The sequence below is a fragment of the Streptomyces sp. L2 genome (assembly GCF_004124325.1).
GTDB lineage: Bacteria > Actinomycetota > Actinomycetes > Streptomycetales > Streptomycetaceae > Streptomyces.
Window position 1 is genome coordinate 5,473,840 of sequence record NZ_QBDT01000001.1, and the last position, 115,343, is coordinate 5,589,182.

85 protein-coding genes, 3 tRNA genes and 3 pseudogenes (2 of these 91 only partly in view) are annotated in these 115,343 nt (G+C 71.5%); 47 read left to right on the plus strand and 44 right to left on the minus strand.

What is annotated here, in order from left to right:
* The 5 genes from leuA to DBP14_RS24475 form a co-directional block, all read left to right on the plus strand.
* Positions 1-1,395: the 3' portion of a 2-isopropylmalate synthase gene (gene leuA, locus DBP14_RS24445; protein ID WP_129309264.1), read on the plus strand. The gene continues 327 nt to the left of window position 1, outside the view; the window shows 1,395 of its 1,722 coding nt (coding positions 328-1,722); its start codon lies beyond the left edge, outside the window; it ends in the stop codon at positions 1,393-1,395.
* Positions 1,396-1,580: 185 nt separating this feature from the next.
* Complete coding sequence (locus DBP14_RS24450; RefSeq protein WP_129309265.1) at positions 1,581-2,276, plus strand: TerB family tellurite resistance protein; 696 nt, start codon at positions 1,581-1,583, stop codon at positions 2,274-2,276.
* Between the two features lie 107 nt (positions 2,277-2,383).
* Entirely contained in the window at positions 2,384-2,620 is a 237-nt protein-coding gene (locus DBP14_RS24455; protein ID WP_129309266.1) for a hypothetical protein, read from the plus strand.
* Positions 2,621-3,106: 486 nt separating this feature from the next.
* Positions 3,107-3,856: a DNA repair protein RecO gene (gene recO, locus DBP14_RS24470; RefSeq protein WP_129309267.1), complete on the plus strand. Its 750-nt coding sequence runs from the start codon at positions 3,107-3,109 to the stop codon at positions 3,854-3,856.
* Positions 3,857-3,891: 35 nt separating this feature from the next.
* A complete protein-coding gene (locus DBP14_RS24475) occupies positions 3,892-4,731 on the plus strand; it encodes an isoprenyl transferase (RefSeq protein WP_129309268.1) in 840 nt (279 codons plus the stop codon).
* Positions 4,732-4,837: 106 nt separating this feature from the next.
* Here the strand turns inward: DBP14_RS24475 and DBP14_RS24480 are convergent, their stop codons facing one another.
* The 4 genes from DBP14_RS24480 to DBP14_RS24495 form a co-directional block, all read right to left on the minus strand.
* Positions 4,838-5,248, minus strand: coding sequence for a transcriptional repressor (locus DBP14_RS24480; protein WP_129309269.1), 411 nt, complete (start codon positions 5,246-5,248; stop codon positions 4,838-4,840).
* A 104-nt stretch (positions 5,249-5,352) separates the two neighbouring features.
* Positions 5,353-6,255, minus strand: coding sequence for a metal ABC transporter permease (locus DBP14_RS24485; protein ID WP_129309270.1), 903 nt, complete (start codon positions 6,253-6,255; stop codon positions 5,353-5,355).
* A complete protein-coding gene (locus DBP14_RS24490) occupies positions 6,255-7,034 on the minus strand; it encodes a metal ABC transporter ATP-binding protein (RefSeq protein WP_129309271.1) in 780 nt (259 codons plus the stop codon). The genes DBP14_RS24485 and DBP14_RS24490 overlap by 1 nt, the downstream gene beginning before the upstream one ends.
* A gap of 23 nt (positions 7,035-7,057) precedes the next feature.
* On the minus strand, positions 7,058-8,029 hold the full coding sequence (locus DBP14_RS24495; protein WP_129309272.1) for a metal ABC transporter substrate-binding protein: 972 nt from the start codon (positions 8,027-8,029) through the stop codon (positions 7,058-7,060).
* A 171-nt stretch (positions 8,030-8,200) separates the two neighbouring features.
* Here DBP14_RS24495 and DBP14_RS24500 point away from each other — a divergent pair, with 171 nt between their 5' ends.
* On the plus strand, positions 8,201-9,583 hold the full coding sequence (locus tag DBP14_RS24500; protein ID WP_129309273.1) for a glycine--tRNA ligase: 1,383 nt from the start codon (positions 8,201-8,203) through the stop codon (positions 9,581-9,583).
* 79 nt (positions 9,584-9,662) lie between these two features.
* Here DBP14_RS24500 and DBP14_RS24505 read toward each other — a convergent pair whose 3' ends face one another.
* The gene (locus DBP14_RS24505; RefSeq protein ID WP_129309274.1) at positions 9,663-10,760 is read right to left on the minus strand and encodes a chitinase; all 1,098 of its coding nucleotides are present in this window, start codon (positions 10,758-10,760) and stop codon (positions 9,663-9,665) included.
* A 212-nt stretch (positions 10,761-10,972) separates the two neighbouring features.
* Between DBP14_RS24505 and DBP14_RS24510 the strand changes: the two genes are divergently transcribed.
* The 5 genes from DBP14_RS24510 to DBP14_RS24530 all read left to right on the plus strand — a co-directional run bounded on the left by DBP14_RS24510 (position 10,973) and on the right by DBP14_RS24530 (position 13,722).
* Positions 10,973-11,989: an aldo/keto reductase gene (locus tag DBP14_RS24510; RefSeq protein ID WP_129309275.1), complete on the plus strand. Its 1,017-nt coding sequence runs from the start codon at positions 10,973-10,975 to the stop codon at positions 11,987-11,989.
* Between the two features lie 26 nt (positions 11,990-12,015).
* Positions 12,016-12,603: a TetR family transcriptional regulator gene (locus DBP14_RS24515; RefSeq protein WP_129309276.1), complete on the plus strand. Its 588-nt coding sequence runs from the start codon at positions 12,016-12,018 to the stop codon at positions 12,601-12,603.
* 49 nt (positions 12,604-12,652) lie between these two features.
* Positions 12,653-13,072 (plus strand): contact-dependent growth inhibition system immunity protein, encoded by a 420-nt coding sequence (locus tag DBP14_RS24520; RefSeq protein ID WP_241741023.1) that lies wholly within the window; start codon positions 12,653-12,655, stop codon positions 13,070-13,072.
* Between the two features lie 97 nt (positions 13,073-13,169).
* A complete protein-coding gene (locus tag DBP14_RS24525; RefSeq protein ID WP_206739470.1) occupies positions 13,170-13,385 on the plus strand; it encodes an e9imm peptide in 216 nt (71 codons plus the stop codon).
* 10 nt (positions 13,386-13,395) lie between these two features.
* Entirely contained in the window at positions 13,396-13,722 is a 327-nt protein-coding gene (locus tag DBP14_RS24530) for a hypothetical protein (RefSeq protein ID WP_129309279.1), read from the plus strand.
* A gap of 50 nt (positions 13,723-13,772) precedes the next feature.
* Here the strand turns inward: DBP14_RS24530 and DBP14_RS24535 are convergent, their stop codons facing one another.
* The 3 genes from DBP14_RS24535 to DBP14_RS24545 form a co-directional block, all read right to left on the minus strand.
* Positions 13,773-14,951 carry a serine hydrolase domain-containing protein gene (locus DBP14_RS24535; protein WP_129309280.1) on the minus strand — a complete coding sequence of 393 codons (1,179 nt, stop codon included), beginning with the start codon at positions 14,949-14,951 and terminating at the stop codon, positions 13,773-13,775.
* A gap of 99 nt (positions 14,952-15,050) precedes the next feature.
* Positions 15,051-15,272 carry a hypothetical protein gene (locus tag DBP14_RS24540; protein WP_129309281.1) on the minus strand — a complete coding sequence of 74 codons (222 nt, stop codon included), beginning with the start codon at positions 15,270-15,272 and terminating at the stop codon, positions 15,051-15,053.
* A gap of 98 nt (positions 15,273-15,370) precedes the next feature.
* Complete coding sequence (locus DBP14_RS24545; RefSeq protein WP_129309282.1) at positions 15,371-16,801, minus strand: MFS transporter; 1,431 nt, start codon at positions 16,799-16,801, stop codon at positions 15,371-15,373.
* 101 nt (positions 16,802-16,902) lie between these two features.
* Between DBP14_RS24545 and DBP14_RS24550 the strand changes: the two genes are divergently transcribed.
* Complete coding sequence (locus tag DBP14_RS24550; RefSeq protein WP_241741024.1) at positions 16,903-17,964, plus strand: helix-turn-helix transcriptional regulator; 1,062 nt, start codon at positions 16,903-16,905, stop codon at positions 17,962-17,964.
* Positions 17,965-18,048: 84 nt separating this feature from the next.
* Here DBP14_RS24550 and DBP14_RS24555 read toward each other — a convergent pair whose 3' ends face one another.
* Together DBP14_RS24555 and DBP14_RS24560 are read right to left on the minus strand one after the other, a co-directional pair.
* Positions 18,049-19,500, minus strand: coding sequence for an MFS transporter (locus DBP14_RS24555; protein ID WP_129309283.1), 1,452 nt, complete (start codon positions 19,498-19,500; stop codon positions 18,049-18,051).
* Between the two features lie 123 nt (positions 19,501-19,623).
* Complete coding sequence (locus tag DBP14_RS24560; protein WP_241741025.1) at positions 19,624-21,054, minus strand: MFS transporter; 1,431 nt, start codon at positions 21,052-21,054, stop codon at positions 19,624-19,626.
* A 103-nt stretch (positions 21,055-21,157) separates the two neighbouring features.
* On the opposite strand from DBP14_RS24560, the gene DBP14_RS24565 reads away from it, so the two are divergent.
* Both DBP14_RS24565 and dusB read left to right on the plus strand, forming a co-directional pair.
* Positions 21,158-22,129: a helix-turn-helix transcriptional regulator gene (locus DBP14_RS24565; RefSeq protein WP_129309284.1), complete on the plus strand. Its 972-nt coding sequence runs from the start codon at positions 21,158-21,160 to the stop codon at positions 22,127-22,129.
* A gap of 64 nt (positions 22,130-22,193) precedes the next feature.
* A complete protein-coding gene (dusB, locus tag DBP14_RS24570; RefSeq protein WP_129309285.1) occupies positions 22,194-23,324 on the plus strand; it encodes a tRNA dihydrouridine synthase DusB in 1,131 nt (376 codons plus the stop codon).
* 328 nt (positions 23,325-23,652) lie between these two features.
* Here dusB and DBP14_RS24575 read toward each other — a convergent pair whose 3' ends face one another.
* Positions 23,653-25,644 carry a sulfatase-like hydrolase/transferase gene (locus tag DBP14_RS24575; protein WP_241741026.1) on the minus strand — a complete coding sequence of 664 codons (1,992 nt, stop codon included), beginning with the start codon at positions 25,642-25,644 and terminating at the stop codon, positions 23,653-23,655.
* 780 nt (positions 25,645-26,424) lie between these two features.
* On the opposite strand from DBP14_RS24575, the gene ppdK reads away from it, so the two are divergent.
* The 4 genes from ppdK to DBP14_RS24595 all read left to right on the plus strand — a co-directional run bounded on the left by ppdK (position 26,425) and on the right by DBP14_RS24595 (position 32,449).
* Positions 26,425-29,145, plus strand: coding sequence for a pyruvate, phosphate dikinase (gene ppdK / locus DBP14_RS24580; protein WP_129309286.1), 2,721 nt, complete (start codon positions 26,425-26,427; stop codon positions 29,143-29,145).
* Between the two features lie 289 nt (positions 29,146-29,434).
* The gene (locus DBP14_RS24585) at positions 29,435-30,724 is read left to right on the plus strand and encodes a sugar ABC transporter substrate-binding protein (protein ID WP_206739340.1); all 1,290 of its coding nucleotides are present in this window, start codon (positions 29,435-29,437) and stop codon (positions 30,722-30,724) included.
* Positions 30,721-31,623 carry a sugar ABC transporter permease gene (locus DBP14_RS24590; protein ID WP_129309287.1) on the plus strand — a complete coding sequence of 301 codons (903 nt, stop codon included), beginning with the start codon at positions 30,721-30,723 and terminating at the stop codon, positions 31,621-31,623. Before DBP14_RS24585 ends, DBP14_RS24590 begins: the two co-directional genes overlap by 4 nt.
* A complete protein-coding gene (locus DBP14_RS24595) occupies positions 31,616-32,449 on the plus strand; it encodes a carbohydrate ABC transporter permease (protein WP_129309288.1) in 834 nt (277 codons plus the stop codon). The genes DBP14_RS24590 and DBP14_RS24595 overlap by 8 nt, the downstream gene beginning before the upstream one ends.
* Before the next feature lie 19 nt (positions 32,450-32,468).
* Here DBP14_RS24595 and nirD read toward each other — a convergent pair whose 3' ends face one another.
* The 3 genes from nirD to DBP14_RS24610 are packed head-to-tail and all read right to left on the minus strand — an operon-like array spanning position 32,469 to position 36,716.
* Positions 32,469-32,819, minus strand: coding sequence for a nitrite reductase small subunit NirD (gene nirD / locus DBP14_RS24600; RefSeq protein WP_129309289.1), 351 nt, complete (start codon positions 32,817-32,819; stop codon positions 32,469-32,471).
* Entirely contained in the window at positions 32,816-35,452 is a 2,637-nt protein-coding gene (gene nirB / locus DBP14_RS24605) for a nitrite reductase large subunit NirB (protein WP_129309290.1), read from the minus strand. Before nirB ends, nirD begins: the two co-directional genes overlap by 4 nt.
* 1 nt (position 35,453) lies before the next feature.
* Positions 35,454-36,716: an FAD-dependent oxidoreductase gene (locus tag DBP14_RS24610; protein WP_129309291.1), complete on the minus strand. Its 1,263-nt coding sequence runs from the start codon at positions 36,714-36,716 to the stop codon at positions 35,454-35,456.
* Positions 36,717-36,970: 254 nt separating this feature from the next.
* Here DBP14_RS24610 and DBP14_RS24615 point away from each other — a divergent pair, with 254 nt between their 5' ends.
* From DBP14_RS24615 to DBP14_RS24625, 3 genes are read left to right on the plus strand one after another with little or no spacing between them, the layout of a single operon-like run.
* A complete protein-coding gene (locus tag DBP14_RS24615) occupies positions 36,971-37,495 on the plus strand; it encodes a hypothetical protein (protein WP_129309292.1) in 525 nt (174 codons plus the stop codon).
* Between the two features lie 34 nt (positions 37,496-37,529).
* Entirely contained in the window at positions 37,530-38,810 is a 1,281-nt protein-coding gene (locus DBP14_RS24620; protein ID WP_129309293.1) for a sensor domain-containing protein, read from the plus strand.
* Positions 38,811-38,856: 46 nt separating this feature from the next.
* Positions 38,857-39,510: a response regulator transcription factor gene (locus tag DBP14_RS24625; protein ID WP_129309294.1), complete on the plus strand. Its 654-nt coding sequence runs from the start codon at positions 38,857-38,859 to the stop codon at positions 39,508-39,510.
* Here the strand turns inward: DBP14_RS24625 and DBP14_RS24630 are convergent.
* Together DBP14_RS24630 and DBP14_RS24635 are read right to left on the minus strand one after the other, a co-directional pair.
* Complete coding sequence (locus DBP14_RS24630) at positions 39,507-40,139, minus strand: class F sortase (protein ID WP_129309295.1); 633 nt, start codon at positions 40,137-40,139, stop codon at positions 39,507-39,509. The genes DBP14_RS24625 and DBP14_RS24630 overlap by 4 nt on opposite strands.
* 161 nt (positions 40,140-40,300) lie before the next feature.
* A complete protein-coding gene (locus DBP14_RS24635) occupies positions 40,301-40,834 on the minus strand; it encodes a hypothetical protein (RefSeq protein ID WP_129309296.1) in 534 nt (177 codons plus the stop codon).
* Between the two features lie 591 nt (positions 40,835-41,425).
* On the opposite strand from DBP14_RS24635, the gene DBP14_RS24640 reads away from it, so the two are divergent.
* The 3 genes from DBP14_RS24640 to DBP14_RS24650 all read left to right on the plus strand — a co-directional run bounded on the left by DBP14_RS24640 (position 41,426) and on the right by DBP14_RS24650 (position 51,083).
* Complete coding sequence (locus DBP14_RS24640; RefSeq protein ID WP_129309297.1) at positions 41,426-46,897, plus strand: DUF6531 domain-containing protein; 5,472 nt, start codon at positions 41,426-41,428, stop codon at positions 46,895-46,897.
* Positions 46,898-48,159: 1,262 nt separating this feature from the next.
* Positions 48,160-48,867 carry an ABC transporter ATP-binding protein gene (locus DBP14_RS24645; protein ID WP_129309298.1) on the plus strand — a complete coding sequence of 236 codons (708 nt, stop codon included), beginning with the start codon at positions 48,160-48,162 and terminating at the stop codon, positions 48,865-48,867.
* Between the two features lie 164 nt (positions 48,868-49,031).
* Positions 49,032-51,083, plus strand: a complete 2,052-nt coding sequence (locus tag DBP14_RS24650; RefSeq protein WP_129309299.1) for a hypothetical protein — start codon at positions 49,032-49,034, stop codon at positions 51,081-51,083.
* A gap of 57 nt (positions 51,084-51,140) precedes the next feature.
* Here the strand turns inward: DBP14_RS24650 and DBP14_RS24655 are convergent, their stop codons facing one another.
* Positions 51,141-51,323, minus strand: coding sequence for a DUF397 domain-containing protein (locus tag DBP14_RS24655; RefSeq protein ID WP_129309300.1), 183 nt, complete (start codon positions 51,321-51,323; stop codon positions 51,141-51,143).
* A gap of 3 nt (positions 51,324-51,326) precedes the next feature.
* Entirely contained in the window at positions 51,327-52,214 is an 888-nt protein-coding gene (locus DBP14_RS24660; protein WP_129309301.1) for a helix-turn-helix transcriptional regulator, read from the minus strand.
* 189 nt (positions 52,215-52,403) lie between these two features.
* Here DBP14_RS24660 and DBP14_RS24665 point away from each other — a divergent pair, with 189 nt between their 5' ends.
* Entirely contained in the window at positions 52,404-52,904 is a 501-nt protein-coding gene (locus DBP14_RS24665; RefSeq protein ID WP_129309302.1) for an ATP-binding protein, read from the plus strand.
* On the opposite strand, the gene DBP14_RS24670 is transcribed toward DBP14_RS24665, so the two are convergent.
* From DBP14_RS24670 to DBP14_RS24680, 3 genes are all read right to left on the minus strand, one after another.
* Positions 52,891-54,537 carry a M4 family metallopeptidase gene (locus DBP14_RS24670; RefSeq protein WP_129309303.1) on the minus strand — a complete coding sequence of 549 codons (1,647 nt, stop codon included), beginning with the start codon at positions 54,535-54,537 and terminating at the stop codon, positions 52,891-52,893. The two genes, DBP14_RS24665 and DBP14_RS24670, sit on opposite strands and share 14 nt — an antisense overlap.
* A gap of 178 nt (positions 54,538-54,715) precedes the next feature.
* Entirely contained in the window at positions 54,716-56,866 is a 2,151-nt protein-coding gene (locus DBP14_RS24675) for a molybdopterin oxidoreductase family protein (RefSeq protein ID WP_129309304.1), read from the minus strand.
* Positions 56,867-57,087: 221 nt separating this feature from the next.
* A complete protein-coding gene (locus DBP14_RS24680) occupies positions 57,088-57,765 on the minus strand; it encodes an ElyC/SanA/YdcF family protein (protein ID WP_129309305.1) in 678 nt (225 codons plus the stop codon).
* A gap of 163 nt (positions 57,766-57,928) precedes the next feature.
* Between DBP14_RS24680 and DBP14_RS24685 the strand changes: the two genes are divergently transcribed.
* From DBP14_RS24685 to DBP14_RS24705, 5 genes are all read left to right on the plus strand, one after another.
* Positions 57,929-58,714, plus strand: coding sequence for a sirohydrochlorin chelatase (locus tag DBP14_RS24685; RefSeq protein ID WP_129309306.1), 786 nt, complete (start codon positions 57,929-57,931; stop codon positions 58,712-58,714).
* Between the two features lie 150 nt (positions 58,715-58,864).
* Positions 58,865-60,142, plus strand: a complete 1,278-nt coding sequence (locus tag DBP14_RS24690) for a deoxyguanosinetriphosphate triphosphohydrolase (RefSeq protein WP_129309307.1) — start codon at positions 58,865-58,867, stop codon at positions 60,140-60,142.
* A 104-nt stretch (positions 60,143-60,246) separates the two neighbouring features.
* Positions 60,247-61,512 (plus strand): FAD-dependent oxidoreductase, encoded by a 1,266-nt coding sequence (locus DBP14_RS24695; RefSeq protein WP_129309308.1) that lies wholly within the window; start codon positions 60,247-60,249, stop codon positions 61,510-61,512.
* A gap of 47 nt (positions 61,513-61,559) precedes the next feature.
* On the plus strand, positions 61,560-63,470 hold the full coding sequence (gene dnaG, locus DBP14_RS24700) for a DNA primase (RefSeq protein ID WP_129309309.1): 1,911 nt from the start codon (positions 61,560-61,562) through the stop codon (positions 63,468-63,470).
* A gap of 152 nt (positions 63,471-63,622) precedes the next feature.
* A complete protein-coding gene (locus DBP14_RS24705) occupies positions 63,623-64,861 on the plus strand; it encodes an RNA polymerase sigma factor (RefSeq protein WP_241741027.1) in 1,239 nt (412 codons plus the stop codon).
* 128 nt (positions 64,862-64,989) lie between these two features.
* Here the strand turns inward: DBP14_RS24705 and DBP14_RS24710 are convergent, their stop codons facing one another.
* The 4 genes from DBP14_RS24710 to DBP14_RS24725 form a co-directional block, all read right to left on the minus strand.
* On the minus strand, positions 64,990-66,972 hold the full coding sequence (locus DBP14_RS24710) for an ABC transporter ATP-binding protein (protein WP_129309310.1): 1,983 nt from the start codon (positions 66,970-66,972) through the stop codon (positions 64,990-64,992).
* A complete protein-coding gene (locus tag DBP14_RS24715; RefSeq protein WP_129309311.1) occupies positions 66,972-68,705 on the minus strand; it encodes an ABC transporter ATP-binding protein in 1,734 nt (577 codons plus the stop codon). The genes DBP14_RS24710 and DBP14_RS24715 overlap by 1 nt, the downstream gene beginning before the upstream one ends.
* Positions 68,706-68,940: 235 nt before the next feature.
* Positions 68,941-70,395, minus strand: a complete 1,455-nt coding sequence (locus DBP14_RS24720) for an FGGY family carbohydrate kinase (protein WP_129309312.1) — start codon at positions 70,393-70,395, stop codon at positions 68,941-68,943.
* 183 nt (positions 70,396-70,578) lie between these two features.
* Positions 70,579-70,884, minus strand: a complete 306-nt coding sequence (locus tag DBP14_RS24725; RefSeq protein ID WP_129309313.1) for a YtxH domain-containing protein — start codon at positions 70,882-70,884, stop codon at positions 70,579-70,581.
* Between the two features lie 163 nt (positions 70,885-71,047).
* Between DBP14_RS24725 and DBP14_RS24730 the strand changes: the two genes are divergently transcribed.
* From DBP14_RS24730 to DBP14_RS24740, 3 genes are all read left to right on the plus strand, one after another.
* A tRNA-Asn gene (locus tag DBP14_RS24730) sits at positions 71,048-71,120 on the plus strand.
* Positions 71,121-71,126: 6 nt separating this feature from the next.
* Positions 71,127-71,199: transfer RNA gene (locus DBP14_RS24735), tRNA-Asn, on the plus strand.
* A 176-nt stretch (positions 71,200-71,375) separates the two neighbouring features.
* Positions 71,376-71,449, plus strand: a tRNA-Ile gene (locus DBP14_RS24740).
* Between the two features lie 80 nt (positions 71,450-71,529).
* Here the strand turns inward: DBP14_RS24740 and DBP14_RS24745 are convergent.
* Positions 71,530-73,100 (minus strand): annotated as a pseudogene (locus tag DBP14_RS24745) (PHP domain-containing protein).
* A gap of 135 nt (positions 73,101-73,235) precedes the next feature.
* Between DBP14_RS24745 and DBP14_RS24750 the strand changes: the two are divergent.
* From DBP14_RS24750 to DBP14_RS24765, 4 genes are all read left to right on the plus strand, one after another.
* Positions 73,236-75,236 (plus strand): aconitate hydratase, encoded by a 2,001-nt coding sequence (locus DBP14_RS24750; RefSeq protein WP_129309314.1) that lies wholly within the window; start codon positions 73,236-73,238, stop codon positions 75,234-75,236.
* A gap of 3 nt (positions 75,237-75,239) precedes the next feature.
* Positions 75,240-75,689: a hypothetical protein gene (locus tag DBP14_RS24755; RefSeq protein ID WP_129309315.1), complete on the plus strand. Its 450-nt coding sequence runs from the start codon at positions 75,240-75,242 to the stop codon at positions 75,687-75,689.
* A 75-nt stretch (positions 75,690-75,764) separates the two neighbouring features.
* A complete protein-coding gene (locus tag DBP14_RS24760; RefSeq protein ID WP_129312076.1) occupies positions 75,765-76,913 on the plus strand; it encodes a site-2 protease family protein in 1,149 nt (382 codons plus the stop codon).
* A gap of 10 nt (positions 76,914-76,923) precedes the next feature.
* The gene (locus DBP14_RS24765; protein ID WP_129309316.1) at positions 76,924-78,075 is read left to right on the plus strand and encodes a glutathione-independent formaldehyde dehydrogenase; all 1,152 of its coding nucleotides are present in this window, start codon (positions 76,924-76,926) and stop codon (positions 78,073-78,075) included.
* 75 nt (positions 78,076-78,150) lie between these two features.
* On the opposite strand, the gene DBP14_RS24770 is transcribed toward DBP14_RS24765, so the two are convergent.
* Positions 78,151-78,828 carry a hypothetical protein gene (locus tag DBP14_RS24770; protein WP_129309317.1) on the minus strand — a complete coding sequence of 226 codons (678 nt, stop codon included), beginning with the start codon at positions 78,826-78,828 and terminating at the stop codon, positions 78,151-78,153.
* A gap of 249 nt (positions 78,829-79,077) precedes the next feature.
* Here DBP14_RS24770 and DBP14_RS24775 point away from each other — a divergent pair, with 249 nt between their 5' ends.
* Both DBP14_RS24775 and DBP14_RS24780 read left to right on the plus strand, forming a co-directional pair.
* Entirely contained in the window at positions 79,078-79,665 is a 588-nt protein-coding gene (locus tag DBP14_RS24775; protein WP_129309318.1) for a hypothetical protein, read from the plus strand.
* Between the two features lie 108 nt (positions 79,666-79,773).
* Positions 79,774-82,155, plus strand: a complete 2,382-nt coding sequence (locus DBP14_RS24780) for an FdhF/YdeP family oxidoreductase (RefSeq protein ID WP_241741028.1) — start codon at positions 79,774-79,776, stop codon at positions 82,153-82,155.
* A gap of 8 nt (positions 82,156-82,163) precedes the next feature.
* Here DBP14_RS24780 and DBP14_RS24785 read toward each other — a convergent pair whose 3' ends face one another.
* Complete coding sequence (locus DBP14_RS24785) at positions 82,164-82,934, minus strand: ANTAR domain-containing protein (RefSeq protein ID WP_129309319.1); 771 nt, start codon at positions 82,932-82,934, stop codon at positions 82,164-82,166.
* A gap of 376 nt (positions 82,935-83,310) precedes the next feature.
* Here DBP14_RS24785 and DBP14_RS24790 point away from each other — a divergent pair, with 376 nt between their 5' ends.
* Complete coding sequence (locus DBP14_RS24790; RefSeq protein ID WP_129309320.1) at positions 83,311-83,688, plus strand: STAS domain-containing protein; 378 nt, start codon at positions 83,311-83,313, stop codon at positions 83,686-83,688.
* Positions 83,685-84,659: an anti-sigma factor RsbA family regulatory protein gene (locus DBP14_RS24795; protein WP_129309321.1), complete on the plus strand. Its 975-nt coding sequence runs from the start codon at positions 83,685-83,687 to the stop codon at positions 84,657-84,659. Before DBP14_RS24790 ends, DBP14_RS24795 begins: the two co-directional genes overlap by 4 nt.
* Here DBP14_RS24795 and DBP14_RS24800 read toward each other — a convergent pair.
* The 5 genes from DBP14_RS24800 to DBP14_RS24825 form a co-directional block, all read right to left on the minus strand.
* On the minus strand, positions 84,641-85,720 hold the full coding sequence (locus DBP14_RS24800; protein WP_129309322.1) for a rod shape-determining protein: 1,080 nt from the start codon (positions 85,718-85,720) through the stop codon (positions 84,641-84,643). The genes DBP14_RS24795 and DBP14_RS24800 overlap by 19 nt on opposite strands.
* Before the next feature lie 151 nt (positions 85,721-85,871).
* On the minus strand, positions 85,872-90,665 hold the full coding sequence (locus tag DBP14_RS24805; RefSeq protein WP_129309323.1) for an SAV_2336 N-terminal domain-related protein: 4,794 nt from the start codon (positions 90,663-90,665) through the stop codon (positions 85,872-85,874).
* A complete protein-coding gene (locus DBP14_RS24810) occupies positions 90,655-91,689 on the minus strand; it encodes a MoxR family ATPase (protein ID WP_129309324.1) in 1,035 nt (344 codons plus the stop codon). Before DBP14_RS24810 ends, DBP14_RS24805 begins: the two co-directional genes overlap by 11 nt.
* A gap of 35 nt (positions 91,690-91,724) precedes the next feature.
* On the minus strand, positions 91,725-93,446 hold the full coding sequence (locus tag DBP14_RS24815; RefSeq protein WP_129309325.1) for a trypsin-like peptidase domain-containing protein: 1,722 nt from the start codon (positions 93,444-93,446) through the stop codon (positions 91,725-91,727).
* Complete coding sequence (locus tag DBP14_RS24825) at positions 93,443-93,904, minus strand: CU044_2847 family protein (protein WP_241741029.1); 462 nt, start codon at positions 93,902-93,904, stop codon at positions 93,443-93,445. Before DBP14_RS24825 ends, DBP14_RS24815 begins: the two co-directional genes overlap by 4 nt.
* Positions 93,905-94,154: 250 nt before the next feature.
* On the opposite strand from DBP14_RS24825, the gene DBP14_RS24830 reads away from it, so the two are divergent.
* The gene (locus DBP14_RS24830) at positions 94,155-97,796 is read left to right on the plus strand and encodes a S8 family serine peptidase (RefSeq protein ID WP_129309327.1); all 3,642 of its coding nucleotides are present in this window, start codon (positions 94,155-94,157) and stop codon (positions 97,794-97,796) included.
* A 13-nt stretch (positions 97,797-97,809) separates the two neighbouring features.
* On the opposite strand, the gene DBP14_RS24835 is transcribed toward DBP14_RS24830, so the two are convergent.
* The 4 genes and pseudogenes from DBP14_RS24835 to DBP14_RS36430 form a co-directional block, all read right to left on the minus strand.
* On the minus strand, positions 97,810-99,291 hold the full coding sequence (locus tag DBP14_RS24835) for a carboxyl transferase domain-containing protein (protein WP_129309328.1): 1,482 nt from the start codon (positions 99,289-99,291) through the stop codon (positions 97,810-97,812).
* Positions 99,284-100,753 (minus strand): acyl-CoA synthetase, encoded by a 1,470-nt coding sequence (locus tag DBP14_RS24840; protein WP_129309329.1) that lies wholly within the window; start codon positions 100,751-100,753, stop codon positions 99,284-99,286. The genes DBP14_RS24835 and DBP14_RS24840 overlap by 8 nt, the downstream gene beginning before the upstream one ends.
* A gap of 75 nt (positions 100,754-100,828) precedes the next feature.
* Positions 100,829-101,890, minus strand: a complete 1,062-nt coding sequence (locus tag DBP14_RS24845) for a MerR family transcriptional regulator (RefSeq protein ID WP_129312078.1) — start codon at positions 101,888-101,890, stop codon at positions 100,829-100,831.
* A 56-nt stretch (positions 101,891-101,946) separates the two neighbouring features.
* Positions 101,947-102,306 (minus strand): annotated as a pseudogene (locus DBP14_RS36430) (LysR substrate-binding domain-containing protein); the annotation flags it as partial.
* A gap of 4 nt (positions 102,307-102,310) precedes the next feature.
* Here DBP14_RS36430 and DBP14_RS36435 point away from each other — a divergent pair.
* A pseudogene (locus DBP14_RS36435) lies at positions 102,311-102,742 on the plus strand (SDR family NAD(P)-dependent oxidoreductase); the annotation flags it as partial.
* 40 nt (positions 102,743-102,782) lie between these two features.
* Here the strand turns inward: DBP14_RS36435 and DBP14_RS24855 are convergent.
* Positions 102,783-103,340: a hypothetical protein gene (locus tag DBP14_RS24855; RefSeq protein ID WP_241741030.1), complete on the minus strand. Its 558-nt coding sequence runs from the start codon at positions 103,338-103,340 to the stop codon at positions 102,783-102,785.
* Positions 103,341-103,466: 126 nt separating this feature from the next.
* Here DBP14_RS24855 and DBP14_RS24860 point away from each other — a divergent pair, with 126 nt between their 5' ends.
* A complete protein-coding gene (locus tag DBP14_RS24860; protein WP_129309332.1) occupies positions 103,467-104,243 on the plus strand; it encodes an IclR family transcriptional regulator in 777 nt (258 codons plus the stop codon).
* Positions 104,240-105,094, plus strand: coding sequence for an SMP-30/gluconolactonase/LRE family protein (locus DBP14_RS24865; RefSeq protein ID WP_129309333.1), 855 nt, complete (start codon positions 104,240-104,242; stop codon positions 105,092-105,094). The genes DBP14_RS24860 and DBP14_RS24865 overlap by 4 nt, the downstream gene beginning before the upstream one ends.
* 150 nt (positions 105,095-105,244) lie before the next feature.
* Here the strand turns inward: DBP14_RS24865 and DBP14_RS24870 are convergent, their stop codons facing one another.
* From DBP14_RS24870 to DBP14_RS24885, 4 genes are all read right to left on the minus strand, one after another.
* Positions 105,245-106,675 (minus strand): pyridine nucleotide-disulfide oxidoreductase, encoded by a 1,431-nt coding sequence (locus DBP14_RS24870; protein ID WP_206739341.1) that lies wholly within the window; start codon positions 106,673-106,675, stop codon positions 105,245-105,247.
* On the minus strand, positions 106,668-107,897 hold the full coding sequence (locus tag DBP14_RS24875) for an MAB_1171c family putative transporter (RefSeq protein WP_129309335.1): 1,230 nt from the start codon (positions 107,895-107,897) through the stop codon (positions 106,668-106,670). Before DBP14_RS24875 ends, DBP14_RS24870 begins: the two co-directional genes overlap by 8 nt.
* Entirely contained in the window at positions 107,894-108,571 is a 678-nt protein-coding gene (locus DBP14_RS24880; protein WP_206739342.1) for a toxin-antitoxin system, toxin component family protein, read from the minus strand. Before DBP14_RS24880 ends, DBP14_RS24875 begins: the two co-directional genes overlap by 4 nt.
* 111 nt (positions 108,572-108,682) lie before the next feature.
* Positions 108,683-111,652 carry a beta-galactosidase gene (locus tag DBP14_RS24885; protein WP_129309336.1) on the minus strand — a complete coding sequence of 990 codons (2,970 nt, stop codon included), beginning with the start codon at positions 111,650-111,652 and terminating at the stop codon, positions 108,683-108,685.
* 73 nt (positions 111,653-111,725) lie between these two features.
* Between DBP14_RS24885 and DBP14_RS24890 the strand changes: the two genes are divergently transcribed.
* Positions 111,726-112,184 (plus strand): Rrf2 family transcriptional regulator, encoded by a 459-nt coding sequence (locus DBP14_RS24890; protein ID WP_129309337.1) that lies wholly within the window; start codon positions 111,726-111,728, stop codon positions 112,182-112,184.
* A 203-nt stretch (positions 112,185-112,387) separates the two neighbouring features.
* Positions 112,388-113,038 (plus strand): DUF4360 domain-containing protein, encoded by a 651-nt coding sequence (locus DBP14_RS24895; RefSeq protein WP_129309338.1) that lies wholly within the window; start codon positions 112,388-112,390, stop codon positions 113,036-113,038.
* Between the two features lie 32 nt (positions 113,039-113,070).
* On the opposite strand, the gene DBP14_RS24900 is transcribed toward DBP14_RS24895, so the two are convergent.
* Together DBP14_RS24900 and DBP14_RS24910 are read right to left on the minus strand one after the other, a co-directional pair.
* Positions 113,071-114,756 carry a histidinol-phosphate transaminase gene (locus DBP14_RS24900; RefSeq protein WP_241741031.1) on the minus strand — a complete coding sequence of 562 codons (1,686 nt, stop codon included), beginning with the start codon at positions 114,754-114,756 and terminating at the stop codon, positions 113,071-113,073.
* 176 nt (positions 114,757-114,932) lie between these two features.
* A protein-coding gene (locus DBP14_RS24910; RefSeq protein WP_129309341.1) for an aldose epimerase family protein crosses the window boundary here: on the minus strand, positions 114,933-115,343 show its 3' portion. 750 nt of this gene lie beyond the right edge of the window; 411 of the gene's 1,161 nt are visible here — the last part of the coding sequence; its start codon lies off the right edge, out of view — the gene reads right to left on this strand; the stop codon is at positions 114,933-114,935.

Below are 115,343 nucleotides of genomic sequence, written 5' to 3' on the forward strand. Positions count from 1 at the left end.
ACCCAGGCCCGCGAGGACCTGATCGAGCGGACCGTGGAGTCCCTGAAGGGCGCCCGGCGCGCCACCGTCCACCTGTACAACGCGACCGCGCCCGTCTTCCGCCGGGTCGTGTTCCGCGGCTCCAGGGACGACATCAAGCAGATCGCCGTCGACGGCACCCGCCTGGTCATCGAGTACGCCGAGAAACTGCTGGGCCCCGAGACCGAGTTCGGCTACCAGTACTCCCCGGAGATCTTCACCGACACCGAGCTGGACTTCGCGCTGGAGGTCTGCGAGGCGGTCATGGACGTCTGGCAGCCCGGTCCGGGCCGCGAGATCATCCTCAACCTGCCCGCCACCGTGGAGCGTTCCACCCCGTCCACGCACGCGGACCGCTTCGAGTGGATGGGCCGCAACCTGTCCCGCCGCGAGCACGTCTGCCTGTCCATCCACCCGCACAACGACCGCGGTACGGCCGTGGCGGCGGCCGAGCTGGCCCTGATGGCCGGCGCCGACCGCGTCGAGGGCTGCCTGTTCGGGCAGGGCGAGCGCACCGGCAACGTCGACCTGGTCACCCTGGGCATGAACCTGTTCTCGCAGGGCGTCGACCCGCAGATCGACTTCTCCGACATCGACGAGATCCGTCGTACGTGGGAGTACTGCAACCAGATGGAGGTCCACCCGCGCCACCCGTACGTGGGCGACCTGGTCTACACGTCCTTCTCCGGCTCCCACCAGGACGCCATCAAGAAGGGCTTCGACGCCATGGAGGCCGACGCCAAGGCCAAGGGCGTCACGGTCGACGACATCGAGTGGGCGGTGCCGTACCTGCCCATCGACCCCAAGGACGTCGGCCGCTCCTACGAGGCCGTCATCCGCGTCAACTCGCAGTCCGGCAAGGGCGGTATCTCCTACGTCCTCAAGAACGACCACAAGCTGGAACTGCCGCGCCGGATGCAGATCGAGTTCTCCAAGCTGATCCAGGCCAAGACGGACGCCGAGGGCGGCGAGATCACGCCGAAGGACATCTGGGCGGTCTTCCAGGACGAGTACCTGCCCAACCCGGACAACCCCTGGGGTCGTATCCAGGTCAGGACGGGCCAGTCGACCACCGACACCGACGGCGTGGACACCCTGACCGTCGAGGCCACCGTTGACGGTGAGGACACGGTGCTGACCGGTTCCGGCAACGGTCCGATCTCGGCCTTCTTCGACGCCCTGGAGTCCATCGGCATCGACGTACGCCTGCTGGACTACCAGGAGCACACGATGAGCGAGGGCGCCTCCGCGCAGGCCGCCTCCTACATCGAATGCGCGATCGACGGCAAGGTTCTGTGGGGGATCGGCATCGACGCGAACACGACGCGTGCGTCGCTGAAGGCGGTCGTCTCCGCGGTGAACCGCGCGGCCCGCTGACCCCGCCCGACCGGGCCTTTTCGGTGCCCCGGCCGCCTCGTACGGCGGCCAGGGCACCGTCGCTTTCGGCCACCGCGCCCCCGAGGTCACGGAAAGGTCTCGTACGGGGTACTGACTCAGCCTCCGTGATGTGGCTAACATCACGCCAGCACGGCGATGTTGCCGTGCGGTTATGGAGGTGCGACGTGCTGCCAGTACGGGGACGAGACGACCGTGCCACCAGGGCTGTGCACATCCTGGGCACCCGCACCGCCTGGACGCCCGTCGGCGACGGCGAGTTCTACTGCCCCGGCTGCGGAGGCGACCGCAACTACCAGCGGCTGACCGGCCGTCGCCGCTTCACCCTCCTCGGCGTGCCCCTGCTGCCCCGCGGGGTGACCGGACCCGTCGTGGAGTGCGCGGCCTGCCGCCATCACTTCGGTACCGACGTCCTGGACCACCCCACCACCCGCCGCTTCTCCGTGATGCTCCGCGACGCCGTGCACACCGTCGCCCTCGCCGTGCTCGCGGCGGGCGGCACCGGCTCGCGCACGGCCCTGGAGACGGCCGCGTGCACGGTCCGCGCGGCCGGCTTCGACGACTGCACCGAGGAGCAGCTGGCCGCGCTCGTCGACGCCGTCGCCGCCGACACCGGCCGGGTCCTCGGTGAGCCGTGCGGCGCGAGCCTGGTGATAGAGCTGCACGAGGCCCTGGATCCCCTCGCCCCGCACCTCGCCCCGGCCGGCCGCGAGTCCCTGCTGCTCCAGGCCGCCCGCATCGCCCTGGCCGACGGCCCCTACACGCCCGCCGAACGCGACGCCCTCACCACGATCGGCGCGGCCCTGACCATCGGCACGACGGAGGTGACCCGCCTCCTGGCCGCGGCCCGCACCCCGTCCTGAGGCCCCGGCACCCGGGCTCGCGGACAGACTCCGGCCGAGTGTAGACGCGGGGAGTCACCCGGGGGACGCGAAGAGTGAAATTGCCGGGGGCAGGGGATCGACGGGACGTGGACGCGAAGAAACTCCCGGTCGGCTCCAGCGCCGTCGACACCCGCACCGGCCGCATCGGCATCGTCATGGGCCACGAGGGCCCCTACGTCCAGCTGCGGCCCTACGGCGGAGGCCGCGAATGGGACGCCGGCCCCGACGCCGTCCGCCGGGCCACCCCCGCGGAACGCAGGAGCGCCGCGGCGGCCCCCACCGAGTCCCGGGCACATGCCGGCGGCGCGGACGAGACGCCCTGAACGACCGGCCCCGGCCCCGAACGCCCGCGCGGACGGGCAGAATGGAGACATGACCCCGCCCCGCCCCGCCCCGCACACCCACCAGCAGAATCTGGGTGCGGCGTGAGCCTGTTCCGCGACGACGGCATCGTCCTGCGCACCCAGAAGCTGGGTGAGGCAGACAGGATCATGCTGTGGTCTTCCGGGGGACGACCCCCGTACCCCCGGCCGATGGTCCGTGGGGGCCGGTCATGAGCTTGTTCCGGGACGACGGCATCGTCCTGCGCACCCAGAGGCTGGGTGAGGCAGACAGGATCATGCTGTGGTCTTCCGGGGGACGACCCCCGTACCCCCGGCCGATGGTCCGTGGGGGCCGGTCATGAGCTTGTTCCGGGACGACGGCATCGTCCTGCGCACCCAGAGGCTGGGTGAGGCAGACAGGATCATGCTGTGGTCTTCCGGGGGACGACCCCCGTACCCCCGGCCGATGGTCCGTGGGGGCCGGTCATGAGCTTGTTCCGGGACGACGGCATCGTCCTGCGCACCCAGAAGCTGGGTGAGGCAGACAGGATCATCACATTGCTCACGCGGGGGCACGGGCGGGTGCGGGCCGTGGCGCGCGGGGTGCGGCGGACCAAGTCGAAGTTCGGCGCCCGGCTGGAGCCCTTCTCCCACGTCGACGTGCAGTTCTTCGCGCGCGGCAGCGAACTGGTCGGACGCGGGCTCCCCCTGTGCACGCAGAGCGAGACCATCGCCCCGTACGGCGGCGGCATCGTCGCCGACTACGCCCGCTACACCGCCGGCACGGCCATGCTGGAGACCGCCGAGCGGTTCACCGACCACGAGGGCGAACCAGCCGTCCAGCAGTACCTCCTCCTGGTCGGCGCCCTGCGCACCCTCGCCCGCGGCGAGCACGCCCCCCACCTCGTCCTCGATGCCTTCCTGCTGCGCTCCCTCGCCGTCAACGGCTACGCCCCCAGCTTCGGCGACTGCGCCAAGTGCGGAATGCCCGGACCGAACCGGTTCTTCTCGGTCGGCTCGGGAGGTTCCGTCTGCGTCGACTGCCGGGTGCCCGGCAGCGTCGTACCCTCGCCGCAGACCCTGGTTCTGCTCGGCGCACTGCTTACGGGAGACTGGGAGACGGCGGACGCGTGCGAGGCGCGCTACGTCCGGGAGGGCAGCGGCCTCGTGTCCGCCTACCTGCACTGGCACCTGGAGCGCGGACTGCGTTCCCTTCGGTACGTCGAGAAGTCGTAGAAGTCCTAGAAGTCGCAGAGGGAGACGAGAAGCACATGGTCGTACGCGGGATCCTGGGCCGGCAGCGCCGCGAGTACAGGGCGCCGGAGCCGCACCCGTCCGGCGCCCGTGCGCCGAAGCTCCCCGGCGAACTGGTCCCGGGCCACGTGGCGATCGTCATGGACGGCAACGGCCGCTGGGCGAAGGACCGCGGGCTGCCCCGCACCGAGGGCCACAAGGTCGGCGCCGAGCGCGTGCTGGACGTACTGCAGGGCTCCATCGAGATCGGCGTCCGCAACATCTCCCTGTACGCCTTCTCCACCGAGAACTGGAAGCGCTCGCCCGACGAGGTCCGCTTCCTGATGAACTTCAACCGCGACTTCATCCGCAAGACCCGCGACCAGCTCGACGCCCTCGGCATCCGGGTGCGCTGGGTCGGCCGCATGCCCAGGCTGTGGAAGTCCGTCGCCAAGGAACTCCAGGTCGCGCAGGAGCAGACCAAGGACAACGACCTGCTCACCCTGTACTTCTGCATGAACTACGGCGGCCGAGCCGAACTCGCCGACGCGGCCAAGGCGTTGGCCGAGGACGTCAAGGCCGGCCGCCTCGACCCGGCGAAGGTCACCGAGAAGACCATCCAGAAGTACCTGTACTACCCGGACATGCCGGACGTCGACCTCTTCCTCAGGCCCAGTGGCGAACAGCGCACCTCCAACTACCTCCTCTGGCAGAGCGCCTACGCCGAGATGGTCTTCCAGGACGTCCTCTGGCCCGACTTCGACCGCCGCGACCTCTGGCGAGCCTGCATCGAATACGCCTCCCGAGACCGCCGCTTCGGCGGCGCCATCCCCAACGAGGAACTCCAGGCCATGCAGGGCCGCCCCGAGGGCAACTGATCACGGACAGCACACCCGTGCCCCGTCAGGGGCGCGGGGAACTGCGCGACAGGCCACAACGCACCCGCACCCGAAAGCACACCGCACGGCCCCGGCGTTCCCCGGCCTAACCTGCGGAGCACTCCGCACAGGTACCGAAGATCTCCACCGTATGCGCCACATTCACATACCCGTGCTCCGCGGCGACAGCCTCCGCCCACTTCTCCACCGCCGGCCCCTCCACCTCCACCGCCTTGCCGCAGGAGCGGCAGACCAGGTGATGGTGGTGCTCCCCGGTGGAGCAGCGCCGGTACACCGACTCCCCCTCCGACGTGCGCAGCACATCGACCTCGCCGGCGTCCGCGAGGGACTGCAGCGTGCGGTAGACCGTCGTCAGCCCGACGGAGTCGCCCTTGTGCTTGAGCATGTCGTGCAGGTCCTGCGCGCTGCGGAACTCGTCGACCTCGTCCAGGGCCGCCGCCACTGCTGCCCGCTGCCGGGTCGCGCGGCCCTTCACGGGCGGTCCAGCGGTCGTCACGGGGTTGCCTCCTTCGATGGCTCGCGAGGGCTCCCGTGCCCATCGGGTGTCGTGAGCCGTCGCGCGTCTGCCCGGGCCATTGTGCCAGCCCAAACCGCCGGCGGTCAGACGCCGACCTCGTCGCCGGCCGCCCGCCCCGCCGGGATCGAGCACTCCGCGGGATCGCCGGCGGGCCGCCCCGCCGCGGCCGCGCGGGCGCGCCGCCGGGCCAGCGGGGTCGCGGCGACGGTGAGCGCGACGAACGCGGCGATGGTCAGCAGGACGATCGTCGCGCCGGGCGGCACGTCCTGGTAGTAGGACGTGACGGTGCCGCTGACGGTCACGGCCACCCCGATCACGACGGCGATCACGAACGTGGCCGTGAAGCTCCGCGCGAGCTGCTGCGCCGCCGCCACCGGCACCACCATCAGCGCGGACACCAGCAGCAGCCCGACCACGCGCATGGCGACCGTCACCGTCACCGCCGCCGTGACCGCCGTCAGCAGGTTCAGGGCGCGCACCGGCAGCCCGGTGACCCGCGCGAACTCCTCGTCCTGGCTGACCGCGAACAGCTGGCGGCGCAGGCCCAGCGTGACGAGCAGCACGAACGCGGCGAGCACACAGATCGCGGTCACGTCGGACCGTGCCACCGTCGACAGCGAGCCGAACAGGTAGGAGGTCAGGTTGGCGTTGGAGCCGCCCGGCGCCAGGTTGATCAGCATCACGCCGCCGGCCATACCGCCGTAGAAGAGCATCGCGAGGGCGATGTCGCCGCGCGTGCGGCCGTACCAGCGGATGAGTTCCATCAGGACGGCGCCGAGCACGGAGACGGCCGTGGCCATCCACACCGGGGAGGTGGACAGCAGGAAGCCGAGGCCGACGCCGGTCATGGCCACGTGCCCGATGCCGTCGCCCATCAGGGCCTGGCGGCGCTGGACCAGGTAGATGCCGACGGCGGGCGCGGTGATGCCGACCAGGACGGCGGCGATCAACGCGCGCTGCATGAAGGCGTAGTTCAGGAAGTCCATCAGGCCGGCCATCCCGTGCGGATCGGTTCGGTGCCCGCGGGTGCGTGCGGGTGGACGTGGTCGTGGCCGGGCAGAGCATGTTGCCCCACGGCCTTTGGGGGTGGTCCGTCGTGCAGGACGCAGCCGTCGCGCAGGACGACCGCCCGGTCGATCAGGGGCTCCAGGGGCCCCAGTTCGTGCAGGACGAGCAGGACGGTCGTACCGGCGGCGACCTGTTCGCGCAGGGTCGCGGCCAGCACCTCCTGGCTGGCCAGGTCGACGCCGGCCATCGGCTCGTCCATGATCAGCAGCTCGGGTTCGGACGCGAGCGCGCGGGCGATCAGCACCCGCTGGTGCTGGCCGCCGGAGAGCGCGGTGACGGAGTCCCCGGCCCGGTCGTTCATGCCGACCCGCTCCAGGGCGCGGTGGACGGCCTCCCGGTCGGACCGGCGGAAGGCGCCGAAGCGGGTGCGGGACAGGCGGCCGGCCGAGACGATCTCGGTGACGGTGGCGGGGACGCCGCCGGCGGCCGTGGTGCGCTGCGGCACGTAGCCCACGCGCGCCCAGTCGCGGAAGGCGCGGTGCGGGGTGCCGAACAGGGCGATCGTGCCGCTGTGGACGGGCACCTGCCCGATGAGGCTGCGGACGGCCGTCGACTTGCCCGAGCCGTTCGCGCCGAGCAGGGCGACGACCTCGCCGCGCCGCACGGTGAGGTCGATGCCGCGCAGGACGGGACGGGAGCCGAGGTCGGCGCGCACCCCGCGCAGGGCCACGACGGGTTCGTCCGAGGTGAGGGTCATGGTCCGGTCCTCCTCCATGCCGGTCATTCGGCGCCCAGGGCCTTGCGGAGCGCGGTGAGGTTGGCCTCCTGGACGGAGAAGTAGTCGGTGCCGCGCGACTTCCCGGTGATGATGCCTTCGAGGGGGTCGAGGACGTCCGTCTTCAGGCCGGCGTCGCCCGCGATGGTCTTGGCGGTCTTGTCGCTGACGAGGGTCTCGTAGAAGACGGTGGTGACGCCGTCGGCGCGGGCCATGTGCTCCAGGTCTCGCACCCGGGCGGCGCTGGGCTCCGACTCGGGGTCCAGGCCGTTGACGGCCTCCTCGGTGAGGCCGTAGCGCTCGGCGAGGTAGCCGAAGGCGGCGTGCGTGGTGATGAAGACCTTGCTCTTCGTGTGCGCGAGGCCGGTCCTGAACCGGGTGTCGAGGTCGTTCAGCTGCTTCACCAGGGCGGCGGTGTTCTCGCGGTAGTCGGCCGCGTGGTCCGGGTCGGCCTTCTCGAAGGCCTTGCCGACACCGGCGGCGACCTGGGCGTAGCGCACCGGGTCGAGCCAGATGTGCGGGTCCTTCGCGGCGCCCTCGGGGCTCGCGCCGCTGTCGTGGGCGGCGGCGTGCCCGCCGACCTCGTTGCCGTGTTCCTCCAGGGTGGTCAGGGAGGCCGCGTCGATCTTCGTCTGCACGGGGGACTGGGCCACCGCGTCGTCGACGGAGGGCTGGAGGTTCTTCAGGTAGAGGACGGCGTCGGAGTCCTGGAGGGAGGCGATCTGCTTCGGGCTCAGCTCCAGGTCGTGGGGTTCCTGGCCGGGGGAGGTGAGGCTGGTGACGTGGACGTGGCTGCCGCCGATCCGCTCGGCGAGGAAGGCCATCGGATAGAAGGAGGCGACGACGTCGAACCTGCCGGTGTCACCCGCGGCAGCGCTGTCGGTGGAGCAGGCGGAGAGGGTGCCGAGGCCGAGCGCGGTGACGGCGGTGACCGAGGTGAGGGCGGCGAAGCGTATGAGCCGTCGACTTCTGTTCATGACAGTCATTTTCAACTGACATGGAAACCATTGTCAACAAGCCCCTTCGCCGGGCCCCGATCCGCACATGATCGGTACCGATTTGGTTGAGGGGGAGCCCCCGCCGGTACCCTGAAGCATTCGCTGGAAGCATCTCGCTTCAACGCCCGTCGTCGTAATGAAGAGAGCACCGTGGCCGCCGACAAGATCGACACCATCGTCAGCCTGAGCAAGCGCCGTGGCTTCGTTTTCCCGTGCAGTGAGATCTACGGCGGACAGCGTGCCGCCTGGGACTACGGACCGCTGGGTGTCGAGCTCAAGGAGAACCTCAAGCGCCAGTGGTGGCGCTACATGGTGACGTCGCGCGAGGACGTGGTCGGTATCGACTCGTCCGTGATCCTGGCCTCTGAGGTGTGGGTCGCCTCCGGCCACGTCGCCACCTTCACGGACCCGCTGACCGAGTGCACCTCCTGCCACAAGCGGTTCCGTGCCGACCATCTGGAAGAGGCGTACGAGGCCAAGCACGGCCGCCTCCCCGAGCACGGCCTCGCCGACGTCAACTGCCCGAACTGCGGCAACAAGGGCCAGTTCACCGAGCCCAAGCAGTTCTCCGGGCTCCTCTCCACCCACCTCGGCCCGACGCAGGACTCCGGTTCCGTCGCCTACCTGCGCCCCGAGACCGCCCAGGGCATCTTCACCAACTTCGCCCAGGTGCAGACCACCTCGCGCCGCAAGCCGCCGTTCGGCATCGCCCAGATGGGCAAGTCGTTCCGCAACGAGATCACGCCGGGCAACTTCATCTTCCGCACTCGCGAGTTCGAGCAGATGGAGATGGAGTTCTTCGTCAAGCCGGGCGAGGACGAGAAGTGGCAGGAGTACTGGATGGAGCAGCGCTGGAACTGGTACACCGGCCTGGGTCTGCGTGAGGAGAACATGCGCTGGTACGAGCACCCGAAGGAGAAGCTCTCCCACTACTCCAAGCGCACCGCCGACATCGAGTACCGCTTCCAGTTCGGCGGCAGCGAGTGGGGCGAGCTGGAGGGCGTCGCCAACCGCACCGACTACGACCTCTCCTCCCACTCCAAGGCCTCTGGCCAGGACCTGGCCTACTTCGACCAGGAGGCCGGCGAGCGCTGGACGCCGTACGTCATCGAGCCGGCGGCCGGTGTCGGCCGGGCGATGCTCGCCTTCCTGCTCGACGCCTACGTCGAGGACGAGGCGCCCAACGCCAAGGGCAAGATGGAGAAGCGGACCGTGCTGCGGCTCGACCACCGCCTGGCCCCGGTGAAGGTCGCCGTCCTCCCGCTGTCCCGCAACCCCGAGCTGTCGCCGAAGGCCAAGGGCCTCGCCCAGGCGCTGCGCCAGCACTGGAACATCGAGTTCGACGACGCCGGCGCCATCGGCCGCCGCTACCGCCGCCAGGACGAGATCGGCACGCCGTACTGCGTGACCGTCGACTTCGACACCCTGGACGACAACGCGGTCACCGTCCGCGAGCGCGACTCCATGAAGCAGGAGCGGGTGTCCCTGGACCAGATCGAGGGCTACCTGGCCAGCCGCCTGCTGGGCTGCTGACGCCGAAACACGGGTACACGCCGGACGGCCGCCGAGTCACTGACTCGGCGGCCGTCCTTCTGCTCTCCTCGGGCTCCCGTCAACGGCCTTGCAGTGCCCTGACGTTGTCGCCGAAGGTCCAGTTCTTCGAGCCGTCCCAGTTGAGGGACCAGGTCATCAGGCCCTTGAGCGAGCTGCCGTACTGCCGCCAGGCCTGGGAGACGAGGGACGGCGACATGTAGCCGCCGCCGGCGCCGGGCTGGGCGGGCAGCCCCGGTACCTGCTTGTCGTACGGCACGCGGATCGTGGTCCCCTGCACCACCAGCCCCTTGTTGAGGCAGTCGGTCTGCGCGGTGAAGCCCTGTACGGTCCCCGCCGAGTAGGAGTCGCCGGAACAGCCGTACATGCTGCCGTTGTAGTACTGCATGTTCAGCCACCACAGCCGGCCGTTGTCCGCGTACTTCTTGATGATCGGCAGGTACGCCCCCCAGATCGAGCCGTACGTGATGCTGCCGCCGGTGACATACGCGGTCTCCGGGGCCATCGTCAGGCCGAAGTTCGACGGCATCCGGCTCAGCACCCCGTCGATGATGCGGATCAGGTTGGACTGGGACGTGGACAGCCGGCCGATGCTTCCGCTGTTGGTGAGGCCGGTCTCGATGTCGATGTCGATGCCGTCGAAGTTGTACTGCTTCAGGATCGGCACGATCGTGTCGACGAACCGGTCCGCCACGGCGCTGGAGTTGAGGTCGATGCCCGCCGCGGCCCCGCCGATGGACAGCAGGATCGTCTGCCCGGAGGCCTTCGCCGCGCACATCTCCGCCGGCGTCGGCACCTTCACCCCGCTGTCCATGCCGTCCTGCCACAGCGCGGTGCCGTCGGACAGGATGACCGGGAAGGCCGCGTTGAGCACGTTGTAGCCGTGCGCGGCGATGCGGGAGTCGGTGATCGGGGTCCAGCCGAAGGGCGGGTGGACGCCGTTGGCCGAACCGTCCCAGTTCTCCCAGTAGCCCTGGAGAACCTTGCCGGCCGGGCGGGACTTCACTGCGCAGGTGTCGGTTGTGGCGGAGGCGCCGGGCGCGGTGGTGGGGGAGGGGGCGGCGGTTGCGGCTGGCGCCACGGCGAGGGAGAGGGCGAAGGGCGCGAGGCAGGTGGTGGCCAGCGCGGCGGCGAGCAGACGCAGTCTGCGGCGAATCATGCGGAGCCTCCCGGTGGGGGTGCGGTGAGGACGGGGCGAGGCGGGTGGGTCGGCCGGTGGTCGGTAGATGTCGCATACATGACACTCCTCTGGTCCAGACCTCTAGTCAATAGGTCTGGACCAAGTCGAAGCCCACCCTCTCTCGGATGACAACTCACAAATGACGGATAACAGATATTGAAATCTGTCATCCGTCATGGCAGTCTGGACTCATGACCACGACGATGCGAACCCGATCCCTCGGAACCACCGGCCCCCAGGTCTCCGCCCTGGCCCTCGGCTGCATGGGCATGTCCGGGATGTACGGCGAAGCGGACCGCTCCGAGTCCGTCGCGACGATCCACGCCGCCTTGGAAGCGGGCGTGACCCTGCTCGACACCGGCGACTTCTACGGCATGGGGCACAACGAACTGCTGATCGCCGAGGCGCTGCGCACCGCCCCGCCGGCCCTCAGGGAGAACGCGCAGCTGAGCGTCAAATTCGGCGCCCTGCGTGACCCGGCCGGAGGCTGGTCCGGCTTCGACGGCCGCCCGGCGGCGGTGAAGAACTTCGCGGCGTACTCGCTCCAGCGCCTGGGCGTCGACCACATCGATGTCTACCGACCGGCCCGCCTCGATCCCGACGTGCCGATCGAGGAGACCGTCGGCGCCATCGCCGAACTGGTGGAGAAGGGGTACGTCCGCCACATCGGCCTGAGCGAGCTCGGTGCCGACACCATCCGCCGGGCCGCCGCCACGGCCCCGATCGCCGACCTCCAGATCGAGTACGCGCTGATCTCGCGCGCCCCCGAGAAGGACATCCTGCCCACCACCCGCGAACTGGGCATAGCCGTCACCGCCTACGGCGTCCTCTCGCGCGGGCTGATCTCCGGCCACTTCACGGCCGACCAGCAGTTCGCGGCGACCGACTTCCGCGCCCACTCGCCCCGCTTCCAGGGCGACAACTACCGGCACAACCTCACGCTGGTCGAGTCCCTCCGCAAGATCGCCGAACAGAAGGGCGCGACCGTCGCGCAGACGGCCATCGCCTGGGTGCTCTCGCGCGGCGAGGACATCGTCCCCCTGGTCGGCGCGCGCACCCGCGAGCGGCTGACCGAGTCGCTGGGCGCCCTGGACGTCACCCTGGACGCGGCGGACCTGGCGGCCATCGAGAGCGCGGTCCCGGCGGAGGCGGCGGCCGGCTCCCGGTACGCCCCGGCGCAGATGGCGATGCTCGACAGCGAACGCTGAAGGCCACTCCAGGTACGGTCTAGGACATGGCACCGACCGAGACCCTGACCGCCGAGCGCATCCTCGAAGCCACCGAGGAGGTGCTGCGCCGGCACGGCCCGGCCAAGGCCACCGTGGTCGACGTGGCCCGCGCGCTCGGCGTCAGCCACGGCAGCGTCTACCGCCACTTCCGCACCAAGGCGGCACTGCGCGAAGCGGTGACCAAGAGGTGGCTGGACCGCACCTCGGAGCGGCTCGCCGGCTTCGTCACCGAGGACCGTGACCCGGAGACCCGCCTGCGCGACTGGCTGGCCGCCCTGTTCGAGGCCAAGCGGCACAAGGCGGGCTACGACCCGGAGCTCTTCGCCACCTACACCGTGCTGGCCGACGAGAGCGGCGCCGCCGTCGCCGACCACGTCACCGACCTCACCGTCCAGCTGGCCCGGATCATCGCCACCGGCGCCGAGTCCGGCGACTTCGCCGCCCCCGACCCCACCGCCTCGGCCCGAGCCGTCTTCCAGGCCACCGGCCGCTTCCACGACCCGTGCTACGCCCGCGAATGGCAACACCCCGACATCGAAACCGAATTCGAGGCGGTGGTCGACCTCCTGATCCGCGGCCTGCGCCCGCAGTGATCCCTCCTCTTCGACCGCAACTGTATCGATAGCGCGAATGGAGGTGTCTGTGCTGTCGGAACATGTTGACAGAAATAGGTCGATCGAAGAGCTTGAGCGCTGCCGATGGCCGGATCCGTCGACGCCCAGTACGGCCTTGGTTCGCAGCGTTCATGAACTGCGGAGGCGTGCTGTTGGAGAACTCTCGGCGGAGGATCTGGCCCGGTTGATCGGGCAGGATGTGGGCCTTCGTTGGCTGCTTCCTGTTGCCCTGGATTTCCTTCGTGAGACGGCACCGCAGGAAGCGGCGGGTGGCTGGTATGACGACGACCTGCTCTCGGCGGTATTGACCAGGAGTGAATCCGTATGGAGGAGTGCACCGGAACTCGCCCGTCACCTGGATGAGACCCTGCGCATACTGACCGATCTCTCGGAGTGCGTGGGGCGGGAAGTGGAAGGCTTCCGAGCAGCTCTGTCGGACGTGCTGTGAGACCCTGCACCCGCATCGGATTCATTGCCCTGCTGGCGCTGACCATCACGGCTGCGGTTGCAGCGGGCTATGGCGGAAGGACGTGAGTCCGGTGAAGATGAGTCGCGCCGAGGCTGTTGCGCTGGTGCAGCGGATCATGGATGCCGATTACGCCTCGGACGAAGAGGTGGACCGCGGGCTCGACAGTCTTGACCGAGCTCTGGCCTGTCCGGCTGGATACGTCGGCAATCTGATCTTCTGGCCACCCGAGCGGGAGCTTTCCGCCGATGAGGTGGTCGACCAGGCCCTTGCGTATCGCCCTATCGCGCTCTGAAGAGGAACCAATGACCAACGGTGAGGCGCATGCGGCCCAGCTGCAGATCTACTCTGTGGAAGAGGAGAGTGCAGCGTCCGTCGTGTGCGTTGTTCGGTGCGTGGGTGGCGTGGTGCACTGGGGTCAGGAATTTCGATCTCTTGCCTGCGATAAGCCTGTGCAGCTCAGGCCTGTCATCATCGTTGACTGGATTCGTCGTTACGAACGGTCGACTGAGCTCCTGGATCCGCCCCACAGTGCGAAAGCCAGGTTGACGGGCGAAGGTGTGCAGGAACTCAAGAAGGGCGACGTCATCGCGGCGCACGAGTCCGGGGTGTGCGTCGGTGAATCGTCATGAGAGCACGGCCTCACGGACACCTGTGAAGCTCCGTGCGTTGATCCTCGGCATCAAGGCCGGGAAAGCTGACCGCCTGCCGTAGTGGGCGCCGTGCAGTGCCAGAAGTCCCTCATCAAGGGGGTCGGGGTCGGGTTGGACATGGCGACCTGGGTCAGGAGGATGGAGACCATCCCCGTGCTGGGGGCCAGGTGGGCTGTGGTGCCTGTGCCGCCTACCCAGCCGTAGCGGCCCGGGGTGTTCCAGGGGTGGGTGGTGGTGATGTCGACCTGGGCGCCGTAGCCCCAGCCCTCGCCCTCCAGGAAGAGGCGGCCGATGCGGCGTTGGGCCGGCGTGAGGTGATTAGTGGTCATGCGGCGGACCGCGGTGGCGGAGAGGAGCCGGCGGCCGTTCGTCTCGCCGCCGGACAGCAGCATGCGGGCGAAGGCGAGGTAGTCGTCGGCCGTGGAGGCGAGGCCGCCGCCGCCCGAGGGGAACGCGGGGATACGGCTCCAGTCGCCGTCAGGGGTGTCCATGACCTCCAGGGTGTGGTCGGGAGCCTGGCGGTAGGACGTGGTGAAGCGGTGGCGTTCGGCGGCCGGGACCTCGAACGCAGTGTCCTTCATGGCGAGGGGCTTGAAGATCCGTTCCGCCAGGAAGTCGGGCAAGGGGTGGCCGGACGCCCGGGCGATCAGGATGCCCTGGAGGTCGGAGGAGGTGCCGTAGAGCCAGGCCTCGCCCGGCTGGTAGAGCAGGGGGACCTTCGCCAGGTCGGTCAGCCAGGTGTCCGGGGCCGGGTAGGCGTGCGGGAAGCGGCCGTCCTTCTGCACCTCGAACAGCGCCTGCACCGCCGGGAGGGAGAAGTCGGAGGGGAAGCCCCACCCCGTGCGGGAGGTGAGGAGGTCCTCGACCGTGATGGGGCGGTTCGCCGGCACCAGGTCGTCGAGGGGGCTGTCGGGGGTCAGGACCGCCATCGGCTCGGCCAGTTCCGGAAGCCACTTCTCCACCGGGTCCGTCAGCCCGACCCGCCCCTCGTCCACGAGCATCAGCACGGCCGCGGCCGTCACCGGCTTGGTGAGCGAGGCGATCCGGAAGATCGAGTCCCTGGTCATCGGGGTGGGGCCGCCGGCCGCGGTGTGGCCGACGGCCACCACCTCGACGTCCTCGCAGTGGGCGAGCAGGCCCACCGCGCCGGGCACGGTGCCCTCGTCGACGTAGCGGTGCAAGGTGTCGTACAGCGGTGTGGTGGTCATGGTCCTCGGTCCCTGGGTCGGCTCCGTCGTCGTAGGTACGACTGGAGCCGCTCCGGAAACTCATCGGTCGCCACCGTGCATGCGGCCCGCCGAAGGAATTCAGTGGGAGGCCTCCCGGGGCGCCGACGGGTCCACCGTCGCCTGGTGCGCCTCGGCCAGGTGCTCCTCCGCCTTCAGCCACGGCAGGAACTGCGCGCCCTGCCGCCAGCCGCAGGTGTCGCAGCTGATCGTGCGCTGCACGCCCGTGCGCCGTACCCGGACCACGTGCTCGCGCCCGTGCTGGTCCCAGCGGCTGACCTTGCTCGTCTGGTTCTGCGGCATGACCCCGCTCCTCCCTGACTCCGGTGTTCCCGACGGCAAGGAGTGTGCAGCAAGTCCAACATCAACAGGGGGTGCCCGGAAGGGGAAATGAGCGGCGGTCAGCCGACCGTGCGGGGCAGCCGCAGGCTCAGCAGGCCCGTCAGGGCGACCCCGGCCAACTGCACGAACAGCGTGGTGAGCAGGGCGTCCCGCATGCCGAAGTGCGGGACGAGGGCGAGGAAGAGCGTGCCGAGCGTGGCCACGCCCAGCGCCAGCGCGGACTGCTGCGTGGTGACCATCACGCCGCTGCCGACCCCGGCCCGCGCCGCCGGCATCTCGGACATCACGATCCGCATGATGTTGGGGAGTTGGAGGGCCTGCCCGGCCCCGGCGACGGCCGTGCCCGGCAGCAGCGAGGCCACGTCCAGGTGGGGCCAGTCCCGCCACACCGCGAGCACGATCAGCAGCACGCCGACCGCCTGCACCGCGGCCCCGGCGGCGACGACCCGGGTGCCGTGGCGGGCGATCAGCCGCGGACCGGCGAGGGAGACGAACAGGAACACCACGGCCATCGGCGCGAGCGCCAGCCCCGCCGGCACCGGTCCGAGGCCCGCCCCCTGCTGGAGGGCCAGCGCGATGACGAACATGAACCCGCTGAACCCGATGGAGAACGGCAGCATCAGCACCAGCCCGCGCCGCAGCGAGGCCAGCCGGAACAGGCTGGGCGGCACCAGCGGGGTCCGGCCCAGCCGGTCCGCCCGGCGCTCGACGGCGTAGAAGGCGGCGGCCGCGAACGGGAACGCGGCCAGCGACAGCCAGGTCCACAGCGGCCAGCCCGCCGCCCGGCCCTCGGTGAGCGGGGCGAGCAGCGTCAGCAGGGACGCGGCGAGCAGCACGGTCCCGGGGCCGTCGACCGGCTCGGGGTGCTGCGAGCGGGTCTCGGGCACGAACCGCACGCCCATGACCAGCCCGAGCACCACCACCGGCACGTTGACGAGGAAGATCGCCCGCCAGCCGGTTCCGGCGAGGTCGGCGGCGACGAGGACGCCGCCCAGGATCTGCCCCGCCACCATGGCGAGGCCGGCGGTGGCGCCGTACAGGCTCATGGCCTTCGCCCGGCGCGCGCCGCTCGTGGTGGCCTGGACGGTGGCGAGGACCTGCGGCAGCATCGCCGCGGCGGACGCGCCCTGCGCGACCCGCGCCGCGACCAGGGTCCAGGCGTCCGGTGCCAGGCCGCAGGCCAGCGAGGTCACTCCGAAGGCGGCCATCCCACCGAGGAACAGCCGCCGCCGGCCGACCAGGTCGCCGAGCCGACCGCCGAGGACGAGCAGGACGGCGTAGGCGACGCCGTAACCGGCTACGACGAGTTCCAGTACGGCCTCGCCCGCGGCGAGATCGGCGCCGATGGTCGGCAGGGCCACGTTGACGATGAAGAAGTCGACCAGCGGCAGGGCCGCGGCCAGCAGAACGGTGAACAGCCCCGGGCCGCCCAGCGTGGGCGAAGCCGCCTCAGGAGCGCGGACGGCCGGGGTACTGACGGTGTCGGTCATGTCCCCGAGCCTGCGACCGGGCGCAGGGTGGTACCAGAGTGTCCTTGTCCTGGTACAAGAAGTACCTGGCAACAGGATCGGGCGCGGGGCACCCTGGAACCATGACGAGCCTGACGACCGTGACGAGCACGACCTCCGCGGCCCCCCGGCAGTCCGCGGCCCGGCAGTCCGGGGTGCGGCAGTCGGGGGTGCGGCAGTCGGGGGTGCGGAACCCGCCGTCCCGGACGCCCGCGGCTCCGGCGACTCCCGCGGCTTCCGCGACGCCCGCGACGCCTACGGCTCCGGCGACGCCTGCGGCTCCCGCCGCCACGGGCGTCCCCGCGGCGGGCGGTGCGGAGATCCGGCGGAACGAACTGGCCGCGTTCCTGCGCAGTCGCCGGGAGCGGATCACCCCCGAGCAGGTGGGGCTGCCGCGCGGGCGGCGCCGGCGCACGCCGGGGCTGCGGCGGGAGGAGGTCGCCCAGCTCTCCGCGGTCGGCGTCACCTGGTACACGTGGCTCGAACAGGCCCGCAACATCCAGGTCTCCGTGCAGGTCCTGGACGCCCTGGCGCGCACCCTGATGCTGGACGCCAGCGAGCGCGCCCACCTGTTCCAGCTGGCCGGTGCCACGGACCCGACCCCGGCCGCGAACTGCGCGGGCATCACCCCGGCGCTGACCGAGATCCTGCGCCGCCTGGAGCCGGTCCCGGCCTGCATCCAGAACAGCCGGTACGACATCCTCGCCTACAACCGCACCTACGGCCGCCTCCTCGGCGACCTCGACGCGATCCCGCCCGAGGACCGCAACTGCATGGTCCTCGTCTATACCAACCGCGACTGGCAGGCGTCGATCGTGCACCTGGAGGACAGCCAGCGCCTGATGGCCGCCCGGCTGCGCGCCTCCCTGGCCGGCCACCTGGGCGAGCCCGCCTGGAAGATGCTCGTCAAGCGCCTGGAGACGGAGTCCCCGGAGTTCCGCGAGAACTGGGAGCGCTACGAGGTCGTCGGCAACCGCACCAAGACCAAGGAGTTCCTCAACCCGTACGTCGGCCACCTCACCGTGGAGCACACGGACCTGTGGCTGAGCCCGGAGACGGGCGCCCGCCTCGTCACCTACACCCCGAAGAACGAGGAGACCCGCGCCCGCCTGGAGCGGCTCCAGGAACTGGCCGAGCGCGGCTGAGCCCCCGCCCCGCGAGCGAGCGGGGCCAGGACCAGCGTGGACCAGGGTCCGGACGACCCGGGGTCGGGAGGAGCGGGGCCAGGCTCAGGAACGGCCCGACGCCCCCACCGTCTGCCGTACCTCCGGTGACTCCAGGCGTTCCGCCGTGCGCTCGGCCGTGCGGTGGGCCCAGCGGCCGCTGGTGACGGCGCCCAGGACGAGGACCGCGAGGCCGCAGGCGGCGATGATCCACCAGCCGGGGCGGGCCGCCGAGACGAAGGCGTGCTTGTACGACGACGAGCCGATCCCGGAGGCCAGGATGGCGCCGACCACGGCGACGCCCAGCGTCTGACCGAGCTGCCGGCTGGTGGAGGCGACGGCGGCCGCGACTCCGGCCTGGGCCCGGGGCATGCCGGACACCGCCGTGTTGGTGATCGGCGCGTTCACGAAGCCGAAGCCGATGCCGAACAGGACGTAGCCGAGGAGCAGGGTGGCGTTGGAGGTCTCCGCCTCGAACGCGCCGAACAGCACCCCGCTGACGGTGATCGCGGCGCCCGCCACCAGCAGCGGCACGCGTGGTCCCCGGCTGCCGACCAGCCGGCCGGAGACCGGTGCGCACAGGAACGTCGGCGCGGCCATGGGCAGCATCCACAGGCCGGCGTGCAGGGCGTCCAGGCCGCGCACGTTCTGCAGGTACAGCGTCGACAGGAACAGGAATCCGCCCAGTGCGGAGAACGCGCTGATGGCGATCACGGTCGCCCCGCTGAACGGCGCCGAGTGGAAGAAGCGCAGGTCGATGAGGGGTTCGTCGCGCCGGGGCTCGTACCAGAGCAGACCGAGCAGGGCCACGAAGGCGATCGCGCCGAACGGGGCGACCGCGCCGAGGCCGGAGTCCGGTGCCTGGATGATCGCGTACGTCAGCGATCCGAACAGGGCGATCACCAGCAGTTGCCCGACGGGGTCGGCGCGGCGGGGCTTGGGGGCGCGGGACTCGGGGATGAAGCGCAGCGTGAGCAGGAGCGCGGCGACGCCGATGGGGATGTTGAGCCAGAAGATGGAGCGCCAGCCCACCGACTCCACGAGCAGGCCGCCGACCAGGGGGCCGGCCGCCATGGATATGCCGACCACCGCACCCCACACCCCGATCGCGCGGGCGCGCTCGCGGGAGTCGGTGAAGGTGTTGGTGATGATCGACATGGCGACCGGGTTGAGCATGGAACCGCCGACCGCCTGCACCATGCGGAAGACGATGAGGAGTTGCAGGTTCGGCGCGAGGGAGCAGAGCAGCGAGCCGGCGGAGAAGATGACGAGGCCCGCCATGAAGACGCGCTTGCGGCCGATCCGGTCGGCGGTCGAGCCGGAGAGCATCAGCAGGGAGGCCAGGACGAGCAGGTAGGCGTCGATGGTCCACTGCAGACCGGAGGTGCCGGCGTGGAACTCCCGTTGCAGGGAGGGCAGGGCGACGTTCAGGACGGTGTTGTCGAGGCTCACGATGAGCAGGCTCATGCAGCAGATCGCGAGCACGAGCAGCCGACGGCTGTGACTCAACTCGGGCATGCGGTTCATCGTACGCCGATTTCAATAGTGCGTCTAACTAATGACCCATGCACGCGTCATGACTTGGTCCGTAGGCCATGACGCCCGCTCCGGGCCGCTCACCGGAGTACCCGCCGGGCCCGCTCACCCGGGTACCAGGGGCAGCCTCAGCCCAAGCACCCCGAGTCCCGCCAGTCCCGCCGCCTGCGCCGCCAGGACCACCGCCAGCGCGTCCCGCATGCCGAGTCCCGGCACCAGCGCCAGGAACAGCGAACCCAGCAGCGCCACCCCGACCGCGAGGCCGGACTGCTGCAGCGTGGCCGCGAGCCCGCTGCCCGCCCCCGCCAAGCGCGCCGGGACCGCGGCGAGCAGGAACCGGAAGTACAGGGGCAGCTCCAGCCCCTGCCCCACCCCGCACAGGATCAGCCCCGGCGCCAGCACGAGCGGACTCAGCCGCGGCCAGGGGCCGAACAGCGCGGTCGCCGTCACCGTCGCCAGGCCGGCGATGTGCACCAGCGCCGCCAGCGTCACCGCCCGCCCGCCCAGCCGTCGTACCGCACGCGGCGCCAGCAGCGACGCGCCGAACTGCGCCACCCCCATCGGCACCAGCGTCACACCCGCCCGCAGCGCGCCGTAGCCGAGACCCTGTTGCAGCGTGATCGCGCTGACGAACATCCAGCCCGCGAAGCCCACGAACACCGGCAGCCCCAGCAGCAGCCCGCGCCGGACCTTCCGGGAGGCCAGCAGCGAGGACGGCAGCAGCGGGCTGCCCCCGGACCGCTCGCCCCGCCGCTCCACGACGGCGAAGCCCGCCGCCGGCAGCGGCGCCGCGCACAGCAGGAGCACCGACCACAGCGGCCACCCGGCCGCCCTGCCCTCGGTCAGCGGCAGCAGTACGGCGGTCAGCGCGGCCGCCAGCAGGACCGTACCGGCGAGGTCGGCGCGCGCGGGCCGCTCGGCCCTGCTGTCCGGCACCGACCGCAGCGCGCAGCCGAGGGCGGCCACCACGACCGGTACGTTCACCAGGAACACCGCACGCCAGCCGGTGCCCGCCGGGTCGGCCGCGACCAGCACCCCGCCCAGCACCTGCCCGAGGACCACCGACACCCCGCCGACCGAGCCGTACAGGGCGACCGCGCGGGCCCGCCGCGCCCCGCTCGTGGTGGCGTGCAGCGTGGCCAGCACCTGCGGCAGCAGCACCGCCGACGCGGCGCCCTGCGCCACCCGCGCGCCCACCAGCCACCAGGCACCGGGTGCCAGCCCGCAGGCCAGCGAGGTCAGACCGAAGCCGGCGACCCCCCACAGGAAGAGCCGGCGGCGGCCGTAGGTGTCGCCGAGCCGCCCGCCGAGGACGAGGAGGACGGCGTACGCCACCGCGTACCCGGACACCACCATCTCCAGGGTCGCCGGGGAGGCGTCCAGGTCATGCCGGATCGTCGGCAGGGCCACGTTGACGACGAAGAAGTCGACCATGGGGAGCGCGGCCCCGAGCAGGAGGGTGAGCAGCCCGAACGGGCTGAGGGGCGCGGTGGCGGGGGAGCCGTCCGTCGGCAGGGGGGTTCTCGTCGTCGTCACGGCACCGAGCCTCGCGGCGCACCCAGCCCGGTACCAGCCGCTGCTCATCCAGGTACCGGCACCAACTGGAACCGCCGCGCCCGTGGACGGCACCCTGGAGGCCATGACCACCGCGACCGTCACCGACGCGACCGTCACCACCGCGACCGTCACCGGCGCGACCGTCACCGATGCGGCGACCTCCGCCGCGACGACCACCGACGCGACGACCGTCACGCCGGGGGACCCCGGGCCGCCGCGCGAGGCGTCGGTACGGCGGCGTGAACTCGCCGCGTTCCTGCGCAGCCGCCGTGAGCGGGTCACCCCCGAGCAGGTGGGCCTGGTACGAGGGCCCCGCCGGCGCACGCCCGGTCTGCGCCGGGAGGAGGTGGCGCACCTCGCCGCGGTCGGCGTCACCTGGTACACGTGGATCGAGCAGGGGCGGGCCACGCACGTCTCCGCGCAGGTGCTGGACGCGGTCGCCCGGGCGCTGCTGCTGGACGCCACCGAGCGCGCCCACCTCTTCACCCTGGCCGGCACCGCCGACCCGCGCGCCGGGGCCGAGTGCACGGGCGCCCCGGCCTCGGCCCTCAGGATCGTCGAACGGCTCGCCCCCTACCCGGCGTCCCTGCAGAACGCCCGCTACGACGTCCTCGCCGCCAACCGCCCCTTCGCCCAGCTGTTCGGCGACCCCGCGGAGCTGCCCCCGGACGACCGCAACTGCCTGTGGCTGCTGGCCACCAGCGAGCGCTGGAAACGGGACTTCCTGGACCGGGACGAGATGCTGCGCGACATGATCGCCAAGTACCGGGCGGGCATGGCCGAGCATGTCGCCGACCCGCTCTGGCAAGGGCGGCTGGACCGGCTGATGCGGGTCTCGGCCGAGTTCCGGGCATTGTGGGAGCGGCACGAGGTGGCGCCGATGTCCCCGCACGTCAAGCGGTACCGGCACCCTGTGGTCGGGCTCGTCCGGCTGGAGCACCGCAACATGTGGCTGGCCCCGCAGGCCCCGGCCCGGCGGATCGTCGCCTACGTCCCCGCCGACGAGGACAGCGAGGAGCGGCTGGAGCGGCTGGCGGGGCTGTCGGGGGAGTGAGGGACAATGGGTACTTCCCGTGTCCGATCCCGTACGTCCGTACGTCCGTATCCGGAGCCGTCCGATGACCCACCCGCTCTCCATCGGCCCGCACGCCGTGGCGCCGCCCGTCGTGCTCGCACCCATGGCGGGGATCACCAACGCGCCCTTCCGGACGCTGTGCCGAGAGTTCAGCGGCGGCAAGGGCCTGTTCGTCAGCGAGATGATCACGACCCGGGCGCTGGTCGAGCGCAACGACAAGACCATGCAGCTGATCAGGTTCGACGCGAGCGAGAAGCCGCGCTCGATCCAGCTGTACGGCGTCGACCCGGCCACCGTCGGCAAGGCCGTCCGCATGATCGCGGAGGAGGACCTCGCCGACCACATCGACCTGAACTTCGGCTGCCCCGTCCCCAAGGTGACCCGCAAGGGCGGCGGGTCGGCGCTGCCGTACAAGCGGCACCTGCTGCGGGCGATCCTGCGCGAGGCGGTCTCCGGGGCCGGTGACCTGCCGGTCACCATGAAGATGCGCAAGGGCATCGACGACGACCACCTCACCTACCTGGACGCCGGGCGCATCGCCGTCGAGGAGGGTGTCACCGCCATCGCGCTGCACGGCCGTACGGCCGCCCAGCACTACGGCGGCACCGCCGACTGGGAGGCCATCGCCCGGCTGCGGGAGCACGTCCCGGAGATCCCGGTCCTCGGCAACGGGGACATCTGGTCGGCTCAGGACGCGCTGCGGATGGTCCGGGAGACCGGGGTCGACGGCGTGGTCGTGGGCCGGGGGTGCCTGGGGCGGCCGTGGCTGTTCGCCGATCTGGTGGCGGCGTTCGAGGGGCGTACGGAGTTCACCCGGCCGACGCTGGCCGAGGTGGCCGGTGTCATGGTGCGGCACGCCGCGCTGCTGGGGGAGTGGCTCGGGGACGAGTCCAAGGGGGTCGTGGACTTCCGCAAGCATGTCGCCTGGTACCTGAAGGGGTTCGCGGTCGGCTCCGAGATGCGCAAGAGGCTGGCCGTCGCCTCGTCACTGGCGGACTTGCGGGGCGGGCTGGACGAGCTGGACCTGGAGCAGGGGTGGCCGCTGGGCGCGGACGGGCCCCGGGGCCGTACGTCCGGCAACAACAGGGTGGTGCTGCCGGACGGGTGGCTCAGGGACCCGTACGAGACGGTGGGCGTCAGCGAGGAAGCGGAGCTGGACACGTCGGGCGGCTGAGCCCCAGCCCCGGGGCACCGCCAGGGACCCCGCCAGGGACCCCGCCAGGGGCTCCGCCCCTGGACCCCGACCTCGCCCGCCCACCACCCGACTCGGTGGGCTGAAAGGCTGCCCCGCCGGCTCGGTGGGCTGGGGGCTGGGCCGCCCGGCTCGGTGGGTTGTGCTGCGCGGGCGGGTCGGCGGTGGTGCTGTGGGGTCGGGCGGCTCGGTGGGCCGGAGGGCTGGGCCCCGGCTCGCGGGCTGGGGGTGGGGTCGGGCGGCTCGGTGGGTTGGAAGGTTGGGCCGCCCGGCTCAGTGGGCTGTGATGCGGAGTCGGGCGGGCGCGCGGTCAGTTCGTCTTGGGGTGGGGAGTCGAGCCGTAGGCCGTCAGGAAGCGGTCCCGGAAGGCGCTCATCTTCCAGACGGGCGCGTCGTGCGCCGGGCGCAGGCCGTCCGTCCAGCCCCAGCCGGCGATCTTGTCCAGCACCTTCGGGTCCTTCGCGACGATCGAGATCGGCACGTCACGGCTGGCGTGGTTGCCGCTGACCCGCGCCATCGGCTGGTGGTCGCCGAGGAAGACCAGGACGGTGTTGTCCTTGCCGTACCGCTCCAGCCACTCGGTGAGCGCGGTCACCGAGTACTGGATCGACTTGCCGTACTCCTGGCGGGACTTGGTGGTGTCCGCGATCACGTCGGCCGCCTTGTTGCCCGCCGCCTCGATCCCCTTGAAGATCGAGCCGTCGCCCAGCTGGTCCCAGCCGACCATCTTCGGGATCGGCCCCCACGGCTGGTGGCTCGACGTCAGGATGACGAACGACATCAGATCCTTGCCGTCGGCCCGCTTCTTCCCGTGCACCCGGTCCTGGAACTGCTGGAGCGTGTACTGGTCCGGCATCGTCGACCAGCTGAACTTCGGCCCCTTGTAGCCGAGCTGGAAGGCGTTGTAGACCCTGTCCAGGCCGTAGTACTTCTGCTCCGGCCAGCCCTTCTGCACGCCCGGCATCACGCCGACGGTGTCGTACTCACCGGTCTTCTTGAACGCCTCGGTCAGGCTGAGGTGGTCGCTGGCCATGACCGTGCGGTAGCGCTGCTGGTTGCTGATCCACAGGCCGGTCATGGTCGTGGAGTGGCCGAGCCAGCTGTTGCCGCCGTACGTCGCCGAGGTCAGCCAGCCGCTCTTGGCGTGGAAACCGGCCTTGGCGATCGCCTTGGTCCGCGCGTCGAGCGTCTTGTCGACGCCGGGCGCCTCGATCGGGTCCTCGATGGCGCTGCGGCCGTAGCTCTCGATGAACGTGAAGATCATGTCCTTACCGCGCAGGTCGGGCACGAGCTGGCTGGGCGGGGTGTTGCCGAACGCGTCGACCTTGGCCACCTTCCGGAACTCCGCCTCGTCCCGCAGGGTGTCGGACACCTGGTGCGCCTGCGCCTTCACCGCGGTCGCGGTGCGGTCCGAGGCGATCGGCACGCCCGCGATCTGGATGCCGAGGGAGGAGCAGGTGATCCAGACGACCCCGGCGACGAGGGTGCCCCGCGTGGCCAGACCGGTGTTCCGGACGAGCAGATTGCTCAGCCTGACCATGGAGAGCGCCAGCAGCACGAACAGCAGCAGCACGAGGACGATCAGGCCGGCCGTGGCGAGCAGCGTGGTCGTCCGGCCGAGCGAGTCCTCCAGGTACGACTGCGCGTCGCCGAGGAGGCTCCAGTCCAGGACGGGGTTGAAGCTCCGGCCCAGGTACTGCTTGAAGCCCATGTCGAGCACGTTCAGCACGGTCAGCGCGGCCAGCGCCACCCCGGAGACCGCGGCCAGCACGACCCTCGGCCGCCTGGGCAGCGCAAGCGTCAGCGCCGCCCCGATGATCGCCTCGGCCGGAATCCGCGTGAACTGGGCGAGCCTGAGCCCGACCACCGAGTTCGGCAGCACCAGCGCCGCGACGACCAGGGCCAGCGCCAGCACCGTCACACCGAGGGACACCGCCTGAGCGGCCGCCGGGTGCGCCTTCCGCCACCGCCGCCCCCGCGCCGCCGCGGCTGCCCAGGGGCGAGGGACGGGCCGGAGCGGACGGGGTGCGGGTGTGGTTGTGGGGGTGGGCGCCGAGACGTTGTCGCCTTCACCGGCCTCTGCCGGGCCGCCATCGGTGCCGGGTTCGTCGGCTCCGGACGGTTCGGAGGGGGTGGGGGGTGGTGCGGTGGTACTGGCAGGCGCCTGGCCGTCGGTGGGTTCGGTGGTGCCGGCAGGCGCGGGACCGTCGGCGGGCTCGGCGGGCTCGGCGGGTTCGGTCGGTTCGGTCGGTTCGGCGGTTTCGGTGGAGCCGGTGGGCTCTGCCGGTTCCGCGGAGGCCATGGCCTCCCCGGCCTCCCCAGCCTCCCCGGTCTCCTCAGGCTCCGTGCCCCCGGCGGCTTTCGCCGGCGCGCTGTCGCCGGTGTGGACATCCTCGGCCTCCCCGGGCGTGCCCGGTGGCCGGCGCGTGGTCGTGTGGTGAGGCAACCCGGAGGTCCTTCCGTGCGAGGCCCGCGTGGAAACGGGGGCTGAGCTGGGGCGGAACCCGGCTCGTCAGGCCCGCCGTGGTGTCGTACGGCTCCGTCGGCCGCGCTGTTCACGCCCCCTCGGCAAACACCCGGCAAACGCCTCGCCAAGACGCCGCCGCGTTCGGCCGCCGCGCTCGCCGTACGGCGGACCCGGAGACGGTCCGGAGCCGGTTCGACGACAGTGCGGAGACCCTCCGACGTCAGTCCAGCAGCCGTCCGCATGGTGAAATCCCGACCCGTGTGGCAGCGTGATTCTCGCCACCCTTGATAAGGGCTGCGCTCAGATGAGCGGATCTTGGGCGACTGCACTTCTCCAAGGGGTGGCACCGAGTGCCACCCCTTGATCGTTCATCGATCGAAAACAGATGGGCGGAGTGCCCGCTCATCTGAGCGAGAAACCCCCTCTTTGAGGGGTCATGCGTTCAAGAAGTGAAAACATGCGCCTGCTGCCGCTTGCCAAGCTTTGACTTTCGATCCACTGGCGGACGGGTGGTTACACGCGCATGACGCGCAAGTGGACGTACCCATGCACCTTCGATCTGGGTATGTTCCTCGCCGTCAGGGCAGCCACCGCGGCCTCAAGGAGTCGAGACCCGTGTCGGAAAACAAAGATCCCCACGTAGCGAAGTTCGTTTACGACTTCACCGAGGGCAACAAGGACCTCAAGGACCTTCTCGGCGGCAAGGGCGCCAACCTCGCTGAGATGACCAACCTCGGTCTGCCGGTCCCTCCGGGCTTCACGATCACCACCGAGGCCTGCAAGGTCTACCTGGAGAGCGGCGACGAGCCCGCGGCACTGCGTGACGAGGTGAGTGCGCACCTCGACGCCCTTGAGCAGACGATGGGCAAGAAGCTCGGCCAGGCCGACGACCCGCTGCTCGTGTCCGTCCGTTCCGGCGCCAAGTTCTCCATGCCCGGCATGATGGACACCGTCCTGAACATCGGCCTCTCCGACAAGTCGGTGCAGGGCCTGGCCAAGCAGGCCGGCGACGACCGCTTCGCGTGGGACTCCTACCGCCGCCTCATCCAGATGTTCGGCAAGACCGTCCTCGGCGTCGACGGCGACCTCTTCGAGGAGGCCCTGGACGCGGCCAAGTCGGCCAAGAAGGTCACCGTCGACACGGACCTCGAAGCGGCCGACCTGAAGAAGCTGGTCACCAAGTTCAAGAAGATCGTCAAGGCCGAGGCCGGCCGCGACTTCCCGCAGGACCCGCGCGAGCAGATGGACCTCGCCATCAAGGCGGTCTTCGACTCCTGGAACGGCGACCGCGCCAAGCTGTACCGCCGCCAGGAGCGCATCCCGCACGACCTCGGCACCGCCGTCAACGTGTGCTCGATGGTCTTCGGCAACCTCGGCCCCGACTCCGGCACCGGCGTCGCGTTCACGCGCGACCCCGCCAGCGGGCACCAGGGCGTCTACGGCGACTACCTGCAGAACGCCCAGGGCGAGGACGTCGTCGCGGGTATCCGCAACACCGTCCCGCTCGCGGAGCTGGAGCAGATCGACAAGAAGTCGTACGACCAGCTCATGCAGATCATGGAGACCCTGGAGAACCACTACAAGGATCTCTGCGACATCGAGTTCACCATCGAGCGCGGCCAGCTGTGGATGCTCCAGACCCGCGTCGGCAAGCGCACCGCCGGTGCCGCCTTCCGCATCGCGACCCAGCTGGTGGACCAGGGCCTGATCGACGAGACCGAGGCGCTGCAGCGCGTCAACGGCGCCCAGCTCGCCCAGCTGATGTTCCCGCGCTTCGACGACGACGCGAAGGTCGAGCAGGTCGGCCGGGGCATCGCGGCCTCGCCCGGCGCGGCGGTCGGCAAGGCGGTCTTCGACTCGTACACCGCCGTGAAGTGGTCCCGCTCGGGTGAGAAGGTCATCCTGGTCCGCCGGGAGACCAACCCCGACGACCTGGACGGCATGATCGCCGCCGAGGGCATCCTGACCTCGCGCGGCGGCAAGACCTCCCACGCGGCCGTCGTCGCGCGCGGCATGGGCAAGACCTGTGTCTGCGGTGCCGAGGAGCTGGAGGTCGACACCAAGCGGCGCCGGATGACCGTGCCCGGGGGGCACGTCGTGGAGGAGGGCGACGTCATCTCCATCGACGGCTCCTCCGGCAAGGTGTACCTCGGTGAGGTGCCGGTCGTGCCGTCCCCGGTGGTGGAGTACTTCGAGGGCCGGATGCACCCGGGCGCCGACGACGCCGACGAGCTGGTCGAGGCCGTGCACCGCATGATGGCCTTCGCCGACCGCAAGCGCCGGCTGCGGGTGCGCGCCAACGCCGACAACGCCGAGGACGCGCTGCGCGCCCGCCGCTTCGGCGCCCAGGGCATCGGCCTGTGCCGCACCGAGCACATGTTCCTCGGTGACCGCCGCGAGCTGGTGGAACGGCTGATCCTGGCCGACACGGAGGCCGAGCGCGAGGAGTCCCTCAAGGCGCTGCTGCCGCTGCAGAAGCAGGACTTCGTCCAGCTCTTCGAGTCGATGGACGGACTGCCCGTCACCGTCCGCCTCCTGGACCCGCCGCTGCACGAGTTCCTGCCCGACATCACGGAACTCTCGGTCCGCGTGGCCCTCGCCGAGTCCCGTCAGGAGCCGCACGAGAACGAGCTGCGGCTGCTCCAGGCCGTGCACCGGCTGCACGAGCAGAACCCGATGCTGGGTCTGCGCGGTGTCCGCCTCGGTCTCGCCATTCCCGGGCTGTTCACCATGCAGGTCCGCGCGATCGCCGAAGCGGCGGCCGAGCGCAAGAACGCCAAGGGCGACCCGCGCGCCGAGATCATGATCCCGCTCGTCGGCACCGTCCAGGAGCTGGAGATCGTCCGCGAGGAGGCCGACCAGGTCATCGCGGAGGTCGAGGCCGCCACGGGTACGAAGCTGAAGCTGGCGATCGGCACCATGATCGAGCTGCCGCGCGCCGCCCTCACCGCCGGCCAGATCGCGGAGGCCGCGGAGTTCTTCTCCTTCGGCACCAACGACCTGACCCAGACGGTCTGGGGCTTCAGCCGCGACGACGTCGAGGCGAGCTTCTTCACCGCCTACCTGGAGAAGGGCATCTTCGGCGTCAGCCCGTTCGAGACGATCGACAAGGACGGCGTCGGCTCCCTGGTCGCCGCCGCCGCGAAGGCCGGCCGCGCCACCCGCCCCGACCTCAAGCTCGGCGTCTGCGGCGAGCACGGCGGCGACCCGGAGTCCGTCCACTTCTTCCACGAGGTCGGCCTGGACTACGTCTCCTGCTCCCCGTTCCGCATCCCGGTGGCCCGCCTGGAGGCAGGCCGGGCGGCCACCCAGTCCGAGGGCAGCGACCACCGCTGACCCCGGCCGGGCCCGGCTACCCACGCCGGGCCCCACCAACCCCGGAGCCGCCGTCGGTCCCCGACCCTCAGACCGATCGGCGGCGGCTCCGGCGCCACGAGATGAAGGGGCGTCACCCTGTGCGGGGGTGACGCCCCTTCGGCGTGCCCGCGGCACGTCATCGCCCGTACGCAATGGCCCGTACGTCAGCGCCCGCGCGTCAACGCCCTCTTTCGTAATCCCCGCCCATGGTTGATCGTTGGGCCGTGCATCGGTCGTGAGTGCGTGAGCGGACGTCAGGGGGCACGGGATGACGATGAGGCGCAGGACGCTGCTGGCTGGGGGTACCGCGGGGGTCGCGAGTGGGCTGATCGCCGCGTGCGGGTCGAACACCGGGCGCGGTGGGGACGGCGGCGGCTCGGGTGTCGCGCTGTCGCAGTGGTACCACCAGTACGGTGAGCCCGGGACCGAGCAGGCCGTTCAGCGGTACGCCGGGGCGTACAAGAAGGCCGACGTCAGTGTGCAGTGGCGGCCCGGGAACTACGACCAGCAGACCGCCGCCGCCCTGCTGACCGACTCCGGGCCGGACGTGTTCGAGGTCAACGGGCCCACCCTGGACCAGATCCAGGGCGGCCAGGTCGTCGACCTCACCGAGCTGCTCGACGGTGTGAAGGACGACTTCAACCCGGCGGTGCTCACCCCGAAGACGTACGACGGGAAGGTCTGGGCCGTCCCGCAGACCATCGACATGCAGATGCTCTACTACCGCAAGAGCCTGCTGAAGGACGCCGGTGTCGAGCCGCCCACCACCCTGGACGCCCTCGTCGACGCGGCGCGGAAGCTCACCAGCAGCAAGGTGAAGGGACTCTTCCTCGGCAACGACGGAGGAGCCGGCGTGCTCGGCGGAACTCCCCTGTACGCGGCCGGACTCCAGCTCGTCACCGCCGACGGCACGGTCGGCTTCGACGACCCCGCAGCCGCCCGCACCCTCGGCAAACTGCACCAGCTGTACGCCGACAAGTCCCTCCTCCTCGGCGCCCCCGCCGACTGGTCCGACCCGTCGGCCCTCCTCCAGGGCCTGACCGCCATGCAGTGGTCCGGGCTGTGGGCGCTGCCGCAGATCCAGAAGGAACTCGGCGACGACACCGGCGTGCTGCCCTTCCCGAAGGACGGAGCCGCCGGCCGGCCCACCGTGCCCGTCGGGGCGTACGGCGCCGCCGTGAGCGCCCGCAGCAAGCACAAGGACGCCGCGAAGGACTACGTGAAGTGGCTGTGGGTCGACCACACCGACTACCAGGAGGACTTCGCGCTCTCCTACGGCTTCCACATCCCCGCCCGGATCTCCCTCGCCAAGAAGGCCACCAAGCTGCGCACCGGCCCCGCCGCCGACGCCGTCCGCTTCGCCACCGAGCACGGCTACGCCCAGCCGCTCCTGTGGACCCCGGCCGCCCAGACCGCCTACCAGGACGCGCTGAGCAGGATCATCAAGAGCGGCGCCCATCCGGAGAGCGAACTGCGCACCGTCGTACGGAAGGTGTCGGCCGAGCTGGATCGCGTGAAGAAGAACCGCGGGAAGAACCAGGCGAAGAAGACGTCGTGAGGCGGCGGCGCGCGCTCTGGTTCTGGGTGTTCGTCGGACCCTTCGCCCTCGGGCTCGCCCTGTTCACCTACGTGCCGCTGCTGTGGAGCGTCGGACTCAGCTTCTTCGACGCCCACAACACGGTCACGCCCACCCACTTCGTGGGGCTGGACAACTACACGGCGATGCTCGGCGACGACGCGTTCGTGGACAGCCTGAAGACGTTCCTCGTCTTCACCGCGTTCATCGTGCCCACGACGTACGTCGTCTCGCTCTCCCTCGCCCTCATGGCCAACCGGGTGCGCTGGGCGCGGGCGTTCTTCCGGTCCGTCTTCTTCCTGCCGGCCGCGTGCAGCTATGTCGTCGCCGCCCTGATCTGGAAGATGTCCCTGTTCAACGGGGTGCGGTTCGGGCTGGCGAACACCGTCCTCGGGTGGTTCGGCACCGACCCGCTGCCGTGGCTGGCCAGTACCGACCCACCCTGGTACTGGCTGGTGATCGTCACCGTGCGGCTGTGGCTGCAGGCCGGCTTCTACATGATCCTCTTCCTGGCCGGGCTCCAGCGGATCGACCCCGCGCTGTACGAGGCCGCCGCCGTGGACGGCGCCCGGCCCGGCTGGACCGTGCTGCGGCACATCACACTGCCCCAGCTGCGGGCCACCTCGGTCGCGGTGCTGCTGCTCCTCGTCATCAACGCCTTCCAGGCCTTCGACGAGTTCTACAACCTGCTGTCCGACTCCCGGGGCTACCCGCCCTACGCCCGGCCGCCGCTCGTCTACCTCTACTACACCGCCCTCGGGCAGGGGCAGAACCTGGGCCTGGGCAGCGCGGGCGCGGTGATCCTGGCCCTCGTCATCGCCGTCGTCACGCTGGGGCAGGCCCGCTGGCTGAAGCTGGGAAGGACGGACGCCGATGGATGACGCCCTGGTCCGCGCCGGACGGGCGGTGCGCCTGGTCCTGCTGGTGGTGCTCGCCCTGCTCTTCCTGATCCCCTTCTACCTGCTGGTGCGCGACGGACTGGCGAGCGAGCGGGACATCACCTCGCCGGAATGGACCTTCTTCCCCCGCGAGCTGCGGTGGGGCAACGTCCGCGAACTGTTCGACGACCCCTCCGTCCCGTTCGCCCGCTCCCTCCTCAACTCCGCGCTGATCGCCGTGGCGACGACCCTCGGCACCCTGCTCCTGGCCTCCCTCGCCGGCTACGGCCTCGCCCGCATCCCCTACCGCCACGCGAACAAGGTCTTCTACGGCATCCTCGGCACCCTGCTCGTCCCGGCCGCCGTCACCTTCGTCCCCAGCTTCGTCCTCGTCTCGTCCCTGGGCTGGATCTCCACCCTGCGCGGACTGATCGTCCCGACCCTGTTCTCCGCGTTCGCCTGCTTCGTCTTCCGCCAGTACTTCCTGGGCTTCCCGAGGGAGCTGGAGGACGCGGCCCAGGTCGACGGGCTCGGCTACTGGCGGACGTACTGGCTGATCGTCGTGCCGAACGCGCGGCCGGTGTTCGCGGCCGTCGGGACGATCGTGTTCCTCGGCGCCTGGAACTCCTTCCTGTGGCCGCTGGTGATCGGCCAGGACCGGGACGCCTGGACCGTCCAGGTCGCCCTGTCCTCCTTCACCACGTCCCAGGTGGTCCGCCTGCACGAGCTGTTCATGGCCGCCGCCGTCTCGATCCTGCCACTGCTGCTGGTCTTCCTGTGCTTCCAGCGGTGGATCGTGGCGGGGGTGGAACGCTCGGGTATCGACTGAACCCGTGCTGCCGTCCCGACTACAGCGCCCGCACCCCGTACGCCGCCACCCGCACCGACTCGTCGTCCAGGCACTGCCCGGTCTCCAGGTCGAAGCGCTGCTTGAGCAGCGGGGACGCCACGAACGGGCGCGTGTCGTGGGTGCCCGTCAGACCGCGGGAGAGGACGGCCGCGCCGGCGAAGGGGTCGCGGTTGTCGATGGCGTAGAGGCGGTCCGTGCGGTCGCGGAACACCGCCACCTGGCGGCCGTCCGGGAGAAGGGCGGCCACGCCGCGGCCGGGGACCAGCCGGTGCAGGTCGCACACCGTGTACCAGCTGTCCGCCAGCCGGAGCTGAACCTTCAGGTCGGTCGTCTCGGGGGCCAGGGTCATCGCTGGGCACTTCCTTCCAGGAGGTCGTCGGCGGGCCGCACGCCGATGGACAGCAGCGGCAGGTCGGGCTTCATCTGGTCGCGCTCGGGAACGAAGGCGACGACCGGGTCCGGGGTGTCCGGCGCGTTCACGAAGGACACGAACCGGGCCAGCTTCTCCGGGTCGTTGACGGTCTCGGCCCACTCGTCGCGGTAGTGCGCGACGTGGGAGCGCATCAGCCGCTCCAGCTCGTCGCAGATACCGAGCGAGTCGTGCACCACGACGTCCCGCACGTGGTCCAGGCCGCCTGGGATCCGCTCCAGCCAGGTCGAGGTGCGCTCCAGGCGGTCGGCGGTGCGGATGTAGAACATCAGGAACCGGTCGATGAGCCGGACCAGTTCGGCGTCGGACAGGTCCTGCGCCAGGAGGTCGGCGTGGCGCGGGGTGGCCCCGCCGTTGCCGCCGACGTACAGGTTCCAGCCGCTCGCCGTGGCGATCACCCCGAAGTCCTTCGACTGGGCCTCCGCGCACTCGCGGGCGCAGCCGGAGACCGCCGACTTCAGCTTGTGCGGCGACCTCAGGCCCCGGTAGCGCAGCTCCAGGTCGATCGCCATGCGCACCGAGTCCTGCACGCCGTACCGGCACCAGGTCGAGCCCACGCAGGACTTCACCGTGCGCAGCGACTTGCCGTAGGCGTGCCCGGACTCGAAGCCGGCGTCCACCAGCCGGGACCAGATCAGCGGGAGCTGTTCGACGCGGGCGCCGAACATGTCGATCCGCTGACCACCGGTGATCTTCGTGTAGAGGCCGAAGTCCCGGGCGATCTCCCCGATCACGATCAGCTTCTCGGGCGCGATCTCCCCGCCGGGGATGCGCGGCACCACGGAGTACGAGCCGTTCTTCTGCAGGTTGGCGAGGAAGTGGTCGTTGGTGTCCTGGAGGGCCGCCTGCTCGCCGTCCAGGACGTAACCGCTGGCGCCGATCGCGGGGGCGAGGGAGGCGATGACCGAGGCCACGGCCGGCTTGCAGGTCTCGCAGCCGTCACCGCCCCGGGCGCCGACCCGGCCGTAGCCGTCCAGCAGCTCCTGGTACGACGTGATCCGCAGCGCGAGGACGATCTCGTACAGCTCCTCGCGGGTCTGTTCGAAGCAGCCGCACAGGCCCTTGTCGACCTCGACGCCGGACGCCTCCAGCTCGGCGGTGACCAGCTGCCCCAGCACCTTGACGCAACTGCCGCAGCCGGTACCGGCCTTGGTGCACTTCTTCACCTCGGGCACGGTCACGCACCGGTGCTCGGTGACCGCGCCGCGGATCGTGCCCTTGCTGACGTTGTGGCAGGAGCAGATGATCGCGTCGTCCGGGAGTGCGGTGGGGCCCAGCTGGGCCCCCGAGTCGGCTCCGGCGGGCAGGACGAGCGACTCGGGGGAGACGGGGGGCACGGAGCCGGTGAGCGCGCGCAGCGTGCCGTAGGACTCGGCGTCGCCGACGAGGATGCCGCCGAGCAGCGTGCCGTCCCGGCCGATGACCAGCTTCTTGTAGAGGCCGGCGCGGGAGTCGGCGTAGACGACGTCCAGGCAGCCCTCGGCGGTGCCGTGCGCGTCACCGAAGGACGCCACGTCCACGCCGAGCAGTTTCAGCTTGGTCGACAGGTCGGCGCCCGTGAAGGACGCCTCGTCCTCCGCGATGGTCGCGGCGGCCGTCTCGGCCTGCTCGTAGCCGGGCGCGACCAGGCCGTACACCCGGCCGTCGACGGCCAGCGCGCACTCGCCGATCGCGAACACATGCGGGTCGGAGACCGTGCGGCACCGCTCGTCGACGGTGATGCCGCCGCGCTCGCCGACCGTCAGTCCGCAGTCGCGGGCCAGCTGGTCGCGGGGGCGGACACCGGCGCTGAACACCACCAGGTCGGTGGCGAGTTCGGAGCCGTCGGACAGCCTCATGCCGGTGACTGCACCGTCCTCGCCCACCACGATCTCCTGCGTGCCCACCCCGGTGTGCACGCTCAGGCCCATGTCCTCGATGGTGCGCAGCAGGGCCGCGCCACCGCCCTCGTCGACCTGCACCGGCATCAGACGCGGCGCGAACTCCACGATGTGGGAGGTGAGCCCGAGCCCCTTGAGCGCGCCCGCCGCCTCCAGGCCGAGCAGACCGCCGCCGACCACGGCACCGGTCGTCGCCCGGGACTTCGCGTACGCCTCGATGGCGAGCAGGTCCTCGATCGTGCGGTAGACGAAGCAGCCCTCGGCGTCCTTGTTCGGCACCGGCGGCACGAACGGGTACGAGCCGGTGGCCAGCACGAGGACGTCGTAGCCGACGACGAGTCCGGACCGGGCGGTGACCTTCCGGCCCTTCCGGTCGATGGTCTCCGCCGGGTCGCCGACGTGCAGTTCGATGCCGTGGTCCCTGATGAACTCCAGGTCGGTCAGGGATAGTTCGCCGGGCGTGCGGCCGGAGAAGTACGAGGTGAGCTGCACGCGGTCGTACGCGGGACGCGGCTCCTCGCACAGCACGACCACGCGGTGCGTGGCGGTCAGGCCGCGCTCGGCGAGCGCTTCGAGGAAGCGCTGGCCGACCATGCCGTGGCCGACGAGCACGATCGTGGGGGCGGCGGCCTCCAGGGTGGCCTCCGCTGTGGCCTCCGGGGTGGCGGTCATGTCAGGAGCCTCCATCGTTGGTGAGCAGGTGGAGCAGCGGACCGTCGTCGAGGGGGAGCGGCTCTGCTCCCTCCCAGGCGCGGGCGAGCGCGCCGACGGTGCCGAGTTCGCCGACGAGGACCCCGCCGACCAGCCGGTCGTCACGGACGACGACCTTGCGGTAGGTGCCCCGGGTGGCGTCGGCGAGCTGCACGACGTCGTCGCCGGGACGGGCCTCCGTCTCACCGAACGCGGCGAGGTCGAAGGGGCCGAAGGGGGAGTCGGGGGCGGTCGGATCGGCCGTGCCGGCCGTGCCGGCCGTGCCGGTCAGGGTCAGCCGGGTGAGGGAACGGGTGCCGGTGTACCGGGCGGTGGCGTCACCCGCGAGCAACTCCGCCAGCACGTCGGCCTGTTCGAGGGCGGGCGCGGCCAGGCCGTACACCGTGCCGTCGTGCTGCGCGCAGTCGCCGAGGGCGTGGATGTCCGGGTCGGAGGTGCGCAACTCGTCGTCGACGACGACGCCCTTGCGCACGGCGAGCCCGGCGGCCTCGGCGAGACCGGTGCGGGGGTGCACCCCGCAGGCGAGGACGACCAGGTCGGCGTCGAGCGCGTAGCCGTCGGCCAGTTCCACGGAGCGGACCGCACCGCCCAGGCTGCGCACGTCCCGCACCCGGCACTCGGTGTGCACCTCGACACCGAGGTCCGTCAGGTGCCGGTGCACCAGCCGGGACGCGTTCGGGTCGAGCTGGCGCTCCATGAGCCGCTCGGCCTGCTGGGCCAGCACCACCTGCGGCCCGCGCACGGCGAGCGCGCGGGCCGCGGAGACCCCGAGCAGACCGCCGCCGATGACGACCGCGCGCACCCCGGGCCGTACGGCCTTCGCAAGGCCCAGGCAGTCGTCCAGCGTACGGAACGCGTGGACGCCTTCAGGGAGTTCGTGGTCCTCGGTGAACAGTCCGCGCAGCGGCGGCAGCACCGGGTTGGAGCCGGTGGCCAGCACCAGCGTGCCGTAGCCGATCCGGGTGCCGTCGGCGCAGCTCACGGTCCGGGCGGCCCGGTCGATCGCGGTGACGCGGGCGCGGACCAGGCCGTCGGGGGCGGGGAGGGCGATCACCTCGGGGGCGTACCGGCCGGCCAGCACCTCGGCCAGCAGGACCCTGTTGTACGGCGGGTGCTCCTCCTCCCCGACGAGCAGCGCGGGCACGCCCAGCTCGCCGAGCCGCCGGGCGAGCCGTACGCCCGCGAGCCCGGCGCCGATCACCACCACACGCGCATTCGAGGTCATGCCAAGAGCGTGCGGGGCGGAGATTACCCCGTCGCATCACCTCTGTTACCCACGGGGAACGCTGCCCTCAGCGGGGGCGGAGCGGGGGTGTGAGGGGTGCTCTGCGGCTGGGACCGGTGAGGGGCCGGTGACGGACCGGGGTGGGGTTAACCGAACCCACCGGTTCAGTACGGCCACCATCGTGCGGGGCGCGTGCGCGCGGAAGTCTGAAGGCACCGGATCTTCACCGGCCGCCACTTCCAGGGGGAAGCCCGATGACGACCATGCACGGCACCCGTGCCGAGGACACCGCAACCACCCGTCGCCGGCTCACCGGCCCCGGAGTGATCGCGCGCATCCTCCGCGAGCCCTTCACCGCGCCCACCTGGCGGCGCGTCGCCTACGCCCTGCTCGCCCTGCCCGTCGGCGTCGCCTGCGTACCGCTGGCGCTCGCCGGCGCGCCGACGGCCCGCTGGCAGCGGGCGCTCGCCCACCGCTTCCTCGGCGCCGACCCGCGCGGCCGGGCTCGCGCCGGGCTGGTGCACGCCCTGCTCGCCACGCCGGTGAACCTGCTCGTCCTGGCCGTCACCCTCTACGGGTGGTCCATCGTCCCGATGAACCTCGGCTGGCCCCTGCGCGCCGGCTCGGACTACTCCACCGCCTGGGGCGGCCCCACCTTCGCCGGTGCGTGGGCGTTCCACGCGGTGCTGGGCGGCCTCGGCTTCCTGCTGCTCATGCCGTGGCCGGGCCGGGCGATGGCGGCGCTCCAGATCCGTATCGCGCACCGGTTCCTCGCCTGAGCAGCCCCACCGAAGACTCTCCTAAGGTCACCCCATGGTCCGCCTCCGTGCCCTCGCCGCCGCCACGTTCGGCCGCCGCGCCCTCGCCGCGCTGCTGTACGCGGTGCTGGCCTTCCCGCTCGCCCTCGTCGGCTTCGTGCTCACCCTGGCCGGGCTGCTGACCGGCCTCGTGCTGTCGGTGACCCCGTTCGGGCTGTGGCTGCTCGCCGGGACGGTACGCGGCGCCCTGGCGCTCGGCGCGCTGCAACGGCTGCTGGCCCGCCGCCTGCTGGGCCTGCGCATCGAGGAACCGGCCCCGCCCGGAGGCCGCGGCATCCTCGGCCGGCGGCGGGCCCTGCTCGGCGACCGGCCTGGCCGGCGGGCCGTCGGCTGCGCGCTGCTGACACCGTTCACCGCCGTCTTCGGCTACGCCGCCGTCCTCATCGGCTACGTCTACGGCGTCCTGCTCACCCTCTTCCCGGTGCTGAAGCAGTGGGACCGCAACACCGTGCACCACGCCGACGGCTCCGTCTCCCACGTCAGCCTGGAGTTCTGGGGCTTCCAGGTCGACACCTGGCCGCGCTGGCTGATCCCCTGCGCCCTCGGCCTGCTCCTCCTCGCCGTCGTCCCCTTTCTGCTGCGGCACGCCCTCGCACCGCACCGGGTCCTGCTGGCCGCGCTGCTCGGCCCCGACCCCGCGGACCGCCGTATCCGCACCCTGGAGGAGACACGCGCGCAGGCCGTCGAGGACGCGGCGGCCACCCTGCGCCGGATCGAACGCGACCTGCACGACGGCACGCAGGCCCGGCTGGTCGGCCTCGCCATGCACCTCACGATCGTCCGCGAACTGGTCACCGCCGGTGCCGCGCCCGACCGGATCCTCACCGCCGTCGACACGGCGCAGTCGACGGCCACCCAGGCGATCACCGATCTGCGCCACCTCGTCAAGGGCATCCACCCGCCCGTCCTCGACGAGGGACTCCCCGCGGCCCTCGCCACCCTCGCCGCCGACGTGGCGCTCCCCGTGGAGCTGCGCACCGACATCCGCACCCGGCCCAGTCCCGCCGTGGAGTCCATCGCCTACTTCTGCGCCGCGGAACTCCTCGCCAACGCCGTCAAGCACAGCGGGGCCGGCACCGCCACGGTCGACGTCACCGCCGACGACATCCTGCTGCGGCTGCGCGTCACCGACGACGGCCGCGGCGGGGCGGTGGTCGGCGCGGGCTCCGGACTCACCGGCCTGCTGGCCCGCGTCCGCACGGTCGACGGCACACTCACCTGCGCCAGCCCGCCCGGAGGGCCTACTGTGATCACGGTCGAACTGCCCCACACCTGAGGCCACCCCCCACCTGAGCCTGCCGCACCACCTGAAACGGAGCCGTATGCGCGTCGTCATCGCCGAGGACTCGGCCCTGCTGCGGGACGGCCTGGTGCAGTTGCTGGAGCTGCGCGGCGTCGAGGTGGCGGCGGCCGTCGGCGACCCCGAGACGCTGCTGGCGGCCGTCGCCGAGCACGCCCCCGACGTCGCCGTCCTCGACATCCGGCTGCCGCCCACCCAGACCGACGAGGGCGTACGGGCGGCCCTGCGGCTGCGCGCCGAACACCCGGGCACCGGTGTGCTGTTGTTCTCGCAGTACGTGGAGACGACGTACGCGGCCCGGCTGCTCAGCGACCCCGCCGGATTCGGCTACCTGCTGAAGGAACGGGTCACCGACATCGGGGAGTTCGTCGGCGCGCTGGAGCGGATCGCGGCCGGCGGTACCGCGCTGGACCCCGAGGTGGTCGCCCAGCTGTTCGGCGCCACCCGCCGCAGCACCGCCCTGGACACGCTGACGCCCCGCGAGCGCGAGGTGCTGTCGCTGATGGCGGAGGGCCGCACGAACCACGCGATCGCCACCGCGTTCACCGTCTCCGAACGGGCCGTGGAGAAGCACATCGCGAACATCTTCACCAAGCTCGACCTGCCGCCGTCGCAGTCCGGGCACCGGCGGGTGCTGGCGGTGCTGAAGTACCTGGAGGGCGCCCGCGCCGCCTAGGACGGGACCTTCCGGCTGCCCGTCAGATGGGCGAAGACCACCACGTTCCCCTGGTAGCCGGTCGCCTTGGTGTAGCCGCCCCCGCAGGTGATCACCCGCAGCTCGGGGCGCTTCGCGGCGCCGTACACCTTGTCGTCGGGGAAGTTCCGGGTGGAGTACACCTCGACCGCGTCCACCGTGAACACGGCGACCGTGCCGTCCTCGCGGTCCACCTCGATGCGGGCGCCGCGCTTGAGGGCGCCCAGATTGTAGAAGACGGCGGGTCCCTGGGCGTTGTCGACGTGCCCGGCGACGATCGCGGTGCCCGTCTCACCGGGCGCGGTGCCGGCCTCGTACCAGCCGGCGAGGTTCTTGTTCCCGGGCGGCGGCACGTCCAGGCTGCCGCCGGCGGTGAGGGCGAGCCCCATGAGCGGGGCGTCCACACGGATCGAGGGGATGCGGATGCGGGTCGGCGGCGACGCCGGCAGCGCGGGCGCCCCGTGCGCCGCCTCACCCGGCTCGGCCCGGCCCTCGGCGGCCGACGGCTGCGGCGGCGCGTGCGTGCCGGAACTGCCACCGAGCAGCCACACGCCCGAGGCGAGGGCGACGACGGTGACCGCGGCTATCGCGGTGTCCCCGATCCGGCGCATGGCGTACCCCTCTTCTGACGGTTCTCTGACGCGCGTACGACGACCCCGGCCGACGGAGTCGTCGTGGCCTCGGCCCCTCTGCCCCCTCCGGGCCGCGAGGGGCATCGGGCCCGGAGGGGGTGGGGTATGCGGTACCGGCGACGGACAGCGGAGGGTGTCCGTCAGATCCCGTCGCCTCTCGCCCGGCGATGCAGGAGCCAGGTACCGCCCGCGGCGGCGACGGCCAGAGCGGCCACACCAGCCGTGGTCTGCACGGGGTCGCGGCCGAGCCCGCCGCCGACCCCCGTCTTCAGGCTGCCGCGCGGCTGCACCTCTTCGCGCGCCGCGCTCAGCGCCACCACCAGGTCGCCCGTCACCTGCCGGTCGCCCTCGGCGCACCGGGCGACGATCTCGTACGTCCCCGGCTGCGCGCTCTCCGGCACCTGGAACCGTCCGACCGCCTCCGTCGTGTCGTCACCGGGCGCCATCGGAAACGTACCGGCGCCGACCGCGCCCGCGTTCCCACTGGCCGCGGCCTTCTTCCCGCATCCCGTGGTCGTCGCGGTGACGTCCCCGCCGGGCACCACGGTGGCCGGCGCCATCACCAGCGTCCCGGCACCGGCCCCGGTGTCCCCGCCGTACGCCGGCGCCGAGGCGAACCCCGCCGCGACCACGGCGAGCCCGGTACCGGCCAGCAGACGGGCAGTGCGTCCCATGGTGCTCCCCAGAGCTCGTCCGACTCTTCCTCCGACTCGTCGCAGGGACGGAGCCCCTGCCCCACCGAGCAAAGTCGCACTCGCCCCGCCCCGCCCCCCGAGATCCGGCCCCCACTGCGGAGAACGGGTGGCCCCCACGGCCCCCACACGGCCCAGAGGCCCCGGGGTTCGGGCAGGTCAGGGGCGTACGAGGCCGGTACGAGCCGAAAATCCGAAGAGAACACGAATGGGCGCCAGGCAGGTGTGAACGGGCGTCCTATCCAAGGGGGCTCAGCGCCTACGGGGCACCTGAGCGCAATCACCGGGCCCCATATTGCTCAGTCACCGAGGGGGGGACAGTCAGATTCAGGCCAGTGTCTTGATCTGGCCTTTCCCTTCGGCCGCTCTACGGCACCGGGCCATACGGACGAGATCGGGCGGCGTCGACGGCGATTTTCGGACGATTCCGAAAGATAAATGTTAGTAACTGTTCGCCTAAGTAGCCAATTTGGGCATTCCGCTCTTGATCCCTGCGTCAGGAACGTTGCAGAGTGCTTCACATGTCGTGCACTGAGTGACCAGTGATGTGCACGCGGTGTGTGGGGTGGGGGAATGCTGACTTCTGTGTCTGCGCGTGCGCGGATTCTGATCACGGTGCTGGTGCTGTCCGTCGTCGCGGGTGGTGGCTGGCTGATCCGGGTGAATGCCGGTCAGTCGGGCAGCGACGGGGGTGGCTACGCCTACCGTGGTCCGCAACCTGCCGCGCATCAGGAGGCGGTGACGCCGAAGGAGCGGCATGAGGAGACCTGGGGCCGGGCGAAGCCCGGCAAGGCGCATGCCCTGCCGTCGACGAAGAGTAGGCCGGCCACGGCCGCGCAGATCGCCCTGCTGAAGCGCAATCAGCGGCAATTGCACGCGATGGGTCCCAAGGCTCCAGGCCTGCCGCGACCGTCCCGTGGTTCGGCGCGGCAGGCAGTCTTCGCTGCTCGACCGGCTACGGCCACCTCGTCGTACTCCAGCGGCGCGCTCTATCAGGTGACGGCGGATCCGTTCGGCAACGCTGCCGCTCAGCAGGGCGGTTGGCTGATGGCGCTCGGCAACCACATCGGTGCCGCGGTTCCGGGGGAGCCGTTGCAGTTGTCGGCTGCCGTCTGGCAGTCGGGCGGTGCGGACAATGAAGTGCATCCTGTCAAGGTTCGCTGGAAGCTGGATGCGTACGACTGCCGTCTGAACAATGCTGATGTCAAGTGGTTCGACTTCGGGCAGACGGTGCAGGCGCCCACGCTGAACACCGGCAAGACGTTCCCGGTGGTCAACGCGTCGATCACGCTCCCGACGATGGAGTGCACTCAGCAGGTCCCCCGTTATGTCATCTGGCTGTGCACCACAGTCACCGACGACCCGGGCGCCACGGAGACCTGTGGTTCGTACAACGCGTACGACATCGTTCCGGAGTTGCCGGAGGGGGCGGCGTGCAGCGCGGTGTGTGGGGATGCGAGCGGTTCGGCGGGCACGACGGTAATGCGTGCGGACCCGGTGAACACGGCCACAGGTGCGTTCACCGAGTCCTACACCGATGCTCAGGTCTCTGCCCCGGGTGTGCCGTTCACTGTCGGTCGTGTGTATTCCTCGGACAACACGTCAACTGGCGCTTTGGGGAAGGGCTGGCAGCTTCCGTGGGAGACCCGGCTGCAGTTCGATGCCGATGGCAACGCCACGCTCATCGGCGAGGGCGGAAGTCGGCATGTCTACGCCAAGGAGTCGGGCGGGACGTTCGCCACGCCGGGTGAGGCCCGTTCGACGCTGGCCTCCGACGGCAGTGGCTACAAGCTGACCACTGCTGATCACTCGACCTACAGTTTCAATGCCTCTGGCCGGCTGACAGGGGAGGAGGACCGCACTGGTCGTGGCTTGACGATCTCGTACACCGGTGGCCGACCCTCGAAGATCACTGATGGTGCAGGGCGCGTCGTTGTTCTCGCCTACACAGGTGACCGGCTGCAGAAGGTCACACTCGCCGACGGCCGCGACGTCACCTACAGCTACACGGGTGAGCAGCTGACCGGTGTCACCGGCCTGGATGGCACCACGGAAACGTACGGCTACGACGGCGACGGGCGTCTGAACGCGGTCACCAACGCGCGCCACAAGAGGGTCACCTCCAACGAGTACGACGCGCAGGGCCGCGTGATTTCACAGACGGACGCCCTCGGCAACAAGACGCTCTTCGCGTATTCGAAGAACGGTGCTTTCGACCAGGTCGACGTAACGGCACCTGACCAGGGCGTGTGGACCGACATCTACTACAAGAACGTCCTGTTCACACAGATCGACCCGTTGAGCAACAAGAGCTACTACCGGTACGACAAGTTCTACAACCGCACCAGTGCAGTCGATGCGGAGATCCGCGAGGTCAAGTGGACCTACGACAGTGCGGGCCGGGTGAAGTCCCGGGTGAGCGGCGCGTCGGACGAGTACTGGACGTACGACAGCAGCGGGAACGTCGCCTCGCACCAGGACGGCGAGTACAACACGACCGACTTCGGCTACAACGCGCTGAACCAGCTCACCAGTGTTCAGGACCCGCTGGACAAGACAACGACGTACGGCTACGACTCGACGACACATCTGCTGGGATCGGTCACGACTCCGAGCGGCAAGACCACACGCTATGGCTACGACTCCGATGGTGATCTGACATCGGTGATCACGCCGAAGGGCAACAAGACTACCTACACCTATGACGCGTCGGGCCGCGTGCACACGGTCGTCGATCCGCGCGGCAACGTCAGCGGCGCCGATCCCGCCAAGTACACCACTGCCTTCACCTACGACGATTCCGACCGGATCAAGACCGTCACGGACGCACGCGGGCACACCACCTCATACGGCTACGACGGGGCTGGAGACCTCCACACCGTCACCGACGCTTTGCAGCGCACGACGGTCTACGCCTACGACGACGCCAATCGTCTGACCACGGTCACGTACCCCGCGCAGAAGACGACGCTCCTCGGCTACGACCCGGTAGGTCGGCTGACGAAGGAGACCGACCGCCGCGGTGCGACCGTCACCCATCGGTACGACAAGGCCGGCCACCAGATCCAGGTCGTCTCCGCGCGGGGCAATGCCACAGGTGCTGATGCGAAGAAGTACACGTGGACGTTCGGCTACGACAAGGTAGGCAACCGCAAGACCGTGACCGACCCGCTGGGCAAGACCACGGCCCTCTCTTGGGACGCGGACAACCGGCCGCTGTCCGTCACGGACCCGCTGAACCACACCCGCAGCGTCACCTACGACGAAGACGGCAACCTGGTCAAGACGACCGACGGCCTCGGCCACGGCACCACGCTGACCTACGACGAAGACAGCCGTCTGACCTCGTCGAAGACCTGGTCCGGCTACGTCACCCGCTACGAGTACGACGACGACGGCCACCTGACAGCCCAGGTCTCACCGGAGAACGAGCGCACGACCTACGGCTACGACGCCGATGGCGATCTGCACACGGTCGTCGATCCGCGCGGCAACGTCAGCGGTGCCGACCCGGCGAAGTACACCTGGACCTACGGCTACGACCCGGCAGGCAATCCGACTTCCGTCACCGACCCGCTCGGCCACACGAACACCACCGGCTACGACGCCGACGGCAACGTCACCTCAGTCACTGATGCACGCAAGAAGTCGACCGACTACGCGTACGACGAACTCAGCCGGCTGACGCAGGTCACCGCCCCGGACACCGGTGCGACCAAGCTCACCTACGACACCGCCGGATTCCTCTCCATCAGCACCGACGCCAACAACCACACCACCACCTACGGGCACAACGCCGAGGGCCAGCTGACCTCGGTCAAGAACCCGCTGGGCAAAACGGTCTCCTACGACTACGACCTCGACGGCAACCGGACCAAATACACCAACGCCCGTGCCCAGACGATCAGCACCAGCGTCGATGCCCGCAACCTGCCTACGAAGATCGCATACTCCGACGGCACACCGACGCAGTCGTACTCCTACGACGACGCAGGCCGCCTGACCGGCGTCACGGATGCGAGCGGCACCCGGGCGCTCACCTACAACGACGACAACAGGATCGCCTCGATCACGGCACCCGGAGCAGAAGGATCGTTCCGCTACCGGTGGAACACCGACGGCACCCTGAAGTCGCGTACCTATCCCGACGGCCGCACCACCAGCTACGACTACGACAAGGTCGGCCGGATCACGGCCCAGGAGACCGATAGCAAAGCCACCGCCTATGGGTACGACAAGGCGGGCAACCTCACGTCGGTCGCCCTGCCGACCACGACGGCCCGCAACGAGACCCGAACCTACGACGAGGCCGGCCGCCTGGCCTCGATGACCACACCGACTCTCAGCAACACCTACACCTACGACGAGAACAACCGGCTGATCGCCGACAAGCACGGTTCAGGTCACCCGACCCGGTACGCGTACGACGGCGCGGGCCGCATGACCCGCACGTGCACGGACACCTCGACGACGTCCTGCCTCACGGGGACGGCCGGTGCCACTTACACATACGACAAGGTCGGCAACCTCAAGACCGCGGCCAGCTCCAGCTCAACGACCACCTACGGCTACAACGCCGGCGATCAACTGCTGTCGACGACCAAGGGCGCCGCCACCACCAGCTACACCTACGACGCCGATGGCAACCAGATCAAGGACGACGACGGCACCTACGCCTATGACGCCGCCAATCGCGTCAAGTCGGCCAAGATCGGCAGCAACAGTTACACGTTCACCTACGATGCCGACGGCAACCGCACAGCAGTCAAGAAGAACAACGTGCTCGCGGGCACCTCGATCTGGGACATCAACAATCCCCTGCCCCAGATCGCCACGGATACCAGCGCCAACGGCACCCTGGCAGCCGACTACCACTACGACCCCAACGGCACGGCCCGCTCCATGGACCGCACCGTCGGTACCTACTACTTCACCCAGGACCGCCAGAACTCCACCAGCGCCGTCTACGACGCCGCCGGAGTCGACAACTACCGCTACACCTACAGCGCCTGGGGCAGCCCGACCGGCAAAGCCACCAAAACGGGGGGACAGGCCAGCCCCTACGGCTACACGGGCCAGTACAAAGACCAGTACCTCCCGGACCGGCTCCAGCTCCGGGCCCGCTCCTACGACACCACCCAGCGCCGCTTCACCACCCAGGACCCCGCCGCAGCCGCCGCGGACAACCCCAACCAGTCTCCCTACAACTACACCGACAACGACCCCGCCGACCTGGCCGACCCCACGGGCAACTGCCCGATGTGCATCGGCGCGGCCATCGGAGCCGTGGTAGGCGGAGGCGTCTACGCCCTCACCCACCAAGGCGACTTCAGCTGGGGCGACTTCGCCGCCGCCACAGCAGAAGGCGCCGTTGTAGGAGCGGTCGGCGGGTTCCTCGCCCCGGCCGGCACCAGCCTCGCCGCCCAACTCGGCCTCCAAGGCGGGCGCGCCCTCGCGGTCGCCACCTTCACCGACGCCGCCATCGGAGCGGGCTTCACTTGGGCCATCAACACCGCGCAGTGCCGATCCACGACACCCTCCGACCTCCTGGTCGGAGCCCTCACAGGCGGACTCGGTAACCTACTCAAACCCGCATGGGGCGCTTTGAGGGGCTTCCGCCTTTTTGCCCCCAAGGTCAAGGTCTTCGCCGGTGACCCTCCATTCCTGCTCTTCCGAGCACCGGCAAAGGGAAACCGTGCAGTGGAAGCCAACGGGCCTGACCCAGCGAACCACCCGGACTACCGATCTTCCGACGGTCATCTGCACAAGGGAACGGTATATCTGGGTGAAACCAGGAGCGTTGCAGAGCAGTATGCTCAGCAGGGCACGCATGAAAACGGATACCATGAGTTCGTGATGAAGCCTGGGTTCTTCAAAGCCTTCCCGCCCGATAGGTACCGGAGAACGCACGACAATAAGCCTGACGAATTCCAGTGGATCATCGAGCGGGAAAGGATTGAGGAATTCAATGAGTACATCGACAGTGTGACATGGTGGAATCATGAATGGGATCAAACTTGGACGGACGACGGGAGGACGCTCTGATGGAAAGGGAACAGGAATGGGAGTCACGTGGCCTCGGCCCGAGGCAACTCGTTCGGTGCATTGTCACCGGACATCGAGGTAGATTCGGTATTGATGTCCGGATTGTAAGTCCCTCAGTTGCCGCGCCGCGTGCTTTCGTTGACTTTGTCCTTCTAGCCGAGAGAGGAGTGCAGGTCACCCCCGTGGATTTTCCGGCGATCGGATCTGAAATTGAGGCTGTGACTGTCGACATCATGCCGGATGGTGAATTGCGACTGGATGCCAGACGTTCGGCCATTCAGAATGTGAAGTCGTAAATGTCTTGAATGACCCATGCGTTGGAGGATGTCTGATGGGCGCACGAGTCTCGCATTCGGAAATTTAGAAGTCGTAAAGGAGCATGAAATGGGAAGGAAAAAGCTACGAATGGGTACTGCTCTTGCAGTGGGAGTCGCAGCTTTGGCTGCCTCTTCGCCTGCTTTTGCCTTTAACGCTTCGACGGACGGCGCCTATGCGTGGACGTCGAATAGTGATCATTACGCGAACATCAAGGACACGGCTAAGGACGGCCATCCTGTCAAGGCGCAGTACTACCGCCTGTACAGTTCGGGCACGATGCGTACTCTCTGGGAGAAGCGTGGGTACGGGCACAGTAGTACAAGTGGCTCAGGGTCCTATGTACTGAAAATAAAGGCTTGCGAGTACAAGAATCGGTGGCCTGACGAATGTAGCTCCTGGGACGATGACTGAAATTTGCAACAGGAATCCGTCGCGCGAGTCGTGCCATTAGTATATCCAGACTATCAAGGGGGGGTATGCAGGTTAAGAGAATTGCTGCGGCTGCCATCGCGGTGGCAGCGCTTACGATGTCCACTCCAGCGTTCGCTGGGGAGATCGATGCGGCGACGGACGGCGCCTATGCCTGGACGTCGGGGAAACCCGGATATATACGTCGCTATGCGAATATCGAAGACACGGACAAGGATGGGCATTCGGTCAAAGCGCAATACTCATACCCGTATTTCAGTAGCACCGTTCGTACTCTCTGGGAGAAGGACGGTTATGGTCACAAGAACAAGAGCGCTTGGCATGGGAGTGAGATTTGGCGCATAAAGGCGTGTGAGGACATCAATCATTGGCCAGACGACTGTAGCGGTTGGGATTCGGACTGACCGATCTTGCAGACCAGGCGTGTAGCGCCCAAAGGGAGCCGCTCGCAAATCCGCTACTTCGGGGATTGCGTGCGGCTTCCGCGTTTTCGAGTGTGTAAATTGAAGGTAGGCATGCTGAAAGAGGCGGATTCGATGGTTCTGGAAGTGGCTGGACTGCGCTATCGGATCAAGGAGCGGATGATCCTTGATTCGGTTGACCTAAAGGTCCGGTCTGGAGAATCCGTCGCGATCTCAGGGCCGAGCGGTTGCGGCAAGTCAACTCTGTTGATGTGCGTACTTGGTCTGCTCAAGCCAGAAGCAGGAGCGGTGGTCGTCGATGGGGAGCGAATGGGCTCGCTATCCGGTCGGGAGCTGCTACGGCACCGGCGAGAGTCGATCGGTATGGTATTCCAATCGGGTGAACTTCTTCCTGAACTTACGCCGGTGGAGAATGTTGCAATGGCAGGCCTATTCGCAGGGAAGTCGCGCGCGGAGGCGTTCGATCGTGCTCGAGAACTGCTCAGCGAACTGAGCGTGCCTGTAAAAGCGGCCGACACGGGCTCTCTTTCGGGAGGCGAACGCCAGCGGGTCGCCGTGGCGCGTGCTGTCATGAATCGGCCCACGCTGCTTCTGGCCGACGAGCCCACGGGAGCCCTGGATTCCACGACTCGCGAGAGGGTCGCTGATCTGTTGTTCAGCCTGCCGTCTCGTTGGAACTGCGGCCTCGTGGTAGTCACTCATGACCGCACCGTCGCTTCCTGCGCCCAGCGCCGTCTCTTCCTCCATGATGGCCGACTTGTCCAGACTGAGGAGCCCGCGTCGGCAGGGGCGATGTCATGAAGAAGTACCCGATGCTCTTGCACGTTCTGCGAGTGGGCCGGACGGCATCGTTCTCCCCGGAGGGGGGACGCCTCCGTTCTTGGGCGATTGGAATAGCGACCTGTCTGCTGGCCCTCGCGCTCGGTGCGCTAGCCCTCGCGCATGCCACGTACCATGGCCGTGAGATGCGAGGCGCCGACCGCGCCCCACAGATCCTCAGCGAAAAGCAGCGAAGCGAGGCTGTGGCGTTGTGGTCCTGGGGTAGCGACGACGTCGATGGGCGTCAGCACACGGTGGTGTACATCGAACCGCTGAGGCCGAACGCGCCGCTGCCTCCAGGTCTCACCCGCTGGCCCGAGCCTGGCGAGGCGGTGTTGTCTCCCGCATTGCTCAAGGCGGGAAGCCGGGAAGGCATAGGAACGCGCTACGGCACCTTCGCCGGCACCATTGGCTCAGAAGGACTTGAGGCACCGGAGGAACGCTTCGCGTATGTCCGGCCGCGTGCCCAGCTGCTCGACCGCAAGGCCATGCACCCAGTCCGCGGGTTCGGGTCGAGTGGCGGTGGCATTGCCTCTCTCGGTGAGAGCATGTCCATCCCGGACTTTTCGGTGTTCGCCGCAGGACTGGCGGGATTTGCACTTATGCCTGCTCTCGTGTTCCTCCTGGCTGGCGTGCGCATCGGATCGGCCGCTCGGGAACGGCGGCTTGCATTGTTCGATGCCCTTGGCGCCGGGGCGATTTCGCAGACTGTGTTCACGCTGGGCGAAGTTGCCGTGCCCACCGCCTGCGGCCTCGCCGGAGCCACCGGGCTGATCAGTCCCACGTTGCTCACCGACGTACCTTTCCCCTGGACCGACTTCACACTCAGCGCTCAGGACGCCCGTCGCGCCTTGCCTTGGCTGGTGGTCGCGGGCGCAGTCACGCTCGTCCTGGTACTGGTCACGGCCGTAGTTCTTCACCCCCGTCGTCGTGCCGACTCCGGATCGACCCGTCCGGCGCCCCGATTCCAGCGCCAGCGTGGCTGGGTGCCCTGGCTCTTCCCATTCGCCATGCTCTTCGCTGTCCGGGGGTCGGAACTCGCCGGCGATGACCTTCGTCTGCCGGTGTACGCGTTGGGCGTGGCGGCGGTCCTTTTGACGCTCCCGTCCACGATCGCTGTGTTGACAGGGTGGGCCGGCGTACGAATCGCAAAGACGGGGAGCAAGCTGGGCCGTCCTGGAATGCTGATCGCCGGGCGCAGACTGGCCGCACAGACACGGGTGACCGCCCGTCTGGTCGCAGCGGTTGTCGTCATGATCGGAGTAGCGGCTCAGGCTCAACTCTGGACGGGGCTGCTGGGCGAGAACGCGGTGAACGCTACGGCTACGAGGGATCGCATAGGCACCTCACTGCTTGTCGTCTCGCCGCTTCCCGACGACAAGGAGCGTGTTCGCGACTTCGCCGGAGCCTTGCCCGCCGGTGTGCAACTGTTGCTTGTCGAGTCGACATCCCCCAGCGACAGCGCCGGGGTGAGTACCAGGTTCACCGGGTCCTGCACAGCGCTCAAGGCACTCAAGCTCCCTTGCGATGGCAAAACTGGGGAGAACGGCTCGGAAAGGCGGGTTCGGGACCCGAGGATTGCTCAGTTTCTTCGGTGGACTGGAAGTACAACAGCGGGCCGGATCACCGTACGGCAGGGCCGCGTGGATGATATCTCAACGGCTGCTGACGAGTCATCGACCCTGATCGCTGTTGACAAGTCAGGGGCAGACATGTCGATGCCGCGACTCCGGGAGATCGCACGAGCGCACCTCGACATGCGGGCCAATGCCGAGCCCCTCGGCAACAGTTGGCTCCTTGGTGCCAAGGACCTGGAGGCATCTGCTGCCTGGGTCAGGTTGCTCGGTCTGGTTGGCGCGTGCTTGACGGTACTCGCGATCGGCTTCACCACGCTCGCCGAATTCAGGCGCTTCGGCCGGGAAGTCGCCCCGCTGTCCGCGCTGGCCGGCGGCTATGGGATTTTTGGATCCATCGCCGCTTGGTCCTTGCTGTTTCCCACCGTGCTTGCGGCTGCGGTCGGGAGCACCATCTCGATGTGGCTGACCGCGCCCATCACAGTCGGCGGGCGCCAGCCTGTGCCCGACAGCCTCTACCTCGTTCTGGCAGTGGGGGCGAGCACGAGTGCCGCGTTGCTGTGTCTGTGGGGGTGGCGCTCCGCGACCCGAGTGGCCGTGAGCTGGCGGCCGGTGGCCGACTGAGCCGAGCGGGGGGAGGGGGCGCGGCTGGGTGCCGTTCCGTAGGGCCTCACGCGGACGCTAGTCGGCCAGTGTGAGGCTTGATCGGAAGGCCGTCCATGTCCCGGGCGAGACGAAGAGGGCGGGGCCCGAAGGGTTCTTCGAGTCCCGTATGGCCACGATGGGGACGATGTTGGTGGCGACTTCGACGCATTCGGCCTTCTCGTTGCTGTAGCTGGACTTGCGGTACTCGAAATCAGTCACGGCTCACAGTTCCTTGCGCAGGTCGTGGAGGAACGAGACCGAGCCCTGTTCGTCCAGTGCGAGCTCGGCGATCCGCTCGAACAGTTCATCGTAAGCTGCGGCGCTGTCGCCGCCTTCCACCCAGCGCTCGGCGAGCGGACCCTCCACATACACCACATCCATGGCGCCGGGTTCGGCGAACGACATGATGTTGAAAGAGCCGTTCAGGGCTGCATGCGTCCCAGCACTGAACGGGTAGATCCGGAGGCCCACGCTCGGCAGGTCGGCGAGATTCACGAGTTCTTCGATCTGCGCCCGGGCGGTCGGAGCGCCACCGGGAAAGTTCCGAAGAGCCGCCTCGTAGATTACCGCCCGTAGTGACAGCGCAGGCTTTTCTGTGAGCCGTCTGCGGCGGGCGATCCGGGCGGCGACGAACTCCTCGTCCGGCTCCGGGCCCTTCGTCACCTGCGCGGCGGGGTTCTCCCGCAACCCGCGGGCGTACTCGGGAGTCTGCAGTAGTCCTGGAATGAACGCCGGCTGCCATGCCCGGATTGTGGTCGCTGCGTTCTCCAGCGCGATGTATTCCTGCATGACGCCGGGGAAGGAGAACTCCTGCCACCAGCCCTTGGCTTTGCGCCGCTCACGGTCAACCTTCGCCAGCTCCAAGAGACTGCCGATCCTGCCAGGATCACGAATGCCGTACAGCTCACACAGGGCCCTGATGTCCGGATCCCGTACCGGCACCCAACCGCCCTCCAGCTTGGCGACCTTCGCTGTGGAGGCGGACAGCGCCGTCGCTGCCTGTGGCTGAGTGAATCCCGCCGCCGTGCGGAGCTTGAAGAGTTCGGCGCCGAGCCGGCGTCCGAGAACGCTGGTCGTGCTGTTGCCCTGCCGTGTCTGATCTACCGTCACTCGGTCGCTCCTTCGGTGCTGTCAGCCGTCAGTGTGCTGCGGGCGAGCCAGCACTGCAAACACGTTCGGTGGATATCTATCGGGAAGATGTTGAACGAAGTTGCGCCGGGGCTCTACCGTCGGTGACGAATCGATCGCCGAGTGACATCGGCTGGTGGTGCGCCGCCCAACCATGCCCGGAGACGTGACATGACCCCTTCCCAGCACCCCCGGCACCCCGAGACCCCCCTCCACTACGACCGCCTCGACTACAGTCCCCTTCCGCAGAGCGTCACCTTCGCCCGTCGCCGTGCCCACCGTCTCCTCGGCGAATGGGGCTGCTCCGAACTCGCGGCAGACGCCGCCCTTCTTGTCTCGGAGCTGAGTGGAAACGCGGTCTTGCACGGCTCCGTCCAAGACCGCCTCTTCCGTGTGGAACTCGCGCTCATGCCAAGCGCCGTCCGCATCGCCGTCACCGACCCGAAGGGTGAGTTACTGCCGAGCCCGCGCATGGCGGGGGAGGCCGAGATGTTCGGACGGGGGCTCCTGATCGTGCGGGAGGTCGCCGACCGGTGGGGCGTGCGTGAGCTGACGGTGGGGAAGGCCGTCTGGTGCGAGCTGGACGTCGGACAGCGGAACGGCCGCTCCGGTTTTCGGCAACCGGAGCGGCCGTGTGATGCGCGTCAGAGCACCGGGATCAGTTCACGTTGACCGCGCTCCAGGTCGCCGCCACCGCGTTGTACTCCGCGCTGTTCGCGCCGTAGAGGTCCTTGGCGGCGTTGAGGGTGGCCGTGCGGGCGCCCGCGTAGTTCGTGGAGGACGTCATGTAGACCGTCAGGGCGCGGTACCAGATCTTGCCGACCTTGTCGTGGCCGATGCCGGTGAGGGTGGAGCCGTTGTAGGTCGGGGAGTTGTAGCTGACCCCGTTGATGGTCTTGGGTCCGCTGCCCTCCGCGAGGAGGTAGGCGAAGTGGTTGGCGACGCCGGAGGAGTAGTGGACGTCGAGGTTGCCGACGGAACTGCTCCAGTAGTCGGCCGAGTTGCCGTCCCTGGAGGGCTTGTCCATGAAGCGGAGGGCGGGCTGGCCGAAGCCGGGCTTCACGATCTGTTCGCCGATCAGGTAGTCGCCCTTGTCGGAGGGGTTGTTCGCGTACCACTCCACCATCGTGCCGAGGATGTCGGAGGTGGCCTCGTTCAGGCCGCCGGACTCGCCGGAGTAGGTCAGGCCCGCCGTCTTGGAGGTGACGCCGTGGGTCATCTCGTGCCCGGCGACGTCGAGGGCGACCAGCGGGCCGAAGGTGGTCCCGTCACCGTCGCCGTACGTCATGCAGAAGCAGCTGTCGTCCCAGAAGGCGTTGTCGTAGTTGCTGCCGTAGTGGACGCGGTTGTACGACCCCTTGCCGTCACCGGCGATGCCGTTGCGGCCGTGGACGTTCTTGTAGTAGTCCCAGGTCTCGTTGGTGCCGTACTGGGCGTCGACGGCGGCCGAGGCGCGGTCGCTGTTGCTGCCCGTGCCCCAGTGGTTGTCGGCGTCCGTGAACAGGGTCGCGGGGGCGCGGACGAAGCAGATGCCGAAGAAGCACAGGTCGGTCTTGCCCTCGGCGTCCCCGGTGTACGTGTTGCCGCGGGTCGGGTCCTTGAGCTGGTACGAGGAGCCCGACTGGGTCGTCTCCAGCGGAACCGTCCCGCTGTAGAGGGACTCTCCGTCGCCGGTGGCCGTCTCGATGCTGTCCCAGGCGTCGATCTGGGCGCCGGTGCGGGCGTCGGTCAGCACCGTGCGGGCGACCGGGTTGCCGAGCGAGTCCTGTCCGACGGCGTTGGTGCGCCAGGCCAGCCGGGGCGTGCCGTGGAGGGCGTCGACGATCAGCTCGGGCTTGGCCTTCAGCCGGTGCAGCGTCTCGCCCAGGTTGGCGGCGCGCAGCGCGTTCACCGCGAGGTCGGCGGCCTTGGGCGCGGACAGCTTCGGGGTGATCGTGGGGAGGGAGATCGTGGCTCTGGTGGCCCGGTTGGCGCTGCGGTACGTACCGCCGGGGGAGAGGTGGACGACGAAGTCGCCGCCCAGCACGGGGAGGTTGTGGTAGGTCCGGTCGTAGCGGACGTGCTGCGTACCGTCCTTGTCGACGATGACGTCCCGGACGCTGGTGTCCTGCGCGGAGGTCAGGCCGAGGCTCGCGGCATGGGCCACGAGGGCCGACGCCGCGTTCTCGATCGCGGTGGCCCGGGTCGGCCGGGCGTCCGCGTGGGCTGCGGGGGAGAGGGCGGTGGCCAGCAGGGCGGCGCTGGTGGCGGCTATGCCGGCCGTGGCGAGACGACGGGATCCTCGGACGTGCCGTATCCGGCTCATCGGTCTCCTTGGGAAGGCGCCTTCGAGGCGTGGGGGTTGGCGCTGCTGTCTCCTGAGATTTAAGGAGGCATGACATGTCATGTCCATAGCGTCTTCATGGAGATGTGTGACGAGGTGGCGGGGGTAGGGGATCGTTTCCGTGATCGTTCCGGCGCCGCCCCCGTGACGGGGCCGCTGATCAGACGGCTTCCGACGGCCGCAGGGCCTGTGTCGGGCGGAGGGCCGCCTGTGCCGGCCGGAGGAGTTCCACCCGCACCGCGCACGTCTTGAACTCCGGCATCCGCGAGGTCGGGTCCAGCGCCGGGTTGGTGAGGTTGTTGGCGCGGCCCTCGCCCGGCCAGTGGAACGGCATGAAGACCGTGTCCGGGCGGATGGCCGTGGTCACGCGGGCCGGGGCGACGGCCCGGCCGCGCCGGGACACCACCGCCAGCGGGTCGCCGTCGGCCGCGCCGAGCCGCGCCGCGAGCCGCGGGTGCAGCTCCACGAACGGACCGGGCGCCGCCGCGTTCAGCTCCGCGACCCGCCGGGTCTGCGCCCCCGACTGGTACTGCGCCACCACCCGGCCGGTGGTCAGCAGCAGCGGATACTCCGCGTCCGGCTCCTCCGCCGCCGCCCGGTGCGCCACCGCGACGAACCGCGCCCGCCCGTCACCGGTGGCGAACCGGTCCAGGAAGAGGCGGGGGGTGCCGGGGTGGGGGGAGGCATCGTGACTGTCTGCCGCCGTGCCGTCCGGGCAGGGCCAGAAGACCCCGTCCTCCGCCGCCAGCCGCCGGTACGTGATGCCCGAGTAGTCGGCGGGGCCGCCCGCGGAGGCCCGGCGCAGTTCCCCGAACACCTCCTCCGGGTCGGTCGGGAAGCCCTTCTCCATGCCGAGGCGGGCGGCCAGTTCGTGCAGGACCTCCAGGTCGCTGCGGACCCCGTCCGGCGGGGCGACCGCCCGGCGGCGCAGCAGCACCCTGCCCTCCAGGCTGGTCGTCGTGCCCGTCTCCTCCGCCCACTGCGTCACCGGCAGGACGACGTCCGCCAGCTCCGCCGTCTCCGACAGGACGACGTCACACACCGCGAGGAAGTCCAGCGATCGGACGCGCTGCTCCACGTGCGCGGCGCGCGGGGCCGACACCACCGGGTTGGAGCCCATCAGCAGCAGCGCCCGGATGTCCGTGCCGAGGGCGTCGAGGAGTTCGTAGGCGCTGCGTCCCGGGCCCGGCAGGCTGTCCGGGTCCACCCCCCACACCCCGGCCACGTGCCGTCGCGCGGCCGGATCGTCCAGCTTGCGGTAACCGGGCAACTGGTCCGCCTTCTGGCCGTGTTCACGTCCGCCCTGCCCGTTGCCCTGCCCGGTCAGACAGCCGTACCCGGAGTACGGGCGCCCCGGCCGGCCGGTCGCCAGGCACAGGTTGATCCACGCGCCGACCGTGTCGGTGCCCTTGGACTGCTGCTCCGGCCCGCGCGCCGTCAGCACCATCGCGGACTCCGGCTCGCAGAACAGCCGCACCGCCTCGCGGAGTTCGGGAACGGACACCCCCGTGATCCGCTCCACCAGCTCCGGCCAGTGCGCCATCGCCGCCGCCCGCGCCTCCTCCCAGCCGGTGGTCCGGTCCCGGATGTACTCCTCGTCGGTCCGCCCCTCGGCAACCACCAGGTGCAACAGGCCCAGCGCCAGCGCCAGATCGGTGCCCGGCCGGGGAGCGAGGTGCAGGTCGGCCTGCTCGGCAGTCTTCGTGCGGCGCGGGTCGACGACGATCAACGTGCCGCCGTTCTCCCGCAGTTCGGTGAAGAACCGCAGCGAGGGCGGCATGGTCTCGGCCGGGTTGGAGCCGACCAGGATCACGCACCCGCTCCTCGGGACGTCCTCCAGCGGGAACGGCAGCCCCCGGTCCAGACCGAACGCCTTCGTGCCGGCGGCCGCCGCCGAGGACATGCAGAACCGGCCGTTGTAGTCGATCTGCGAGGTCCCCAGCACCACCCGCGCGAACTTGCCGAGCGCGTACGCCTTCTCGTTCGTCAGCCCGCCCCCGCCGAACACGCCGAGCGCGTCCGCGCCGTGCTCCGCGCGCGTGTCCCGCAGCGCACCGGCGATCCGGTCCAGCGCCTCGGCCCAGGACGCCTCCACCAGCCGGCCGCCCGACCGGACCAGCGGCGAGGTCAGCCGCGCGGCCGGCGACAGCACCTGCGCCGCCGTACGGCCCTTGCCGCACAACGCGCCCCGGTTCACCGGGAAGCCGGCCCGCTCGGTCACCTCGACGCCCCCCTGCGGGCGGGGCGTGAGGTTCATCCCGCACTGCAGGGCGCAGTACGGGCAGTGGGTGGGCGTCGAGGTGGTGTCCATGCCGCCCAGCCTGCGCGGGGAGTGTTACGTCCTGGGTCCGCCGCCGGTTACACGGCCGGGACGGCGACCTCCCCGCGCCGGCCCGCGAGCAGTGAGGTCCCGGGCCGTCGGCCAGTGAGGTCACCGGCCCGCGAGCAGCGAGGCATCGCTCACCGGCCCGCGAGCAGCGAGGCTCCCGCTCACCGCTCACCGCTCACCGCTCACCGCTCACCGCTCACCGCTCACCGCTCACCGCCCAGCGCCCGCGCCACCCCCGCCTCCTTCGGGCCCAGGAAGCGCGGATCGGGCTGGAACACCGCGTCCAGCGCCGCCTTGCCCGCCGCGAACACCTCGCGCGCCCCGCCGTAGTACCAGGTCACGTCGTGCTTGTCGGAGACCCCGACGCCGTACGAGTCCACCCCCGCGGCCTCGCACAGGGCCACCGCCCGCCGGATGTGGAAGCCCTGGCTGATCAGTACGGCCCGGTCCACCCCGAAGATCTTCTTGGCGCGCACGCAGGAGTCCCAGGTGTCGAATCCGGCGTAGTCACTGACGATCCGCCCGTCCGGCACCCCGTGCCGGGTCAGATAGGCGCGCATCGCGTCCGGCTCGTCGTAGTCCTTCCGGCTGTTGTCGCCGGTGACCAGCACGACCTCGATACGGCCCGCCCGGTACAGCTTCGCCGCCGCGTCCAGCCGGTGCGCCAGATAGGGGGACGGCTCCCCGTCCCACAGGCCCGCGCCGAACACCACCGCGACCTCGGTGCGCGGCACGTCCGCCGCCGTCCGCAGCCGGCCGGCCGTCGACACGTACAGCCAGGTGGCCGGAAGCAGCGCCAGCACGCACACGGCCATCACGGCCCGCACCAGCCGCCGCTGCCCCGAGCGGGTACGCGGCAACCGCGGTCGGCGGAACTTCATACGGCCCCCACTGATCGGTTACGACCATGGAGGACGCGGTCGGCGCCGTTCCGGTTTCGCGCCGCCCCGCCTCACACCGCACACCCGTACGACGTGAGCCCACGGAAAATGCCTGTGACGGCAGCGCAACGGGGGCGCAACGTCCCTCCGGCAGGCTGCCCGCATGACGGCGTCGAACAGCACCAGCACCCGAACCGGCACCGCACGTCTCCGCCGCCCCGCACCGCCCGCCCTGGTCCTCGTGGCCCACGGCAGCCGCGACCCGCGCGCGCTGCGAACCGTACGGACCCTGCTGGACAAGGTCCGCGAGCGCCGCCCCGGCCTCCCCATCCACCTGGGCCACATCGAGCTGAACGAGCCCCTGCTCCCCGACACCCTCGCCGCCCTCGGTACCGCCCCCGCCGTCCTCGTACCGCTGCTCCTCAGCCGCGGCTACCACGTCAAACGGGACATCCCCGAGCTGGCGGCGGCCGCACCGGCACACGCGCGCGTGGCGGCCCCGCTCGGCCCGCACCCCCTCCTGGTGGACGCCCTGCACACCCGCCTCCTGGAGTCCGGCTGGCCGACCGTCCTCGACCCCGCCACCCGCCGCACCGCCGCCGTCGTCCTCGCGGCAGCCGGCTCCCGCGACCCGGACTCCGCGACCGACACCCGCCGCACGGCCCGCCTCCTCGCCGCCCGCCTCGGCGTCCCGGTGATCCCCGCCTACGCCTCGGCCGCCACCCCGACGATCGACACAGCCGTACGAGCCCTGACCGCCCGAGGCCGCCCCCACATCGCCATCGCCTCCTACTTCACAGCCCCCGGCCACTTCGCCACCCAATGCGCAACCAAAACCCCTTGGCTGGCCTCGTCCCCCCTGGGCGCCCACGACGCGATGACCGACTTGATCCTGCACCGCTACGACGAGGCAAGGGCGAGCGCAGAGGTGCACCTCGCGTCAGCTTGAAAGGAGGCCGCAGTGCGGCGCCCCAAAGGGGCGCGGGGAACTGCGCGATCAACCACAACGCACCCGCACCCGCCCGAAAAGCAGCTCCACGCAGACGACTAGGCGCACCGCCAACCCCCAATTCTCACAGCCGCCCCGTACTGTCGACCCATGGAAGGCACCGCAGGTACTCTCACCGCATACGACCCGGCGTCAGCCGACCGCTTCGCCCCGGAACCCGACAAACGCCCAGGCCGCACCGCCTTCCAACGCGACCGCGCCCGCATCCTGCACTCCTCGGCCCTCCGCCGCCTCGCCGGCAAGACCCAGGTCGTCACGCCCGGCACCCGCACCCACGCCTGGGACGCCAGCCCCCGCACCCGCCTCACGCACTCCCTCGAATGCGCCCAGGTGGGCCGCGAGCTGGGCGCGGCCCTCGGCTGCGATCCCGACCTGGTGGAGGCGGCCTGCCTCTCCCACGACCTCGGCCATCCCCCCTTCGGTCACAACGGCGAACAGGCCCTGAACGAGTTCGCCGACGACTGCGGCGGCTTCGAGGGCAACGCCCAGTCGCTGCGCCTGCTGACCCGCATCGAACCCAAGCGCTTCACGCCCGAGGGCTCGGTCGGCCTCAACCTCACCCGGGCCGCCCTGGACGCCGCCACCAAGTACCCCTGGCCGCGTGGTGCCCACCCCACCGACCCGGCGTCCCCGAAGTTCGGGGCGTACGAGGACGACCGCCCGGTGTTCGACTGGGTCCGCGCGTACGCGCCCGGCACCCGCACCTGCTTCGAGGCGCAGGTCATGGACTGGTCGGACGACGTGGCCTACTCGGTGCACGACGTGGAGGACGGCCTGCACGCCGGTCACATCGACCCCAACTGCCTGCACGCCGAGCCCGAGCGGCAGGCCGTGTTCGAGGTCGCCGTCGGCCGGTACGTCCCGGCGGACACCGACCCCGCCGAACTCGCCGCCGCCCTGGACCGCCTCCAGGACCAGGAGTGGTGGCCGCACGGCTACGACGGCACGGCGGTCGCCCAGGCCCGCCTGAAGGACGCCACCAGCCAGCTCATCGGCCGGTTCTGCCTGGCCGCCGAGGGCGCCACCCGGGCGGCGTACGGCAGCGGCAGGCTCACGCGCTACGACGCCGAACTCGTCGTACCCCGCGAGGCCCGCCTGGAGTGCGCGGTGCTCAAGGCGGTCGCCGACCGGTATGTGATGCAGCGGGCCGAGCAGGAGCGGCTGCGCGCCGACCAGCGGGTCGTCGTCGCCGAACTCGCGGAGGCGCTCACCACCCGCGCGCCCGACGGGCTGGACCCGCAGTTTCGGGCGCTGTTCGACGGGGCATCGGACGATCACGCGCGCAAACGGGTGATCGTCGACCAGATCGCCTCCCTCACGGACGCCTCCGCCCGCTCGCTGCACGCGAGACTGACGGGGCATATGTGAGAGGAATGTGCCCCCGAGTGGCCTGATCGGGTCACTCCCCCTTCCCGCAACACGCCGCGTGCGGGACGCTCGCATGTGGCGGCACCCTTACGAGGAGGCATCAAGTGGTCGACGCGGATCAGACATTCGTCATCGTCGGAGGCGGCCTCGCCGGCGCGAAGGCGGCCGAGACGCTGCGGGCGGAGGGGTTCAGCGGCCGCGTGATACTGATCTGCGACGAACGCGACCACCCGTACGAGCGGCCCCCGCTGTCCAAGGGCTACCTGCTCGGCAAGGAGGAGCGCGACAAGGTCTTCGTGCACGAGCCCGCCTGGTACGCGCGCAACGACATCGAGCTCCACCTCGGCCAGACCGTCGACGCCGTCGACCGGTACGCCAAGACGGTCCGGTTCGGCGACGACGGCACCCTCGTCCACTACGACAAGCTGCTGCTCGCCACGGGCGCCGAGCCCCGCCGCCTCGACATCCCCGGCACCGACCTCGCGGGCGTCCACCACCTGCGCCGGCTCGCCCACGCCGAGCGGCTCAAGGGCGTCCTCGGCTCCCTCGGCCGGGACAACGGGCACCTGGTGATCGCGGGCGCCGGCTGGATCGGACTGGAGGTCGCGGCGGCGGCCCGGGAGTACGGCGCCGAGGTCACCGTGATCGAGCCGACGCCCACCCCGCTGCACGGCGTCCTCGGCCCCGAGCTGGGCAACGTGTTCGGCGCGCTGCACCGCGAGCACGGCGTCCGCTTCCACTTCGGGGTGAAGCTCACCGAGATCGTCGGCCAGGACGGCATGGTCCTCGCCGCCCGCACCGACGACGGCGAGGAGCACCCGGCGCACGCCGTCCTCGCGGCGATCGGCGCGGAGCCGCGCACGGGCCTGGCCAAGGCGGCGGGCCTGGAGCTGGCCGAGCGGGCGCACGGCGGCGGGATCACCGTGGACTCCCGGCTGCGGACCTCCGACCCCGACATCTACGCGGCCGGTGACGTCGCCTCCTTCCCGCACGCCCTCTTCGACACCCGGCTGCGGGTGGAGCACTGGGCCAACGCCCTGAACGGCGGCCCGGCCGCGGCCCGCGCCATGCTCGGCAAGGAGGGCACCTACGACCGCCTGCCCTACTTCTTCTCCGACCAGTACGACCTGGGGATGGAGTACAGCGGATGGGCGCCGCCGGGGTCGTACGACGAGGTGGTCATCCGGGGTGACGCCGGGAAGCGGGAGTTCATCGCGTTCTGGGTCCGGGAGGGCAAGGTGCTGGCCGGGATGAACGTGAATGTGTGGGATGTCACAGAGCCGATCCAGGCGCTGATCCGGTCCGGGGCGGCGGTGGACCCGGAGGCGCTGGCCGACCCGCACGTACCGCTCGACAGCCTCGTTCCCTGACCTCCCTCAGGGCCGGTGCTGTCACACCGTCCCCGTAGAATCACCTCGTGGCTGGACGGATCAACGACGAGGACGTGAAGGCGGTTCGGGACGCGGTTCCGATCGACGCCGTGGTCTCCGAGTACCTCCAGCTGCGAAACGCGGGCGGCGGGAACCTCAAGGGACTCTGCCCGTTCCACGACGAGAAGTCGCCGTCCTTCCAGGTCAGCCCCAGCAAGGGACTCTTCCACTGCTTCGGCTGCCAGGAGGGCGGCGACACCATCACCTTCGTGATGAAGGTGGACCACCTCTCCTTCTCGGAGGCGGTGGAGCGGCTCGCCGCCCAGGCCGGCATCACCCTGCGGTACGAGGAGGGCGGGTACAACCCGGCCCACCAGCGGGGCGAGCGGATCCGCCTGGTCGAGGCGCACAAGGTCGCCGCGCAGTGGTTCGCCGAGCAGCTCGCGAGCAGCCCCGAGGCCGAGACCGGCCGGGTCTTCCTCGCCGAGCGCGGCTTCGACCAGGCGGCCGCCGTCCACTTCGGCGTCGGCTACAGCCCCCAGGGCTGGGACCACCTCATCCGCTTCCTGCGCGGCAAGGGCTTCAGCGACAAGGAACTGCTGCTGTCCGGCCTCGCCCAGGAGGGCCGGCGCGGGCCCATCGACCGGTTCCGGGGCCGCCTGATGTGGCCGATCCGGGACATCGGCGGCGAGGTCGTCGGCTTCGGCGCCCGCAAGCTGTACGAGGCGGACACCGGCCCCAAGTACCTGAACACGCCCGAGACGCCGATCTACAAGAAGTCCCAGGTGCTGTACGGCATCGACCTGGCCAAGCAGCACATCGCCAAGGCCAGCCGGGCCGTCGTCGTCGAGGGCTACACCGACGTCATGGCCTGCCACCTCGCCGGGGTGACCACCGCCATCGCCACCTGCGGCACGGCGTTCGGCGGCGAGCACATCAAGATCCTCCGCCGGCTGCTGATGGACAACGGCTCGGCCCGCGTGATCTTCACCTTCGACGGCGACGCGGCCGGGCAGAAGGCTGCCCTGCGCGCCTTCGAGGACGACCAGAAGTTCGCCGCCGAGACGTACATCGCGATCGCTCCGGACGGCATGGACCCCTGCGAGCTGCGGCTCGCCAAGGGCGACGAGGCCGTCGCCGAGCTGGCCGAGCCCCGCACCCCGCTGTTCGAGTTCGCCCTCCGCCACGTCGTGAGCCGCTACGACCTGGACACCCCGGCCGGCCGCGCCGCCGCACTGGACGAGTGCGCGCCGATCGTGGCCCGCATCAAGAACAGCGGCGCGCAGCACGAGGTCGCCGTCGAACTGGCCGGTCTGCTCGGCATCCTCGACACCCAGTTCGTCGTCAAGCGGGTGGCCCAACTGGCCCGCTGGGCCCGCGAGCGCGGCGTCAAGGGCGGCGGCGGCCCGCAGCCGCCCCGCGGCCCGCAGCAGCAGTGGGAGACCGCCCCCCAGCAGCGGCCCGGCGGTCCGGCCCTCACCCTCCGCAACCCGGTCTACGCGGCCGAACGCGAACTCCTCAAACTCGCCCTCCAGCGCCCCGAACTGGTCTCCCCGGCCTTCGACGCGTACGGCGTCGACGAGTTCACGGCACCGCCCTACGCCGCCGTACGCCAGACGATCGCCGAGTCCGGCGGCGCCGAGTACGGCGTCCAGGACCCGCAGGAGTACCTGGTCCGGGTCCGCGAGGCCGCGGCCGACGACGCCGTCCGCGCCATGGTCACCGAACTCGCCGTCGAGCCGATCATGCGCCGCACCGTCGACGACACCTACGCCGGCACGGTCCTCGTCCAGATCCGCCGCCGCGCCGTCGAACGCCGCATCCGCGACATCCAGTCCCAGCTCACCCGCCTCTCCACGGGCGGCGACCCCGCCCAACTCGCCGCCGTCCAGAACGAGATGTGGGTCCTCCAACAGTACGACCAGGCCCTGCGCGAACGGGGCGCGGACGCGCTCTGAGCCGTCCCCGGGCACCGGCGGACCCGCGTGTCTGATCCCGTGCCGGCCTGTCGGTCACCGGCCGATCGATCACCAGTCGGTCACGAAGCGGATGCAAAAAGTCACCGCACGCCCCTCGTGGCGAGTATGTGTCTTACCCCACACTGGGGGCGGTGCCCGAGACCGCGGAGTGCGAGCCGTGGGCTCAGGCCGAAGTACCGCTGCCGCACACCTCCGCAGCGATCATCCTGGAGGTCGCCCCCGTGCAGACCCAGACCCTCACCCAGACCGACAGCAGCACCAGCGCCACCAGCACCGCCGAAGAACCGGACGCGGAGAGCGACGTTCTCGTGGCCGTGCCCCCGCAGAGCCGCGGCCCGCTCCACCCGGAGGCGGTCGCCGAGCCGGCGGAACCGCCCGCCGAGGCGCTGGCCGAGGAGCCGGAGGAGGCCGCCGGACCCGTCGAGGCGCCGGCCGCCGCCGCCCGCGCCGACACCAGCGGCCCCTCCGCCGACCTGTTCCGCCAGTACCTGCGCGAGATCGGCCGTATCCCGCTGCTCAGCGCCGCCGAGGAGGTCGAGCTCGCCCGCCGTGTCGAAGCCGGGCTGTTCGCCGAGGAGAAACTCCTCAACACACCTGATCTGGACAGCCAGTTGGCGCTCGACCTGGACCGGCTCGTCGTGCTGGGCCGGATGGCCAAGCGGCGGCTCATCGAGGCCAACCTGCGGCTCGTGGTGTCCGTAGCGAAACGGTACGTCGGCCGCGGGCTCACCATGCTCGACCTCGTGCAGGAAGGCAACCTCGGACTCATCCGCGCCGTCGAGAAGTTCGACTACGCCCGCGGCTACAAGTTCTCCACCTACGCCACCTGGTGGATCCGCCAGGCCATGTCCCGCGCCCTCGCCGACCAGGCCCGCACCATCCGGGTCCCCGTGCACGTCGTCGAGCTGATCAACCGGGTCGTGCGCGTCCAGCGGCGGATGCTGCAGGAGCGGGGCTACGAGCCGACGCCCGACGAGGTCGCGGCCCACCTCGACCTGCCGCCCGAGCGGGTCGGCGAGGTGCTGCGCCTGGCCCAGGAACCGGTGTCGCTGCACGCGCCGGTCGGCGAGGAGGACGACGTCGCGCTCGGTGACCTCATCGAGGACGGCGACGCCACGAGCCCCGTCGAGTCCGCCGCGTTCCTGCTGCTGCGCCAGCACCTGGAGGCGGTGCTGTCCACGCTCGGCGAGCGGGAGCGGAAGGTCGTACAGCTGCGGTACGGGCTGATGGACGGGCGGCCGCGCACGCTGGAGGAGATCGGGCGGATCTTCGGGGTGACGCGGGAGCGGATACGGCAGATCGAGTCCAAGACTCTCAACAAGCTGCGGGACCATACCTTCGCCGACCAGCTGCGCGGGTATCTGGACTGACGTCCCCGACCGACTGCGCTTCGTTGGCCGCGGCGCCGTCGTGGCTGGTCGCGCCCACGCGGCGGAGCCGCAGATCGACACAGCCCCGCGCCCCTTTGGGGCGCGGGGCTGCCTTGTGAGGGGGCCCCTCAGTCCACCTCCGCCACCGCCTGCGCGAACTGCGCCTTGTAGAGGCGGGCGTACGCCCCGTCGGCGGCCAGCAGCTCCGCGTGGGCGCCCTGTTCGACGATGGAGCCGTTCTCCATGACCAGGATGGTGTCCGCGTCCCGGATCGTGGAGAGGCGGTGGGCGATCACGAAGGACGTGCGGCCGTGCGCGAGCTTGGCCATCGCCTTCTGGATCAGCACCTCGGTGCGGGTGTCGACGGACGACGTCGCCTCGTCGAGGACCAGGATCACCGGGTCGGACAGGAACGCCCGCGCGATGGTGATGAGCTGCTTCTCACCGGCGGAGACGCCCGTGCCCTCGTCGTCGATCACGGTGTCGTAGCCCTCGGGGAGGGTGCGGACGAACCGGTCGGCGTGGGCGGCCCGGGCGGCCTCCTCGATCTCGCCCCGGGTGACCTCGCCCGCCCGTCGCCCGCCACCACCCTGACCGAGTGCGCTTCGCGCACCCCCCTTTACTCCAGCGCCGTAGGCGATGTTCTCCGCGATGGTGCCGCCGAACAGCCAGGTGTCCTGGAGGACCATGCCGATCCCGGAACGCAGTTCGTCGCGGGACATCTTCTGGATGTCCACGCCGTCCAGGGTGATCCGGCCGCCGGAGACGTCGTAGAACCGCATCAGCAGGTTGACCAGCGTGGTCTTGCCCGCGCCGGTGGGGCCGACGATCGCCACCGTGTGGCCGGGCTCCACCTTCAGCGACAGGTCCTCGATGAGCGGCTTCTCCGGGTCGTAGCGGAACGACACGTGCTCCAGTTCCACCCGCCCGCGCAGCTCCTCGGGCCGCAGGCCCGGCACCGGATCCGCCTCCTGCTCCTCCGCGTCCAGGAGTTCGAAGATCCGCTCGGCCGAGGCGACACCCGACTGCACCAGGTTCGCCATCGACGCCACCTGCGTCAGCGGCATCGAGAACTGCCGCGAGTACTGGATGAAGGCCTGCACGTCACCGATGGAGAGCGAGCCGGACGCGACCCTCAGGCCGCCGACCACGGCCACCAGCACGTAGTTCAGGTTCGACACGAACATCATCAGCGGCTGCATGACGCCGCTGTTGAACTGCGCCTTGAACGACGCCTCGTACAGTGCCTCGTTCTGCTCGGCGAACTGCTTCGCCGACTCCTGCTGCCGGCCGAACACCTTCACCAGGGTGTGCCCGCTGTACATCTCCTCCACGTGCGCGTTCAGCTTGCCGGTGGAGCGCCACTGCTGCACGAAGTGCGGCTGCGACCGCTTGCCCACCCGGGTGGCCACCACGAACGACAGCGGCACGGTCACCAGGGCGACCAGCGCCAGGATCCAGGAGACGTAGAACATCATGGCGAGCACGCCGATGATGGTCAGCAGCGCGTTGATCAACTGGCCCATCGACTGCTGGAGCGTCTGCCCGATGTTGTCGATGTCGTTGGTCGCCCGGGACAGCACCTCGCCGCGCTGACGCCGGTCGAAGTACGACAGCGGCAGCCGCGACAGCTTCGTCTGCACGGCCTCCCGCATCCGGTACATCGTCCGGTTCACGGCCAGCGTGACCAGCCGTGTCGCCACCGCCATCAGCAGACCGGCCACCAGGAAGGTGCCGAGCGCGAGCAGCAGGACGTTGCCGACGGCGGTGAAGTCGATGCCCTTGCCGGGCGTGAAGTCGGTGCTCTGCAGCATGTCCGCGACGGCGCCCTTGCCGTGCGCGCGCATCGAGTCGAGGACCTGCTCCTTGGTCGCCCCGGCGGGCATCTGCCGGCCGATGATCCCGCCGAACACCAGGTCGGTGGCCTTGCCGAGGATCTTCGGGCCGATCACGTTCAGGCCGACGCTGACCACCACGCACATCAGCAGACAGCCGATGACGAGGCGCTCGGGCCTGAACTGGCCGACGAGGCGTTTGCCGGACTCCTTGAAGTCCATCGAGCGCTGGTCGGGGCCGCCCCCGGCCATCATGCGTCCCATGGGCCCGGCCATCAGGCAGCCTCCGCTTCCGTGAGCTGGGAGAGCACGATCTCCCGGTAGGTCTCGTTGCCCGCCATCAACTCGTGGTGCCGGCCTGTGCCGACCACCCGGCCCTCGTCCAGGACGACGATCCGGTCGGCGTCCCGGATGGTCGCCACCCGCTGGGCGACGATCACCACGGTCGCCTCGGCGGTCTCCTCGGAGAGCGCCGCCCGCAGCGCCGCGTCGGTCGCGTAGTCCAGCGCGGAGAAGGAGTCGTCGAAGAGGTAGATCTCCGGGCGCTGCACCAGGGTGCGCGCGATGGCGAGGCGCTGGCGCTGGCCGCCGGAGACGTTCGTGCCGCCCTGCGCGATCGGCGCGTTCAGCCCGCCCTCCAGCTCGCTGACGAAGTTCTTCGCCTGCGCCACCTCCAGCGCGTGCCACAGCTCCTCGTCGGTGGCGTCCGGGTTGCCGTAGCGCAGGTTGGTGGCGACCGTCCCCGCGAACAGGTACGGCTTCTGCGGCACCAGCCCGACCGTCTTCGCCAGCAGCTCAGGGCCTAGCTCCCGCACCTCGACGCCGTCCACGAGGACCTCGCCCTCGGTGGCGTCGAACAGCCGCGGCACCAGGCCGAGCAGCGTCGACTTGCCGCTGCCCGTCGAGCCGATCACGGCGGTCGTCTCACCCGGCCGGGCCACCAGGTCGATGGACTTCAGTACCGGCTCCTCGGCACCCGGATAGCGGAACCCGGCGGCCCGGATCTCCAGGTGCCCGTGCCGGCGCAGCTCGGTGACCGGCGCCGACGGCGGCACCACGCTGGAGTCGGTCGTCAGGACCTCCTGGATGCGCTCGGCGCACACCTCCGCGCGCGGCACCATCATGAACATGAAGGTGGCCATCATCACCGACATCACGATCTGCATCAGATAGGCGAGGAACGCGGTCAGGTCGCCGATCTGCATCCCGCCGCTGTTGATGCGGTGCGCGCCGAACCACACGACCGCGATCGAGGACAGGTTCACCACGGTCATGACCATCGGGAACATCAGCGCGAGCATCCGGCCGGTGGCCAGCTGCATGTCGGTCAGGTCGCCGTTGGCCTTCCCGAACCGCTCCTGCTCGTAGCCGTCGCGGACGAACGCGCGGATCACCCGGTTGCCGCTGATCTGCTCGCGCAGCACCCGGTTCACCGTGTCGAGGCGGACCTGCATGGACCGGAACAGCGGCCGCAGCCGGCGCACGATCAGCGTGACGCAGATGCCGAGGACGGGCACGACCGCGACGAGGACGCCCGACAGCGGCACGTCCAGACCGAGCGCCATCACGATGCCGCCGACGCACATGATGGGCGCCGACACCATCAGCGTGAACGTCATCAGGGCCAGCATCTGGACCTGCGTGACGTCGTTGGTCGTCCGGGTGATGAGGGAGGGCGCGCCGAAGTGACCCACCTCACGCGCCGAGAACGACTGCACCTGGTCGAAGACGGCGGCGCGGACGTCCCGGCCCAGCGCGGCGGCGGTACGGGCGCCGAAGTACACGGCGCCCATGTTGCACACGACCTGCACCAGCGAGATGCCGATCATCAGGGCACCGAAGGACAGGATGTAGTCCGTGTCGCCCTTGACGACACCGTTGTCGATGATGTGGGCGTTCAGCGTGGGCAGGTAGAGGGTGGCGCAGGTCTGCAGGAACTGCAGCAGCACCAGCAGGGCGATGGGTTTCCGGTAGGGCCTCAGATAGGTCCGTAGAAGTCGTATGAGCACGCTGCGTCTCTCGGAGTCGGTCGGCGGGGGCCGGTCGGTGTGCCCCTGGCACCTATCGTCGGACACTCCACCCGCGTTACCTCAACCGATTAACCCAAGAGGCGGCCCATTGAGCTACGGGCGCAACGCGCGCCGCGAGCTACGGGCGCGCCGCGCGCGGGCGGCTCGTGGGTCGCCTCCGTCACCCGGCCGCGGGCCGCCCCCCCCGCCGCCCGGCCGCGGGCCGCACCGTCGCCTACACCCGGAACGCCCCGGGGTGGGTCTGCTCCCGTACGGACATGTACTGCTGGCGCACCGCCTGGCCCACGGGCAGTTCGTCGCCCGGCTCCAGGACCTGCGCCGCCGCGCCCTGCCAGGCCGGCGGGGTGCGCGGGTCGAGGGTGCCCTGCGACACGCCGAGCGCCCAGGCGGCCTGCCGCGCGGCACCGATCGCCGCGTAGTCGGCGGGCTGCGGTACGACGACCTGCGCGCCGAACAGCGCCGGCGCCGCCGCCTGCACCGCGGGCAGTTCGGCGGCCTGGCCCAGCAGGAAGATCCGCCGTACGTCCACGCCCCGGCCGCGCAGCACGTCCAGCGCGTCGGCGAGCCCGCACAGCATCCCCTCGAACGCGGCCCGCGCCAGGTGCTCGGGCTTCATCGACTCCCGCCGCAGCCCGGCGAGCGTGCCGGCGGTGTGCGGCAGGCTGGGCGTGCGCTCACCTTCCAGGTAGGGCAGCAGGACGAGCCCGTGGGCGCCCGGCGTCGACTTCATCGCCAGCTCGGACAGGCTCTCCAGGTCCGGCAGGCCGAGGAGTTCGGCGGCGCCGCGCAGGGCGCGCACCGCGTTCAGGGTGGTGACGACCGGGAGGTGCATGCCGGTGGCGTCGGCCAGGGAGGTGATCATCCCGGACTGGTCGGCGAGTGCCTCGGGGTGCACGGCCATCACGGAGCCGGAGGCGCCGAGCGAGACGACCGCGTCCCCGAGCCCGATGCCCAGCCCGAACGCGGCGGCCATGGTCTCCCCGGTGCCGGCGGAGATCAGCAGTCCCTCCGGTGTCGTACCGGCCGCGTCGGACGGGCCGATCACCTCGGGCAGCATGGCCTGGTGACCGAGCGCCAGCTCGACCAGGTCCGGCCGGTAGGCGCCGCTGCCCGCCGACCAGTACCCGGTGCCGGACGCCCCGCCCCGGTCGGTGGTCCGCCGCACCGGCCGGCCGAGCAGCTGCCACACCAGCCAGTCGTGCGCCTGGAGCAGTACGGCCGTACGGCGCGCGTTCTCGGGTTCGCTCTTGGCCAGCCAGCGCAGCTTGGTCACGGGCTGCGCGGCCTGCGGGACACAGCCCACGCCCTGCGCCCAGGCCTCCCGGCCGCCGAGGGAGTCGATCAGGTCGGCCGCCGCGACCTGCGCGCGCTTGTCACCGCCGACCAGCGCGGGGCGCACCGTGCCGCCCTGGGCGTCCAGCGGGACCAGGGCGTTGGGCTGCGCCGACACGCCGATGGCCTGCACGCCCTCCAGCAGACCGCCGCCCGCGGCCTCGCCGAGGGACAGCAGCCAGGCCTGCGGGTCGACGTCGCTGGGGCGGCCGCCGCCCTCCGGTGTGTCCACCGGGTGCGGGGCGTACCCCTGGCGCAGCACGGCGCCCGTGTCCGCGTCACAGACGACGATGCGCGTGAAATCGGGTGAGCTGTCCAAGCCGGCGACTATCCCCATACCGAGGATTTTGCCGTACCGCCGCGCTTGCTTCGGCCGGGGGCGCGTTGTCGCCGTGCGGCGGCTGTGCGTTCGGCGGCTGCGGGCGCGTTGTGGCTGGTCGCGCCCCGCGGCGGAGCCGCCGATCGATACAGCCCCGCGCCCTGGGGGGTTGCAGTGCACCGGTGCTGTGAAGCGCTGCCCCTACGTGTTGCTCGTGCCCCAGTCGTCGTCCGGGGTGCCGTTGATGTTGCGTTCGCGCAGGGAGCGGACGCGGTCGGCGACGGAGGCGGGGACGCGGTCGCCGACCTTGTCGCTCACCGTGTGGAAGGCCTTGCTGGCGTACTGGCGGCCCTGCTGGGCGGCGGTCTCGGCGGTGTTGCGGACCGCGGGATTCTCGGCGATCCGCTGGGCCGATTTCTTGAGCTGCTCGTAGCGCTCGCGGCCGGCCCTCGTGCCGAGTACGTAACCGAGGGCCAGTCCGGCGAGGAACGTGAGCCGGTAGCGCATGGCGGCCACCCTTCCCTGTTGTGTGGGTCTGCGGTGCAGGCGTCGGCGCCGGGGGGAGAACCGATTGGCGGAGCACCCCCCTGCTTGCGCTAATGTATGTGTCGCAGCGAGCGCCCGCCCCCTGGCGAATACCCAGGTAGGTACGTTCGATGCAACGAGGCGATCCTCCGTAGCTCAATTGGCAGAGCAGCCGGCTGTTAACCGGCAGGTTACTGGTTCGAGTCCAGTCGGGGGAGCTTCGGTCCTCCGTAGCTCAATTGGCAGAGCAGCCGGCTGTTAACCGGCAGGTTACTGGTTCGAGTCCAGTCGGGGGAGCGCGCGAACGAGGGCCCCTCAGGGGTCCTTTTTCATGTCCGTGGGAACCGCCGCGCCCGCCCGCGAAGTCTCAAGGTCAGGAAGCAGCGCAGAAGCCGGGCATCCGAAGCAGGAGATCGTATGAGCGGCTATGCTGCGGCAGACGGCGCGCACACATGTACGCGACACGCCGCTATGGGGCGGTAGCTCAGCCGGTTAGAGCAGCGGACTCATAATCCGTCGGCCGTGGGTTCGAGTCCCACCCGCCCCACCTCAGCAGGTGGCTGCAGGACCGTTTCTACCTGCGCCAAGGTATGAAGAAGGGCCGCCATGCCAGCGTGGCGGCCTTCTTCACTCGCTCAGACCAAGATGAAGAAGCCGGCAAGGTGAGGTCGGCGCTTGGTGGAGGGTGGAGTGGGCGTCGCTGTCGATGGCGAACCGCACCCCGTGACGCCTGGCCCGCAGGATGTCCTCGTCGCGCAGGTCGAGGCGGTCCGGTGGGCGTTGATCTCCAGGGCGGTGCCGGTGCGCGCGCACGCGGCGAAGACCTCGTCGAGGTCGGCGTCGATGCCCGGCCGTTTGCCGATGATGCGGGCGGTGGGGTGGCCGATGATGTTGATGTACGGGCTCTCGCAGGCCCGTACGATCCGTCGGGTCAGCGCCTCGCGGGATTGGTTGAAATGCGAGTGCACGGAGGCGACGCACAGGTCGAACCCGGCCAGGAACTCATCCGGCCAGTCCACTTCACCGTCCGGGCCGATGTTGAGTTCCGCCCCGGGCAGCAGCCGCATGCCACCGCGGCCGTCGCGATTCCCGCCGAATGCGCCGTCCAGTTCTCGCACCTGCTCACGCTGGGCCAGCATGCGTGCGTCGGTCATCCGCTGCATGGACAGGTCCGGTCCGTGATCGGTCACCGCGTAGTAGGCGAAGCCCCGCTCGGCCGCGGCGGCGACCATGTCTTCCAGCGGGGCGAGGCCGTCGGTGAGGTCGGTGTGGGTGTGCGGGTCACCCAGGAGGTCCGACTCCTCGTCCAGTTCGGGCAGTTCGCCGCGCAGGCCGGCCTCGGTCTCCCCGCGGTCCTCGCGCAGCGCCGGCGGGATCCAGGGCAGGCCGAGCCGGTCGTAGACCTCCTCCTCGGTCTCGGAGACGATCTTCTTCCCGCTCTCGGCGTCGAACAGCCCGTACTCGGACAACTTGAGCTTCTGGTGCACGGCCAGTTCCCGGGTCCGGATGTTGTGCGCCTTGGAGCCGGTGAAGTACTGCAGTGCCGTGCCCCAGGAGCCCGGCGCCACCACCCGCAGTTCGACGGGGAGCCCCTTGGCCGTGCGGATCGATGTCTTCTTCTCGCCGTGCGTGATGACCTCCGAGACGTACGCCAGCTCGGTGAACGCCCGCATGACCGGTACCGGCTTCCTGGCGGCCACGAGGATGTCGAGGTCGCCGATGGCCTCGCGGAGCCGGCGCAGCGAGCCGGCGTAGGCGCACCTCTGGCAGCCGGTGACCTGGGACAGCGCGCCGATGACGTCCTCGGCGAGGTCCATGGCGGCATCCAGCAGGACGCGGTCGCCGGAGGACCGCAGGAGTTCGATGCCGTGGAGGATGTTCTCCTCCGTCTTCGGGCCGAGGGTGGGAATGGCCGCGAGCCGCCGTACGCCGACGGGGATCCTCGCCCGCAGTTCCTCGACGGCGGGCACGTTGCCGGTGCGGACGTACTCGGTGATCTTCTCGGCGATCGACTTGCCGACGTTCGGGATCTCCAGCAGGGCCTTGAGGTCAAGGGTGGCCACGTCGGCGTGGTAGCCGCCCACCGACCGGGCCGCCTTCTCGTAGACGCGTGCCTTGTACGCGTCTCCACCGGTGATGGAGATCAGGTCCGCGTACTCGGCGAACAGCGCGGCGATCTCGTCGTTCGACCGGACCATGTCGTCCGGGTGAGCAGGCTCGCTCCCTTCAAACGAACCAAAGGCCCTGGCCAGGGGCGGCGGGCGGTGACCGGTGCGGCCGTGGGTACCCGGAAACCGTAGTGGCGGGAACCGGCTGTGCTGGGAGGTGCGGCGATGGGTGTGGGATACGGCGCCAAGGGGACGGTGGTGGGGCGGCTCGTCGAGGAGCATCTGGTGGCGGGGCGCATGGTGCCCGGTGAGGAGATCGGGCTGCGGGTCGACCAGACCCTCACCCAGGACGCCACCGGCACGCTGGTGATGCAGGAGCTGGAGGCGCTCGGCCTGGACCGGGTCCGCACCGAGGTCAGCGTGCAGTACGTCGACCACAACCTGCTGCAGACCGACGAGCGCAACGCGGAGGACCACGCCTTCCTGCGGTCGGCGGTACGCCGGTTCGGGCTCTGGTACTCCAAACCGGGCAACGGCGTCTCGCACCCCACGCACATGCAGCGCTTCGGCATCCCCGGCCGCAGCCTGGCCGGCTCCGACTCCCACACCTGCGCCGCCGGCTCGCTGGGCATGCTGGCGGTCGGGGCGGGCGGTCTCGAGGTGGCGCTGGCCATGGCCGGGCGGCCGCTGTACCTGCGCATGCCGGCGATCCGGGGGATCCGGCTGACCGGCGAGCTGCCCCCGTGGTGCAGCGCCAAGGACGTGATCCTGGAGCTGCTGCGCCGGCACGGCGTCAAGGGCGGGGTCAACCGCGTCCTGGAGTACCACGGCCCAGGACTGGCCGGGCTGACTGCGATGGACCGGCACGTCATCGCCAACATGGGTGCCGAACTCGGCGCCACCGCCAGCGTGTTCCCCGCCGACGACGCCGTGCGCGCGTTCCTGCGGGCGGAGGGCCGCGAGGAGGACTTCACCGAGATCGTCGCCGCACCGGACGCCCGCTACGACGAGGAGGAGGAACTCGACCTCGCCACGCTACAGCCGCTGATCGCCCGGCCGTCCTCGCCCGGCAACGTGGTGCCCGTGCGCGAGGTGGCGGGGGAGCGGGCCGACCAGGTGGTGATCGGTTCGTCCGCCAACCCCGGCCTGCGGGACTTCGCCGTCGCCGCCGCGATCGTCCGCGGCCGCCAGACCGCGCCCGGCGTGAGCTTCGACGTCAATCCGACCTCCCGGGAGATCCTCCAGGACCTCACCCGCATGGGCGCCGTCTTCGACCTGATCGCCGCCGGGGCCCGGCTGCACCAGGCCGGCTGCCTCGGCTGCATCGGCATGGGCCAGGCCCCGGCCGCCGGCCGCAACTCCCTGCGCACCTTCCCGCGCAACTTCCGCGGCCGCTCCGGCACCGAGGACGACGCGGTGTGGCTGTGCTCCCCGGAGACCGCCGCCGTGTCCGCGCTGACCGGTGTCATCACCGACCCGCGGGACTGGGCGGAGCGCGAACAGGTCGCCTGCCCGGCCGTCGAGCTGCCGGAGCGGGCCACGGTCAACACGTCCATGCTGGAACCGCCGCTGCCCCCGGACGAGGCGGCCGGAGTGGAGCTGGAGCGCGGGCCCAACATCTCCGCCCTGCCCCCACTCGATCCGATGCCCGAGACCATCGAGGCGCCGGTCCTGCTCAAGGCCGGCGACGACGTCTCCACCGACGAGATCTCGCCCGCCGGCGCCAAGGTGCTGCCGCTGCGCTCCAACATCCCCAAGCTCGCCGAGTTCACCCTCACCCGGCTCGACCCCGACTACCCGCGCCGGGCCGCCCCCACCCGGGACGGCGGAGGGCACTTCATCGTCGCCGGGGAGAACTGGGGGCAGGGCTCCTCCCGCGAGCACGCCGCGATCACCCCGCGCCACCTCGGTCTGCGGGTCATCGTCGCCAAGTCCTACGCCCGCATCCACTGGCAGAACCTCGCCAACTTCGGTGTCCTCGCCCTGGAGTTCGACGACCCCGCCGACTACGACCGCGTCAGCGAGGGCGACCGGCTCCGCCTCGACGACCCGCACACCGCCCTCGCCCCCGACGCTCCGCCGGCCCTGAGCCTGCGCAACACCACCCGCGACGAGTCGTACCCGGTCCACCACCAGCTGTCCGCCCGCCGCAGGGCGGAGGTGCTGGCCGGCGGGACGATCCCGGCGCTGGCCGGATCGCGGAGCGGGCCGGGGAAGCAGGACTGAGCGATGGCCCGGCTGCTCGTCCGGGGCGACGACCTCGTCGTACGGCTGGCGTGGTGGGAGAGGCCCCTCGCCCGGCACGGGGACGTCCGGGTGCCGCTCGCCGGGGTGAGCCGGGTGATCGCCGAGCCCGACTGGTGGCGTGCGCTGCGCGGGGCCGCCGGGCGGGGGGTGTGGGTGCCCGGGGTGCTGTGCCTCGGGGTGCGCGGTCACCACGGTGGACGGGACTTCGTCGCCGTACGGCCGGGTCGGCCCGTGGTGTGCGTCCTGCTGTGGCCCACCGAGGACTACGCGCTGCTCGCGGTGTCGGTTCCGGCGGGCGACGCCGACGCCGACGCCGTTGCCGAGCGGCTGCGCCGCCGCGCGCCGAGGGTCGATCTCTCCACCCGGGCGCGGCCGGCCCTCCCCGTCCCGGAGGAGACCGCCCCGCTCGGGGAACTGCCCCGGAACGGGTGAAAAACGTCATCGCACACGTTTCCGGTCGGAGGGGTTCGCGACGGACGATGGAAGAAGCGGACGGCGGTGAGCGAGATGCGGGGTACGGTCAGGATCGGCAGTGTGGGCGGGGTGCCGGTGCGCGCCCACTGGAGCGTGCCGCTGATCATGCTGCTCTTCGCGTACGGCTTCGCCGACCGGACCCTGCCCGTGATCGCGCCCGGGCTGCCGCCTGCGGCGTACGCGGCGGCCGGGGTCGTCGGCGCCCTCCTGCTGCTCACGAGCCTCGTGGTGCACGAGGCGGCGCACGCGCTCTTCGCCCGCCGGGCCGGTGTCCCGGTGCGGGACATGACCCTGTGGGCGCTCGGCGGGCTGACCCGGATGGACCGGCCCGCCACCGCGCGCACCGCGTTCGTCGTCGGCGTCAGCGGGCCGCTGGCCAGTCTGCTGCTCGGCGGAGTCCTCATCGGCGCCGCCGAGGGAGTCGGCCGGCTCGACTGGCGGCTGCCGGTCGCCGTGCTGGGCTGGCTCGGCGCCACCAACGTCCTGCTGGGCGTGTTCAACCTGCTGCCGGCCGCGCCTTTGGACGGCGGGCGGGTGCTCCAGGCCGCGCTGTGGTGGCGCGGCGGGGACCGGGAGCGGGCCATGCGGGCGGCGGGACGCTGCGGGCAGATCGTCGGCATGCTGCTGGCCGTGGTGGGCTGGGTGGCGTTCGTGCGGGGTGTGCCGGGCGGGCTGTGGCTGATCGTCGTCGCCCTGTTCGTGGCGGGCGCCGGCGCCGCCGAACGCCGGTGGGCCCAGCTGGCCATGGCCCTGCGCGGGGTACGGGTCGCCGAGGCGATGAGCAGCCCGGTGGTCACCGGACCCGACTGGCTGACCGTGGACCGCTTCCTGACCGACGTGGCCTCCGGCACCCGGCACTCGGTGCTGCCGCTGCTCGACTTCGAGGGCCGCCCCAGCGGCGTCGTACGACTGCGCCGGCTGGCCGCGGTACCCGCCGAGCAGCGGATGTCGCTCCCGGTACGGCGGCTGGCGGCCCCCCTGTCCCGGTGCACGCTCGCCACCGCGGACGAACCGCTCGGTGCCGTGCTGGAACGCCTGGGCTCCGGCGGCGGGCTGCCCGTCCTGGTGCTGGACGGCGGCCGGCTCGACGGCATCGTCAGCGGGCCCGACATCCAACGACTGAGCAGGCGTGACACGACCCACGGGAACCCGCGGGCGTTCCCCGGAAGTATCCAAGGGTGAGGTGAGCCAAATGAAAGCCGTCGTCTACGAGAAGCCCTTCAGCGTGACCGTCAGGGACGTCGACGATCCGCGGATCCAGCACCCCAACGACGTGCTGGTCCGCGTCACGTCCACCGCGATCTGCGGATCCGACCTGCACATGTACGAAGGCCGTACGGCGGCGCAGGCGGGCATCGTCTTCGGGCACGAGAACCTCGGGATCGTCGAGGAGACCGGCTCCGGTGTGACCTCGCTGTCCCGGGGCGACCGCGTCGTCATGCCATTCAACGTCGCCTGCGGGTTCTGCAAGAACTGCCTCGCCGGAAAGACCGGGTTCTGCCTGACGGTCAATCCGGGCTTCGCGGGCGGGGCCTACGGCTATGTGGCCATGGGCCCCTACACCGGCGGGCAGGCGGAACTGCTGCGGGTGCCCTTCGCCGACTTCAACTGCCTGAAGCTGCCGCCGGGCGAGGAGTTCGAGACCGACTTCGTCCTGCTCGCCGACATCTTCCCGACCGGCTACCACGGCTGCGAACTCGCCCAGGTGACCCCGGGGGAGAGCGTGGCCGTCTTCGGCGCCGGACCGGTCGGGCTGATGTCCGCCTACTCGGCGCTGCTGCGCGGCGCGTCCAAGGTGTTCTCCGTGGACCGGGTGCCCGAGCGGCTCGCCAAGGCGGAGGAGATCGGGGCCATCCCGGTCGACTTCACGAAGGGCGACCCGGCCGAGCAGATCAAGGAGCAGACCGACGGGGAGGGCACGGACAAGGGCGTCGACGCGGTCGGCTACCAGGCCCAGGCGCACGACGCCAGCCACGAGGAGCCGGCGGTCGTCCTCAACACCCTCGTCGAGACGGTCCGGCCGACCGGCATGCTGGGCGTGCCCGGCCTGTACGTGCCGTCCGACCCGGGTGGACCCGACGAGCACGCCAAGCACGGCCAACTGCTGGTCTCCATCGGGCGGATGTTCGAGAAGGGGCAGCAGATGGGCACCGGTCAGTGCAACGTCAAGCGGTACAACCGCCAGTTGCGCGACATGATCATCGCGGGGCGCGCCACGCCCAGCTTCGTGGTCTCCCACGAACTGCCGCTGGACCAGGCGCCGAGCGCGTACGAGAAGTTCGACCAGCGGATCGAGGGCTACACGAAGGTCGTCCTGCATCCCGGCCACGCCCTCGCGGCGTAACACGCGAGGGGGAAATGCGACAGGGCCGCGGTGCCCGTCCCCGAGGGACGGGCACCGCGGTCGCCGTCTGTCGTTTCAGCGCTGTGGTTCCGGCACCCGGGCGGCCGGGGAGTGGGCGTGGTGTGCGGCGGCGCCGCGGTAGGTGCTGATGCCGAGGGCCAGCAGCCAGTAGCTGAGGATCGCGCCCATCAGGGCCGTGGTGCCCCAGCCGTTCGCCGCGTAGAAGTGCGCGGGCGTGTTGCCGAAGAACAGGGACGGCACGAAGGCCAGGTTGACCGCGGCCAGGACGTACGCCGAGCGGCCGGTCCAGCGCGGCAGCAGGCGGGTGCGGGAGACGGTGAAGCCCACCGCGGTGAGGAAGAGGGCCAGCATGAGGCGGGAGATGGAGCCGTAGAGGATGTAGGTGCCGCTGACCGTGATGGTCGGATCGATCGGGTGGTCGGCGGCGATCACCGCGCCGGCCTCCAGGCCGCTGGAGACGAGGGTGACCGTCGCGTAGACCAGCCCGGTCGAGAAGGCCAGCGAACCGGCCCACTCGTACAACGGGTTCACGCACCGGACCAGTTCCCGGAAGGCCGTCACGAACACGACCAGGAGCGCCAGTCCGACGATCCCGATCAGCAGCCGGGCCAACACGTTCGCGTCCGGCGGCGGGCCGTCGTAGAGGAAGTACAGCGGCACCTCGACGATGAGGGCGGCGGCGGTGGCGATCCCGGCTAGGCCGGTCAGCCGCCGGGCGGTGATCTCGTTCATGGGTGTCCCCCCGGGTGGTGGTCACGCCGGCCCGTTCGCCGGCGCTCTGAATGCTGCTCCTCGCGCCGCCGTCCGTCGCTGGGCCTGGACACCCGATCGGGGGGTGGTCCTGACGACACCCCCAGGACCTTCACGTACCTCCTGAAATGTGACTCAGGTCACATAAAAACTACTTAAAAGGGCGGAGAATTGGTCAGGAGTGTCAGTTCCGCCTCGAAGGAGGACGAGTACCTCGAAGGAGGACGAGTAATGGACGTGACATTCGCCGCCTCGGCATTCCCACCGCTGGCACTCGGGTTCTTCGGTCTGGGTACCGGATACCTGATCTACGGCCCCCACGAATTGTTCGGCTACCCCAAGAGGAACGAGGCGGTGGACCGGGCGATCGGCGTCTGGGGAATCTGGATGCCGGGCCTGTGCCAGCTGGTCACCGGCGTGATCCTGTTCGTCGGGCTGACCTGGTTCCAGGTGTTCGCCAAGGAGCCGCCGCTCTACATGGCCGCGCTGGCGTTCTCCGCGTACGGCATCCACTGGTTCGCCATCGGCTGGAACCGCTACCGGGGCAACGACCCCCGCCCCAACGCCGGGATGTGCGTGGCCTACATGGTGATCTCCGCCATGGGTGCCACGGTGTTCTTCAAGGTCGCCGACTGGCCCGTCGGCCTGCTGTTCCTCGGGCTGTTCGCGATCTACTTCAGTGATTTCTTCGCCGCGGTCGGACTCAAACTGGGCGAACGCGCCCTGGGCTTCTTCCACCTGGTGACCGGCTGCTGGCTGATGTACCTCGCGTACGCGGCCGCGGTGAACTTCTCCCTCGGATACCACTGGGTCCTGTAGACGAGGAAACAGAGGGCTGAGAAACAGAGGTGCTGAGAAACAGGGGGCGCAGAAACAGCCTGCGAAGAAAGAGGCGACAGGCGCCGCAGACCCGCAACAGAGGCGATCATGGCTGACCGAATCAGCGACCCGACCGGCGCGCCCGACCCGGCCGGACCGACCCGTGCCCCGGAATCGGCCGAGGCACCCCCGCCCGGGCCGGCACCCGAGCCGGAACCGACCTCGTCCGGCCCGCTGAAGTCCAGCGTCGGAATGCACGGCATCACCGAATCCGCCCGGTACTCCCTCGCCGAGATGGGGCCCGGGAGAACCCTGCGCACCCTGAGCACACTGAACCACACCGACGGCTTCGACTGCCCCAGCTGCGCCTGGGGCGACCCCAGCCCCGAGCACCGCAAGACCGCCGAGTTCTGCGAGAACGGCGTCAAGGCCGTCGCCTGGGAGGCCACCCGCAAACGTGTCGACGCCGCCTTCTTCGCCGAGCACTCCCTCGCCGAGCTGCGCACCCGCGACGGCCACTGGCTGGAGGCCCAGGGCCGGCTGGCCCAGCCGATGCACCTCGCCCCCGGCGCCACCCACTACACGCCCATCACCTGGGAGGAGGCGCTCACCCGCACCGCCGACCGGCTGCGCGGCCTGACCGACCCCGACCGTGCCGTCTTCTACACCAGTGGCCGTACCAGCAACGAAGCCGCCTTCCTCTACCAGCTCCTGGCCCGCAGGCTCGGCACCAACAACCTGCCCGACTGCTCCAACATGTGCCACGAGTCCAGCGGCGCCGCCCTCGCCGAGACCATCGGACTGGGCAAAGGCGTCATCTCCTACGAGGACATCACCGAACACGCCGACCTGATCATCATCGTCGGCCAGAACCCCGGCACCTGCCACCCCCGCATGCTCACCGCGCTGGAGGACGCCAAGCGGCGCGGCGCCCGGATCATCGCCGCCAACCCGCTGCCCGAGGCCGGCTTCGGCCGGTACCACAACCCGCAGACCGTACGCGGCCTGGCCGGACCGGGGACCCTGCTCGCCGACCGCTACCTCCCCGTCCGCGTCAACGGCGACCTCGCCCTCTTCGCGGGCCTCAACCGCGCCCTCCTCGACCGGGAGGACGCCCGTCCCGGCACCGTCCTCGACCACGACTTCATCGACCGCTACTGCGACGGCTTCGACGCCGCCGCCGCGGCCTGGCGGAAGCTCGACCGGTCCCGGATCGAGGCCATGAGCGGCCTGTCCCGCCGGCTGATCGAAGCCTGCGCCGACGACGTGCTCGCCGCCGGCAGCGTCATCGTCTGCTGGGCGATGGGGCTCACCCAGCACCGCAACGCCGTGCCCACCATCCGGGAGATCGTCGACTTCCTGCTGCTGCGCGGCAACATCGGCCGGCCCGGCGCCGGCCCCGCGCCCATCCGCGGGCACAGCAACGTCCAGGGCGACCGCACCATGGGCATCTGGGAGAAGATGCCGGACGCGTTCCTCGACCGGCTCCGCGACGAGTTCGGCTTCGAACCGCCCCGCGAACCCGGCGTGGACACCGTCGACGCCATCCGGGCCATGCGCGACGGCGCCGTCGACGTGTTCGTCGGCCTCGGCGGCAACTTCGCCCAGGCCACACCCGACACCGACGTCACCGAGGCGGCCCTGGCGCGCTGCGGCCTCACCGTCCACATTGCGACGAAACTCAACCGGTCCCACGTCTGCCCCGGCACCGAGTCGCTGCTGCTGCCCTGCCTCGGCCGCACCGAACGCGACATCCAGGCCGGCGGCGAGCAGTTCGTCACCGTCGAGGACACCATGGCCATGGTGCACGCCTCGCACGGCCGGCTCCGTCCCGGCTCACCCCACCTGCGCAGCGAGATCGCGATCATCGCCGACCTCGGGCACGCGCTCTTCGGCGACGGCCTCGGGTGGCAGGCCATGCGCGACGACTACGCCGTGATCCGCCGCCACATCGAGCACGTCGTCCCCGGCTTCCACGCCTACGAACAGCGCGTACGGCAACCCGGCGGCTTCATGCTGCCCCGGGCGCCGCGCGACTCCCGCACCTTCCCCACCGCGACGGGCAGGGCCCGCTTCACCGTCAACCCGCCGACCGCCGCCGAGGCCCCGCCGGGCCACCTGCTGCTGACGACCGTACGATCGCACGACCAGTTCAACACCACCGTCTACGGCCTCGACGACCGCTACCGCGGCATCAAGGGCGGCCGCCGCGTCGTCTTCCTCAACCGGGACGACCTGCGCGACCTCCACCTGCACGACGGCGACCTCGTCGACCTGGTCAGCGTCAACGCCGACGGCGAACGCCGAGCCCCCGGCTTCCGCGCCGTCCGCTACCCGGTGCCGCGCGGCTGCGCCGCCGGCTACTTCCCCGAGACCAACGTGCTCGTCGCCCTCGACTCCACGGCCGAGACCAGCAACACGCCCGCCTCGAAGTCCATCGTGATCCGCGTCGAACCCGCCACCGCCCCGGCGACGGGCGCCCCGGCCTGACCGCAGCCTCAGGCCAGTCGGTGGTCCGCCGCCGCTCGGAGGGCCGTGCGCAGGTCCTCCGGCGGGGGCGGGCCGTCAGGCGTGGTGCTCGCGGTGACCGCGGCCGCGACCTCGCGCAGCTTGGTGTTGGACAGCTGCGAGGCCTCTCGCAGGATGTCCCAGGCCTGCTCAGGGGTGCAGGCGTGGGCCGCCATCAGGATGCCGCGCGCCTGGTCGATCACCGGCCGCGAGTCGATCGCCTGGCGCAACTGCTCTATCTCCAGCCGCAGCAGCCGTACCGTCTCCGAGCGTTCCAGGGCCACCGCCGACGCGGAAACCGTCTCCGAGCGTTCCAGGGCCACCGCCGACGCGGAAACCGTCTCCGAGCGTTCCAGGGCCACCGCCGGGGCGGAAGGGGAGCACACGGACGAGCCGGGCGGCTCCGGGGCCGGGAGGCCGGCCGGGGGGCCGGCCGTGTCGCGGCCCACCAGCTCCAGCACCCGGCGGGGCTGCCCCCGCCAGCCGGTCGCGGCCACCGGAACGCCGTACCTGCGGCCGTACGCCTCCAGCACGTCCAGGAACTCCAGGCCCGTCGTGTCCATGAACGACACACCCGCCACGTCCAGCTCCACCCGGCCGACCCCCGCCGGCAGCGCGTCCAGCGTCGCGGCGAGGGTGCCCGCACAGCCGAGGACGAGTTCCCCGCGCACCGTGAGCCGGGCCCGGCCCTCCTCCGTCCGGCCCTCGATGACCGGCGCGGCCGGCAGGCCGGTGCGCGGTGCGTCAGCCGCTGGGATCATCTCTCCGCCCTGTCGGTCCTCGTGCTTCCCCACCGGGTCGCCCTTCCCCCCGGTCGTCGTCGCATGCGGGCACCCGCACCGCGCGCCCGCGTGCGGCGGGGCTAGGGCGTGTTGCGAAAGTCCCGTCTGCCGCGCGACGCCATGCACGCTCCCCCAGCCTCCGGCCGGGGGGACCCCCAGAGCACGCACCTGACGCCGTGCGGCCCGCCCTCCGGGCGAACGACGGGAATTTCGCAACACGCCCTAGGCGTTCGCCTGCCCGGCGTGCCCCGGAGTACACCCGGAGGAATGACGGATTCCCTTCCGGGCAAGGTGAATAGCCGGGGAAACGGAGGAGCATACTGAGGAGCGTGATCCAGTGCGGCGCGGTGATGGCATGAGTGTCCCCGAGCCGGCGCGGCCCCCGGCGGCCGACGCCGTTCCGGTGCCCGGGGTGCCGCTGCCGCCGCGGCTCGAGGTCCACCCGCTGACCGGGCGGACCGGGGTCCGGGCGGCCGGCGAGGTGAGCCTGCGCACGCGCCGGATCTGGGAACGCGTGATGGAACAGGCCGTCTCCGAGGGCGAGGACGTGTACTACTTGGAGCTTTCCGCGCTGACGTTCGTCGACGTCGCGGGCGTCGGCGCGCTCGCGGACGCCGCCGGACGGCTCGGCACCGGCCGCCGGATCGTGCTGGACCGGCCCCCGCCCCTCCTGCGCCGCACCCTGCACCTGCTGTGGCCCGGCGTGCCGGGGATCGAGGTGGCCGCCCCATGACCGCACCGGCCGGCCCCTTCGACCCCGTGCACCCCGCCGACCCCTTCGACCACCCCGCGCTCTTCTACTCCGGCACCGCGCAGTACCTCGCCGGCACCGTCCCCTTCATCCGGGACGGACTCGCCGCCGGTGAACCCGTCGCCGTCGCCGTGCCCGGCGAGAACCTGCGGCTCATCCGGGACGAACTGGGCGCCGACGCCGACGCCGTACGGCTTCTCGACATGCGGGAGGCCGGCCGCAACCCCGGCCGGATCATCCCCGGCGTCCTGCGCGCCTTCGCCGACGCCCAGCCGCCCGGCCGCCGCGTCCGCATCATCGGCGAACCGATCTGGGTGGGCCGCAGCGCCGCCGAGTACCCGGCCTGCGCCCAGCACGAGGCCCTCATCAACGCCGCGTTCCGGGGCCGCGAGGTCACCATCCTGTGCCCGTACGACACGTCGCGCCTGACCGAGGACGTGCTCGCCGACGCCCACGCCACCCACCCCGTCGTCATCCCGGTGGGCGCCGGCGGCAAGCGGGCCAGCACGGCGTACGACCCCGAGCAGGTCGTCGCCCGCTACAACCAGCCCCTGCCGCCCGGCCCCGCGTTCGGGCCCGGCGTGCTCTCCGTGACCTTCGCCGAGGAGTCCCTCTCCAGCGTCCGGCAGCTCACCACCGTCCAGGGCTCCCGGCTCGGCCTGACCGGCGTACGCCTGGACGACCTCGCCCTCATCACCGCCGAACTCACCACCAACAGCGTGATCCACGGCGGCGGCACCGGCCGCCTGCGGCTCTGGGCCGAGAACGGCCACGTCCTGTGCGAGGTCTCCGACCGGGGCCGCCTGACCGACCCGCTGGCCGGCCGCCGCCCGGCCCGGCACGGCATGCGCGGCGGACGCGGACTGCTCATGGTCAACCTGCTGGCCGACCTGGTCCGCGTGCACAGCACACCGGCCGGCACCACCGTCCGCTGCTACCTCGAACCCCGCTGAGACCCCCAGCGCGACCCCGGCCGCTCGGCCGCCAGCGGACTCAGCGTCAGCGGTTCGATCCTGCCGTCCAGCATGGCGCCCAGCCCCTCCACGGCGCACAGTTCGGGCCGCTCCGCGATGTGCACCGGGATACCCGTCGCCTCGCGCAGCATGTGGTCCAGGCCCGGCAGCAGCGCGGAACCGCCGACCATCATGATCCCCCGGTCGGCGAGATCGGCCACCAGGTCGGGCGGGCAGTCCCGCAGCACCTTGCCGATCCCGTCCAGGATGGACGTCAGCGGCGTCTGGATGGCGTTGCGCACGGCGGCGGTGTCCACCCGCACACTGCGGGGCAGCCCCGTGGCGACGTCCCGGCCGTGGATCTCCGTCGAGACCGGCCCGTGCGGGGTCAGCCCGTTCCCGGACAGCGCCACGTGCAGCGGCCGTACCGACTGGCTGGGCAGCGTCAACGCGTGTGCGTGCCGCAGGTGTTGCACGATCGCGTGATCGACCGCCTCCCCGCCCACCGGAATCCGCTCGGCCGTCACGATCGACCCCAGCGACAGCACCGCGACCTGCGTCGCGGCCGCCCCGCACACCATGATCATGGTGGCCTCGGGCCGCTCCACCGGCAGCCCGCACCCCACCGCCGCCGCGATCAGCGTGTCCACCAGCTCCACCCGCCGCGCCCCGAGTCCCACCAGCGTCTCCACCGCCGCCCGCTGGGCCAGCGGATCCGCGTCGTGCGGCGTGCACGCCGCCGCCCGCAGCCGTGGCTTGCGGCGCAGCGCCCGGCGCATCTTGTCGCCCAGCAGGTGCCGCAGCATCCGCTGGGCCATCTCGATGTCGACGACCGTGCCGCCGGACACGGGCCGCACCACCCTGATGTAGTGCGGCGTCCGCCCCGTCATCTTCTGCGCGAACTCGCCCACCGCGATCAGCGCCCCGGTACGGGTGTTCACCGCCGCGACCGAGGGCTGGTCGACGACGAGACCGGCGCCCTTCACATACACCCGGGTGCGGGCCGCGCCCAGGTCGACACCGAAGTGGCAGCGGCGCAACTGCTCCAGACTGACGGTCACGGCGGATCCTCCCGAGTGCGTGCGCAGACTGAGCGGCGCCGCCGGAATGACGGGCCTTCACTGGCATCCTGCGCGGGGCCCGGGGACGGGCGCCTTCTGGAGGGGGCCGGGCGGGGTACCGCTGAACGGGCGGTTCCCGGGCGCGCCCCGGTCAGAGGGTGCGCGCGGCGCGAAGCAGAGGGAGGAGACTGGCGGGCTGGACCCGGAGGAACTGGACGCCGGCCTCCCGGGCCGCGTCCCGCTCGACGTCCAGCGAGCCGATCAGCAGGCCCGCGCGGCGGTCGGCGCCGAGCTGCCGCAGGGCGCCGAGGAGGGGCCGGGGGTCGGGGATCACAGGTGTGCCGAGCGGGTCCCGCCCGTGCACACCGCCGGGCAGGCAGTCCAGCAGACGGCGCCGCCGGAGGTACGTCGCCGCGGCACCGGCCGAGCGGTCGGTGACGACAGCCAACGGCATGCCCTCTCCGGCGAGGGTGCGCAGCAGCAGGTCGGCGTACCGGACCGGCTCCGAAGTCTCCGCCGCGGCCACTTCCAGGTCCGTCAGTTCCTGAGCCAGCCGCGGGTCCGCCAGGTGCCGCGCCGGGCCGCGCAGCAGTTCCAGCGGGTCCTCGCAGTCACCGGCCGCCGCGGGTTCGTACCGGTGGACGAGATGAGCGGCGTCCACGGCGAGCCGGGTCAGCGTGCCGTCGAATCCCAGGAGTACGGCGTCGGCGGCGCGCAGGGTCTGGGCGAGCGCGTGCTCGGGTCGCGTCAGCTGTGGGGGCAGGCCCGGGGCGTGGGCCGGAGTGAGGCGGACGGACCACTGGACGGTGTGCCCGGGGAGAGGCAGGTGGGCCAGCCGGGCGTGCAGCTCGGACTCCGCCTGGCCGGTGTGCGTGGGCGGGTAGGAGGTGCAGACGTCGTTCAGGCACTCGCGGAGGTGCCCGGTGAGGACGGCGGTGGCAAGCGAACCCTTGCCGGGGTGTACGGCGGCGATCGGGTCGGTGATCCGCCAGCTCGCCCCGCCTGCCACCCGGAACGTCGGGCTCCCGCCGACGGTGGGGCCGGGCTCCTCCACGTCCAGGCGCCGTTCGGTGAGGTCCACCTCGTAGTAGAACGTGGGGGTGGCGGGCCGCTGGATGGTGAGCCCTGGACCGTAGGCGGTGTACACGACGCTTCTGGTGCCGCCGGTGGGCGGGGGCAGCGGAACCCGGGCGGGCAACCGGAAGGGGCCCTGGACCGGATAGACGCTCTCGGTGGGCGGGACGTGCGCGAGCAGATACCAGCCGTCGTCCGGGGAGGCGGCGGTGATCATGCGCAGCGTGGGGCCCTCGTAGCCGCTGTCGGCCAGTTCCCGCCTGAGCGAGTCGGAGACGGCGACGAGGCCCTGGGCGCCCGCGTCGCGGACCCGGTCGACCCAGCCCGCCCCGGGCCGCCAGTCCTCACCGTCACCGCCCGGGGCGTGGACGAACGTCACCCGCCAGCCCCGGCCTCCCGTCTCGGTGACCCGGTCCCCGAACTCCCGCAAGGTGACGGCGAGGAGGGGGAGTTCCGACACTCCGACGCGCAGCAGCAGGGAGTAGCCGTCCGGCCGCTCCCACAGCTCGTAGTCGGCGGGGTCGAGTCCCCCGGCCACCAGCATCCTGGAGACCGCCCTGCCCAGCAGGGCCCGGTCGTCGGGATCGGGGGCCGCCCGGCCGCATTGGAACAGGACGGCGACACGGAAGCCCTCCGGCACCTCGTCCCGCGGCAGCGGCTCCGCATCCGCCTCCGGCGGGTCGTCGCCGTACAGGAGCGAGGGCAGGTCGTCCTCCGTGGGGAAGACGCCCTCCTCCGGGCGGTTCGGGTAGGGGGTGTACCGGGCCTGGTGCTGCCAGCCCGCGTCCTCGCCCGCGTCTTCGTCCGCGTCTTCGTCCGCGTCCTCGCCGTAGACGTAGTCGCCGCGCAGTTCGTGGCCCAGGGCCAGCAGCTCGGGGTTGTCCCCGCCGGACCACTCGTACTCCTGGAACACCTCCAGCGCCTCGTCGATGCGGCCCAGGTTCTGGAGGGCGACCAGCAGGAGCCGCCGGTAGTCCTCGCGGGCGGGGTGTGCGCGCAGTAGCTCGGCGAGATCCGCGGCGGCGCGGTCGTACTCGCCGAGTTCCAGGTCGAGTTCGGCCCGCCTGACATACAGGGCGTGCCGCAGCCGCAGCAGCCGGGTGCGGGCGGCGCGGGCGGCGGGGCCGGGGACGTCGGCGAGGGGCTCCTCACCGCGCCAGAGGGAGAGGGCCTGGTCCAGGAGGTCGCGGGCTTCGGGGAGGGAGCCGAGGTCGTCGTGGGCGTCCGGGCGGGAGCCGAGACCCATCAGGGTCGTGGCCGCCAGCTCCAGGGCCGTGCAGTCCGTCAGGTCCACCAGGTCGGCGCTGGTGTGCAGGGCGTATCCGTCGGGGAGGGTGGCCAGGGCGCCGGGACCGAGGGCGGTGGTCAGCCGGGCGGCGGTGCGGCCGAGGGCGGCGTCCGCGCCGCGGGGCAGCTCGCCGGGGTCCCAGAGTCCGGCCCGCAGGTCGGCGCGGCTCACCACGCGGCCGTTCCGCAGCAGCAGCATCGCCAGCATCGCCCGGTCGAGGCCGCCCAACTGCCCTGCCCGTCCCTCGCGTTCGACGGTCAGCGGGCCGAGGGCGCGATAGCGCCGTGGTGCGTACTCCGCCGAGGCCGAGGTCCGCCGCACCGCCCCGTCGGCCAGTTGCCGTCTGCCCTCCTCCTGCGCTTCGGGCGAGGACGACATCAGCAGGGTGAGGGCCGACGCGTAGTGCTGCCGCGACCGGGACGGCAGGTTGCGGAGCTGCCCGGGCTGGAAGGGTTGCCGCAATCGCGCGGTGCCCGCGGTCAGATGCAGCATCACCTCGCACAGGGCCCGCAGATCCTCCGCCACACCCCTGGTGCCGCCGGCCCGGCCGAGGGCGAAGAGAGTCAGTTTGGCGGTGCCGTCGGGCAGGAGCACGATGCGGGACATGCCGAGGCCGCCATGACTGAGGCCCGCCTCGTGCACCGCCCGGAGCGCCACCGCCAGTTGTCGGCCGACCGAAACCGTCAGCGGTACCGGCAGCTGATACCCGGGCGCGGCCAAGGCGTTCAGCGGAATGCCGTCCAGGTACTCCATCACCACGTACGGCACGTCGTCCTCGATCCCGAAGTCGTGGACGGTGACGATGTTCGGATGGTGCAGTGCTTTCAGGCGCTCGGCCGCCCACAGGAAGCGCGCCCGCCGGGCGGGGTCGCCGACGGCCGCGTGCAGCCGTACCGCCACCGTCCGGTCCCCCTCGCGGTCCTTGGCCAGCCACACCGTCCCGGTCGGCGTCAGCGGCCGGATCACCCGGTAACGGCCGCCCAGCGCCCGAGGCACCTCCGTCCTACCGGTCAGCCGCCGCACGCTCTCCGGCCGGACCGTCGCGAACGGGGCGCCGTCCGCCGTGGCCGAGCCGCTGGCGCCGGCCGCAGCCGGGGCCACGGCCCGGAACTCGCCCGGCGTGGTTCCGGCCCGTTCCTCGATGAACTCGCCCATCCGGGCGAGCAGTTGGCTGGTGCGGGCGCGGGCCGAGCGGGGCAGGCCGCGCAGCAGCAGGTCCTGGACGCCGGGCCGGAACGTGTACGAGCCCGGTGGGCCCGGGGCCGTGGTCAGCAGGCCGCTGAGGATCACCTCGGCCAGGTGCTGGGGGCGCGGATCGGGTTCGACCGCCCGTTGCACCAGGCGCATCACCGGCAGGTGGGGGCGGCCGAGGGCCAGATGGCCGGCCAGCCGGAAGGCCGCCCGGGAGGAGGTCGCGCGGAAGCGCAGGACCAGGTCCTCCGGGGACAGCCGGGCCAGGTCGGTCCGGGTCGCCGGGTCGGGACGGCGGCCGAGGAGGGCCGCCGAGCCCGGGAGGGCGACCCCACCGGGCGAGGCCAGCAGCTTCGCCCAGTTCGCCAGCCAGTCCGGCACCGGCTCCAGGACCGGCAGCGGGACGGCGTGCCGGTCGGCGTCGGTGTCGGGGTCGGTGTCGGGGGCGGTCGGATCGCCGTCGTAGGGAGTGAACGCCAGCGTGGCCGAGGGTGCGGCCCGGAACGGGGCCGTCAGCAGACCCGGCTCGGCCGGCAGGGCCGTGTCCCGCCACAGGTGCTCGGGCAGCGGCTGTACGACGGCCACGGGCATTCGGGACGCCCAGTGGCGCAGCGTCCGCTGCCAGCGGGTGCCCGCCTCGCCCGGCCGCCACTGCGCTCCCATGCAGTCGCTGACGACCAGCGTGACCGTGCGGCCGTCGGCGGGGGCGGGCACCCCGGGGGCGGTGCCGTCGGCACCCGCTGCGGCCAGGGTGATCGTGCGGAACACGCCCGACTGGGCGAGCGCGGTGTGCAGTTCGCGGACCAAGGGGCGCCAGACCGGCATGGTCGGCCCCGTGTCGTGCACCAGGTTCAGCCGCAGCCAGCGTTCGCGGGCGGGGCCGAGCACCGGCAGCCACCACTCGGGTGCGGCGCCGAGGCGGGCGATGCGGTCGGCCGTCGCCCCCTCGTCCAGCCGGTGACCGGTGGGGGCGTCCGTGTGCCGTTTGAGGGGGCGCAGAGCGCGCTGGAGGCCCAGCGGGTGCCGCAGCATCGGCGGTGCGGGCGCGAGGAGGGAGGCGTACGGGCCGGTCCGCGCGCCCGGGTCGGGCAGGTGCAGCGGGACGGGGTCGGCCGGTGCGGCGGGCGGATCCACGGGCGGGGTGTGGTCCGGGGGCGGGAGGGGCGGGACCGGGGGGTCCTGCGGAGTGTCCTCCGGGGATGTCCGCGGGGGCCGTTCGGGCTCGGCGGACAGGGCGGCGGCGTCACCGTCGGCCGGCGGCTCCATCCGCCGGGCCAGCCACAGCAGTTCCGCCAGTTCCAGCGGGGTGGGGCGCACGCCGCCGCCCGCCTCGGCCAGCACATCGGCGAGGCGGGCGAGCGGGTCCGGTGGACCGGCGTGGTCAGAAGGCATCGGGGCGGCGGGCCTCACCGAGGTACGGCATCAGCTGCTGGGCCAGCTCGTCCAGCGACTCGGCGGCCAGGTCGGAGGACCGGGCCAGGTAGATCGCGTTGAGCAGCTGGTCCGTGGCCAGGTCGCCGCCGCCCGCCCGGGCCAGGAAGCGGCCGATCAGGGTCTCGGCGTACGCGTCGGGCTCGCCGTCGAAGTGGGCGCGGACGATGCCGGCGAGCTGGGCGTCGTCGGGCTGGCGCAGCCGCAGGGTGACGCAGCGGCGCAGGAAGGCGGGCGGGAACTCCCGCTCGCCGTTGCTGGTCAGCACGACGAACGGAAAGGCCCGGCAGCGGACCCGGCCGCGCTCGACGGCGACCCGGTCGTGCGTGCCGTCCACCATGACCTCCGCGCGCCCGGCGGCGCCGCCGGGCGCGCGGACCAGCTCGGGGATCTCGTACTGGCCCTCCTCCAGCACGTTCAGCAGGTCGTTGGGCAGGTCCAGGTCGCTCTTGTCGATCTCGTCGATGAGCAGGGCGCGCGGGCGGCCGTAGGGGAGGAGCGCGGTGCCGAGGGGGCCGAGGCGCAGATGGTCCTCGATGCCGGACTCGGGCGCGCGGGCGTCGCCGGGCCCGGTGCGGGCGGCGGCCTGCCGGGCCGCGTACAGACGGGACAGCGGGTCGTACTGGTAGAGGCCGTCGTGCAGGGTGCTGCGGCTGGTGATGTTCCAGCGCAGGACCGGGCCGAGCCGCAGCTCGCGGGCCACCGCGTAGGCCAGCGAGGACTTGCCGGTGCCGGGCGGGCCGGTCACCAGCAGGGGGCGGCGCAGATAGAGGGCGGCGTTGACCAGCTGGACGGTCTGCGGGGTCGCGCGGTAGGTCGCGGCGCGGTGCGTGCGGTCGGGGGAGGTGGCCGCCGTGTCGGCGTCGTCGGCGGGCGTGTCCAGCGCGGGACCGCCGTCGAAGGCACGCCAGGGCGGCGGCGCGGGCAGCAGGTCGATGCCGTCGTGCGGCTCCTTCGTGCCGGTGTACACGGGCCACAGGGGCATGGGACGCGGTCCTTCTTCCGTGGGTTCTGCGGGTCTCAGGCGACGGGGGAGTGCAGGCTGGCGGCCGGCTCGGGGAAGCAGCGGGGGTCGTCCCACAGCAGCTGCACGTCATGCGCCCAGTGCCGCTCCGGCTCCGCCGCCGCCTCCTCGCGCAGCTCCTTGATCCGGTGCGGGAGTTCGGTCGCAGCGACCCCCTCGACGTGCGGGGACACGGCGTCGAGGAAGGCGGTGCCGGCACAGGGCTCGGTGTGCCCGGCGGAGCCGGCGCAGCCGGAGCGCGGCCACAGCAGGACCGGGACGGGCATGTTCAGGCTCACCTTGAACTGCTCCGGTACGGCGTCCGGCGGGGCGCCGAACCCGGCGAGGCCGGCGTCCTTCTCCCGCAGGCGCCGGCGCAGGCCCGCGGGTTCCTCCAGGGCGCCGCAGCCGACGCGGTGCAGGGGCGCGAACGGGTCCCGCGCCAGCTTCCGCCACTGCTTGCCGAGGTGGTGGCGCAGCCTCCCGTGGAGCCGCGAACGGTCGGTGACCACCACGGGGGCGGCGCACCCCAGCGGGGTGGAGTCGTCCGCCCGGCACGGCCACTGTGCCACGGGCAGGTTCAGCAGGTCCTCGGGCAGCACGAAGGCCAGCAACTCCTCGGCGCCGAAGGCGAGCTGGTCGTACGCCTCCTCGATGCCCGCCTGGATGTACTCCCGCATCTCGGCCCGGTCCAGCCGGACCCTCGCCACCGGACGGCGCCGGCCCTCGCGGTACGCCGACACGGAGACCGTGACCTGGTCGGCTCCCACGCCGCTGCGGTCGATCTCGACCAGGATCGGCGCCCAGTCGGTGGCGGGGGCGCCGGCGCGGGCGGTGGAGGTGGAGGCGCCGGCGGTAGGGGTGTCCGCGTCCGGCACGGAAGGCGTGCAGGCGGGGCCGTCCAGCAGGTGCGTGAGCCGGTCGGCGAACCGCCCCAGCGCCTCGGCCGGTTCGTCCACCTCCCACTGCACATAGGCGGCGGCCTCCCGTAGCGAGGGGAACCCGCCGGGCGGCACCTCCGGCCCGAAGTCACCGACGGCGTCCACGAACAACTGCTCCGGTGCGCAGGCCAGTTGGGCCGCCTCCGCCCGCCGCACCAGCCCGTGCAGCCGCCGCGCCAGGTGCTCGTACTCCACGCGGGCCGGGACCCGGTCCCGCAGGCCGGGCCAGTAGCGGGCCAGCACCTCGGTGGGCAGCATCCGGGCGACCCGGACGCCCTCCTCGCCCGCGATCTGGGTGACCATGCCGACGACCCGCCCGTCCTTCAGCGCCAGCGCCGCCCCGCTGAAGCCCGGGGCCAGCGGCTGACCGTGCCCGGTGACGGCCTCCAGCTGCAGCCACTGGTCGGCGATGCGGGTCGCGGAGACGGCACGGTACTCGGCGAGCTGGCCCTCGGGAAAGCCGTCCGGGAAGCCGTACGCCACCAACGGCGGTGCGGGCAGGCCCTGTTCGGAGCCGGGCGGGGCGAAGGCGGCGGGGCACAGCGGGACCTGGTCGGCCAGCCGCAGCACGGCGAGGTCGCCGGGGTCGGTGACCCCGCCTGCCCAGCCGCCGTCCACGGCCACGCTCGCGGTCACCCCCGGGAGGTCGGGTCGCCCAGGGAAGGACACGGTGATCCCGGCGTCCCTGGCCCGCACGACATGCGCGCAGGTCAGCACGGTGCTGGGGGCCACCAGAAAGCCGGCGCCGAGCACCATCCCCCCGCACTCGATCCGCGCGTGCCAGGTGGGGCCCCTCATGAGCGGGGGGAGGGTCCCGGGACGGGTTCCGCAGCGCCGCTGTCCGCGGAGGCCGCCGAGTCCGTCGAGTCCGCAGAGTCCGCCGGGTCCACCGCATCGGCCGAGGCCGCCGAGTCCGCCGAGTCTCCCGAATCCGCCGAGTCCGCCGAGTTCCACCCCAGACGCACCACCAGTTGACCCTCCGCCGCCCCCTTGGCGATGATCGCGCCGGCCTCCGCGCTCAGCTTCACGCCGAACTCCAGCTCGACGGAGTCGGGGCGCAGGGCGCCGTCCCGGAAGACGCTCAGGGCGGAGTGGGCCGCCGCGCGGACCGAGTCCAGCGCGCCCTCGAAGGTGCGGGTGGCCTGGGCGGCGGGATTCTCGCCGCGCGAGACGAGCCGGGTGCCGGTCGCCGGATCCGCCGTCTCCACGACGACGACCACGCCGTCGTCCGTGGTGAACTCCACCAGCTTGCCCATGACGCTGTCCGCCCCCCGTGCTGTCGTGCCCGGCCAACTCCATTGTGGCCGAAGGGGCGTGGCGATGTCCCGTACTGTTCCGCACTCCTCGCCCCGCCCAGATGGCGGCTGGCGGGAACCCGCCAGGACGCCTTCCCGCCAGGAACGCTCAACACCCCTTGCTCGGGCGGCACATGACACTCATCAGCAGCGCACAGCACACGAACGCACTCGGACAGACGTACCGCACCCGGACCGAGAAGAGGCGTGGATGACATCGATCGGACGCGGCGCCGCCCTGCTGTCGGCGGGGCTCGTGCTCGCCCTGCTGCCGTCGGGCCAAGCGGCGGCGATCACCGGCGACTTGAGCGGTTCCAGACCCCGGCCCGCCCCCTCCGGCCATGACAGCCCGCGCGGCCGTCCCACCACCGTCACCCTGCTCACCGGTGACAAGGTGACCGTCACCGGCCTCGGGCACGGCAGGCGGACGGTCACCGTCCAGCGGCCCCCCGGTGCCACCGGTGCCGTCCGGACCCGGTCGAGCGACGGCGACCTCACCGTCGTACCGGACGAGGCGCTGCCGTACCTGCGGGCCGGCACCCTGGACCGGCGGCTGTTCGACGTGAGCGGGCTCATCCGGCAGGGCCTCACCGACGCGAGGGCGAAGACGCTGCCGCTGATCGTGACGTACGGCAGGAGCGCCCGCGCGGCCACCCCGCCCGGTACCGAGCGGACCCGCACCCTGGCCGCCCTGCACGGGGCCGCCGTCGAGGCCGGCAAGGGGCGCACGTTCTGGCGGTCGTTCACGCACGGATCCGGTGTCGCCAAGGTCTGGCTGGACGGCAAGGTCAAGGGTGTCATGGCCGAGAGCAACGCCCAGATCGGCACCCCGTCGGCCTGGGACGCGGGCCTGACCGGCAAGGGCGTCACGGTAGCCGTCCTCGACTCCGGTGCCGATCTGAGCCATCCCGACCTCGCGGGCCGGGTCGCGACCAGCAAGAGCTTCATCGACGGCGAGGAGGTCGCCGACCGCAACGGCCACGGCACCCACGTCACCTCCACCGTCGGCGGCAGCGGCGCCGCGTCCGACGGCAAGGAGAAGGGGGTCGCGCCCGGGGCCACGCTCGCGGTCGGCAAGGTGCTCGACGACGCGGGCTCGGGCAGCGAGTCGCAGATCATCGCCGGCATGGAGTGGGCGGCCCGGGACGTGCACGCCAGGATCGTCTCCATGAGCCTCGGCTCGACCGAGCCCAGCGACGGCACCGACCCGATGGCCCAGGCCGTGAACACCCTCTCCAAGGAGACCGGCGCCCTCTTCGTCATCGCCGCCGGCAACACCGGCGCACCTTCCTCGATCGGCTCGCCCGGCGCCGCCGACGCGGCCCTCACCGTCGGCGCGGTGGACGCCTCCGACCAGGCCGCCTACTTCACCAGCGCGGGCCCCCGGTACGGCGACAACGCCCTCAAGCCGGACCTCTCCGCGCCCGGCGTCGACATCCTCGCCGCCCGCTCCCAACTCGTCCCCGGCGACGGCTACTACACCACGATGAGCGGCACCTCCATGGCGACCCCGCACGTCGCCGGGGTGGCCGCCCTGCTCGCCGAGGAGCACCCCGACTGGACCGGCGCCCGGCTGAAGGACGCCCTGATGTCCTCCTCGAAGCAACTCGATGCCTCCGCCTACCTCCTGGGCGCCGGGCGGGTCAGCGTCCCGGACGCGATCGGCGCCCGGATCACCGCCACGGGCAGCGCAGACCTCGGCTTCTACTCGTGGCCGTACGACGCGAACCAGCCCGTCACCCGCACCCTCACCTACACCAACTCCTCTGACGCGGACATCCGGCTGACGCTGTCCGTGCGCGGCGCCCCCGCCGGTGTCGCCACCCTCGCGGACTCCGCGCTCACCGTTCCCGCGCACGGCAGCGCGTCCACCACCGTCACCTCGGACGGCTCCACGGCGCCGGTCGGCGAGACCAGCGGGCAGATCGTCGCCGCCGACGAGACCGGCACGACCCTCGCGCACACCGTGTTCGGGCTGGTGAAGGAGGACGAGCGGTACACGCTCACCGTGCACGTCAAGGACCGCTCCGGGGCGCCCGCGGCCGCCGACCTCACCGTGCAGCAGCTCGCCGAGGGCGCCGACGCCTTCCCCGAGCACGTCGGCGACTCCGGCACCCTGAAGTTGCGCCTGAAGCCCGGCACCTACGCCGTGGCCTCCTTCCTCGACGTGCGCGGCAGCCACGGCGCCGACTCCCTGGGGCTCGGCTTCCTCGCCGCCCCCGGCATCACCCTCGACCGCGACCGTGAAGTCACCCTCGACGGCCGGACGTTGCGCGAGGTGAAGGCCGAGGTGGCCCAGCGCACGGAGACCCACCAGCTCCTCATGGAGTACGACCGCAAGGGGAACGGCGCCGACCTGTTCGGCGCCGTCCAGGTGCCGCTCACCTACGACAGCGTCTTCGCCGCGCCCACCAGGAAGGTCACGCAGGGCAGCTTCGAGTACCGGACGGTGTGGCGGCTCGCCAAGCCCCAGCTGGAGGTCCGGGGCATCGGTGAGGCGACCGTGCAGGCCGGCGGCACCCTGATCGAGGGCCGCACCAAGCTGCCGCTCGTGGACGTCGGGGACGGCCCGCTCACCGGTGTGGCCGGCGAGGCGGTCCTCGCCCGCCTCGCCGACGGCGCCGATCCGGCCGCGCTCGCCCAGGCAGCGCAGGACGCGGGCGCGAAGGCACTGTTCGTCACCGACGACGCGCCCGGCCGGCTGATGGCCTGGTGGGGCACCGACGACAACGCCGACCGGCCGCTGCAGATCGCCACGGTGAACGCGGCCGACGCCGCCCGGCTGCGGGCGGCCAAGCGCGTCGACATGTCCGGCACCCGCAACTCGCCGTACGTGTACGACCTGTCCGAGGGACACCGGGGCGCGATTCCGGACCGCGACCTCACCTACCGGCCCACCCGCCGCCAACTCGCCGCCGTACATGTCCGGTTCCACGCGGCCCGGCCCGAGAGCGGCGGCGAGTTCCGGTACTCGATCACCGGCACCTTCCCCATCGGCCTCGGCTTCCAGGAACGCGTCGACCTCCCCGCCGAGCGCACCGACTACGTGTCCACCGGCCCCGGCCAGCTCTGGCACGAGTCCGTCACCCTCCGCGACGGCGCCCTGGAGGAGCGCAGCGGCCTGGTCCGCTACGACGGCGGATCGCGCCCGGTGCTGGACTGGTTCCGGCCCGTGTGGCACCCGTGGCTGGGCACCGGACTCGGCTGGGGCCAGCAACGCACCGGAAACCAGATCCAGTTGAACACCCCCGGCTGGGGCGACTCCGGGCCCGACCACACCGGCTTCGGAGACGTGTGGACCGAGGGCAACGGCATGAGCCAGACCACCTCCGTCTACCTTGACGGCACCCTCGTCGACCGGAGGACCAGCTCGGGGGCGTACGTCTGGGACGCGCCCGCCGACGAGCACACCTACAAGGTCGTCACCGACACCGCCCTGGACCCCGGCCACTGGGCCCTCGCCACCCGGGGCCACACCGAGTGGACGTTCCGCTCGGCCGCCACCCCGGAGGACCACGCCACCTATCTGCCGCTGATCAACCTCGCCTTCGACGTCCCCACCGACCTCGCGGGCGCCGTGCGCGCCGGACACCGGCTGGGCGTCGGGCTCGGCGCCCAGTACGTGACGGGCGCCGCCGGCACCGGGACGCTCGGCGGCGGCCGGCTCGACGTGTCGTACGACGACGGCACGACCTGGCACCCGGTACGGCTCACCGACCGCCCCGGCGCCGCCTGGCACGGCACGCTCACCGTGCCCCGTAACGCCACGTCCGTCTCCCTGCGGGCCTCGGCCCACGACGACAAGGGCGGCTCGGTGACCCAGGAGATCATCCGGGCGGTCGCGGTGAAGTGACCCTGAAGGACTCCTAGGACCGGGGGTGGCCCGCGATCCCGCGGATCACCCCCAGTTCGAGCAGGTCCTGCGGCCGGATCCGCAGTTGATCGGCGGTCTCCTCGACCCGCTCCGGCGGGCGCTTGAGGATGGCCGCCGCCAGCTCCGGCGCGATCACCGAGAAGTAACTGTCCGGCGTGGCCCAGGTGTTGCCGGGCGCGGCGAGCGCGAGCGCCCCGCCCGAGCCGCCCTCGCCGATGACGAGCGTGGTGACCGGGGTCCGGGCGGCGGCGACCGCCCCGAACACGTCCGCGATCGCGGCCCCGGCCCCCTGCCGCTCCGCGTCGGCGTCGTTGGCCGCGCCCGGCGTGTCCACCAGGGTCAGCACCGGGATGCCCAGCCGGTCCGCGAGGCGGATCAGCCGGGCCGCGGTCCGGTAGCCGGCGGGCCGGGTGGCCGCCCCGGTCTGCGCCGCGTACGCCACCGTACGGCCGTCCCGCTCCCCGAACCCGCACAGCACGCCCTCGGCGTCCGTGCCCCCGCACCGGTCCCCGCTGAGCTGCACCCGCTGCTCGAAGTAGGCGTCCAGATAGGCGTGCGCCCGGGGCCGCCGAGCCGACCGGGCCCGTACGACGGCCTCCCACCCGGTGCCGGGCAGACCGGCGGCGCCGAGGGCGTCGGGGACGGGCGCCGGCTCGGCGCGGCCCGCGTCCGGGGTGGGAGCGCCGGGGCTCTGGGGCGCCGGAGCGGGATCAGCGCACGCCGCGTCCGCGTCGGGCACCGCGGAGCCGCCGGTGGTCGGTCCGGGCGGGGCGTGAGACGCCGGCGCCCGGCCGGCCGCCGGCGTGAGCAGCCGTAGCCACAGCCCCAGGGTGTCCCGCAGCTTCCCCGGCGGGACCACCGCGTCCGCGGAGCCCGCCGCCAGCTGGGCCTCGGCCGTGTAGGCCGCCGGGTCGGCGTCCGCGGGGCGCACCCGGGAGCCGGCGAAGCCGACCTGGGCGTCCGGGAGGGCCAGGGTGACGTCGGCTCCCGCGCCCAGCGTGGCCCAGCCGCCGCCGGTCGTGGGGTCCCGGAGCACGGCGATCTGCGGCAGCCCGGCCTCCCGGGTGAGCGTCGACTGGCGGGCCACCCGCTGGAGTTGGGTGAGCGCGAACATGCCCTCCTGCATCCGGCTGCCACCCGTGGCGACCAGCGGCACGACCGGCAGCCGGTGCTCCCGCGCGTGCGTGTAGGCCGCCTCCAGCCGGTCGCCGGTGCGTTCGCCCAGCGAGCCGCCGAGGAAGCCGAACTCGAAGGCGATCAGCACGGCCGGGGTGCCCAGGACGCTCGCGGTGCCGCAGACGACGGACTCCTCCTCGCCGGTCCGCTCGGTGGCGCGGGCGCGCGCGGCGTCGTAGCCCTGCCAGCCGAGCGGCCCGTCCGCCTTCGACTCCCGTTCGGGCGAGGGTAGTTCGCGGAAGGTCGCCTCGTCCGCGACCAGTGCGAGTATCTCCCGTGCCGACAGACGCTCAGCCATCGGCCAGCGCCCGCTTCATGATCTTCCCCATGTCGTTGCGGGGCAGCGCGTCCAGGTAGCGGACCACGCGCGGCCGCTTGTGCGGGGCGAGCCGCCGGGTCACGTGTTCCGCCAACTCCTCGGTGGACGGCGGCACTTCCCGGTCCACCGGAACGATCCAGGCCACGATCCGCTCCCCGAGGTCCGGGTCCGGCTCGCCGGTGACCGCGGCCTCCCGCACCCCCGCGTGCTCCAGCAGCGCGTTCTCGATCTCACCGGCCCCGATCTTGTAACCCCCGCTCTTGATCAGGTCGGTGGCCTTGCGGCCGACGATGCGGACGTACCCGTCGGCCTCGCGCACCGCCACGTCCCCGGTGCGGAACCAGCCGTCGGCGGTGAACGCGGCGGCCGTGGCGTCCGGCCGGTTCAGATACCCGGTGAACAGGTTCGGCCCGCGCACCTGGATCTCGCCGACGCTCTCCCCGTCGTACGCGGCGACCTCGGTGCCGTCCTCCTCCACCAGGCGCAGCTCGACGCCCGGCAGCGGCGGGCCCACCGTGCCCGCGCGGGCCTCGCCGTCGGCCCGCATCGCCGTGTTCATCAGGGTCTCGGTCATGCCGTACCGCTCGATCACCCGCCGCCCGGTGGCCGCCGCGATCCGCTCGTGGTCGTGCACGGGCAGCGCGGCCGAGCCGGACACCAGCAGCCGGGCCCGGCCGAGGGCCTTGGCCAGCTCGGGATCGTCCGGCAGGGCCTCCGCGATGCGGTGGTACATCGTCGGCACCCCGAACAGCATGGTCGCGCCGTCGGCCAGCTCCCGGGCCACGCCCTCGGTGCTGAACCGCCCCAGGTGCCGTACCGACCCGCCCCGCCTCAGCGGGCCCAGGATGCCCAGCACCAGCCCGTGCACGTGGAACAGGGGCAGCGCCTGCACCAGCACGTCGTCCCCGGTCCACTGCCAGGCGTCGGCCAGCGCGTCCAGCGTGGTGGCCAGGGCCCGGCGCGGAATGACGGCGCCCTTGGGCGGGCCGGTCGTGCCGGAGGTGTAGACGATCAGCGCCGGGTCCTCGTCGGAGTCGGAGAGGGAGACACCGGCGAAGGCTGTTCCGGCGGGCAGATCCCCGCTGCGCGGGCTGTCGACGTCAACGCGCTCCATATCGCCCACCACGGCGGGGAGTTCGGCGCCCGGAGCGGCGAGGATCATCCCCGGCGCGCTGTCGGACAGGATGTGGGCCAGTTCCTTCTCGCCCGACTTCGGGTTCAGCGGCACCGCGGCCACCCCGGCGAGCAGCGTGCCCGTCACGGCGACCGCGGTCTCCAGTTCCGGTGTCGCCCACACGGCGACCCGGCCGGTGCCCCGCACCCGTGCGGCGACCGCGCCTGCGGCGGCCCCGAGTTCGCCGTACGTCAACGACCGTTCGCCGAACCGCAGGGCGATCTTCTCGCGCGGGCCGTCCACCAGGGCGGGAAAGAGGGAGGACACGCGGCGCACTCCTTAGCCGTAGGAACGACAGACAACATCCTTCCTACACCAGGCGGGGCCACCGCTACCCGACAGTCACGGGTGGGTGGGAAGCACCACATCGGCCACCACACAGCTCACGTTGTCGGGGCCGCCCGCCGCGTTCGCCTCCTCGACCAGGGTCCGTACGGGATCCTCCGCCGCCAGCAGCTCCCCGATCCGCTCGTCCGGGACCACGCGGGTCAGCCCGTCCGAGCACAGCAGGTACCGGTCGCCGGCCCGGGCCTCCTGCAGGCGCACGTCGGGAACGGCCGCCGGTCCCGGAGCGCCCAGCGCCTTGAGCAGCATGGCCCGCTGCGGATGACTCTCCGCCTCCTCCGGTGTCAGCCGCCCCTCGTCGATCAGCGACTGCACCACGCTGTGGTCGTCGGTGATCCGGAACAGTGCGCCGTCCCGGAGTAGATACGCCCGCGAGTCCCCGATGTGGACGAGCGCCAGCGTCGACCCGGTCCACAGCAGCGCGGTCAGCGTCGTGCCGACGTCACCGTCGCCGTCCGCCAGGTCCTGGACGGCCTCGTCGGCGGAGCGGACCGCGTCCTCCAGCAGGTTCAGCACGCTCCCGGCGGCCAGCTCCTCGCCCTCGTCGAGGAAGCGCAGCGCCTCCACGGCGGCGCTGCTCGCGTGCGCCCCCGCCGGCCCGCACCCGTCGGCCACGGCGAGCAGCCGGCGCCCCGCGTACACCGCGTCCTGGTTGGCCGGGCGCACCAGCCCGCGGTCGGAGTGGGCGGAATACCGCAGTTCCAGCATGATGGTCGGTTCCTTTCTCGACTCTCCGGTCAGATGGTCGACGAGAACCGAGGCGAGATCACGCCGTACGGCGGTCTCGGCCTCCACCCGCGCCCAGTAGGCCCGGATCTCCCGCGCCGCGTCCTCCGCGCCGAGCGCGCACACCGTGCGGATCTCCGCCAGCGGCATGCCCAGCCGCCGCAGCCAGGCCACCAGCCGGGCCTGCCGCAGCTGGGCGGTGGCGTAGTAGCGGTAGCCGGTGTCCGGGTCGACCCGGGCGGGCCGCAGCAGCTCCAGCTCGTCGTAGAGCCGCAGCGCCTTCGGTGACAGCCGGCAGGCCCTGGCGAAGGCGCCGATCGTGAGCAGGTCCATGAACTCCTCGTTCCTCGCGTCCGCCACCGATGCTGGGGCTTCCCCGAAGGTGAAGGTCAAACGGGTGGCGCCGGTTCCCCGGAAATCCCGGTCGTGGCCCGGCAGGCGTCGGCGCAGGCCCGGACCAGTGGCCGGTCGGTGTCCTCGCGGCGCCAGGCCAGCGCGTAGCGGCTGGGGCCGAGGCCGCGGACCGGGCGGGTGGTGACGCCGCCCCGGGTGAGCAGCGGCGCGTTGCCCGCGGCCACCAGGCAGACGCCGAGGCCGGCGACGAGCGCCTCGTACGTCTCCTCGGCCCCGGCGATCTCCGCCCCGACGCGCGGGGCCCGGCCCGCCCGCGCGTCCAGCGCGAGCCAGTGGTCACGCAGCGGACCGGCGCTCCTCGGCAGGGCGAGGAACGGCTCGTCGAGCAGGTCGGCGGACCTGTTCGAGGTGCACGTCTTCGGCCCGGCGGCGCTGGTCCGGGCGGTGCTGCCGCACATGAGGGAGCGGCGCTCGGGCGCGATCGTGCGGATGAGCAGCATGGGCGGGCAGCTCTCCTTCGCCGGTTTCGGCGCCTACAGCGCGACGAAGTTCGCCCTGGAGGGCATGTCGGAGGCGCTGGCCGACGAGGTCGCCGAGTACGGCGTCAAGGTGCTCGTCGTGGAGCCGGGCGCGTTCCGGACCTCGCTGTTCGGCACCGGCCGGGCCGGGGTCAGCGGGGACAGCGGTCTGTACCCGAAGGTGGCCGTGACCCGGGAGGCCGTCGAGGGCGGCGACGACGGGGTGAGCGCGGTACTGGCCCACCTCGACCAGGTCCGGGACGAGGTGACCGCTTGGGAGAAGCGGACGAGGGCGACGGGGTTCGACGTCTGAGCGAGGCCGACGGGAGCTGGCGGGGCCCCGGCCTGCCGTCTCACCCGCGCAGCGCCGTCCGTTGCAGCAGCCCCCACGTGAACTCGGCGACCACCTCGTGCCGTACGCCGTCGCGGCCGGGTGCGGTGAAGGCCAGCCCCCACCGGGTCGGGGCCGTGCCCTCCAGGGGCCGGGCGGGGGCGAACGCGCGGGCGGCCTCGTCGACCGTGCAGGACCAGGGGGCGAGGTCCTCCAGGTGCTCCAGCCGGGGCGCGGGGGCGCCCGGGGCGCGGACCAGCCACTCGTTCCACACCGCGCCGTCGGGGGAGACCAGCACCTCGAACCGCAGGTCCGGCCAGAGCGGCAGCACCCAGCGGCGGGCCTCGCAGTCGACGTCCCCGAGGCGGCGGGGGACGACGGACTCCGGTTCGCCGAGGACGGAGCGGTACCGGGCGGCGGCGGAGCGGGACCGGGGCGAGCGGACCATCGCCTGCCAGCGCTTGTTCGTCTCCCGCAGGTCCGCGAGGGAGACGCCCAGCGTCCGCCGGGCGTCCTCCACCAGGTCCGGATTGTGGTCGGCCATGCGGCGCAGCAGCACCAGCTGGAAGTCGAGAGCCATGGCAACCATGGTGCCGGTCCGGGCCATTGCCGGGGCGCGCTCCCACTGGCTAGCCTGTGTTCGTCATGCCGGTCGCCTGTTGAAATCTCGAACACAGGCGCTTAGACCCAAGGGAGGGGGCCGGACGTGGGACGCCTCGTGCCTGCCGTGACCCGGGCTCTCGACATTCTTGAGCTGTTCCTCGACGGGGACGGGACGCTCTCCGCCCCCGACATCGTGCGCAGACTCCAGCTGCCGCGCACCACCGTGCACGAACTCGTCACCACGCTCGCCGCCCGGTCCTACATCGTGCAGATCCCCGGACAGCCCGGACGGTACCGGCTCGGCGTACGGCCGTACCAGCTCGGCAGCCGCTACGCCGAACAGCTCGACCTCGCCGCCGAGGGGCAGCAGGTGGCCCGCTCGGTCGCCGAGACCTGCGACGAGACGGTCCACGTGGCCATCCTCGACGGCACCGACGTCATCTACATCGCCAAGGTCGACTCCACGCACGCCGTGCGCATGGTGTCGGCGGCCGGGCGCCGGCTGCCCGCCCACTGCACGTCGGTCGGCAAGATGCTGCTGGCCGCGCTGCCGGAGCCGGAGCTGGCCGCGCGGATCCCGGACGGGGCCGAGCTGACCGCGATGACCCCCAACAGCATCACCGGCGCCGGGGCGCTGCGCGAGGCGCTGGCCGGGATCCGGCAGCGGGGGATCGCGGTGGAGCACCGCGAGTCCAACCCGGACGTGTCCTGCGTGGCGGCGCCGGTCCGCGACCGCACCGGGCAGGTCGTCGCCGCGCTGTCCATCTCCGTGCCGATGATCCGCTGGAGCGAGGAGCGGTGTGCGGAGCTGGAGCGGCTCGCCGCCAAGGGCGCGGCGGAGCTGTCGGAGCGGCTCGGGCACCGGGGCGGTGTGGCGTGAGCGGGTACAGCGGGTACGAGGTCGCCGTGCGGGCGGAGGCGGAGCTGGGCGAGGGCCCCACCTGGGACACGGCGACCGGCCGGCTTCTCTGGCTGGACATCCTGGGCATGCGGATCCACACGTACGACCCGTCGTCCGGGCGCCGGACGGTCCGTACGACGGAGCAGCACATCGGGGCGGTGAAGCCGCGGGCCGGCGGCGGTCTGGTGCTGAACCTGCGGGACGGCGTGGGGCTGCTCGACCCCGACGACACGTTCCGCTGGCTGCACCACGAGCCCGTGCCGGGCCGCCGCGCCAACGACGCCGCCGTGGCGCCGGACGGGTCGCTGTGGGCGGGCACGATGCGGTACGACGAGGCGGCCGGCGGTGGCACGCTGTCCCGGCTCACCGGGGCGGGCGACATGCGGACGGTCCTGCCGGACGTCACCGTCAGCAACGGCACGGGCTGGAGCCCGGACGGCCGGCTGATGTACTACGCGGACACCCCGACCCGGCGGGTGGACGTCTTCGACTACGACGCCGAGGGCATCCGGAACCGGCGGCCGCTGGTGGAGATCGAGGAGGGGGCCGGGTTCCCGGACGGGCTCACGGTGGACGCGGACGGGTGTGTGTGGGTGGCCCTGTGGAACGGGGGAGCGGTGCGGCGCTACACGCCCGACGGCGCGCTCGACCGGGTCGTTTCCCTCCCGGCCCCCCTCACCACGGCCTGCACGTTCGGCGGCCCCACCCTGACCGATCTCTACGTCACCACAGCCCGCGTCTCCCTGCCCCGCCCCACCCCCCTCTCCGGCTCCCTCCTGGTCATCCCCACCACAACCCAGGGCCTCCCCCAACCCCCCTTCCAGGGCTGACCGGTACGTAGCCGCGGGAGCGCCTACGCGGCGGCGACCGTACGGCTACATAGCTGCGGGCATGCGTGCCGCTAGGGCGGCACGGGTGGGCGCAGCGGCACCTGGCGAGCGCCGGTGGGTGGGTCTGCCCCTGGGTGCCGGAGTGGGCCGTTAGAAGAGGCCCGCTGCCTTGCGTTCCTCGGGGGTCAGGGGTGGGCCCGTGAGCGGCGGTTTCAGGGGGCCTACTGCTGCGGCCAGCAGCATCGTGGGGGTCAGGAGGGTGTGCGCGCCGCGCTCCAGGGACGTCACGTCCGTGACGCGGCGCGCGATGCGGCCGTTGCCGGTAGCCGTGTACAGCAGGCGCCCCACATACGCCGACAGCACCCGGTCCCGCACCGTCGGCCCCGTCGCCGTAGCCCCGGGGTGGAACACGTCCGACCCGATCGCGAGATCCCACGCCGCCCGCACCGTACGCCCCACCGCCCGCTGCAGGTGCCGGGAGAGACCGGGAGAGCCCGCACCCCGCTCGGCGATCACGTCCCGCAGGGCCAGTGCCGACTGCGCGGCCACCGACATGCCGTGCCCGTACACCGGGTTCAGCGCGCACACCGCGTCCCCGAGGACGACGAAGTTCTCCGGCCACACCGGCATCCGCTCGAAGAAGAACCGCCGGTTCGCCGTCGTGCGGGTCACCGCCACCTCGGTGAGCGGCTCGGCGCCGGCCAGCAGCTCCCCGATCACCGGGTGCCGCAGCCCCTCGCGGGCGTAGCGGACGAAGTCCCCCGCGTCCGGGGCCGGTTCACCGCCCTGCCGGATGATCAGCGTGACCATCCAGGTGCCGTCCTGCATGGGCATCAGCACGCCACCGGAGCCGGGCCGGCCACCCCGCGGGTCCAGCTCGATGTTCACCACGGGGAACCCGTCCCGCGCCCCCTCCGGCGCCCGGAACAACCGGCTGACGTACATCAGCCGGGAGTCGACCTCGCGCCGCTCGGGCTCGGGCAGCCCCAGTTCCCGCAGCCAGTGCGGCGCCCGCGACCCCCGTCCCGTGCAGTCCACGACGAGCGACGCGGTCACGGTCCGCTCGGACGACTCCCCACCGGAGGACGCCGGCCCGCGCAGCCGGACCCCCGTCACGGCCCCACCGGCCCCACCGGTCCCGCCGGCCGCGCCGACGAGGCCCAGCACCTCCGTCCGCTCCAGCAGCCCGATCCGCCCGTCGGCCAGCACCTGTTGCCGTACCACCCAGTCCAGCAGGTCCCGGCCGGCCGGCAGCATGAACGCCGACTCGGCCCACCGCCGGTACCAGCCGTGCGGGGACAGCGCCACCACGTCCGTGGTCACCGGCACCCGGTTCACCCCGGCCGCCCGCAACCGCTCGGTCGCCCCGGGCAGCAGCCGCTCCATGGCCCGGGCCCCGCCGGACCACAGCTGGTGCACGTGCCGCGCCTGCGGCAGCCCCTTGCGCGGCGCGGGCGTGTCCGGCAGCGCGTCGCGCTCGACGACGGTCACCCGGAACCCGGCCTGGTCCAGGGCGCTCGCGGCGAGCAGCCCGGCGAGGGAGCCGCCCAGGACGACGGCGGTGGGTATTCGATCACTCATGTACGGCAACGCTCTCTGCTGGGGCGTCCGCACGTGCGCGGACCGCCTCGATGTCGTCGGGACGGCGGAGGGCTCGGGAGACGGCCCCGATCTCCTGGAGGAGGTTCGTGGTGTCGGGCCCGTCGGCCGGCTCGGCCGGCTCCGGCGTACGGGCCTTCTTCTCGACGGCGTCGAGGATGCACACCGCGGCGGCCAGCGCCCGCGCCCGCTCCGGCGGATGCCCGAGACCGAGCGCGGCGTCGTACGACCGCCCGCCCAGCCCGGTGTCGATGTGCCGGGACAGCGGCAGCAGCACGTCCCGGATGAACGTCTCCCGCCGGGTCAGCCGCAGTTCGGGCGTCGCCCGCAGCACCTTCGGCACGCCGTCCCCGCTCGCCGAGCGCATCAGCCGGTACAGCGGCCGCAGTTCACGGTGGGCGAGCCGGATCCGCCAGCGGTCGTGCAGGTACTGCGCGGCGTGCGGGAGGATGAAGCCGACCGCGATCAGGATCGCCGACAGCGCGGCCACCGGCGGCGCGAGGTTCGTGCTCAGCCAGTCCAGATCCCGCCCGCACCAGCGCGCGGCGACCGCGGTCAGCTTGGACGCGTCGAAGATCAGGTTCAGCACGTAGCCGACGCCGAGCAGCTTCAGCCCCCAGCGCAGCCAGACGTCCAGGCCCTCCGTGCGCACCCAGTTCCACACCAGCCGGGAGGTGATCAGGACGGCGACGGCGTGCGCGACGAGGTAGAGGACGATCTCCTCGCGCATGAACGGGGTGTTGGCGTAGTACGTGTCCAGGTCGGTGAGCCGTTCCACGGGCGCGTCGGCGAGCAGGAACAGCACCCACAGGACGACGATCACCCCGGAGTACACCGACACCACCCAGCGCATCGCGCGCCGGGTGGCGGCCGAGCGGTCGGACAGGCCGTTGCGCCAGGTGATGATCAGCAGCAGACAGGAGCCGCAGAACGCGGTGAGGAGCGAATAGCACCACGGCGCCGAGATGTTGGTCACCCCGGTCAGCCGGTTGACGGCGGCGATCGTGGACGGCGCGCAGAACACGAACACCGTGCAGGCGAGGATCAGCAGACCGCCGACCGCACGCAGCAGCGGGTCCCGCCACAGCCGGATGATCGTGGGCAGCTTGATGACGAGCGCGGCGGTCAGCACCGCCGTGGGGATCCAGAACGAGATGTAGAACTCGCTGAGAAACCCCGAGGGGTCCAGCGCCAGCAGGGTCACCGCGCGGCTCCTCCCCGTCCGCGGTAGCCGAGGACACGCTGCACGGGATCCAGCGGGGCGCCGGGCCCGGTGCCGGAGAGGTGCGGCCGGAACAGGGTGGCCAGCCGGTGCCCGAAGTCGTCGGCCTCGGCCTCGTCGGCCTTCCGGGAGCCGTTGCGGGCGGCCACCGTCAGCGCCGTGTCCTGCCACTCGGAGGTGTCGCCGAGGGCCCGGGCGACGGCCGCCCCCGCGAGGTGGTGGTGCCGGTGCCCCGCGTGCAGGTGCCACAACTCATGGCCCAGGATGACCAGTTGCTGCACGGCCTCGGCCCGTTCCTCCACGATGACCAGGTCGAAGTCGTGGAACTCCACGCACAGTCCGGTCACCTCGATCTCGTCCGGGAAGCGCTCGAACCGCAGTTCCAGCGGCCGTCCGGAGCGGCGCGCGCTCATCTCCTCGCACAGCGCCCGGCACACCTCCCGCACCCCGGCCGGTGGTTCGGGCCGGGCGCGGACCGCCGCGGCGAGGTCGGCGGCGAGCAGCCGCTTCGCCGAACCCGGACGCGGCGGCTTTTCCGCACCGGGACGCGGCGGCTTTTCCGCACCGGGACGCGGCGGCTTCTCCGCATCCGGACGGACGTGACGCAGCCGTGCGGTCAGCCGTGCCGCCCGCTTCCGCGCGCCCGCGATGGTCATCGCACCCCCTCATCACCGCCGGTCTGCGGCTGGTTCGAGCGTACGCGCCCGGATGTGTTCGCGTCATGCGATCCGGTGACCGTGGTTCAACCGGGAACGACCACAGGCGCCTCAGCGACCGGGGGAGGGCACCGGCGTCACCGGGGTCCCGCCGGCCGCGTGGCCCAGCAGGGTCAGGCGGACCGTGCCCGGCCCGGACAGGGTGGTGAACTCCGAGAGGACCGCGAGCGCCAGGGTGTTGTCGCCCCGGGTGCGCAGGATGCCGCCCGGCAGCACGAACGTGTGCTGGGGGCCCACGTCGTTGATGTACTGGCCCAGGTTCCAGCCGTTGAGGAAGATCTGCGCACGGTAGGCGCGGTACCGGTCGTCCTCCAGCACCAGGCCGACCGAGGCGTCGACGTCGCCCGGCACGGACAGCCGGAACGACGTCCGGTACCAGGTGACCCCCTGCCGGCGCTCGGCCCGCGGGAACGTCACCTTCTCCCAGTCCCGGTCGTCCAGGCCGGGCAGGTGCCAGCCCTCCCGCTCGCCGTACAGCCCGCCGTTGTTCATGGGGCCGCGCACCGGGTCCGGGGCGGCCTCGCCCTGGATCCGCCACCGCACCTTCGGTGACGCGCCCTCGAAGGTGACCCCGGTGAGTCCGCGTGCCGCCTTGTGGGTGTCCTGGGCCTTGCCGTCCTCGTCGTGCTGCATCCGCCGCACCAGGACCGACAGCACGTGCCGGCCCGGCGAGCGCAGCCGCTCCCGCACGTCGAACTCGGCGGTCTCGGCCCAGGTGCCCTTGCGGATCGTGGTGTCCTTGTCGGGCACCGGCATGCGGTGGGTGCCCAGCGGTTCCCCGTCCAGCCACGCCATCAACAGGCCCTGCGTGCCGGTGCTGTGGGCGAGGGAGACCCGCTCGACGCCGGACGAGTCGGTGAACTCGCCCCGGTACCAGACGTCGCCGTAGTGGAAGCCGTAGTCGTCCGCGAACAGCACCGGCTGCCCCTTCGGCACGGGCGTGGTGCTGTACGACGACGTCCTGTCGGCAACCTTCCAGCCGGAGTCGTCGAAGCCGGGCCCGGCCTCCGGGTTCTCCGTCCGCATCCGCCAGCCGCCCAGCTTCGGCAGCCGCACCTCGGGAGCGGCGGGCAGCATCGCGGTGGACATCATGCTGCCCGACCCGGTGACCCGGGTGGCCACCGGGCGGCCGTTCCAGACGACGCTCGTGACCGCGCGCGGCCCCCACACCTCCAGGGTCGTCGCGCCGATGACGTCACCGGTCAAGTGCACCTCGGAGCCGCGCACCTCGGCGTGGCGCAGCAGCGCCGGGCCGTACACCAGGAGGGTGCCGGACGGGGTGTCGTACGGGAAGAGGCACACGGCGGTCGGGTCGTCGGCGAAGAGGAGCAGCAGCGGGACCTCGCTGTCGCCCTGCTCGACCATCACCCGGGTGAGGCCGCCCTTGCCGAGCGGCACGTTCACCCGCAGTTCGTCCCGGTCGAACACCCAGGCCGCCTCGGGGTCGAGCCGGTTGACGACGGGCTCCTGCCGGCACTTCAGGACCAGCTCGGCCATCTCACCGGTGTGCCCGGTGAACACCGCGACGTCCAGCCGCCCGGTGTTCAGGCGGGTCATGGGCTGCGCGTTGGAGTACTTCAGGGTCCGCCTGCCCAGCGACAGGCCGGTGGTCAGCAGCCGGGCGTCCTTGCCGGGAACGGTGAGCCGGACGGCGCCGGCGGCGGTCGGCAGGTCGGCGGTGACCGCGTCCGTGCCGTCGTTGCGGGCCACGTACACATGGGCGCCGGTCTCGGGGTTCCTCAGGTGGTACACCTTCAGCCCCTTCGCATGGACGTCCGCCGCCTTCTCCAGCCGGGCGAAGTCGGGCACGCGCTGCAGCAGATGCCCGATGGTGTGCATCGGGGCGATCTTCGGGGTGACGTTGCGGGCCTCGTCGATGGCGGCGCCGTAGTCGTACGACGTGTAGACGACCGGCGCGGGGAGCCAGCCCCACGAGGTGCCGCCGAACGTCATGTAGACGTTGTGCAGGGTGAGCCCGTTGGCGAGGTTCGTCAGGTAGAACCGGCGCTCGTAGGCGGCGTCCCGGGTGCGCCGGGCCTCGGCGTACCCCTTGCCGTCGAACCAGGACCCGCCCCACGGGTCGAACCAGCCGCCCCCGAACTCGGGCACGAACCCGGGCGTGTCCGGCGAGGCACTGGCCCCGCCCTTCGCCCCGCCGGGCCCGAACAGCCCCCAGTCCGGCGGCGTCGTGGACGGCGACGGGTACCCGTCGAAGCCGTACAGCCAGCCGCCCTTGTCCCCGCCCGTGTCGAACGAGCCCGGCACCCAGTAGCCGTTGCGTCCCTTGTCGTTGTGGAACAGCGGGACGTCGATCCCGTCCCGCCGCACCTTCTTGTACAGGTGGGACATGTAGTCCCGGCCCGTCGGCTCGCCGGTGTGGGAGTCGTACTCGTTCTCGATCTGGTAGAGCAGGACGGTGCCCCGGCCCCGGGTGAACAGGTGCCGGCGGGCGATCCGGTTCACCTCGGTCAGCCACGCGTCGACGTGCCCCAGGTAGGCCGGGTCGGCGGTGCGGGCCGTGCCCTTCGTCGCCGACAGCCAGCCCGGGAAGCCGCCGCCGTCGACCTCGGCGTTGATGTACGGGCCCGGCCGCAGGATCACGTACAGCCCGGTCTCGGCCGCCGTGCGCAGGAACAGGTCCAGGTCCCGGACGCCGGTGAAGTCGTACCGACCGGGCGCGGGGGAGTGGTAGTTCCAGGCCACGTAGATGCTGACCGCGTTGAAGCCGTGCGCCCGCATCTTCTGCAGGACGTCCCGCCACAGCGACGGGCTCGGCAGCCGGAACGGGTGCATCTCGCCCGACCACAGCACCAGGCGCCGCCCGTCGACCAGCAGCGAGTGCCGGTCGTAGCCCACGGTGTGCCGCTCCCCGTCGGCCTCCGGCGGACCGGACAGCGGGCCGGCGGGGCCGCCGCGCGCGGCGTAGGCCGAGGGCGCGCCGGTGCCGCCGCTCCCGCCCAGGGCGAGGCCGAGCGCGGCCGAGCCGGCCAGGGCGGTGAAAGTACGTCTGCTGAGCGCCAAGGGATCCTCCCGGGCGATCTTACGGGGCGCGGGCCCGGCCATTCTCCACGGAGGTACGGCCCACAATGGACGCATGAGGATCTCGGCACGCGCGGATTACGCGGTACGGGCGGTGGTGGAGCTGGCCGTACGCCAGGACGACGGCCCCGTGAAGGCGGAGGAGATCGCCTCCGCGCAGGACATCCCGCACAAGTTTCTCGAAGGGATCCTCACCGACCTGCGGCGCGCCGAGATCGTGCTCAGCCGGCGCGGCGGGGGCGGCGGCCACCGGCTGGCCCGCGACGCGGCGCGGATCACCGTGGCGGACGTCATCCGGGCGGTGGACGGCCCGATCGTCTCGGTCCGCGGCGAACGCCCCACGGGACTGTCGTACACCGGCACCGCCGAGCCCCTCCTGCCCCTGTGGATCGCCCTGCGCGCCAACGTCCGCCGCATCCTGGAGGGCGTCACCCTGGCCGACCTCGCGGCGGACCGCCTCCCGGAACCGGTACGGCGGCTGGCGGCGGAACCGGCGGCCTGGGAGAACCCGTAGGCGGCCGAGGTCGGGTGAGAACACCGGTATGAAGTGAAAACACCGAAGTGAATGGCCGGAGTTGGCCCTGCCGTGCCGTCCCACGGCTTCCTACGATGCGATCGCCTCCCGGTCTTCACAGGTTGCGCACAGTTCCTCCCCTGCACCACGGCACTCCCGGTGGGCCGGAGGCCGACCCCCCACTCGACGACAGGGAGAAACCCATGGCTGGAGGCCTGCTCGCAGGCGCGGGAGCGCTCGCGGCCCTGCTCACCACGGCGATGCCCGCACAGGCGGCGTCCCCGGTGGTGGACAACCCGCCCCCGGACAAGATCGTGATCGACATCGCCACGGTGAACGGCTCGGGCTGCCCGCAGGGCACCGCCGCGGTCGCCGTCTCACCGGACAACACCGCGTTCACCGTCACCTACAGCGACTACCTCGCCCAGGCCGGAGGAGACTCCGAGCCCACGGCGTTCCGCAAGAACTGCCAGCTCAACCTGATCGTCCACGTCCCCCAGGGCTTCACCTACGCCATCGCCAGCGCCGACTACCGGGGCTTCCTCGCGCTGCAGCCCGGAGCCTCGGGCACCCAGCGGGCCTCGTACTACTTCCAGGGCTCGTCGAACACCGCGTTCAGGACGCACCCGTTCAGCGGGCCCTACAACGACGACTGGGAGGCCACCGACGACACCGACTGGGCCCAGCTGGTCTGGGCGCCCTGCGGCGTCCTCCGCAACTTCAACATCAACACCGAACTGCGCGTGAAGGCGGGCACCGACACCGACAAGGTCAGCTTCATGACCATGGACTCGACCGACGGTGACATCAGCACCGTCTACCACATGGCCTGGAAGAAGTGCCCCGCGAACTGAGCCAGGGGGCCGGCCCGCGGCACCGCCGCGGGTCAGCCCGTCTGCCCCATCCCCGCCGCGTTCGGCCAGCTCTGGGCATCGGGCCAGCTCTGGGCGTCGGACCGGCCCTGCGCGTGCGGCCAGCCGGTCGCCGGGGCCGGGGTGAGTCCGGCGGACGCGGCGGGAACGGGCGAGCCGGGAGCGGTCATACCGCGAACCTGGGCGGCGGTGAGACCGCCCCGGGCGGGAACACCCGGCGGGGTAGGGCCGAGACCGACGGCGGGCGCCGGGACCGGTACGGCTCCCGGCGGGGATACGGGTACCGGCACCGGGGCGGGCACGAACGCCGGGGCCGGCGCGGGCTGCTGGGCCGCCGCCACGGGTTGCGGCACCTGGGGCACCGACTGCTGCACGGGCTGCTGCACTGGTGCTGGTGCTGGTGCTGGTGCTGGTGCCGAGGTCGCTGCTGGTGCTGCCGTCGGCAGCGGCATCCCTGGTGCCGGTGGGGCGGCGGCGGGGAGCGGCATGCCGGTGCCGACGGCCGGAGGGGGAACGGCCGCGGTGAGGCGCAGCCCGGACCCGTTGGACTCGTTCACCAGCCGGTCGACGGCCGCCGTACCCGAGCTGTAGCTGGTCCCGGTGCCCGGCTCGGGTACGGCGGCTCCCCTCCTGGTCCCGTAGAGCACCTGCTCCAGGCCGGACACCAGGCGACGCACGTCGGCCTGGGGGCGCACCACGAGTCTCAGGAAGCGGCTGGACGAACCGATCTTGTTGCCGCACTCGCGGACCAGGATCCGGTGCTCGGCGAGCATCCGGTCCCGGACCACGGTGCCCTCGGCGCCGACGGGAAGGCGCACGAAGAGGAAGTTCCCCTGCGAGGGGTAGACGGTGAGGCCGGGCAGGGCGGACAGCTGTCCGGACATCTCCAGGCGGTCCCGGCGCACCTGGAGCAGGCTCTGCGCGTACTCGGGCCCGTGCTCGCGCAGCATGAACACCATGTGCTCGGCAAGGGAGTTGAGGTTCCACTTCGGCAGCATGGAGCGGACCCGGCCCGCCAGCGCCGGGTTGGCCACCAGGTAGCCGAAGCGTATGCCGTGCAGGCCGAAGTTCTTGCCGAGGCTGCGCAGCACCACCACGTTGGGGCGCAGCAGGGCCTCCTGGACGACGCTGGGTTCCGTCTCCGCGTCGGCGAACTCCAGGAAGGACTCGTCGATGACGATGAGGTCCAGGTCGGCCATCGCGTCCATGAACCGCACCACGGACTGGCGGCGCAGGCAGCCGCCGTCGGGGTTGTTGGGGTTGCAGATCACGGCGGCCCGGGTGCCGCGGGCGCGGATGAAGTCGGCGTACTGGGCGAGGTCCAGGGCGAAGTCGCCCGCTTCCTGCAGCGGGAACATGTCGACGCGTTTGCCGGTCTCCATCGGCTGGTCGGTCCAGCGGCCGAAGCTGGGGACGGGGACGGCGAGCGACTCACGGACCAGCAGGTGGTCGATCCAGGTGATCAGCTCGGTGGAACCGTTCCCCATCGCCACGCACTGCGGCGGCAGTTGGAGCAGATCGCACAGCTCGGCGGTGATGGTCCCGGCGTCACTCGGGTAGTACGTGACGATCTCCCGCAGTCGGCCCGCCATCTCCTCGAACATGTCGGGGGTGGGGAAGTACGGGTTGCACGGAACGCAGAAGTCGACCGGGTCCGCCGCAACGGCGTCACGGAACAACGAGGTGACGTTCCCGGCCAAGAGGACCTCCGCTCAAGGACGACCCGCGCGGAGAAGCACGGGCCACCCTTGAGTACGGAGAACAGACGGCACCTGTTCAACACCGCTCACTGAAGCGCCCCAAAGGGGCGCGGGGCTGTATCGATTTGCGGCTCCGCCGCGTGGGCGCGACCAGCCCCCACGGCGCCGCAGCCGAACTACGACCCAAACGTATGCACAGTGACACTCCGATAAACGCCCCCCGGCCTCAACACGGTCGAAGGAAACCCCTCATGGTTAGGCGAGTCCGGAAAGTGCTGAGTCTCCAGCGCAAGCGCATCCCCCTGCCGATAGGCACGCCCCCTGGTCCCGACGAGCGTCCCGTCAAGAAAGTTCCCACTGTAGAACTGCAGCCCAGGCTGATCCGTAGCAATCCGCAGCACACGCCCGGAGCGCGGCTCCCGCAGCGTCACGACATGTTCCGGCCCCCCGGTGACCCCCTTGTCCAGCACCCAGTTGTGGTCGAACCCCTTCGCCTGCACCTGCTGCACGTGCCCCGCCCGCAGATCCCGCCCGATGGGCTTCGCGTGCCGGAAGTCGAACGGGGTGCCGCCGACGGCGGCGAGTTC

Bases quoted from the DNA above. Each gene is read 5' to 3' on its own strand.
- recO (WP_129309267.1), top strand. From the start codon at position 3,107: ATGAGCTTGTTCCGGGACGACGGCATCGTCCTGCGCACCCAGAAGCTG.
- DBP14_RS24475 (WP_129309268.1), top strand. From the start codon at position 3,892: ATGGTCGTACGCGGGATCCTGGGCCGGCAGCGCCGCGAGTACAGGGCG.
- DBP14_RS24485 (WP_129309270.1), bottom strand. From the start codon at position 6,255: ATGGACTTCCTGAACTACGCCTTCATGCAGCGCGCGTTGATCGCCGCC.
- DBP14_RS24490 (WP_129309271.1), bottom strand. From the start codon at position 7,034: ATGACCCTCACCTCGGACGAACCCGTCGTGGCCCTGCGCGGGGTGCGC.
- DBP14_RS24495 (WP_129309272.1), bottom strand. From the start codon at position 8,029: ATGAACAGAAGTCGACGGCTCATACGCTTCGCCGCCCTCACCTCGGTC.
- DBP14_RS24505 (WP_129309274.1), bottom strand. From the start codon at position 10,760: ATGATTCGCCGCAGACTGCGTCTGCTCGCCGCCGCGCTGGCCACCACC.
- DBP14_RS24510 (WP_129309275.1), top strand. From the start codon at position 10,973: ATGACCACGACGATGCGAACCCGATCCCTCGGAACCACCGGCCCCCAG.
- DBP14_RS24515 (WP_129309276.1), top strand. From the start codon at position 12,016: ATGGCACCGACCGAGACCCTGACCGCCGAGCGCATCCTCGAAGCCACC.
- DBP14_RS24525 (WP_206739470.1), top strand. From the start codon at position 13,170: ATGAGTCGCGCCGAGGCTGTTGCGCTGGTGCAGCGGATCATGGATGCC.
- DBP14_RS24530 (WP_129309279.1), top strand. From the start codon at position 13,396: ATGACCAACGGTGAGGCGCATGCGGCCCAGCTGCAGATCTACTCTGTG.
- DBP14_RS24535 (WP_129309280.1), bottom strand. From the start codon at position 14,951: ATGACCACCACACCGCTGTACGACACCTTGCACCGCTACGTCGACGAG.
- DBP14_RS24540 (WP_129309281.1), bottom strand. From the start codon at position 15,272: ATGCCGCAGAACCAGACGAGCAAGGTCAGCCGCTGGGACCAGCACGGG.
- DBP14_RS24545 (WP_129309282.1), bottom strand. From the start codon at position 16,801: ATGACCGACACCGTCAGTACCCCGGCCGTCCGCGCTCCTGAGGCGGCT.
- DBP14_RS24550 (WP_241741024.1), top strand. From the start codon at position 16,903: ATGACGAGCCTGACGACCGTGACGAGCACGACCTCCGCGGCCCCCCGG.
- DBP14_RS24555 (WP_129309283.1), bottom strand. From the start codon at position 19,500: ATGCCCGAGTTGAGTCACAGCCGTCGGCTGCTCGTGCTCGCGATCTGC.
- DBP14_RS24565 (WP_129309284.1), top strand. From the start codon at position 21,158: ATGACCACCGCGACCGTCACCGACGCGACCGTCACCACCGCGACCGTC.
- dusB (WP_129309285.1), top strand. From the start codon at position 22,194: ATGACCCACCCGCTCTCCATCGGCCCGCACGCCGTGGCGCCGCCCGTC.
- DBP14_RS24575 (WP_241741026.1), bottom strand. From the start codon at position 25,644: ATGGCCTCCGCGGAACCGGCAGAGCCCACCGGCTCCACCGAAACCGCC.
- DBP14_RS24585 (WP_206739340.1), top strand. From the start codon at position 29,435: ATGACGATGAGGCGCAGGACGCTGCTGGCTGGGGGTACCGCGGGGGTC.
- DBP14_RS24595 (WP_129309288.1), top strand. From the start codon at position 31,616: ATGGATGACGCCCTGGTCCGCGCCGGACGGGCGGTGCGCCTGGTCCTG.
- nirD (WP_129309289.1), bottom strand. From the start codon at position 32,819: ATGACCCTGGCCCCCGAGACGACCGACCTGAAGGTTCAGCTCCGGCTG.
- nirB (WP_129309290.1), bottom strand. From the start codon at position 35,452: ATGACCGCCACCCCGGAGGCCACAGCGGAGGCCACCCTGGAGGCCGCC.
- DBP14_RS24610 (WP_129309291.1), bottom strand. From the start codon at position 36,716: ATGACCTCGAATGCGCGTGTGGTGGTGATCGGCGCCGGGCTCGCGGGC.
- DBP14_RS24615 (WP_129309292.1), top strand. From the start codon at position 36,971: ATGACGACCATGCACGGCACCCGTGCCGAGGACACCGCAACCACCCGT.
- DBP14_RS24620 (WP_129309293.1), top strand. From the start codon at position 37,530: ATGGTCCGCCTCCGTGCCCTCGCCGCCGCCACGTTCGGCCGCCGCGCC.
- DBP14_RS24625 (WP_129309294.1), top strand. From the start codon at position 38,857: ATGCGCGTCGTCATCGCCGAGGACTCGGCCCTGCTGCGGGACGGCCTG.
- DBP14_RS24630 (WP_129309295.1), bottom strand. From the start codon at position 40,139: ATGCGCCGGATCGGGGACACCGCGATAGCCGCGGTCACCGTCGTCGCC.
- DBP14_RS24635 (WP_129309296.1), bottom strand. From the start codon at position 40,834: ATGGGACGCACTGCCCGTCTGCTGGCCGGTACCGGGCTCGCCGTGGTC.
- DBP14_RS24640 (WP_129309297.1), top strand. From the start codon at position 41,426: ATGCTGACTTCTGTGTCTGCGCGTGCGCGGATTCTGATCACGGTGCTG.
- DBP14_RS24645 (WP_129309298.1), top strand. From the start codon at position 48,160: ATGCTGAAAGAGGCGGATTCGATGGTTCTGGAAGTGGCTGGACTGCGC.
- DBP14_RS24650 (WP_129309299.1), top strand. From the start codon at position 49,032: ATGCGAGGCGCCGACCGCGCCCCACAGATCCTCAGCGAAAAGCAGCGA.
- DBP14_RS24665 (WP_129309302.1), top strand. From the start codon at position 52,404: ATGACCCCTTCCCAGCACCCCCGGCACCCCGAGACCCCCCTCCACTAC.
- DBP14_RS24670 (WP_129309303.1), bottom strand. From the start codon at position 54,537: ATGAGCCGGATACGGCACGTCCGAGGATCCCGTCGTCTCGCCACGGCC.
- DBP14_RS24675 (WP_129309304.1), bottom strand. From the start codon at position 56,866: ATGGACACCACCTCGACGCCCACCCACTGCCCGTACTGCGCCCTGCAG.
- DBP14_RS24680 (WP_129309305.1), bottom strand. From the start codon at position 57,765: ATGAAGTTCCGCCGACCGCGGTTGCCGCGTACCCGCTCGGGGCAGCGG.
- DBP14_RS24685 (WP_129309306.1), top strand. From the start codon at position 57,929: ATGACGGCGTCGAACAGCACCAGCACCCGAACCGGCACCGCACGTCTC.
- DBP14_RS24690 (WP_129309307.1), top strand. From the start codon at position 58,865: ATGGAAGGCACCGCAGGTACTCTCACCGCATACGACCCGGCGTCAGCC.
- DBP14_RS24710 (WP_129309310.1), bottom strand. From the start codon at position 66,972: ATGGCCGGGCCCATGGGACGCATGATGGCCGGGGGCGGCCCCGACCAG.
- DBP14_RS24720 (WP_129309312.1), bottom strand. From the start codon at position 70,395: ATGGGGATAGTCGCCGGCTTGGACAGCTCACCCGATTTCACGCGCATC.
- DBP14_RS24725 (WP_129309313.1), bottom strand. From the start codon at position 70,884: ATGCGCTACCGGCTCACGTTCCTCGCCGGACTGGCCCTCGGTTACGTA.
- DBP14_RS24750 (WP_129309314.1), top strand. From the start codon at position 73,236: ATGGGTGTGGGATACGGCGCCAAGGGGACGGTGGTGGGGCGGCTCGTC.
- DBP14_RS24755 (WP_129309315.1), top strand. From the start codon at position 75,240: ATGGCCCGGCTGCTCGTCCGGGGCGACGACCTCGTCGTACGGCTGGCG.
- DBP14_RS24760 (WP_129312076.1), top strand. From the start codon at position 75,765: ATGCGGGGTACGGTCAGGATCGGCAGTGTGGGCGGGGTGCCGGTGCGC.
- DBP14_RS24765 (WP_129309316.1), top strand. From the start codon at position 76,924: ATGAAAGCCGTCGTCTACGAGAAGCCCTTCAGCGTGACCGTCAGGGAC.
- DBP14_RS24770 (WP_129309317.1), bottom strand. From the start codon at position 78,828: ATGAACGAGATCACCGCCCGGCGGCTGACCGGCCTAGCCGGGATCGCC.
- DBP14_RS24775 (WP_129309318.1), top strand. From the start codon at position 79,078: ATGGACGTGACATTCGCCGCCTCGGCATTCCCACCGCTGGCACTCGGG.
- DBP14_RS24780 (WP_241741028.1), top strand. From the start codon at position 79,774: ATGGCTGACCGAATCAGCGACCCGACCGGCGCGCCCGACCCGGCCGGA.
- DBP14_RS24785 (WP_129309319.1), bottom strand. From the start codon at position 82,934: ATGATCCCAGCGGCTGACGCACCGCGCACCGGCCTGCCGGCCGCGCCG.
- DBP14_RS24790 (WP_129309320.1), top strand. From the start codon at position 83,311: ATGAGTGTCCCCGAGCCGGCGCGGCCCCCGGCGGCCGACGCCGTTCCG.
- DBP14_RS24795 (WP_129309321.1), top strand. From the start codon at position 83,685: ATGACCGCACCGGCCGGCCCCTTCGACCCCGTGCACCCCGCCGACCCC.
- DBP14_RS24805 (WP_129309323.1), bottom strand. From the start codon at position 90,665: ATGCCTTCTGACCACGCCGGTCCACCGGACCCGCTCGCCCGCCTCGCC.
- DBP14_RS24810 (WP_129309324.1), bottom strand. From the start codon at position 91,689: ATGCCCCTGTGGCCCGTGTACACCGGCACGAAGGAGCCGCACGACGGC.
- DBP14_RS24815 (WP_129309325.1), bottom strand. From the start codon at position 93,446: ATGAGGGGCCCCACCTGGCACGCGCGGATCGAGTGCGGGGGGATGGTG.
- DBP14_RS24825 (WP_241741029.1), bottom strand. From the start codon at position 93,904: ATGGGCAAGCTGGTGGAGTTCACCACGGACGACGGCGTGGTCGTCGTC.
- DBP14_RS24830 (WP_129309327.1), top strand. From the start codon at position 94,155: ATGACATCGATCGGACGCGGCGCCGCCCTGCTGTCGGCGGGGCTCGTG.
- DBP14_RS24835 (WP_129309328.1), bottom strand. From the start codon at position 99,291: ATGGCTGAGCGTCTGTCGGCACGGGAGATACTCGCACTGGTCGCGGAC.
- DBP14_RS24845 (WP_129312078.1), bottom strand. From the start codon at position 101,890: ATGGACCTGCTCACGATCGGCGCCTTCGCCAGGGCCTGCCGGCTGTCA.
- DBP14_RS24855 (WP_241741030.1), bottom strand. From the start codon at position 103,340: ATGGCTCTCGACTTCCAGCTGGTGCTGCTGCGCCGCATGGCCGACCAC.
- DBP14_RS24870 (WP_206739341.1), bottom strand. From the start codon at position 106,675: ATGAGTGATCGAATACCCACCGCCGTCGTCCTGGGCGGCTCCCTCGCC.
- DBP14_RS24880 (WP_206739342.1), bottom strand. From the start codon at position 108,571: ATGACCATCGCGGGCGCGCGGAAGCGGGCGGCACGGCTGACCGCACGG.
- DBP14_RS24890 (WP_129309337.1), top strand. From the start codon at position 111,726: ATGAGGATCTCGGCACGCGCGGATTACGCGGTACGGGCGGTGGTGGAG.
- DBP14_RS24895 (WP_129309338.1), top strand. From the start codon at position 112,388: ATGGCTGGAGGCCTGCTCGCAGGCGCGGGAGCGCTCGCGGCCCTGCTC.